The organism is Haladaptatus pallidirubidus (assembly GCF_020700235.1).
Taxonomy (GTDB): Archaea; Halobacteriota; Halobacteria; order Halobacteriales; family Haladaptataceae; genus Haladaptatus; species Haladaptatus pallidirubidus.
In genome coordinates, this window is record NZ_CP085301.1 from 3,729,575 (window position 1) to 3,821,467 (window position 91,893).

The 91,893-nt window shown below is 59.0% G+C and carries 104 protein-coding genes and 1 tRNA gene (1 of these 105 running past the window's edge); 55 read left to right on the plus strand and 50 right to left on the minus strand.

Annotation, left to right across the window (positions count from 1 at the left end):
* Positions 1–274, plus strand: the 3' end of a protein-coding gene (locus LIX15_RS20225) for a proteasome assembly chaperone family protein (RefSeq protein WP_227775373.1). It extends 473 nt beyond the left edge of the window; the window shows 274 of its 747 coding nt (coding positions 474–747); the start codon falls outside the window, past its left edge; its stop codon occupies positions 272–274.
* Between the two features lie 261 nt (positions 275–535).
* On the opposite strand, the gene LIX15_RS20230 is transcribed toward LIX15_RS20225, so the two are convergent.
* Positions 536–1,231: a peptidoglycan DD-metalloendopeptidase family protein gene (locus LIX15_RS20230; RefSeq protein WP_227775374.1), complete on the minus strand. Its 696-nt coding sequence runs from the start codon at positions 1,229–1,231 to the stop codon at positions 536–538.
* A 191-nt stretch (positions 1,232–1,422) separates the two neighbouring features.
* On the opposite strand from LIX15_RS20230, the gene LIX15_RS20235 reads away from it, so the two are divergent.
* The 5 genes from LIX15_RS20235 to LIX15_RS20255 all read left to right on the plus strand — a co-directional run bounded on the left by LIX15_RS20235 (position 1,423) and on the right by LIX15_RS20255 (position 5,011).
* Positions 1,423–1,572, plus strand: coding sequence for a hypothetical protein (locus tag LIX15_RS20235; RefSeq protein ID WP_227775375.1), 150 nt, complete (start codon positions 1,423–1,425; stop codon positions 1,570–1,572).
* Between the two features lie 44 nt (positions 1,573–1,616).
* The gene (locus tag LIX15_RS20240) at positions 1,617–2,738 is read left to right on the plus strand and encodes a pyridoxal phosphate-dependent aminotransferase (protein ID WP_227775376.1); all 1,122 of its coding nucleotides are present in this window, start codon (positions 1,617–1,619) and stop codon (positions 2,736–2,738) included.
* Between the two features lie 74 nt (positions 2,739–2,812).
* Complete coding sequence (locus tag LIX15_RS20245) at positions 2,813–3,664, plus strand: UbiA family prenyltransferase (RefSeq protein ID WP_227775377.1); 852 nt, start codon at positions 2,813–2,815, stop codon at positions 3,662–3,664.
* Between the two features lie 32 nt (positions 3,665–3,696).
* Positions 3,697–4,473, plus strand: a complete 777-nt coding sequence (locus tag LIX15_RS20250; protein ID WP_227775378.1) for a class I SAM-dependent methyltransferase — start codon at positions 3,697–3,699, stop codon at positions 4,471–4,473.
* 106 nt (positions 4,474–4,579) lie between these two features.
* Entirely contained in the window at positions 4,580–5,011 is a 432-nt protein-coding gene (locus LIX15_RS20255) for an NUDIX hydrolase (RefSeq protein ID WP_227775379.1), read from the plus strand.
* Here LIX15_RS20255 and LIX15_RS20260 read toward each other — a convergent pair whose 3' ends face one another.
* Positions 5,012–5,389, minus strand: a complete 378-nt coding sequence (locus tag LIX15_RS20260) for a hypothetical protein (protein ID WP_227775380.1) — start codon at positions 5,387–5,389, stop codon at positions 5,012–5,014.
* A 45-nt stretch (positions 5,390–5,434) separates the two neighbouring features.
* Between LIX15_RS20260 and LIX15_RS20265 the strand changes: the two genes are divergently transcribed.
* Together LIX15_RS20265 and LIX15_RS20270 are read left to right on the plus strand one after the other, a co-directional pair.
* Positions 5,435–6,316 carry an alpha/beta fold hydrolase gene (locus tag LIX15_RS20265; RefSeq protein ID WP_227775381.1) on the plus strand — a complete coding sequence of 294 codons (882 nt, stop codon included), beginning with the start codon at positions 5,435–5,437 and terminating at the stop codon, positions 6,314–6,316.
* A gap of 52 nt (positions 6,317–6,368) precedes the next feature.
* On the plus strand, positions 6,369–7,019 hold the full coding sequence (locus tag LIX15_RS20270; RefSeq protein WP_227775382.1) for a type 1 glutamine amidotransferase: 651 nt from the start codon (positions 6,369–6,371) through the stop codon (positions 7,017–7,019).
* 6 nt (positions 7,020–7,025) lie between these two features.
* On the opposite strand, the gene LIX15_RS20275 is transcribed toward LIX15_RS20270, so the two are convergent.
* Positions 7,026–8,207, minus strand: coding sequence for a redox-regulated ATPase YchF (locus tag LIX15_RS20275; protein WP_227775383.1), 1,182 nt, complete (start codon positions 8,205–8,207; stop codon positions 7,026–7,028).
* Positions 8,208–8,581: 374 nt separating this feature from the next.
* Here LIX15_RS20275 and LIX15_RS20280 point away from each other — a divergent pair, with 374 nt between their 5' ends.
* Together LIX15_RS20280 and LIX15_RS20285 are read left to right on the plus strand one after the other, a co-directional pair.
* Positions 8,582–9,313, plus strand: a complete 732-nt coding sequence (locus LIX15_RS20280; RefSeq protein WP_227775384.1) for a GNAT family N-acetyltransferase — start codon at positions 8,582–8,584, stop codon at positions 9,311–9,313.
* Between the two features lie 114 nt (positions 9,314–9,427).
* Entirely contained in the window at positions 9,428–10,399 is a 972-nt protein-coding gene (locus LIX15_RS20285; protein ID WP_227775385.1) for a deoxyhypusine synthase, read from the plus strand.
* 18 nt (positions 10,400–10,417) lie between these two features.
* On the opposite strand, the gene LIX15_RS20290 is transcribed toward LIX15_RS20285, so the two are convergent.
* Positions 10,418–10,624, minus strand: coding sequence for a dodecin family protein (locus LIX15_RS20290; protein ID WP_227775386.1), 207 nt, complete (start codon positions 10,622–10,624; stop codon positions 10,418–10,420).
* Between the two features lie 149 nt (positions 10,625–10,773).
* Here LIX15_RS20290 and LIX15_RS20295 point away from each other — a divergent pair, with 149 nt between their 5' ends.
* On the plus strand, positions 10,774–10,989 hold the full coding sequence (locus LIX15_RS20295) for a hypothetical protein (RefSeq protein ID WP_227775387.1): 216 nt from the start codon (positions 10,774–10,776) through the stop codon (positions 10,987–10,989).
* Positions 10,990–11,069: 80 nt separating this feature from the next.
* A complete protein-coding gene (locus LIX15_RS20300) occupies positions 11,070–11,465 on the plus strand; it encodes a DUF2267 domain-containing protein (RefSeq protein WP_227775388.1) in 396 nt (131 codons plus the stop codon).
* Here LIX15_RS20300 and LIX15_RS20305 read toward each other — a convergent pair.
* From LIX15_RS20305 to LIX15_RS20325, 5 genes are all read right to left on the minus strand, one after another.
* Complete coding sequence (locus LIX15_RS20305) at positions 11,462–11,842, minus strand: DUF8055 family protein (protein ID WP_227775389.1); 381 nt, start codon at positions 11,840–11,842, stop codon at positions 11,462–11,464. The genes LIX15_RS20300 and LIX15_RS20305 overlap by 4 nt on opposite strands.
* A gap of 25 nt (positions 11,843–11,867) precedes the next feature.
* Positions 11,868–13,541 carry an FAD-dependent oxidoreductase gene (locus tag LIX15_RS20310; protein ID WP_227775390.1) on the minus strand — a complete coding sequence of 558 codons (1,674 nt, stop codon included), beginning with the start codon at positions 13,539–13,541 and terminating at the stop codon, positions 11,868–11,870.
* 19 nt (positions 13,542–13,560) lie between these two features.
* On the minus strand, positions 13,561–15,105 hold the full coding sequence (locus tag LIX15_RS20315; RefSeq protein ID WP_227775391.1) for an electron transfer flavoprotein subunit alpha/FixB family protein: 1,545 nt from the start codon (positions 15,103–15,105) through the stop codon (positions 13,561–13,563).
* A gap of 2 nt (positions 15,106–15,107) precedes the next feature.
* Positions 15,108–15,956, minus strand: a complete 849-nt coding sequence (locus LIX15_RS20320) for an electron transfer flavoprotein subunit beta/FixA family protein (RefSeq protein WP_227775392.1) — start codon at positions 15,954–15,956, stop codon at positions 15,108–15,110.
* 170 nt (positions 15,957–16,126) lie between these two features.
* The gene (locus tag LIX15_RS20325) at positions 16,127–17,071 is read right to left on the minus strand and encodes a polymer-forming cytoskeletal protein (RefSeq protein ID WP_227775393.1); all 945 of its coding nucleotides are present in this window, start codon (positions 17,069–17,071) and stop codon (positions 16,127–16,129) included.
* Positions 17,072–17,218: 147 nt separating this feature from the next.
* On the opposite strand from LIX15_RS20325, the gene LIX15_RS20330 reads away from it, so the two are divergent.
* Both LIX15_RS20330 and LIX15_RS32890 read left to right on the plus strand, forming a co-directional pair.
* The gene (locus LIX15_RS20330; protein WP_227775394.1) at positions 17,219–17,416 is read left to right on the plus strand and encodes a DUF5800 family protein; all 198 of its coding nucleotides are present in this window, start codon (positions 17,219–17,221) and stop codon (positions 17,414–17,416) included.
* Between the two features lie 417 nt (positions 17,417–17,833).
* Complete coding sequence (locus LIX15_RS32890) at positions 17,834–17,968, plus strand: hypothetical protein (RefSeq protein WP_265338390.1); 135 nt, start codon at positions 17,834–17,836, stop codon at positions 17,966–17,968.
* A gap of 109 nt (positions 17,969–18,077) precedes the next feature.
* Here the strand turns inward: LIX15_RS32890 and LIX15_RS20335 are convergent, their stop codons facing one another.
* Both LIX15_RS20335 and pan1 read right to left on the minus strand, forming a co-directional pair.
* On the minus strand, positions 18,078–18,347 hold the full coding sequence (locus tag LIX15_RS20335) for a hypothetical protein (protein ID WP_227775395.1): 270 nt from the start codon (positions 18,345–18,347) through the stop codon (positions 18,078–18,080).
* 72 nt (positions 18,348–18,419) lie between these two features.
* The gene (gene pan1, locus LIX15_RS20340; protein ID WP_227775396.1) at positions 18,420–19,637 is read right to left on the minus strand and encodes a proteasome-activating nucleotidase Pan1; all 1,218 of its coding nucleotides are present in this window, start codon (positions 19,635–19,637) and stop codon (positions 18,420–18,422) included.
* Between the two features lie 151 nt (positions 19,638–19,788).
* Here pan1 and LIX15_RS20345 point away from each other — a divergent pair, with 151 nt between their 5' ends.
* The 3 genes from LIX15_RS20345 to rad50 all read left to right on the plus strand — a co-directional run bounded on the left by LIX15_RS20345 (position 19,789) and on the right by rad50 (position 24,397).
* Positions 19,789–20,064 (plus strand): MarR family transcriptional regulator, encoded by a 276-nt coding sequence (locus LIX15_RS20345; protein ID WP_227775397.1) that lies wholly within the window; start codon positions 19,789–19,791, stop codon positions 20,062–20,064.
* Between the two features lie 191 nt (positions 20,065–20,255).
* Positions 20,256–21,734 (plus strand): DNA double-strand break repair protein Mre11, encoded by a 1,479-nt coding sequence (mre11, locus tag LIX15_RS20350; RefSeq protein WP_227775398.1) that lies wholly within the window; start codon positions 20,256–20,258, stop codon positions 21,732–21,734.
* Positions 21,731–24,397, plus strand: coding sequence for a DNA double-strand break repair ATPase Rad50 (gene rad50 / locus LIX15_RS20355; RefSeq protein WP_227775399.1), 2,667 nt, complete (start codon positions 21,731–21,733; stop codon positions 24,395–24,397). The genes mre11 and rad50 overlap by 4 nt, the downstream gene beginning before the upstream one ends.
* On the opposite strand, the gene LIX15_RS20360 is transcribed toward rad50, so the two are convergent.
* From LIX15_RS20360 to LIX15_RS20370, 3 genes are read right to left on the minus strand one after another with little or no spacing between them, the layout of a single operon-like run.
* Positions 24,374–24,808: a DUF7346 family protein gene (locus LIX15_RS20360; RefSeq protein ID WP_227775400.1), complete on the minus strand. Its 435-nt coding sequence runs from the start codon at positions 24,806–24,808 to the stop codon at positions 24,374–24,376. The genes rad50 and LIX15_RS20360 overlap by 24 nt on opposite strands.
* Positions 24,809–24,833: 25 nt before the next feature.
* Positions 24,834–25,169, minus strand: a complete 336-nt coding sequence (locus LIX15_RS20365) for a DUF7322 domain-containing protein (RefSeq protein WP_227775401.1) — start codon at positions 25,167–25,169, stop codon at positions 24,834–24,836.
* A gap of 45 nt (positions 25,170–25,214) precedes the next feature.
* Positions 25,215–25,400 carry a DUF7331 family protein gene (locus tag LIX15_RS20370; protein ID WP_227775402.1) on the minus strand — a complete coding sequence of 62 codons (186 nt, stop codon included), beginning with the start codon at positions 25,398–25,400 and terminating at the stop codon, positions 25,215–25,217.
* A 107-nt stretch (positions 25,401–25,507) separates the two neighbouring features.
* Here LIX15_RS20370 and LIX15_RS20375 point away from each other — a divergent pair, with 107 nt between their 5' ends.
* The 7 genes from LIX15_RS20375 (at position 25,508) to LIX15_RS20405 (ending at position 33,165) form a co-directional block, all read left to right on the plus strand.
* Positions 25,508–28,189: a DNA-directed DNA polymerase gene (locus tag LIX15_RS20375; protein ID WP_227775403.1), complete on the plus strand. Its 2,682-nt coding sequence runs from the start codon at positions 25,508–25,510 to the stop codon at positions 28,187–28,189.
* 148 nt (positions 28,190–28,337) lie between these two features.
* Positions 28,338–29,243, plus strand: a complete 906-nt coding sequence (locus LIX15_RS20380) for an ABC transporter ATP-binding protein (RefSeq protein WP_227775404.1) — start codon at positions 28,338–28,340, stop codon at positions 29,241–29,243.
* Positions 29,244–29,252: 9 nt separating this feature from the next.
* A complete protein-coding gene (gene sufB / locus LIX15_RS20385; RefSeq protein WP_227775405.1) occupies positions 29,253–30,683 on the plus strand; it encodes a Fe-S cluster assembly protein SufB in 1,431 nt (476 codons plus the stop codon).
* Positions 30,680–31,888 carry a Fe-S cluster assembly protein SufD gene (sufD, locus tag LIX15_RS20390; protein WP_227775406.1) on the plus strand — a complete coding sequence of 403 codons (1,209 nt, stop codon included), beginning with the start codon at positions 30,680–30,682 and terminating at the stop codon, positions 31,886–31,888. The genes sufB and sufD overlap by 4 nt, the downstream gene beginning before the upstream one ends.
* Positions 31,889–31,978: 90 nt before the next feature.
* Positions 31,979–32,479: a ferritin-like domain-containing protein gene (locus LIX15_RS20395; RefSeq protein WP_227775407.1), complete on the plus strand. Its 501-nt coding sequence runs from the start codon at positions 31,979–31,981 to the stop codon at positions 32,477–32,479.
* Positions 32,476–32,904 carry a metal-dependent transcriptional regulator gene (locus tag LIX15_RS20400; RefSeq protein WP_227775408.1) on the plus strand — a complete coding sequence of 143 codons (429 nt, stop codon included), beginning with the start codon at positions 32,476–32,478 and terminating at the stop codon, positions 32,902–32,904. Before LIX15_RS20395 ends, LIX15_RS20400 begins: the two co-directional genes overlap by 4 nt.
* Before the next feature lie 188 nt (positions 32,905–33,092).
* Positions 33,093–33,165, plus strand: a tRNA-Gln gene (locus LIX15_RS20405).
* A gap of 220 nt (positions 33,166–33,385) precedes the next feature.
* On the opposite strand, the gene LIX15_RS20410 is transcribed toward LIX15_RS20405, so the two are convergent.
* Entirely contained in the window at positions 33,386–34,009 is a 624-nt protein-coding gene (locus LIX15_RS20410) for a hypothetical protein (RefSeq protein ID WP_227775409.1), read from the minus strand.
* A gap of 413 nt (positions 34,010–34,422) precedes the next feature.
* Here LIX15_RS20410 and LIX15_RS20415 point away from each other — a divergent pair, with 413 nt between their 5' ends.
* Complete coding sequence (locus LIX15_RS20415; protein WP_227775410.1) at positions 34,423–34,608, plus strand: hypothetical protein; 186 nt, start codon at positions 34,423–34,425, stop codon at positions 34,606–34,608.
* Between the two features lie 101 nt (positions 34,609–34,709).
* On the opposite strand, the gene LIX15_RS20420 is transcribed toward LIX15_RS20415, so the two are convergent.
* Positions 34,710–35,135 (minus strand): hypothetical protein, encoded by a 426-nt coding sequence (locus tag LIX15_RS20420; protein ID WP_227775411.1) that lies wholly within the window; start codon positions 35,133–35,135, stop codon positions 34,710–34,712.
* 181 nt (positions 35,136–35,316) lie between these two features.
* Here LIX15_RS20420 and LIX15_RS20425 point away from each other — a divergent pair, with 181 nt between their 5' ends.
* On the plus strand, positions 35,317–36,318 hold the full coding sequence (locus LIX15_RS20425) for a metallophosphoesterase family protein (protein ID WP_227775412.1): 1,002 nt from the start codon (positions 35,317–35,319) through the stop codon (positions 36,316–36,318).
* A gap of 37 nt (positions 36,319–36,355) precedes the next feature.
* On the opposite strand, the gene alaXM is transcribed toward LIX15_RS20425, so the two are convergent.
* Complete coding sequence (gene alaXM / locus LIX15_RS20430; RefSeq protein WP_227775413.1) at positions 36,356–37,060, minus strand: alanyl-tRNA editing protein AlaXM; 705 nt, start codon at positions 37,058–37,060, stop codon at positions 36,356–36,358.
* 110 nt (positions 37,061–37,170) lie between these two features.
* Between alaXM and LIX15_RS20435 the strand changes: the two genes are divergently transcribed.
* The gene (locus LIX15_RS20435; RefSeq protein ID WP_227775414.1) at positions 37,171–37,878 is read left to right on the plus strand and encodes an HD domain-containing protein; all 708 of its coding nucleotides are present in this window, start codon (positions 37,171–37,173) and stop codon (positions 37,876–37,878) included.
* Positions 37,879–37,970: 92 nt separating this feature from the next.
* Here the strand turns inward: LIX15_RS20435 and LIX15_RS20440 are convergent, their stop codons facing one another.
* The 3 genes from LIX15_RS20440 to LIX15_RS20450 form a co-directional block, all read right to left on the minus strand.
* Positions 37,971–38,627: a LysE family translocator gene (locus LIX15_RS20440; protein WP_227775415.1), complete on the minus strand. Its 657-nt coding sequence runs from the start codon at positions 38,625–38,627 to the stop codon at positions 37,971–37,973.
* 81 nt (positions 38,628–38,708) lie between these two features.
* Positions 38,709–39,407 carry a TMEM165/GDT1 family protein gene (locus tag LIX15_RS20445; RefSeq protein WP_227775416.1) on the minus strand — a complete coding sequence of 233 codons (699 nt, stop codon included), beginning with the start codon at positions 39,405–39,407 and terminating at the stop codon, positions 38,709–38,711.
* Between the two features lies 1 nt (position 39,408).
* Positions 39,409–40,074: a metal-dependent transcriptional regulator gene (locus LIX15_RS20450; protein ID WP_227775417.1), complete on the minus strand. Its 666-nt coding sequence runs from the start codon at positions 40,072–40,074 to the stop codon at positions 39,409–39,411.
* A 367-nt stretch (positions 40,075–40,441) separates the two neighbouring features.
* Between LIX15_RS20450 and LIX15_RS20455 the strand changes: the two genes are divergently transcribed.
* Positions 40,442–42,148: a hypothetical protein gene (locus tag LIX15_RS20455; RefSeq protein ID WP_227775418.1), complete on the plus strand. Its 1,707-nt coding sequence runs from the start codon at positions 40,442–40,444 to the stop codon at positions 42,146–42,148.
* 30 nt (positions 42,149–42,178) lie between these two features.
* Here LIX15_RS20455 and LIX15_RS20460 read toward each other — a convergent pair whose 3' ends face one another.
* Positions 42,179–42,607 (minus strand): FAD synthase family protein, encoded by a 429-nt coding sequence (locus LIX15_RS20460; protein WP_227775419.1) that lies wholly within the window; start codon positions 42,605–42,607, stop codon positions 42,179–42,181.
* On the minus strand, positions 42,604–43,092 hold the full coding sequence (locus LIX15_RS20465) for a JAB/MPN domain protein-containing protein (RefSeq protein ID WP_227775420.1): 489 nt from the start codon (positions 43,090–43,092) through the stop codon (positions 42,604–42,606). The genes LIX15_RS20460 and LIX15_RS20465 overlap by 4 nt, the downstream gene beginning before the upstream one ends.
* A 164-nt stretch (positions 43,093–43,256) precedes the next feature.
* Between LIX15_RS20465 and han the strand changes: the two genes are divergently transcribed.
* A complete protein-coding gene (han, locus tag LIX15_RS20470) occupies positions 43,257–45,170 on the plus strand; it encodes a Hef-associated nuclease (RefSeq protein ID WP_227775421.1) in 1,914 nt (637 codons plus the stop codon).
* Positions 45,171–45,173: 3 nt separating this feature from the next.
* Here the strand turns inward: han and LIX15_RS20475 are convergent, their stop codons facing one another.
* Positions 45,174–46,811: a phospholipase D-like domain-containing protein gene (locus tag LIX15_RS20475; RefSeq protein WP_227775422.1), complete on the minus strand. Its 1,638-nt coding sequence runs from the start codon at positions 46,809–46,811 to the stop codon at positions 45,174–45,176.
* 76 nt (positions 46,812–46,887) lie between these two features.
* Between LIX15_RS20475 and LIX15_RS20480 the strand changes: the two genes are divergently transcribed.
* Positions 46,888–47,133, plus strand: coding sequence for a hypothetical protein (locus tag LIX15_RS20480; protein ID WP_227775423.1), 246 nt, complete (start codon positions 46,888–46,890; stop codon positions 47,131–47,133).
* A 29-nt stretch (positions 47,134–47,162) separates the two neighbouring features.
* Here LIX15_RS20480 and LIX15_RS20485 read toward each other — a convergent pair whose 3' ends face one another.
* From LIX15_RS20485 to LIX15_RS20525, 9 genes are all read right to left on the minus strand, one after another.
* On the minus strand, positions 47,163–47,315 hold the full coding sequence (locus tag LIX15_RS20485) for a DUF7837 family putative zinc-binding protein (RefSeq protein WP_227775424.1): 153 nt from the start codon (positions 47,313–47,315) through the stop codon (positions 47,163–47,165).
* 77 nt (positions 47,316–47,392) lie between these two features.
* On the minus strand, positions 47,393–48,646 hold the full coding sequence (locus LIX15_RS20490; protein WP_227775425.1) for a HEAT repeat domain-containing protein: 1,254 nt from the start codon (positions 48,644–48,646) through the stop codon (positions 47,393–47,395).
* 57 nt (positions 48,647–48,703) lie between these two features.
* Positions 48,704–49,420: a protein sorting system archaetidylserine synthase gene (locus LIX15_RS20495; protein WP_227775426.1), complete on the minus strand. Its 717-nt coding sequence runs from the start codon at positions 49,418–49,420 to the stop codon at positions 48,704–48,706.
* Positions 49,421–49,563: 143 nt separating this feature from the next.
* Entirely contained in the window at positions 49,564–49,791 is a 228-nt protein-coding gene (locus tag LIX15_RS20500; protein ID WP_227775427.1) for a hypothetical protein, read from the minus strand.
* 158 nt (positions 49,792–49,949) lie between these two features.
* Positions 49,950–50,525 (minus strand): DUF447 domain-containing protein, encoded by a 576-nt coding sequence (locus LIX15_RS20505; RefSeq protein WP_227775428.1) that lies wholly within the window; start codon positions 50,523–50,525, stop codon positions 49,950–49,952.
* Positions 50,522–51,367 (minus strand): triphosphoribosyl-dephospho-CoA synthase, encoded by an 846-nt coding sequence (locus tag LIX15_RS20510; RefSeq protein WP_227775429.1) that lies wholly within the window; start codon positions 51,365–51,367, stop codon positions 50,522–50,524. Before LIX15_RS20510 ends, LIX15_RS20505 begins: the two co-directional genes overlap by 4 nt.
* Entirely contained in the window at positions 51,364–52,107 is a 744-nt protein-coding gene (locus LIX15_RS20515; RefSeq protein WP_227775430.1) for a tRNA-dihydrouridine synthase, read from the minus strand. Before LIX15_RS20515 ends, LIX15_RS20510 begins: the two co-directional genes overlap by 4 nt.
* On the minus strand, positions 52,107–53,111 hold the full coding sequence (gene cofD / locus LIX15_RS20520) for a 2-phospho-L-lactate transferase (protein WP_227775431.1): 1,005 nt from the start codon (positions 53,109–53,111) through the stop codon (positions 52,107–52,109). The genes LIX15_RS20515 and cofD overlap by 1 nt, the downstream gene beginning before the upstream one ends.
* Before the next feature lie 42 nt (positions 53,112–53,153).
* The gene (locus LIX15_RS20525; protein WP_227775432.1) at positions 53,154–54,407 is read right to left on the minus strand and encodes a DUF7537 family lipoprotein; all 1,254 of its coding nucleotides are present in this window, start codon (positions 54,405–54,407) and stop codon (positions 53,154–53,156) included.
* 110 nt (positions 54,408–54,517) lie between these two features.
* On the opposite strand from LIX15_RS20525, the gene LIX15_RS20530 reads away from it, so the two are divergent.
* Complete coding sequence (locus LIX15_RS20530) at positions 54,518–55,741, plus strand: HD domain-containing protein (RefSeq protein ID WP_227775433.1); 1,224 nt, start codon at positions 54,518–54,520, stop codon at positions 55,739–55,741.
* A gap of 18 nt (positions 55,742–55,759) precedes the next feature.
* On the opposite strand, the gene LIX15_RS20535 is transcribed toward LIX15_RS20530, so the two are convergent.
* Positions 55,760–56,365, minus strand: a complete 606-nt coding sequence (locus LIX15_RS20535; protein WP_227775434.1) for a hypothetical protein — start codon at positions 56,363–56,365, stop codon at positions 55,760–55,762.
* A 253-nt stretch (positions 56,366–56,618) separates the two neighbouring features.
* On the opposite strand from LIX15_RS20535, the gene LIX15_RS20540 reads away from it, so the two are divergent.
* Together LIX15_RS20540 and LIX15_RS20545 are read left to right on the plus strand one after the other, a co-directional pair.
* A complete protein-coding gene (locus tag LIX15_RS20540; protein WP_227775435.1) occupies positions 56,619–57,632 on the plus strand; it encodes an amidohydrolase family protein in 1,014 nt (337 codons plus the stop codon).
* Positions 57,633–57,733: 101 nt separating this feature from the next.
* The gene (locus tag LIX15_RS20545) at positions 57,734–58,219 is read left to right on the plus strand and encodes a universal stress protein (protein WP_227775436.1); all 486 of its coding nucleotides are present in this window, start codon (positions 57,734–57,736) and stop codon (positions 58,217–58,219) included.
* 16 nt (positions 58,220–58,235) lie between these two features.
* Here the strand turns inward: LIX15_RS20545 and LIX15_RS20550 are convergent, their stop codons facing one another.
* The 3 genes from LIX15_RS20550 to LIX15_RS20560 form a co-directional block, all read right to left on the minus strand.
* Entirely contained in the window at positions 58,236–59,174 is a 939-nt protein-coding gene (locus LIX15_RS20550; RefSeq protein WP_227775437.1) for a biotin--[acetyl-CoA-carboxylase] ligase, read from the minus strand.
* Positions 59,175–59,213: 39 nt separating this feature from the next.
* Positions 59,214–59,807 carry a DUF6663 family protein gene (locus LIX15_RS20555; RefSeq protein WP_227775438.1) on the minus strand — a complete coding sequence of 198 codons (594 nt, stop codon included), beginning with the start codon at positions 59,805–59,807 and terminating at the stop codon, positions 59,214–59,216.
* 77 nt (positions 59,808–59,884) lie between these two features.
* Positions 59,885–61,672: an acetyl-CoA carboxylase biotin carboxylase subunit gene (locus tag LIX15_RS20560; protein ID WP_227775439.1), complete on the minus strand. Its 1,788-nt coding sequence runs from the start codon at positions 61,670–61,672 to the stop codon at positions 59,885–59,887.
* Positions 61,673–62,093: 421 nt separating this feature from the next.
* Here LIX15_RS20560 and LIX15_RS20565 point away from each other — a divergent pair, with 421 nt between their 5' ends.
* Positions 62,094–63,266 carry a M24 family metallopeptidase gene (locus tag LIX15_RS20565; protein ID WP_227775440.1) on the plus strand — a complete coding sequence of 391 codons (1,173 nt, stop codon included), beginning with the start codon at positions 62,094–62,096 and terminating at the stop codon, positions 63,264–63,266.
* A 434-nt stretch (positions 63,267–63,700) separates the two neighbouring features.
* Positions 63,701–64,492, plus strand: coding sequence for an aldo/keto reductase (locus LIX15_RS20570; protein ID WP_227776938.1), 792 nt, complete (start codon positions 63,701–63,703; stop codon positions 64,490–64,492).
* A gap of 54 nt (positions 64,493–64,546) precedes the next feature.
* Here LIX15_RS20570 and LIX15_RS20575 read toward each other — a convergent pair whose 3' ends face one another.
* Positions 64,547–65,440 (minus strand): DMT family transporter, encoded by an 894-nt coding sequence (locus LIX15_RS20575; RefSeq protein WP_227775441.1) that lies wholly within the window; start codon positions 65,438–65,440, stop codon positions 64,547–64,549.
* A gap of 159 nt (positions 65,441–65,599) precedes the next feature.
* Here LIX15_RS20575 and LIX15_RS20580 point away from each other — a divergent pair, with 159 nt between their 5' ends.
* The 6 genes from LIX15_RS20580 (at position 65,600) to LIX15_RS20605 (ending at position 72,585) form a co-directional block, all read left to right on the plus strand.
* The gene (locus LIX15_RS20580; protein WP_227775442.1) at positions 65,600–66,832 is read left to right on the plus strand and encodes a carboxylate--amine ligase; all 1,233 of its coding nucleotides are present in this window, start codon (positions 65,600–65,602) and stop codon (positions 66,830–66,832) included.
* 774 nt (positions 66,833–67,606) lie between these two features.
* Positions 67,607–68,962, plus strand: a complete 1,356-nt coding sequence (locus LIX15_RS20585) for an LLM class flavin-dependent oxidoreductase (RefSeq protein ID WP_227775443.1) — start codon at positions 67,607–67,609, stop codon at positions 68,960–68,962.
* Between the two features lie 227 nt (positions 68,963–69,189).
* A complete protein-coding gene (locus LIX15_RS20590) occupies positions 69,190–69,636 on the plus strand; it encodes an ester cyclase (RefSeq protein ID WP_227775444.1) in 447 nt (148 codons plus the stop codon).
* Positions 69,637–69,900: 264 nt separating this feature from the next.
* Entirely contained in the window at positions 69,901–70,353 is a 453-nt protein-coding gene (locus tag LIX15_RS20595) for an ester cyclase (protein WP_227775445.1), read from the plus strand.
* Positions 70,313–71,161 (plus strand): prephenate dehydrogenase/arogenate dehydrogenase family protein, encoded by an 849-nt coding sequence (locus tag LIX15_RS20600; RefSeq protein WP_345409686.1) that lies wholly within the window; start codon positions 70,313–70,315, stop codon positions 71,159–71,161. Before LIX15_RS20595 ends, LIX15_RS20600 begins: the two co-directional genes overlap by 41 nt.
* Entirely contained in the window at positions 71,158–72,585 is a 1,428-nt protein-coding gene (locus LIX15_RS20605) for a small ribosomal subunit Rsm22 family protein (RefSeq protein ID WP_227775446.1), read from the plus strand. The genes LIX15_RS20600 and LIX15_RS20605 overlap by 4 nt, the downstream gene beginning before the upstream one ends.
* Before the next feature lies 1 nt (position 72,586).
* Here the strand turns inward: LIX15_RS20605 and LIX15_RS20610 are convergent, their stop codons facing one another.
* Together LIX15_RS20610 and LIX15_RS20615 are read right to left on the minus strand one after the other, a co-directional pair.
* The gene (locus LIX15_RS20610; protein WP_227775447.1) at positions 72,587–72,799 is read right to left on the minus strand and encodes a hypothetical protein; all 213 of its coding nucleotides are present in this window, start codon (positions 72,797–72,799) and stop codon (positions 72,587–72,589) included.
* A gap of 305 nt (positions 72,800–73,104) precedes the next feature.
* On the minus strand, positions 73,105–73,383 hold the full coding sequence (locus tag LIX15_RS20615) for a hypothetical protein (RefSeq protein ID WP_227775448.1): 279 nt from the start codon (positions 73,381–73,383) through the stop codon (positions 73,105–73,107).
* 68 nt (positions 73,384–73,451) lie between these two features.
* Between LIX15_RS20615 and surE the strand changes: the two genes are divergently transcribed.
* From surE to LIX15_RS32895, 5 genes are all read left to right on the plus strand, one after another.
* On the plus strand, positions 73,452–74,228 hold the full coding sequence (gene surE / locus LIX15_RS20620) for a 5'/3'-nucleotidase SurE (protein ID WP_227775449.1): 777 nt from the start codon (positions 73,452–73,454) through the stop codon (positions 74,226–74,228).
* Between the two features lie 96 nt (positions 74,229–74,324).
* Positions 74,325–76,718, plus strand: a complete 2,394-nt coding sequence (locus tag LIX15_RS20625; RefSeq protein ID WP_227775450.1) for a bacterio-opsin activator domain-containing protein — start codon at positions 74,325–74,327, stop codon at positions 76,716–76,718.
* A gap of 77 nt (positions 76,719–76,795) precedes the next feature.
* A complete protein-coding gene (locus LIX15_RS20630) occupies positions 76,796–77,053 on the plus strand; it encodes a HalOD1 output domain-containing protein (RefSeq protein ID WP_227775451.1) in 258 nt (85 codons plus the stop codon).
* Entirely contained in the window at positions 77,050–77,265 is a 216-nt protein-coding gene (locus tag LIX15_RS20635; RefSeq protein WP_227775452.1) for a DUF7576 family protein, read from the plus strand. The genes LIX15_RS20630 and LIX15_RS20635 overlap by 4 nt, the downstream gene beginning before the upstream one ends.
* Positions 77,262–77,396: a DUF7331 family protein gene (locus LIX15_RS32895; protein WP_265338391.1), complete on the plus strand. Its 135-nt coding sequence runs from the start codon at positions 77,262–77,264 to the stop codon at positions 77,394–77,396. The genes LIX15_RS20635 and LIX15_RS32895 overlap by 4 nt, the downstream gene beginning before the upstream one ends.
* A gap of 42 nt (positions 77,397–77,438) precedes the next feature.
* Here the strand turns inward: LIX15_RS32895 and LIX15_RS20640 are convergent, their stop codons facing one another.
* The 3 genes from LIX15_RS20640 to LIX15_RS20650 all read right to left on the minus strand — a co-directional run bounded on the left by LIX15_RS20640 (position 77,439) and on the right by LIX15_RS20650 (position 79,886).
* Positions 77,439–78,707, minus strand: a complete 1,269-nt coding sequence (locus tag LIX15_RS20640) for a cation:proton antiporter (RefSeq protein WP_227775453.1) — start codon at positions 78,705–78,707, stop codon at positions 77,439–77,441.
* A 100-nt stretch (positions 78,708–78,807) separates the two neighbouring features.
* The gene (locus tag LIX15_RS20645) at positions 78,808–79,014 is read right to left on the minus strand and encodes a DUF8141 family membrane protein (RefSeq protein WP_227775454.1); all 207 of its coding nucleotides are present in this window, start codon (positions 79,012–79,014) and stop codon (positions 78,808–78,810) included.
* Positions 79,015–79,103: 89 nt separating this feature from the next.
* Complete coding sequence (locus LIX15_RS20650; protein WP_227775455.1) at positions 79,104–79,886, minus strand: nucleoside phosphorylase; 783 nt, start codon at positions 79,884–79,886, stop codon at positions 79,104–79,106.
* Positions 79,887–80,024: 138 nt separating this feature from the next.
* Here LIX15_RS20650 and LIX15_RS20655 point away from each other — a divergent pair, with 138 nt between their 5' ends.
* The 3 genes from LIX15_RS20655 to LIX15_RS20665 all read left to right on the plus strand — a co-directional run bounded on the left by LIX15_RS20655 (position 80,025) and on the right by LIX15_RS20665 (position 81,646).
* Positions 80,025–80,705, plus strand: coding sequence for a carbonic anhydrase (locus LIX15_RS20655; RefSeq protein WP_227775456.1), 681 nt, complete (start codon positions 80,025–80,027; stop codon positions 80,703–80,705).
* Positions 80,706–80,784: 79 nt separating this feature from the next.
* A complete protein-coding gene (locus tag LIX15_RS20660) occupies positions 80,785–81,315 on the plus strand; it encodes a DUF2243 domain-containing protein (RefSeq protein WP_227775457.1) in 531 nt (176 codons plus the stop codon).
* Between the two features lie 130 nt (positions 81,316–81,445).
* On the plus strand, positions 81,446–81,646 hold the full coding sequence (locus LIX15_RS20665; protein WP_227775458.1) for a hypothetical protein: 201 nt from the start codon (positions 81,446–81,448) through the stop codon (positions 81,644–81,646).
* On the opposite strand, the gene LIX15_RS20670 is transcribed toward LIX15_RS20665, so the two are convergent.
* Positions 81,603–81,878, minus strand: coding sequence for a hypothetical protein (locus LIX15_RS20670; protein WP_227775459.1), 276 nt, complete (start codon positions 81,876–81,878; stop codon positions 81,603–81,605). The genes LIX15_RS20665 and LIX15_RS20670 overlap by 44 nt on opposite strands.
* Before the next feature lie 287 nt (positions 81,879–82,165).
* Here LIX15_RS20670 and LIX15_RS20675 point away from each other — a divergent pair, with 287 nt between their 5' ends.
* Positions 82,166–83,167: an arsenic resistance protein gene (locus LIX15_RS20675; RefSeq protein ID WP_227775460.1), complete on the plus strand. Its 1,002-nt coding sequence runs from the start codon at positions 82,166–82,168 to the stop codon at positions 83,165–83,167.
* A 249-nt stretch (positions 83,168–83,416) separates the two neighbouring features.
* Here the strand turns inward: LIX15_RS20675 and LIX15_RS20680 are convergent, their stop codons facing one another.
* Positions 83,417–84,109, minus strand: coding sequence for a helix-turn-helix domain-containing protein (locus LIX15_RS20680; RefSeq protein WP_227775461.1), 693 nt, complete (start codon positions 84,107–84,109; stop codon positions 83,417–83,419).
* Positions 84,110–84,195: 86 nt separating this feature from the next.
* On the opposite strand from LIX15_RS20680, the gene LIX15_RS20685 reads away from it, so the two are divergent.
* The 3 genes from LIX15_RS20685 to LIX15_RS20695 are packed head-to-tail and all read left to right on the plus strand — an operon-like array spanning position 84,196 to position 86,889.
* Positions 84,196–84,657: a DoxX family protein gene (locus LIX15_RS20685; RefSeq protein WP_227775462.1), complete on the plus strand. Its 462-nt coding sequence runs from the start codon at positions 84,196–84,198 to the stop codon at positions 84,655–84,657.
* Positions 84,650–86,392 carry an FAD-dependent monooxygenase gene (locus LIX15_RS20690; protein WP_227775463.1) on the plus strand — a complete coding sequence of 581 codons (1,743 nt, stop codon included), beginning with the start codon at positions 84,650–84,652 and terminating at the stop codon, positions 86,390–86,392. Before LIX15_RS20685 ends, LIX15_RS20690 begins: the two co-directional genes overlap by 8 nt.
* Before the next feature lie 2 nt (positions 86,393–86,394).
* The gene (locus tag LIX15_RS20695) at positions 86,395–86,889 is read left to right on the plus strand and encodes a hypothetical protein (RefSeq protein ID WP_227775464.1); all 495 of its coding nucleotides are present in this window, start codon (positions 86,395–86,397) and stop codon (positions 86,887–86,889) included.
* Between the two features lie 123 nt (positions 86,890–87,012).
* Here LIX15_RS20695 and LIX15_RS20700 read toward each other — a convergent pair whose 3' ends face one another.
* The 3 genes from LIX15_RS20700 to LIX15_RS20710 are packed head-to-tail and all read right to left on the minus strand — an operon-like array spanning position 87,013 to position 89,321.
* Positions 87,013–87,279, minus strand: a complete 267-nt coding sequence (locus tag LIX15_RS20700; RefSeq protein ID WP_227776940.1) for a chorismate mutase — start codon at positions 87,277–87,279, stop codon at positions 87,013–87,015.
* Positions 87,276–88,184 (minus strand): shikimate kinase, encoded by a 909-nt coding sequence (locus tag LIX15_RS20705; RefSeq protein ID WP_227775465.1) that lies wholly within the window; start codon positions 88,182–88,184, stop codon positions 87,276–87,278. Before LIX15_RS20705 ends, LIX15_RS20700 begins: the two co-directional genes overlap by 4 nt.
* A 57-nt stretch (positions 88,185–88,241) precedes the next feature.
* Entirely contained in the window at positions 88,242–89,321 is a 1,080-nt protein-coding gene (locus tag LIX15_RS20710) for a CNNM domain-containing protein (RefSeq protein ID WP_227775466.1), read from the minus strand.
* 107 nt (positions 89,322–89,428) lie between these two features.
* Here LIX15_RS20710 and LIX15_RS20715 point away from each other — a divergent pair, with 107 nt between their 5' ends.
* Both LIX15_RS20715 and LIX15_RS20720 read left to right on the plus strand, forming a co-directional pair.
* Positions 89,429–89,857, plus strand: a complete 429-nt coding sequence (locus tag LIX15_RS20715; protein WP_227775467.1) for a DUF5796 family protein — start codon at positions 89,429–89,431, stop codon at positions 89,855–89,857.
* 1 nt (position 89,858) lies between these two features.
* Positions 89,859–90,107: a DUF7508 domain-containing protein gene (locus tag LIX15_RS20720; RefSeq protein ID WP_227775468.1), complete on the plus strand. Its 249-nt coding sequence runs from the start codon at positions 89,859–89,861 to the stop codon at positions 90,105–90,107.
* Here LIX15_RS20720 and LIX15_RS20725 read toward each other — a convergent pair.
* From LIX15_RS20725 to LIX15_RS32900, 3 genes are all read right to left on the minus strand, one after another.
* Positions 90,099–90,275 (minus strand): hypothetical protein, encoded by a 177-nt coding sequence (locus tag LIX15_RS20725; protein WP_227775469.1) that lies wholly within the window; start codon positions 90,273–90,275, stop codon positions 90,099–90,101. The genes LIX15_RS20720 and LIX15_RS20725 overlap by 9 nt on opposite strands.
* Positions 90,276–90,446: 171 nt before the next feature.
* Positions 90,447–91,361 (minus strand): cation diffusion facilitator family transporter, encoded by a 915-nt coding sequence (locus LIX15_RS20730; protein ID WP_227775470.1) that lies wholly within the window; start codon positions 91,359–91,361, stop codon positions 90,447–90,449.
* A 359-nt stretch (positions 91,362–91,720) separates the two neighbouring features.
* Positions 91,721–91,855, minus strand: coding sequence for a DUF7128 family protein (locus tag LIX15_RS32900; protein ID WP_265338392.1), 135 nt, complete (start codon positions 91,853–91,855; stop codon positions 91,721–91,723).
* Between the last annotated feature and the right edge of the window lie 38 nt (positions 91,856–91,893).

Here is a 91,893-nt window from a genome sequence, read left to right on the forward strand (position 1 = left end):
ACCGACCGGTGCGCTCCTGCACCGCGCGGGCAAACTCGGACTCGACGCAATCGGCCTTATCGTTCAGTCCGACCCGCAGTTCCCCGACCCCGCGGCGGCCCGCGTCCTGATAAAGGACGGTATCGCTCCGATCGCGGACATCGACGTGAACACGAACGACCTTGTGGAGCGCGCCGAAGAGATCCGCCAACAAAAAGAGCAGTTCGCACAGCGCATGCAGGACGCGGAACAGGAGGAGAGCTCGCAGGCAAAACCGCTGCGAATGTTCCAATAGCACCTTTTACTGCGTGAGCGCGCCAACGGCACGCTCACTGGTGAAATCTGCACCAAAAGCACTCCTCGCTCCCGATGGTCGCTCGTCGGCCCGCTCGCTCGTCGCTATCGCTCCTCACCCGCGAAGAATTACTGGCTGCTAGCGGTAGTGTCCATTCCGATAATTACCGTCTTGCCCGCCGATTCCAGCGACTACGCAACCAACCGATTTCGACGGTTCAAAAAACAACTAATCGTTTTCGATGCCTGCAACCGCACGATTTTAGATGCCGGAATAGTCCTTCGGAATCTTGTAGCCCGCGGTGACATTTTGGCCGTCGGAACCGGGAATCGAGAGGTGCGTGCCGTTGCGTTCGATGGTGAAGTGAAGGTGCGGGCCGGTGGAGTTCCCGGTGTCCCCCATGCCGCCGATAACCTGGCCACGCGAGACGCTCTGACCCTGCGACACGTTGAAGCTATTCAAGTGGCAGTACATCGTTTGGTAGCCGTTTCCGTGACCGAGTTTCAGGTAATTCCCACAACCGCCCGACTCGTAGCTCCGAATGTCCACCACGCCGTCGTGGGCCGCGTAAATCGGCTCGCCGATATTCCCGTTGGCTCCGAAGTCAACCGCGTAGTGACCGGGACGGGCACCGTACGGCGACGTGATGTAACCCGTAATCGGCCAGTCGAAGTCCGAACCACCGTTACTCGTAGACTGAAGGTACCGCTCGACGGACCAGCCCCACACGTTGCGGTCGAGCCAGTGGACGCCCCACCAGCGATAGCCGTCTTCGTCGACTGGGCCGTTCATGATTTCGCCGACCTCGCCGTTGTTCAGGGTGGCGACGACGGGTGACTCCGTGCCGGGCTGTTCTCGCGTGTTCAGCGCACTCGCCGTGACTTCGACGCGCTCGTCCATGGCAAACGCGCTCGCAGAACCGCTCATTGCCGCCGTTACCGTTCCGGCGGTTGCCACAGTCCCGATTGATTTAAGTACCGATCTCCGATTGAATTTTCTTGACATTCGCAAGTATGAAATTAGACTACTAATTATTAATATTTTTGTTCTAAATTTTATATTTTGAATGACTAGTAAAATCTGCGCTTTCTTTCGGAGCGGTTCTTCTCGACAGAACGTTTTTGCGTTCGAACCGCTTTCTGTCACTCATGACTGACGCAGACGACGCAAATCTCGAACAGTTCCTCCGCGACGTGGACAAAGTGTACGCCGAATACGAAAACGGTTACATGGACGCCGACGCCGCCCTCTCCGTGCTTGACGACCATCTCGAATCCCTTCGCGCACAGATAGAGTAGCCGAGGAGAAGAATTATCGCCCCCCGCTCCGTGGTTTCGGGCGTATGACCGGCTTTTCGGACAGAGTCGAACACGTATCGATAAGCGGGATTCGGAAAGTGTTCGAAGCCGCGGGTGATGACGCCATCAATCTCGGCATCGGCCAACCGGACTTTCCGACCCCGACGCACGCACGACAGGCCGCACTCGACGCCATCGAATCCGGCGCGACGGACGCCTACACCTCGAACAAAGGTATTGTAGAGCTCCGAGAGGCTATCAGCGCGAAGCACGAACGCGACAACGGTCTCGACATTCCGCCGGAAAACGTCATCGCCACTGCTGGCGGGAGCGAAGCCCTCCACCTCGTCATGGAGGCCCACGTGAACCAGGGCGAGGAAGTCATCTTTCCCGACCCTGGTTTCGTGGCCTACGACGCCCTCACGCACATCGCAGGCGGGACGCCGAAACCCGTCGCCGTCCGCGAGGATTTGACGCTCGATCCCGCGGATGTCGAGAATGCGATTACGGACGATACGGCGGCCTTCGTCGTCAACAGCCCCGGTAATCCGACCGGTGCGGTTTCCACCGAAGAGGACATCCGCGAGTTCGCCCGCATCGCGGACGAACACGACGTACTCTGCATTACCGACGAAGTGTACGAACACATCGTCTTCGACGGCGACCACTACTCGCCGATGGAATTTGCGGAATCGGACAACGTCGTCGTGGTCAACGCCTGCTCGAAAACCTACTCGATGACGGGATGGCGACTCGGATGGGTCGCCGGAAGCGAGCGCAGAATCGAGCGCATGCTCCGAGTTCACCAGTACATTCAAGCCTGTGCGAGCGCCCCGGCACAGTTCGCCGCGAAAGGCGCGCTTTCCGGCCCGCAAGACCCGGTCCAGGAAATGGTGTCCTCGTTCGAGGAACGAAGGGACGTGCTTTTGGACGGCCTTTCCGACATCGGTCTCGAAACGCCCACACCGTCCGGTGCCTTTTACGCCATGCCGAAAGTGCCCCAAGGGTGGATTGACGAAGTGCTTTCCCGTGGCGTCGTCGTCGTCCCCGGCGAAGCGTTCGGCGAAAACGGCGCTGGTTACGCCCGAATCTCCTACGCAACCGGCGTCGAGGAAATCAAGGAAGCGCTGGAAATCATGGGCGAAGCGGCGGACGCGGTTCGGTAATCGGCAAATGGTCCTTCGACCACGACTTCCACTGGCCTGAGATTTTATCTTCTTTGCCCCCGTGATTTGCTGACATGCCCATTTCGCGCCACGGCTCCGGCGCAGTTTCCACCCTCCGCGCCGTCATCTCCCAGATACATCCCGTGTTCATGCTCCCGCCTATCGCGGCGTCGTGGTTCGGAAGCATGCTCGCCGGACAGTTCTCTCTTTTGACGGGCGCACTCCACATGACGGCCATCTTCGCCGGGGTCTACACGGCCCACGTCAAGGACGGCTACGTCGATTTTTACATCCGCGGGGAGGACGACGATCACCCTCTCACGGAAAAGGGATGTAAACTCCTCCTCGCCAGCGCGACCGCGGTTTTCGCGCTCTGCCTCGGCGGTCTGTGGATCGCGGTCGGAATCGGGGCCGCACTCATCACGCTTCCCGGGTGGTTCATCGGCTACCTTCATGCGCCGCAACTCGACATGCACCCGATCTCCGCGACGGGGGGCTACCCGCTCGGCATCGCCCTCGCGATTCTCGGCGGTTTCTACACGCAGACGGAAACGCTCGCGCCAATCGCGCTCGCGTTCGCCGGCGTCTTCTTCGCCCTCCTATCGGGCGTGAAAGTCATCGACGACGCGCAGGATTACGACTACGACCGCTCCATCTCGAAGCGCACCGTCGCCGTCGTTCTCGGGCGCGAACGCGCCCGGACGACGGCGTTTTTGCTTATGGCGTTCTCCCTGCTCTGCGTCCTCGGCTTCGCCGTTGCAGAGGTGTTTCCGCCGAGCAGCGTTCTCGCGGTACTAGCCTTCGCGGTAATCGGCGTCGTCGCCCACCGAACCGGCCCGGAACTGGCCACGATGCTCCTGATTCGCGGGTCGTACGTCTTCCTCGCGCTTTTGCTCGCGGCGGTCTGGTTCCGACCCCTTTCCTAGTGTTTTTCGCCAGACATCAATTACTACCGTTCATGACTGATTGGTCCGACTCGTCCGATGCGGTCGCCGAGCAGTACGAAGACAGCGGGAACTTGAACGCTCGAATTTCCCTCCACGAGGAGTACAGCACGGCGGAACGAGATTTTCGCTCGTGGCAGTTCGACCAGTTCGAATGTGATTCAGGAACGCGAATTCTTGTAGTGGGGTGCGGCCCGGCGGAGTTGTGGGAAACGAACGCTGAACGCATTCCGGCGAACTGGTCGGTCACGCTAACGGATTTCTCACCGGGAATGGTAGACGAAGCCCGCGAGAACGTTCCAGCCGACGGGACGTTTTCGTTCCGCGTCGCCGACGCGAGCAACCTTCCGTTCGAGGACGACTCGTTCGACGCCGCGACTGCGAATCACATGTTGTACCACGTTCCCGACCGCGATTCCGCCATCCGTGAACTCCGTCGCGTACTGAAACCCGACGGAACGCTCTATGCGACGGCGAACGGCGATGGTCATATCGGTGAACTGTTCGAAGTTATGGAATCCGCGCTGAACACCTCGGTTTCGCACGCGACAGGGTTCACCCTCGATAACGGCCGTGAACAACTCGAACGACAGTTTTCCGCCGTCGAAAGACGGCAGTACGTCGACTCGCTTGCGGTCACGGACGTTGACCCATTAATTGCCTATATCCTTTCACGCGAAGATGTAGACGAATCGTCCGTCGGAAACCTACGTAAAGCGTTCGAAAAACGGTTTGAGGACGGCGTCTTCCACGTCACGAAAAACACCGGTATGTTCGTCGCGCACGAGTGACCCGAAACCGAAATCACGAGCGACGACCGGGAAACGGAGGCGATTTCCGGAGAGAAATCCTGACCGAGACACTTACACCCCTCCCCTTCATCTAACGATTATACTCGTGACCGAATCAACTTTCACCGAAGAAAAAGCGTACGCCTACGTCACCCGCGACAGGGAGGAGGTCCCCGAACTGCTCGTGTTCGAACACCCCGACCCGGAGGGGGGCGTGCAGGTTCCGAAAGGGGGTATCGAAGACGGGGAATCGCCGCGCGAAGCGGTCGTTCGGGAGCTGAAAGAGGAAAGCGGTCTGACGGAGCTCGAGTCGATACGCTCGCTGGAGACCGACGTGTGGCAACACCACGAGAAGCCGAAGGCGTACCGTCGTCATTTTTTCCACATCGTCGCCGAAGAACGCCGCGACCAATGGCGACACACGGTCACGGGGGACGGCGAGGACGAGGGCGTCGTTTACGACTACTTCTGGGCTCGCCCCCGGTCGATTTCGCTCGCGCGGGACATGGACGATTACATCGGACAAATTCTGAAATGACTACGGGTCGAGCGACCGACACCGTTCTATCCACTCCTCCTCGAACGTCGGACTCGTCACGACGCGTGCCGCGAGGTTCGAAACTTCGGTAATGCCCTCCGCCTCGCACCACGAGAGACACTGTTTGTAGGTTGGAACCGAAATGTCGTCCGTATCCCGAACGAGTCGGAGTTCGTCCGCTCCCGAAAGATACGCGGCGAATGCGCGGGAGTGCCCGTCCGTGAGCGTCCAGTCGCCGCCAATTTTCCGAATCGGAAGCGGGTCGTAGTTCGGTGATTCGAAATCGAACCACTCGATAACAGACGATAGCTTTGACTCATCGAGATACAACTGACTGGGCCGAATCTCGCCGAGCGGAACGCGAAACGATTCCGGCACGCACACACGTCAACGCTTAACCACGAAAACGTCGTCGGTATCCGCATGTCCGAACTAACCCACGACGACGCAATCGTCAACGGCGTTCGTCTCCACTACGTCGAGGCCGGTGAGGGGCCGCTGGTCGTCCTCCTCCACGGGTTTCCGGAATTTTGGTACTCGTGGCGAAAGCAGATTCCGGCGCTCACGGAGGCGGGATACCGCGTCGTCGCGCCGGATTTGCGCGGCTACAACGCCTCCGAGAAACCGCACGGCGTCGAACAGTACGGTCTCGACGAACTGGTCGGCGACGTACTCGGATTGATCGACCACTTCGAGGAAGAAAGCGCCCACGTCGTCGGCCACGACTGGGGCGGCGTTATCGCGTGGGAAATTGCCATTCGCCACACCGAACGAGTCGAAAAACTCGCGGCGCTGAACGCGCCGCATCCCGAGCGGTTTCGGGAACTGCTCCGAACCCCCGAGCAACTGCGGCGTTCGTGGTACGTGTTCTACTTTCAACTGCCGTGGCTCCCCGAACGCCTGCTTTCTGTCCGTAACTACGCTCCAATCGCGGAACTGCTCCGCGACGGCGCGGAAAATCCGGACGCCTTCGATGAAACCGACATTCGGCGATACGTCGAGGCCGCAGCACAACCGGGCGCACTGACGAGCGCCATCAACTACTACCGGGCGCTGTTTCGAGAGCGCGCGGGAAAGGAGATACGGGCGCTGTTCGGCGATGGTCGGGGCGATTTCGACGTACAGACACCGACACTACTGATTTGGGGCGAACAAGACGTTGCGCTCAGGGTCGAACTGACGGAGGGAATGGAGCAGTGGGTTCCAGACCTCCGCGTCGAACGATTGCCGAACGCGAGTCACTGGGTGCAAAACGACGAACCGGAGAAAGTGAGCGAACTGCTGGTCGAATTTTTCGACACCTGAAGTTCCGTTGTGAGCCATAGCTTTTTGACCGATTCCGCCCGATAGTCGGTCGATGTTGCTCGTACTGGAAAACGAAGTCAACCCGAAGTTTCGTTACTTCGTTCGGGAGATCCAATCCTACCTTCCGGAACACCGGGTCTACGACTACGCGAACGAGGGTGGGAGACCGTCGATTTTCGGCGTGGACGGCGTCGTCGTCGCTGGAAGCACGGCGGGGGTGTACGAGCGCGATGAGTATCCGTGGATGGACGAACAAATCGAATTCGTCCGCGAATTGGTCGAACGCGAGATTCCGACCCTCGGCGTCTGCTTCGGGCATCAAATCGTCAATCGCGCGCTTGGCGGGTCGGTCGAACACCGCGGATTGACCAACGAACTCGTCCGCGCCGACCTCGCGGACGACCCGCTTTTCGAGGGTGTTTCGCCGGTGCTACCGGCCGTGCACGGCGACCATGTGGTCGAAACCGGAGGCGGGATGGAAACTATCGCCTCGACCGAGCACAACGACCATTTCGCCACTCGGCACCGGGACGTACCACTGTGGACGACGCAGTTTCATCCGGAGTTCACAGGTGCGCTTCGGTGGAGAGTTGCCGCGGATTTTGGTTGGCGAGAAACCGCTAACTCGTTTTCGGACGTGAACGGAGAGCGCGTGTTCGAAAACTTCGCTCGACTGGTCGGTATCGAAGACGAGAAAATGTGAGCGCGCCTACTTCGCCGTGCTGACGATTTTTATCACGTCGCCTTCTTCCAACTCGTAGGAGTCGCTGATGTCGCGGTTCGTCTTCGCGTTCACGGCGTGGAGGTAGCCGTCGCCGATGTCGCTGTGAACCGCGTAGGCGAGGTCTGGCGGGGTCGAACCGTTCGGGAGCAGGAAGGCGTCGGGGAGGACGTTTCCTTGGCCGTCCGTCCACTTCGATTCGTTCTGCACCGGGTAGGCCGTGATTTGGTCGAGCAGGTCGTACACGGCGGTGTCGAGGGCCTCCTGCACGCCGGTTCCGCCCCACTCCCGCATGACGCCCCTGATTCGTTCGAGTCCGGTCCGTTGCTGGTCGCTCAGGTCGCCGACGACCTCGAAATCGTCGTCACCGGGGTCGTAGTCTACAACGCCAGCCTCGACGCCCTGTCGAAGCGCGAGTTCGCCCTCCGCGGTGGCGGGGATGACCGGCTTGCCCGTCTCGCGGAGTCGTTCGATATTTTCCTCGGGGGCGATGTCGGCTTTGTTCGCCACGAGGATGATGGGCTTGGTTCGGGCGCGGATGTCGCGGGCGAGCGCTTCGCGATGGTCGTCAGTCCACTGCTGAGGGTCGTCGGGGTAGTCCAGCTCACGGAGGCTGGCGGCCACTTCGTGTTCGCTCGCGCCGAATCCCGTCAGCATCTCCGAGAGCGCTTCGTCGATGTCGAAGCCCGGGGAGCGAGATTGGCGCACGACGCCCTCCCAGTTGCGTTCGATGATGCCCGCGAGCCACTGGTCCATCTCCTCCTCGATGAAATCGACTTCCTCGACGGGGTCGTAGGTGCCGATTTCGACGGGTTCGCCCTCCTCGTTGGTTCCACCCGAGGCGTCAACGACGTTGACGATTGCGTCGGCGTTCGTCAGTTCGTCCAAGAACTGATTGCCGAGTCCGCGGCCTTCGTGCGCGCCCGGGACGAGTCCAGCCACGTCGAGCAGTTCGATTGGGACGTAGCGTTTCCCGTCGTGGCAGTGCTCGTTACCGCATCGTTCGTCGCGTTCGAGGCAGGGACAGTCGGTTCGGACGTGGCTCACGCCGCGATTCGCGTCGATGGTCGTGAAGGGATAGTTCGCCACGTCCACCTCGGCCAGCGTCGCAGATTTGTAGAACGTAGACTTCCCGGCGTTGGGCTTGCCCGCGAGCGCGATGGAAATCATGCTCGTCGGTAACAGGGAAACCGGGAATTGCCTTTCGGTTTTCCGAGATAGGGGAAGTCGTTGCGACTGAATCGACGCGACTGGGATGGCGCCCGCTGACACACCCCGTGGAAAACGCCAGAGTGAGTAGCGCGAAATGCAGGTTCGCGGATAGTCGAGTGGCGGAACCGCGATACGACGATGTAATCGCAAACAGACGGTGCGGCTTTGATTGGAGTCGGCAATTGCTATCGGGACTCGAGGGAGTGGTTGACTCATTGCTGACTTCGACAATCAAACGTCTATCTAATAACGCAATTCGACCCGGTCTGTTATCTCAGTACGCCGTCAAAACCATCGTTAATAATAAGTAGGGATGAGTGGTAACAGTGTGCATGGAGTTCTCCGAGAAACTAGAGTTCGGCCATGAAGACCGCAAGCGAATCTACGAATACGTAGAACAGCACGGAACGGCCGACGCGGACGAGGTACAGCAGTCGCTCGGAATCGATCCGGGTGGGTTCCGCCACCACGTCGCCATCCTTCGCCGGGACGGATACCTCTCGGAGGACGACGGCGTACTCGTAGTTTCGCTCGAAACCGGAGCGGAAGAGGAGTTCGTAGACGAGGATACGGAGTTCATCATCCGTCCCGCCCGTCAGGAAGATTTGGCGGGTATCGTCGGCGCGATTCGGCAGGTCGCGGAGGAAGGAACCTACATCGTCGCCGAAACCGTCGCGGACGAAATCGATCATCAGGAGGCTCTGCTCCGACACAACGAACTCGAGTCGCGGATGTTCTTCGTCGCCACGGTGAACGACGACGTAGTCGGCTGGGTACACCTCCACGCGCCGGAACTGGACAAACTCAGCCACACCGCGGAGTTGACGGTCGGCGTCTTGGACGAGTACACCGGCCATGGAATCGGAAGCCACCTGCTCGAACGCGGATTGGAGTGGGCCGGTTCGAACGGCTACGAAAAGGTGTACCAGAGTGCCCCATCGACCAACCAGAACGCCATCGATTTCCTCAAAGCCCACGGCTGGGAAACCGAGGCGGTGCGCGAAGACCACTACAAAATCAACGAGGAATACGTGGACGAAGTGATGATGGCGGTGAAACTGTAGCGGTTACGTTTTTGAATCCCGTTCGACACTTTCCGATGTGGCCGTAACGGTAACGCACACCAAACGGAGCGGGATATAAAACACTCATCTTCGGTCAGCGATGACATCCACAGGATGAGTGACGAAAGCCGTGAACACGTGATTCCGGGAAGCGAAGAGGAACTCGACACCCCCGACGTCAAGGGTTACGACTTCGGCGGCGAGTTCGACTTTTTCGAGATGCTGTCGTCGTATCGAACGACCGGATTTCAGGCGACGCATCTGCACGAAGCAATCGAACTTGCCCAAGCGATGCGCGAGGCGGACGCAAAAATCTATCTGACGTTTACGTCGAATATCGTTTCGTCGGGGCTTCGCGAGGTGTTGGCGTACCTCGCTCACGAAGACCTCGTCGATGTGATGATAACGACGTCCGGGTCGATAACCGAGGACGTTATCAAGACCGAAAAGCCGTTCAAAATGGGCGAATGGGACGTAGATGAGGTGAAAATGCGCGAGCGAGGAATCAACCGCCTCGGAAACATTTTCGTGCCATCCGATCGGTACGTTTGGTTGGAGGAGTACTTGAACGATTTCTTCCCGGACTTTTTCGCCGACCAGAAGATTCGAACCCCGACGGCGTTCGCGCGGGAACTCGGCGAAACGCTCGACGACGAGGATTCTATCCTCTACAATGCCGCGAAAAACGATATTCCCGTCTTCTGTCCCGCCCTCACCGACGCGGAAGTCGGGAACTTCCTCTACTACTATCGACAGGGGTACGATTCCGATATCGGCATCGAAATAGTGGACGATTACGACAACCTCATCGAAGAGGGACTTCTCGCCGACAAAACCGGTCTCATCGTCCTCGGCGGCGGCGTTCCGAAACACCACGCCATCATGACCAACTTGTTCCGCGGCGGTGCGGACTACGCAATCTACGTTTCCACCGGTATGGAAGGCGACGGCTCGTTGTCGGGTGCGCCGCCGAACGAAGCGGTTTCGTGGGGCAAAATCAAGCAGGATGCGAAAAACCACGTCCAAGTCGAAGCAGAGGCTACCTTGGTCGTCCCTCTGCTCGTCGCTGGCGCGTTTGCCGAGTAATCCCGCTCTACCCTGGCGTTATTCGTGACGAACCGGGAACGCGACTTCGACCGTCGTCTTGTAATCCGTAATCTGGCCGTTTTCGACGTTCGCCGTCCAATCTTCGACTTCGATACCGCTGATGTTCTCGATAGTTTCGCTGGCTTGCTCGACCGCTTCCCGGGCGGCGTCCTCCCACGATTCCTCGGACGTTCCGAGTACCTTGATGATTTTTACTGCCGTCATGGCATACGCCCTACGCCAGCATGGAGGTAGCATCTTGTGGCCGCGCTTTGGAGAGTTCGTTCGTCGGTGATTTCGGTGCTGTGCTGCTGTTTTGAGTGATTTTGATATTCGAGAAACTGTTTGAACCGGTATCGGCTTACTGCGAATTGTTGCCGACTCCATTGAAAACCGCCACCGCACCGAAACCACCCACGTACATCCCCCACCCGATTCCGGTCCTCACTTCGTTGCGGTACCTGCGGGCCACGGCCGCAGGTCAGCAAGACGCGTTGCGTCTTGCAAGCCTCGTCTCTCACACGCTGTCGGCACTGCCCGAGGCGATTACCGCCGAGGGCCAGTGCCAGCGCGTACCATTCCGGTCGTGAAGATTGCCACTGACTCATGCCTGCCCGGTTCTGCCACTCGATACTTGTACTCTCCCGCCGTTCCACGTTTGGGGGAGAGCATGGATTACAGTGAGTTCATCGGACAGACACAGCACCGACTGAAACTGGGGAAACAGGGAAAGACGGTTCGGGCGATTCGCGCCACGCTGACGACGCTCGGCGAACGACTGCAACCCGGCGAAGCGAAAGACCTCGCGGGGCCGCTCCCGATGGAAATCGACTGGTATCTCGAACGGGCCGATTCGGGCCAGCGATTCCACTTCGACGAATTCGTAGACCGTGTGGCAGAACGCGAAGGTATCGAGAATCAGGATGCGCTCTTTCACGCGAAGGGTGTAATGTCGCTCGTAGCCGAAGTCGTTCCGGAGGGAGAATTTCAGCAGGTTCGCCAGCAGTTGCCGGACGAGTACGACCCGCTATTCGAACTCGTCGGAAACGAGGCGGCGTTCGACTAACGCCGCGCCCGTCGAATTTCGGGCCTCGGAATCCGGGTCAGCAGTTGCACCGCGTCGTGGATATCGTGGGTTTTCACGACCAGTTCCGCGACTTCCCGCACCGTGAACTCCGTCTCTATTTCGTGGCCGTAACAGCGCGCGTACAGCGCCAACCAGTCGTTGAGCGCCCGTTCCAGTCGCGTCATCTCCCACTGGTCGAACCGCGCGAACTCGCCGGTTCGACCCTCGACGTACACCGAGACGACATCACCGACGCCCGAACGGAGGATGGAAACCGCACGATCCTCGTCCGGTGGATTTGCGGGCGGGTCGAATGCTTTCCGGTCGGCCCGCGCTCGCTTTGCGAGATCGGCGATTCGGTCGCGGTGTTCGGTCATCGTTGATGTTTCCTCCCGTCTTCGCTCACCCTTGCTTGAACTCGACGCCTTTGTCGCCGCGCGGGTGTTCCCATTCCGTTTCGGCGACGACGGCACAGGTGCCACATTCGACGCAGGGTTGCGTGTCGAGGCTCACGATTTTCTCCTCGTGGCCGTTCATCTGCACCGTCTCCTCGCGGTAGCAACCGCCGCCGAAATCCTTCGCGCTGACGGGACAGGCCGACACCGCCGCGCCGCTGGCTTCGTAGGAGTCGTTTCGCAGGCGGATGTGCGGGTTGCCCACGTCCGTGTCGTAGGTCAGGTCGCCGATTCGGTCGGCGAGGCTCTTCGGTTCGACCTCGTTTACGTCCTCGATTTCGGTACCCAGCTCTTCCGCGATAACCGTCGGAAGCGTGACGTAGGGCGTCTTCGTGTCCGGAATCATCGAGGAGAGGAACGGCGAACTGTAGAGACGTTCGAGTTGCGACTCCATCGACCCGGAGCGAAGCACCGCCCGACCAATCGGCGAAGAGAGGAGAGTATCCGTGAAGTCTGCGATTCGCTCCGTCTCGCCGAATCGTCCGAGTGTTCGATACTGTTTGGGTCGGAGTTTGTCCATCACGCCTTCGTCCTTCAGCTTCTTTTCATAGAGCAGTCCGGCCTTCTCCGGGTCGCCGCGCATTCGCGCCTCGGCGAATGCCTCGGCGGCGAGCGCGCCTGCGGTCACGGCGTGGTTCATCCCCTTGATTATCGGCCCTTGGGCCTGCATCTGCCCCCCGGCGTCGCCGACGAGGGCGAGACGCCCGCGGTGCGGTGCCGGATGGGCCGCTTTCTTCGAATCGGGAACGAGTTTCGCGCTGTACTCGACTTCGTCGTAGTGACCGTTCAGCCACTGCGCGAGCAGCGGGTGCGTGAGCAGATTGTCGAGCAGTTCGTGCGGTTCCGCCTCCTCCGTCACGAGACTGTCGAGGTGGAAGACGGTGCCGATGGAAAGCGAATCCTGATTCGTGTAGAGGAAGCCGCCGCCACGAACGTTCTCGAACAGGTTGCCCGAGAAGAGGTGCGCTTCGCCCGTGTCCGGAGAAACGTCGAATCGCTCGGCGATAACGTCCTCCGGCATTTCGATGACGGCTTTAACGCCTTGGAACCACTCGTCCGGTTCGTCCCAGTTCATCAATCCGGCATCGCGGGCGAGTTCGCTGTTAACGCCATCTGCCGCGACGATGAAGTCGGCCTTGATGGGGTCGAGTTCGTCGCAGGTGACGCCGACGATTTTCCCGCTCTCACGGAGCAAACCGTTCACTCGAACGCCGGTTAGCAAGCCGCCGCCGGTCTCGCTCGTCATCTCGTGGACTCGGTCGGCCAGCCACGAGTCCATTTTCCGCCGGAGGACGGCGTCCGACCACTCCGTGTCGTGTTCGTGGAGGCGGGTGATGTCGAACGATTTCACCTTCTCGTCGGCCACGTTGTGGATGTTGTAGCTCGTAATCGGGCGTTCAGCGGCCTCCTCGCGAAAGTCGGGGAACAGCGAGTCGATAGTGTAGGGTGCCGACTCTTCGGCGTAGATGAGGCCGCCGGAGACGTTCTTCGATCCAGCTTCGACACCGCGTTCGAGGACGAGCGTTTCGATTCCGTTGCGTGCGAGCGTCGCGGCCGCCGCGGCCCCACCGGGACCGGCACCGACTACGACTGCTTCGTACTGTTCGTATTCTCCTGTCATTAGCTAACAATCTCCATGTTCAGTCATCGTCTTCCGCCACGACCGCACCCAGTTCGCCCGCCTCGACTGCATCGGTGAGGCGGGGAAGCACTTCGAACAGGTCGCCTTCGATGAAGTAATCGGTGAAGTCCCGAATGTCGGCGTCCGTATCGGTGTTAATCGAGATGATGGTCTCCGACTCGTCCATTCCGACTTTATGCTGAATCGCGCCGCTGATGCCCGCCGCGATGTAGAGGGGCGGTTGGACGATTTGTCCGGTTTCGCCGATTTGGCGCTCCTCGCTGACGTACTGTTCGACGTGTCCCTCCACGTTGTAGGACGCGGTCACTACGCCCCGCGAGAGGCCGAGGTCGGCGTCGTCGAAGGCGTCAACGAGGTCGAGTGCGAGTTCGATCCCCTCCGTGGGGTCGTCGCCGATGCCACGACCGATTGCGACGACGACTTCCCGTCCGGTCAAATCGACGCCGGTATCGAGGGTGTCCCATTCGGCGACTTCGACGCGATACCAATCGTCCGGCGTGTCGATGTCGTATGAGACGATTTCGCCTTCGCGTCCCGGGTCGGCTTCCATCGCGTCGAAGCTACCCGGAATCACGGAACAGCCCTGCGGGTGGAACTCCCGATTCGGATTATCGATGCAGAGGATGGTCGAGTATTCGAATCCGGAGAAGTCCGGGCGCTTCATGTGCAGGATACGCTCGAACTCGACTTTCTCGCCTGGTGTGCCCGTCTTCACGGGATTCGAAATGAGTTCGTTCGTGATGGATAGCCCCGAGCAGTCGCTCGCGAGTCCGGAATCGAGTTCGCCCTGCACCTGTGCGGAGAGGTCGCGCCCATTGTTCGTCGCCGGGAAAAGGAAGTAGCGCGGTTTGTCGTACTCCTTCCAATCCGCCTCGGCTCGCGCCATGTCCGCCACGATTTCGGTGTACGGCTTGTGACGGAACCGCTTCAATCGCTCGTCGTCGTGGTACACCGCCACGTCCGCACCGAGTGCAATGCACTCCTCCGCGAGGCCGCGCATGTCGTCGCCGACAAGTACGGCGACGACTCGTTCGTCGCCGCCGTACTCGTTTTCGTACTCGTCCATCAACTCGCGGGCTTTGCCCAGCATCTCCTTCGACACGTCGAGCAGTTCGCCGCCCTGCGTCTCGCAGTACACCCACATGTCGCGGTAGACGCCGTCTTCGAGCGCTCGAACGTGCTTTTTGTCCGCGGTGGGATGGGTGAGTCCGTCGTCTTCCTCCTCGTCCTCTTCGTCGGCCCCTGCGTCGGAATCGGACGCCTCCGATTCCGACGCCGTTTCCGCTCCCTCGTCGGGGTCTTCTACGTCCGCCGCCGTCTCTTCGTACTCGCCTTCGGTTTCGGTATCTTCGGTGGCGTCGCCACCTTCCGTCTGGCTCTCAAGTTCGTCGATTCGGGCTTGGATGACCTCTTTCGCCGTCTTTCTGTCCTCGCCTTCCTCCTCGCTGGTAAGTATTTCGTCCAGTGCGCCCGTGTCTTCGACGGTCTGTACGTCCTGTTCCAGTTCTTCGACGGTTCGGTCGCCGGGATTTACGTCCGTCATTATCAGTCCCCCGCGGCAAATGGTCGCATCGTTTTGAGTACGTCCGCCATCGCCTCCTCGTCGTCGGGCGTGACCATCGTGGCATCGCGCTCCGCCGGGGCTTTCGGAATCGGGTCAACCGACGACACGATGGTCGGTGATCCGTCCAATCCGATGTAGTCCGGGTCGAGATTGAGGTCGGCGTGATCCCACGTCGAGAGGTACTCTTCGTACTCCTCGGCGCGCTCTTTCGTCTCGGCTTTCAGTCGCTTCTTTTGAAGCCGGTGGGCCGCCTTTCTGTAGGACGGTTCGTACTCTGGGTCGGTTACGATAAACGCCGGAAGCGGTGCGGTGACGGTTTCGATTTCGTCCACGTCGCCCTCCACGAGGCGCTTTGCGCGTACCTGTCGTTCATCTTCGTCCACCTCCATCGCGATGACGTGCGTGATAATCGGGTAGTCCAAACACCATGCCGTCTGCGGGCCGGTCTGTCCCGTCTCGCCGTCGGCGGTTTTGAACCCCGCGAAAACCAAGTCCGGTTCGCCGATCTTTTCGATGCCCGCCGAGAGGGTAATCGCCGTTGCCCACGTGTCCGCGGCGGCCATCTCGCGGTCGGAGAGGAGATAACAGTCGTCGGCGTACACCGTCATTGCTTCGCGGAGCACGTCGGCGTAGCCCGGCGGACCCATGCTCATCGCGCTCACCTGACCGCCGTGCTCCACTTTTGTCTGAAGGGCGGCTTTGAGAGCGAACTCGTCGTTCGGATTCATCACCGTCGGCGTCCGTCCGCGTTCCAAGTGACCGTCTTCGTCGAACGACACCTGTCCCTCGCGGAAGTCGGGAACGCCTTTGGTCAACACGACAGAGTGCATTGATACCACCATCCGTGAATGTGTTTAGTTTGCATACGTCACCACGTACCAAAGCCCTCGGAGGTTATTATACTGTTGGGAAATCAACAGAAATCTGACACTCTAACGGAACGCTATCCGCTGTCGATGTCTGTCACTTCTATGAGATAACGACCGAAACGTGTCAATAATTAGGCTTGCGGGGCCGGACCGTCTCCCGCACTGCGTTCTCGTTGACGGGCGGTATCACCCGTTTCGACGGCTTCCTCCGACTTTTCCTCCGATTCGCCGGTCGGCTTTCGTCGTTCGCTTCGGATCATCGTCATCTCGCCACGGGCGCGCATGGTTCCGTCCGCGGTCGCGTTTTCGTGGAATTCGAGGTCGGTGCAGGCTACGTCGCCCAGCACCTCCGCCCCGTCTTCGAGGACGACGGTTCCATTGCGGGTCGTCACGTCGCCGTGAATGCGCGTTCCGGAACCGACGACGATATCGCCGCGGGCGCGAAGACTTCCGAACACTTCGTTTTTCGCCCCGACGACGATTTCCTCGGCGCGAATGTTGCCGTGCAATCTACACCCGTCACCGATGGTCGCGGGCGTCGAAACGCGCCACGCGTCGTCGCTGACGTGGGCGCTCCGCGGAATGACCGCCGGGTCGGCCTCGCTCTCGTCCAGCATCTCGTCGATGACGTTTTTCGCGGCTTCCTCCTCACCCAACCGAAGCAACTGGGAGAGGTAGACGAACAGAAAGACGACGGTCGGCATCGGATTTCGGATGACGATCCAGCCGTTCGCTTCGAATCCGTCGTCGATTTGCACGTCGTCGCCAATGTCGAGATCACCGCTGACCATCAACCGCCCGGCGACGTGGACGCGCTCGCCCAAGTAGGCGTCCTGCCCGACGAGAACGTCGCCATCGACCTCCGACCAGAGGTCGAGGCGACAGTCCGCCTCGGCTTCGATATGTCCGCCGAAAGTCGCTCGCTCACCCGCGATAACGTGGTTTCCGCGCACGCCGAACTCCACGGTACTCTGTGCGCCGACGATGATGTCGCCGTCGGTCACGAGGTCGTGTTCTTCGACGGTCGTCCCGTCGGGAATCGAAAGTTCATCCAGAGGGTCGGAGCGGAGCGGCACATATCCTACCAACGATTCCCGCGTAATAAATCCTCCCGAGAACGTCTGACGCTCGTCTGCCGAGATGGGATGTGCTATGTTCCCAAACACCCGTGTTTCGATGTCTATTCTACAGCTTTTTTATCCGTCGGGGGCTAACGCCGGAGTATGACTACTCTTTCATTCGATGACGAGGGCGTCGATGTGGTTTACGAAGGAACCGAGTTTCGACTCGAAAAAGACCTCATCGAGGACGCGACGCAGAAATCCTACTTCGACGTGACCGACCACGAAGTCCTGCGAATCGTGGAGAAAAACCCCTCGCTCGGAGGACAGGCCCGCCGAATCGGGGACATTATTCGGTAGCACACCTATTCTAACGCATAACATAAATACACAGACGTCGATATTTCGATTGTATATGGTTATATATAAATATAAATAATCTTATGGTTTGAGCTAGTAGATATACCCTCATGAAATTCCCAAAAACGTATCTGCCGTGGGTTTTTCTTCTTGGCACTGTCGGGTTTGCTCTCCGGAGTGTTGTAAAGTGGACAGAGGAAACGCCTTCAATTTCTCTTTACGCAGATATTGCAGTAGTATTACTATTTTTTGGTTCTATCAGTTGAGTATTATTACGAGTCTAAGGAGGTGCCTCTTTCTGGATTGTTCCGAAGTATTTTATTAGGAATTTCCATCGTCTGTTTATTGGTCATATTCTATTCGCTGACTGTCCCCCTTTTCCGGTAGGATTTAGGTACTCCCGCCGAACTGTCGAACATGAACCTTCCAGCCGATTTCGACCATCCCGCGTGGCTGACCGCGGCGGGCACGATTGCGTCTTACTTGCTCATTCTCGCCCTGATGACCGTTCTGTTGTTCGGCGTGCCCTACGTGATTTTTAGCGCGCTGTAGGCAGTGTTTTCGAGCTGCCGTAGATGAAGACAAGAAGGCGAGACTGCAACTGTTGGCTGTAGGCCACGCCCTCGCTCTCTCAGTCACTCGGGCAGGGCCACTCGCTCCTTCATTCGCTTGCCCGTTGCCACCAAGCCGCCGAAGGCCGGGCGCGCTCGCGCGCCCGGCCAAACCAAAATTCTAAATTCGAATACCGTTGTTCAGGGGAAAGTCGTCCCGCCGAAACCTGTGGCAAACCAAACAACCACCGGCGGGCCGAGTGCGGCGCACTCGGCCCGCCGCGGTTCCTGGCGGCAACGGGCGACGCGAGGTATGAACGACTGGAAAAAGGAGTGACGAGCGAGGGCGTGTTTGTAGTCGTGACTTCTGTGGTCGTCACTCTACCCAAAAAGAGCCAATTAGAACACAAAAACGCCAACGCGAAAAAGACCGACTGTGTTAGACCGTTCGCTTAGGCGAACGTCTTGGAGACTTCGTCGCTCTCGTCGTCTTCCGCTTCGATTTTCTCCCGTGCGTCTTCGAAATCCTGCATCGTGATTTCGGTGCGGTCGTCGCGGATGGCGAACATCCCGGCTTCCGTACAGATGGCCTTGATGTCGGCACCGCTGGCGTCGCCCGTATCGACGGCGAGTTTCTCGAAGTCCACGTCGTCGGCGACGTTCATGCCGCGGGTGTGGATGCGGAAGATTTGCTCCCGACCTTCGTCGTTCGGGTTCGGCACTTCGATGAGGCGGTCGAAACGACCCGGGCGGAGAATTGCGCGGTCGAGCATGTCGAAGCGGTTGGTGGCCGCGATAATGCGGATCTCGCCACGGTCTTCGAAGCCGTCCATCTCCGACAACAACTGCATCATCGTGCGCTGGACTTCCGCATCGCCGGACGTTTTCGAGTCGGTGCGCTTCGACGCGATGGCGTCAATTTCGTCGATGAAGATGACGGCGGGTTCGTGCTGGCGGGCGACCTCAAACAGGTCGCGGACGAGTTTGGCACCCTCGCCGATGAACTTGTGGACGAGTTCCGACCCGGCCATCTTGATGAAGGTGGCGTCGGTTTGGTTGGCGACTGCTTTCGCCAGCATCGTCTTTCCGGTTCCCGGCGGGCCGTACAGCAGGACGCCGGACGGTGGGTCGATACCGACCTCCGAGAACATCTCGGGGCTCTCGAGCGGCATCTCGACCGTCTCGCGGACTTCGTTCATCTGTTCTTTTAGTCCGCCGATGTCTTCGTAGGTGACTTCGGGACTCTTCGTGACCTGCATCACGCGAGCGCGAACGTCGGTTTCGTCGTCGAGCGTCTTTACGATAGAGAGAGAATTGTTGACGGCGACGCGAGAGTCCGGTTCGAGTTCGGTGTGCATCTCATCGGTCACTTCGGTAACGGCTTCCTGATTGTTACCGTGTTGTTTGATGATAACGCCTTCCTCCGTAATCTCCTGCACGGTGGCGACGAACAGCGGGGACTGTTTCAATTTCTTGTTCTCGTGCGTGAGTCGTTCGAGCTTCTGCTGGTACTTGTTGTTCTCCGCGTTCGCGTCGAGGAGTTTGTCCCGCATCTCCTCGTTCTGGGATTCGAGGACTTCGAGGCGTTCTTGGAGTGCCTCTATTTTCTCCTGTCTGGACGTACTCTCCTCCTCGTATGGGAGTTCTACGTCATCCACAGTATCGGTCATCAATTCCGGATAAGCGCCTGTCTCTTAAGAGGCTTCGGGTGACCGACCTTTTCGCACCGCTTTTGCCGACATCCACTGCGCCCTGACAATTCCCATGAGTAATAAAACTGAATAGGAAATATTATCACCCTGTATCCGAAATGGGTAGTTGATGAGTGTCCCAGAGCTATCCCAGACGAGCACCAATCGGTTGCAGGACGCGGATTCGACCGAAGTGGTCCGCGACCTGCCACCCAGCGCGAAGCTAGTCGCAAAGGTGCTGGAGTACAACGAGACGATGACCCAGAGCGAACTCGCCGACGAAACGCTCCTGCCGCCACGGACGGTTCGCTACGCGCTGAACCGTCTCGAAGACGAAGACCTCGTGGATTCGCGGTTTTCGTTCTCCGACGCCCGAAAACGACTCTACACGCTCGATATTGAGTAGATTGCCGAAACCAAGCGTTTATATCAAAACGCGCGCCCAGTCCGGGCTGTGATTTCGAAACCGTCTCCCCGTCACTTCACCCTGCTTCTTCCTAACTTCCCCTTCGAGCCACTGGTGCAAAGTCCGGTTCGCCGCCCCCGGCGTGGCGCTCACGGAAATCATTTAACAGCAGGAAGCCAACGAACGAATCAATGACACGGGTGATTCACACGGGCGACACCCATATCGGGTATCGGCAGTACCATTCGCCCGAACGACGGGACGACTTCCTCTCCGCGTTCGACAGCGTCGTGGACGACGCAATCGAAAACGATTTCGACGCCGTCATCCATGCTGGCGATTTATTCCACGACCGCCGACCCGGACTCTCCGACCTCCACGGGACGATTTCCGTCCTCCGGAAACTCGAACGAGCGGAGATTCCGTTTCTCGCAATCGTCGGCAACCACGAGAGTACGCGCGGCGAGCAGTGGCTCGACCTGCTCGAAACCCTCGGACTCGCCACGCGACTCGGCGCTAAACCGGTCGTGGTCGGCGATACCGCGTTTTACGGGTTAGACCACGTTCCCGAATCGAAGCGAGACGACCTCGAATACGAATTCTCCCCGCACGAACAGGAGCACTCGGCGCTCGTCGCGCACGGACTGTTCACGCCGTTCGAGTTCGGCAACTGGAAATCGGAAGTCGTACTCAAGGAAGCGTCCGTCGATTTCGACGCGATGCTGCTCGGCGACAACCACAAACCCGGCAAAGAGCGAGTCGAGGACACGTGGGTCACCTACTGCGGTTCGACCGAACGCGCGAGCGCTAGCGAGCGCGACGACCGCGGCTACAACATCGTCACGTTCGACGGCGACGTGGCGCTCTCTCGGCGGGGAATCGAAACCCGCGATTTCGAATTTATTCCGGTCGAACTCGACGGCGACGAGGGAATCGACCGCGTCCGCGATGTCGTTCGAGAGTACGACCTCGACGATTCGGTCGCCCTGATTACCATCGAAGGAGACGGCGGGGACGTGACCGTTGCCCGAGTCGAGCAGTTCGTAGTAGACGAAGGGGCGCTCGTCGCCCGGGTTACCGACCGCCGCGAAATCGAAGCCGAGGAGGACGAGCTTTCGGTTTCGTTCGCCGACCCGGACGACGCCGTCAGAAACCGGGTTCGTGAGATGGGTCTCAGCGAGACGGCTCACGATGTAGACGAAATCGTTCGCGCGAGCAAAGTCGCAGATTCGAACGTCAGAACGGCCGTCGAAGACCACGTCGCGGAACGCATCTCCGAGGATATTGATGCGTTCGAACCAGCACAGGAGAACGCAAAAGGCGAGGTGGCAGACACGATGATTAACGAGGAAAGCGAGCAAACTGCCAGCGGAGTTTCTGGTGAGAGTACAGAACCGGAAACCCCTGCCAGTGACTCGAAAACTGCGTCATCAGTCGCCGTAGCGACTGATGACGCAGACGCTGTCGAATCGACAGACGACGAATCTCATGACGGCACGACCGCGACAGCAAACGGCGGTGACTCCGCCGACAGCACCGAAACGAGGGACGCAACTGAAGAGCCGCTAGGCGCCGAGGACAGCGCCGAACCGACGGAGTCCGCGGATGCGACTGATACCGCGGACGCCAGTTCCGGGGACGACCAAGTTTCGATGGAGGACTATCTGTGAGATTCGACCGAATTCGCCTCTCGAACTTTAAATGCTACGAAGACGCCGATTTACGGCTCGACACCGGCGTTACGGTCATCCACGGTCTCAACGGGAGCGGCAAGTCCTCCCTGCTCGAAGCGTGCTTTTTCGCACTCTACGGCGCACGGGCGCTCGACCGAACGTTGGAGGACGTCGTCACCATCGGTGCGGAGGACGCGGAAATCGAACTCTGGTTCGAACACGCCGGAGGCGACTACCACATTCACCGACGGATTCGAGCGAGCGGCGACTCCGCCCAAACGGCGAAGTGCGTCCTCGAGACTCCCGACGGGAGTTTCGACGGCGCGCGGGATGTGCGCAACCACGTCGCCTCGCTGTTTCGCATGGACGCCGAGGCGTTCGTCAACTGCGCCTACGTTCGGCAGGGCGAGGTGAATAAACTCATCAACGCGACGCCCGCCCAGCGACAGGACATGATCGACGACCTCCTCCAGTTGGGAAAACTGGAAGAGTACAGAGAACGCGCCAGCGATGCCCGCCTCGGTGTCAAAAGCGTTCTCGACGACCGACGGGGGAGCCTCTCGGAACTCGATACGCAAATCGTGGAGAAAGAAGAGAAGAACCTTCACGGCCTCCTCAACGACCTCGAATCGGAGCGCAACGAGATGGAGTCAGACATCGAACGGTACGAGGCCCAACGCGACAAGGCCCAACGGACACTCAACGACGCGGAAGACGTCCTCGAATCGTACGACGAAAAGCGCGAAGAGCTGACCTCGCTTGCGTCGGATATCGAAAGCCTCCAAACCGAAATCACGGAGACTGAGCGGGAACACGATTCCCTTCGAGAACGGGCGAGCGAGATTCGAGACCGAATTTCGGAGTTGGAATCGAACGTCGAAACCGAACTTCGCGACACGGAACTCGACACCGCGACTGAAGGCGACCTCACCGCACGATTGGATGAGCTGGATACGAAGGACGAGGAAATCAGCGGACGGCTAGAAGAGGCTCGGATGAAAGCCCAAATGTTCGACAATCAGGCGTCGAACCTCGCAGAACGCGCCGAGGAACTCGAAACGCGGGCACAGGAAAAGCGCAATCGCGTGAAACAACTCACGAAGGAGGTAAAAACGGCGACGGACGAACTCGAAAACCGCAGGGAAAAATTGGCGGAGTTCGACGACAAAATCGAATCGGAACGCGAGGCGTTCGAGGACGCGCCGGTCGAATTCGGCGTGGCCAGCGACCATCTCGATTCGATTCGCTCCGAACTGGCTGACTGCCGCGAGGAAGCGACGGCCTGCCGGACGAACCTCAGAACCGCCAAAGAGCAGGTGGATGAGGCCGAAAATCTGTTGGAGGCGGGCAAATGCCCGGAATGCGGACAGTCCGTCGAGGAGTCGCCGCACGTCGATACGATTGCTGAAGACCGGGAACGGGTGTCGGAACTGGAAGCCGAACTCGAGGAACTCCGCGAGAAACAGACCAAACTCGAATCGAAAATCGAGACCGCAGAAGCGCTCGTAGCCGCCGAAAACTGCGTCAACGAACTGGAGAACAACCGAAACAACGTCGAGCAGTTGGTGGAAAACAGAGAGGAGACGGTCGAAGAAAAGCGAGAACAGGCCGAAACGCTCCGCGATGAGGCCAAGGAGCTCGCCGCCGATGCAGAGGGGAGATCGGAGGATGCGAGCGAACTCGAATCGAAGGCGCAAACGTACCGCGAAACGGTCGAAGAACTCGAACGCGAGGAAACGTCCGTCGCCGACGCGAAAAATCGAATTGAGCGAATCCAAGACGTTCAAGGAAAAATCGAGGATGCGGAGGACGAACTCGACCGTCTCGCCGAGAAACGAACACACCTACAGGAGCTGAATGACCAGCGACGCGACCGTCTCGCCGAAAAGCGGTCGCGTCACGCGGAACTGGAGGAACTGTACGACGAATCCAAAGTCGAGGAGGCGCGCGCGAGCAAACAGCGGGCGGAGACGTACCTCGAACAGGTCGGCGAGGAACTAGAGTCCCTCAGAGAGCAGCGAGACGACCTCATCGACGAAATCGGTGGTGTTCGCGGGGAAATCGAAGCCCTCGAAAATCTGCGAAAGCGGCGGGAAGAAGTCGTCTCGCGAGTGGATGCGCTCGAATCGCTGTACGACGAAGCTGACGACTTGCAGGCGATGTACGGCGACCTTCGAGCGGAACTCCGCCAGCGAAACGTCGAAAATTTAGAACGGATGTTGAACGAGGTGTTCGACCTCGTCTACCAAAACGATTCGTACTCGCGTATCGCGCTCGACGGCGAGTACCGACTGACGATTTACCAGAAGGACGGCGAACCGCTCGACCCGGAACAGTTGTCGGGCGGCGAACGCGCGCTGTTCAACCTCAGTTTGCGGTGTGCGATTTACCGCCTTCTCTCCGAGGGAATCGAAGGCAGCGCCCCGATGCCGCCGCTCATTCTGGACGAGCCGACGGTGTTCTTGGACTCCGGCCACGTCTCGCAGTTGGTCGAACTAGTGGAGTCCATGCGGGGTTTGGGTGTTGAACAGATAGTCGTCGTCAGTCACGACGAGGAACTGGTCGGGGCTGCGGACGACCTCGTGCAAGTTGAAAAGGATCCGACTACGAACAGGTCGCACGTCGAACACGGAGATTCACTGGTCGAACTCGTCGGATAAGGATTCCAGCCCTTTCGTTGCCACGTCCGTTAGCTCGTATCCGCGTTCCCCAGCGACCCTGCACTCCCGGATGAGCCCTGCGGCGCGAAATTCCGCGAGCAGACCGTGGAGGTCGCTCTCGCAAATGTCGTAGTCCGAAATGATTTTCCTGACCGAAAGCCCTTGGCAATCGGACAGCTCAACCAGCAGGCCCAGTGCGCGGTCGTCGTGAACCGCAGTGAGGATTCGGCGAGCGGGCGACGGAACTCTCTTGGCGGCAGTTTCTAACGATGATTCCCCTTCGACGGGCGTCAGTCGGTCATTTTCGAGATAGCTCTCGTCTCCCGTTTGTGGATCGCGGACGAGACTCGATTCACCGGACTGCTTGAGAAGAAGATACCGGTGGCCCGATTCGTCGCGCACGGTTCGCATGGGTCGAAGTAGCGGCGGAACGCGGTTAGTCCTTCTGGAAGTCCCGGTAGCGTTTGTAGCCGCGAGCGAACGCGATGGCACCGACGACGACGAGCAGACCACCGAACATCCACTGTCGTTCGAATCCGACGAGCATGAGGCCGAGACTGAAGGCGAAGAGGGCAATATTGAATAGAATCACTTGTGCCCAGAACTCCTTCTGTATCTCCGGGTCTGCATTCCCGTCGATGGGTTTCGGCGCGGCTGGCGGATTCGTGTCAAATCGGTCGGACGGGTCACGTACTTTCGGAGCCATGTCCGGCTCTTCGGTGTATCCCGGATCGTCCGACCCCTCGTCGTCGTGGCCGAATCTATCGAACACCGATTTGATACATCGCGTCCAAAAAGAAAAGCGTTCGGAGTCGGTTCAGACCTGTTTTTTCAGTGTGACCGCACTCGACGACTTGAGCCATCCGAGGGGATTTTCCGCGTCGTAAAATACGACGCCGTCTTCCGTCTCGTAGGCTTCTATCGAACTCATCGGCTCCTCGGGAGCCGGTAGCTCGGTTTCTGCGCGGTCCAGCGTTCCGTCTTCAGTTGCACGGTCAGACATTGGCTTGACCTCGTTCTATGCTAAGCGTTAGCATATTAAGTCTCTTTCCCTTCAGAAACCGGTTCAAACGGGAGGGTTTTTACCGGGAAGCGCCAAAAACAATCGACATGACTCAATCTGGGCTTGGTGACTTCGCGGGTGGAGACGAGCGCCCCGCGGCAGAAGCCCACGCCGTTGCGGGAAACGACGACGCGACTGCGGCCGTCGTCGATGCCGATACGGACTGGCTTCCGGACTCACAGGGCGACATCGAACTCGCAGTTACGCAAGTCGATTACACCGTCGAAGGATACGGCGACGACGAAACACCCATAATCCACGTTTTCGGACGGACTGCGGACGACGAACACGAACACGTCCGCGTCGTCGGCTTCAGACCGTACTTCTACGCACCGACGGATTCGTTGACCGAAGAGAAGCTAAGCGATGACCGACTCACCGGGTCGGAAGACGGCTACGAGAGCATCCGCGGCGAGAAGCTGACGAAGATTTTCGGCCGGACACCGCGCGACGTGGGGAACATCCGCGACCAGTTCGAACACTACGAAGCGGACATCCTCTTTCCGAACCGATTCCTCATCGACAAGGACATCAAAAGCGGAATCCGGATTCCGGAACGGCGGCGAGATGACGGCGGCCTCGTCGTACAGGAACAGGAGGTCGAAGCGACGGACGTACAAGCGAACCTGCGCGTACACACTTTCGACATCGAGGTTGACGACCGCTCCGGTTTTCCGGAAGACGGCGAAGAGCCAATCATCTGTCTCACCAGCCACGACTCCTACCGAGACGAATACATCGCGTGGCTGTTCGACGCACCGAACGGCGACGCCGATCTGCCCCAGAGTGTTCCGGAGTACGAACCGCTCCGAGACGGCCCCGAAATCGAAGTCAGAACGTTCGACGAGGAGGAAGCCATGTTGGCGGAGTTCCTCGATTACATTTCGGAAACCGACCCGGACGTTCTCACGGGCTGGAACTTCGACGATTTCGACGCGCCGTACCTCCTCGACCGACTGGAACGACTGGAGGGACAACACCACGACTACGACCTCGATTACGAGCGGCTTTCGCGCGTAGACGAAGTGTGGCGGAGTGACTGGGGCGGCCCGACCATCAAGGGGCGCGTCGTTTTCGACCTGCTGTACGCCTACAAGCGAACTCAATTCACCGAACTCGATTCCTACCGACTGGACGCTGTGGGCGAGACAGAACTCGGCGTCGGCAAGGAACGCTATGCAGGCGACATCGGCGACCTCTGGGAGCAAGACCCGACGCGACTGCTCGAATACAACCTTCGGGACGTGGAACTCTGTGTCGAACTCGACAAGAAACAGGACATCGTCACCTTCTGGCGGGAAGTCGCGTCGTTCGTCGGCTGTAAACTCGAAGACGCGACGACGCCCGGCGACGCGGTGGACGTGTACGTTCTCCACAAAGCGCACAACCAGTTCGCGCTTCCGTCGAAGGGACAGTTCGAAGCCGAGGATTACGAGGGCGGCGCGGTGTTCGAACCGATTACGGGCGTCAGAGAGAACGTCACGGTGCTCGACCTGAAATCGCTGTATCCGATGTGTATGGTGACGCTCAACCTGTCGCCTGAAACGTCGGTAGACCCGGACGTGTACGACGGCGATACCTACGTCGCGCCGAACGGAAGCCACTTCCGCAAGGAACCAGACGGCATCGTTCGAGAAATCATCAACGAGACGCTTTCCGAGCGCGAGGAGAAAAAATCACTTCGAAACGAACACAAGCCCGGGAGTTCGGAATACAAGATTTTCGACCGCCAGCAGCAGGCAGTAAAGGTCATCATGAACTCCCTCTACGGCGTACTGGGATGGGAAAAATTCCGCCTCTACGACAAAGAGATGGGTGCGGCTATCACCGCGACCGGTCGGGAGGTCATCGAGTTCACCGAAACCGCGGCGAACGAAATCGATTACAACGTGGCGTACGGCGACACGGATTCGGTCATGTTAGAACTCGGAGGTGACATCGAGAAGTCGGAGGCGCTGGAGCAGTCCTTCGAAATCGAGGAACACATCAACGCTCGGTACGACGAATTCGCGCGCGAGGAATTGAGCGCCGAGGAACACCGCTTCCAAATCGAGTTCGAAAAGTTGTACCGCCGGTTCTTCCAAGCGGGCAAGAAAAAGCGGTACGCGGGTCACATCGTCTGGAAAGAAAGCAAAGACGTAGACGACATCGACATCACCGGTTTCGAGTACAAACGCTCGGACATCGCGCCCATCACGAAAGAAGTCCAGCGGCAGGTCATCGAGATGATTGTCACCGGTGAAGATTTGGAAGACGTGGAAACGTACGTCCACGACGTAATCGAGGACTTCCTGGGCGGTGAGGTTGGGCTAGACGAAATCGCTATTCCCGGCGGCATCGGCAAACGACTCGACAACTACGACACCGACACCGCGCAGGTTCGCGGTGCCAAATACGCTAATCTCCTGCTTGGAACCAACTTCCAGCGCGGAAGCAAGCCGAAACGACTCTACCTAAAGAAAGTCCATCCGTCGTTTTTCGAGCGAATGGAGAACGACGAAGGGTTCGACGCCCGTGCAGACACGCTGTACGGCGAGTTCAAGCGCGAACAAGACGTCATCTGTTTCGAGTACGCAGACCAAATTCCGGAGGAGTTCGAAGTGGACTGGGACAAGATGCTCGATAAAACGCTCAAAGGGCCGATTGCGCGAGTGTTGGAAGCGCTCGACATCTCGTGGGAAGAGGTGAAAACGGGACAGCAACAAACCGGCCTGAGTAGTTTCATGTAGCAACATAAGTTATAGAAAAATAACAATAACTCTCCGGGTTTTCCATTCGGGAAAAAGAATTTTTTCTTTCCGGAAACCGATTGCATACGAATGCGAAACGGTTATGGGACGATGTGCCCTTGCTTTACACGTCTTAGGTGAACCTAACATGGCAACGCTTGAACTAAAAAATGTCCACGCAGAGGTCGTGGAAGAAGATGAAGAAATCCTCAAAGGCGTCGATATCGAAGTCAAAACTGGCGAGATTCACGCCCTAATGGGACCGAATGGGAGCGGAAAATCAACGACATCGAAGGTCGTTGCAGGACACCCTGCATACGAAGTAACGGAGGGGGAAGTTCTGCTCCACCTCGATGAAGACGAGTTCGAAGACATCGAGATTCCGGACGACATGCGGACGTGGAATCTTCTCGAACTGGAGCCGAACGAGCGCGCCGCGCTCGGTGTCTTCCTCGCGTTCCAGTACCCCGCCGAAATCGAAGGCGTTACGATGTCGAACTTCCTTCGCACCGCACTCAACGCGAAACTCGAAGAGCGCGAAGAACTCTTCGAGGATGACCAGGAGGAGGAAGAAGAGGAGGAAGAGACCGGCTACGACACCAGTCCGATGGAAGGCCCCGCTGACGACGGCGAAGTCGGCGTCGCCGAGTTTCAGGAACTCCTCAAGAAGAAGATGGAACTGCTCGACATGGACGAAAAATTCGCGATGCGGTACCTGAACGCCGGGTTCTCCGGCGGGGAGAAAAAGCAGAACGAGGTTCTGCAGGCCGCAATTCTCGAACCGTCCATCGCCGTCCTCGACGAAATCGACTCCGGACTGGACATCGACCGCCTGCAGGACGTATCGGACGGAATCAACGCACTTCGTGACGAGCAGGGTACTGGTATCCTCCAGATTACCCACTACCAGCGTATCCTCGACTACGTCGAACCCGACACGGTTCACATCATGCTCGACGGGGAAATCGTCATGGAGGGCGGCCCCGAACTCGCCGAAGAACTCGAAGACAAGGGATACGACTGGGTTCGCGACGAAGTCTACCAAACTGCGTAAGGTGATACTATGAGTTCAGAACAGGACCACTTGAAAGAGACAGATACCGAAGAACGGTTCGAGTTCAAGAAGGAACAGCGGGCCGCGGTCAAGTCCGACAAGGGATTGACCGAAGAGGTCGTCCGCCTCATCAGCGAGGACAAAGACGAACCCGAATGGATGCTCCAGCGGCGTCTCCGCGCACTGGAACATTACCAGAACATGCCCCTGCCGACGGACTGGCCCGGCCAGCCCGACCTCACGGAACTCGATATAGAAGAAATCGTCCCGTACATCCGACCCGACGTGGACAAACGCGAAGGCGCGGATAGCTGGGACGACCTCCCGGACGACATCAAGGACACGTTCGACAAACTCGGCATTCCGGAGGCGGAGCGCAAGGCGCTCTCCGGCGTCGGTGCCCAGTACGAGTCCGAGGTCGTCTACCAGAACATGCAGGAGCAGTGGGAGGAGAAAGGCGTCGTCTTCATGAACATGGACCAAGCGGTTCAGGAACACGAAGACCTCGTCAAAGAGTACTTCATGACGAAGTGCGTGCCGCCGAGCGACAACAAGTTCGCGGCGCTTCACGGTGCGGTCTGGTCGGGCGGCTCGTTCGTTTACGTCCCCGAGGACGTGACGGTGCAGATGCCCGTTCAGGCGTACTTCCGCATGAACTCCGAAGGGATGGGGCAGTTCGAGCACACGCTCATCATCGCCGAGAAAGGCTCCGAAGTCCACTACATCGAGGGTTGTTCCGCGCCGAAGTACGGCAGCCACAACCTCCACTCCGGCGGCGTCGAAGTGTTCGTGGATGAGGACGCTCACGTCCAGTATTCGACCGTGCAGAACTGGTCGAAGAACACCTTCAACCTGAACACCAAGCGCGCCATCGTCGAAGCCGGTGGCCGAATGGAGTGGGTGTCTGGTAGCATGGGATCGAAGGCAACGATGCTCTACCCGTGTTCAATCCTGAAGGGTCGCGGCGCGAGCGCGAACCAGATTTCCATCGCGTTCGCCGGCGAGGGCCAGAACATCGACACCGGCGCGAAGGTCTACCACAACGCGCCGAACACCAACTCGACCATCGAGTCGAAATCCATCAGCAAAGACGGCGGCCGCACGAACTACCGCGGCCTCGTCCACATCAGCGACGGCGCGGTGGATTCGTCCACGTCGGTCGAATGTGACGCGCTGATGTTCGACAACGAATCCACGTCGGACACCATGCCGTACATGGAAATCAACGAAGACCGCGTGGACGTCGCCCACGAGGCAACGGTCGGTAAAATCGGCGACGAGGACGTGTTCTACCTCCAAAGCCGCGGATTGGACGACGACGACGCGAAACAGATGATCGTGAGCGGGTTCATCGAACCCATCACGGAAGAGCTTCCAATCGAGTACGCGGTCGAACTCAACCGCCTCATCGAACTCGAAATGGAGGGTAGTCTCGGATGAGTACGCAGGTACACAGCACCCTCTCGGAAGAAACCGTCCGCGAGATTTCGGGCGATCTCGGCGAACCCGAGTGGCTCCTCGAAACCCGCCTCGACGCTCTCGACGCGCTTTCCGACGTCGACATGCCGGACGTTATCCGGACGCCGGGGCGCGACTGGACGAATCTCCACGCGCTCGACTACGACAGCTTCGTCAACCCGCTCTCCGCCGAAGAGGAAAAAGAGCGAGTCGAACCGGAGGGTGTTTCGGTGCTCTCGATGGCCGACGCGCTGGACGAACACGAAGACCTCGTCAAAGAGTACTTCGGCTCGGTCATCGACCCGCATGAGAACTACCTGACGGCGCTCTCGACGGCGCTGTTCACGACCGGCACGCTCATCTACGTCCCGAAGGGCGTCGATGCGGAGGACGTGACCATCCGAACGACGATGCAGAGCCAATCGCTGTTCAACTACACGCTCGTCGTCACCGAGGAATCGAGTTCGGTGACGATTCTGGAGCGACAGGACAGCGAGGAGCTTTCGGACGAGCGCTACTACAGCGGCTTGGTCGAAATCGTGGCCGGCGAAAACAGCCACGTCCAGTACGGTTCCTTGCAGGATTTGGACGAGGAGACGTACAACTACACATTAAAGCGCGGCAACACCGCGGACTATGCCACGCTTAACTGGATCGAGGGCAACCTCGGTTCGCGTCTCACGAAGTCCTCAGTCGAGACGAACCTCGACGGCGAGGGCTCCGAGACGAAAACCGTCGGCGCGTTCTTCGGCCACGACGACCAGCACTTCGACATCGCAGCCCGGGTATGGCACAACACAGCGCACACGACCGCAGACCTCGTGACCCGCGGCGTGCTCGACGATGAAGCGCGCTCCGTCTACGAAGGTGTGCAGGATGTGGGCACCGAAGCGTGGGACACCAGTTCCTACCAGCGTGAAAACACGCTTATGCTTTCCGACGGGAGCGAAGCTGACGCCTCGCCGAAACTCATCATCAACAATCACGACACCGAAGCGAGCCACTCCGCGACGGTCGGACAGATCGACGAAGAGGATCTATTCTACATGACCTCGCGCGGCGTACCGCCGCAACTCGCGAAGGACATGCTCGTGGAAGGATTCTTCGTCCCCGTCTTGGACGAAGTCGAAGTCGAAGAACTCCGCGAGGACCTCGACTCGGGAATCGTCGAACGCCTCGGCAACTAAGACGCGTTTCGCGTTTCGGACTTTCGAATTTTCTTCCCGCGCAAAACTGCATCAGGGAGTGTTAAGTTTCCCCGCCCCGTCTCCCGAGATATGAGTGTGGGTCAGCGCGTCTCGTCGGACCGCCAACTCGCGCGCTTGCTCCAAATCGGCGTCGTGTTGGAAGAACTCGTGGAGGCGCGAGCGGCGCGCCATTTCGAGTCGCTTTCCTCCCGGGAGCAGGACGAATTCCACGAGGACGTGCGCGAGTTGCTTTCCGAGGCAGGCGACGAGTCAGCGGAGCACCGACGGCGTCTCGAATCTCTCATCGACGAACTCGATGCCGAAACGATACCGTTCGAGGAGATTGAGATGTTGGTGGGAGAACAGTACGCACAAACCGCGCCGGACGATTTCGACGGCGTTCTGTACGACCAATTGCACGGCGAGGAGACGGCGTACAAGTTCTACGACGACCTCATCAAAGCTATCGAGGCGAGCGAGGCGTCGTTCGCGCTCGACCGTGAACGACTGCTCGAAACGCTCACCGCGATTCGAGCGGAGGAAGCCGAGGGGGTCGAAGAGGTGGCAAAGTTGATGGAGGCCAGAGAATGAACACGGCAGACCAGTACCTCAAAACGATTTATCTCGTCCAGCGCATCGAAGACGGTCCGGCGGCGACCGGCGCACTTGCGGACAAACTCGGCGTGAGTCCAGCGAGCGTCAACGAAATGGTTGGCAAACTTCAAGAGCGCGGGTTGGTCGAACACGAAAAGTATCGCGGTGCGACTCTCACCGAAGACGGCGAAGAACGCGCCAGCGACGCCCTCCAGACCTACTGCATCCTCGAACGCTTCCTCGCAAACGTCCTCGAAGTCGATGATTTCCGCATGGAAGCGAAGCAGCTCGAAAGCGTCATCGACGAGACCGTGGCAGAACGACTTGACACGATTATCGACCGCGAACCGCAGTGTCCGGACTGTTTCCACGCCGAGGAGGATATGTGCGCGTATCTGGTCGAAGAGGGTGGCGCGGACTGAATCGGGAGAATCGACCAATCAAAGCAGAGTGGTGCGATTTTCCCCGCGAACTGTTTGCGTTACGTTCAAGTATCACCCGGAGTTACGTGAGGGTGAAGCCTCGTATCTGCTGCGGAATTCCGTGGTGGCGAGCAGTTCTGAGCGTTCGGAACTGCGAGGTACACGGGGCGTACGGATGAAATGAGCGAAGTCCCGTGGTGTAGCGGCCAATCATAATGGCCTTTGGAGCCATTGACGGCGGTTCGAATCCGCCCGGGACTATCAGAAATTTTATACTGATACTCCACAGAGACAGCAACTTCTTTCACGGAGGTGACGGGCAATGAGCCGCACCTGTCCACATTGCGGCGGGCGATAGTGAGCACCGCCGTCGCCTCCCTACGGCTGTACTGTGGCTCCGGAGCTGCTACAGGAGATGAGGTGTCTGTTGATGTGGCTTCACACGAAAAACAAAACCGCAAACAGCTATCGAAAACCGCTGTTACTCGGAACTGTACTTGACAGTTCCAGTCCACCGGCCGTATAGGTCGTCAGTTTGTTTGTCCTTATCCAGCATGAGAACTTCGACTTCGAGGGTTCCGGAGTCGAACTGCTCGAACGCTCGCTCGTCTATTTCGACTGAGTAGGTGCCCTCGTCGTGCTGGAATCGAACGCTCGTCCGTCCAACGCGTTCGCCGTCGACTCTGACGAGGAAGTACGGGTCACCGTCCACGAGCGGTTCCGGGTCAACGTTGGGAAGGCTGGTGTTAGCCACGACATCGACGTCGAAGTTGGAGAGGCCGTTTCCGCTTTTGGCTTGGACTTTGTTCGTGATAGTGACGCTCTTGATACGGTTATCATCGCCGATTTTGTCGTCAATCGGCGTGTTCGGGGCCGTCGGCGGCTCCCACTCTTCGACCGTCGTGGTAGTCGTGGTAGTCGTGGTGGTCGTTGAAGTCTTAGCCGATGTCGTCGATGAACCGACCGTGGTGGTTCGGGTTTCGTCGATGGTCGGCGTGTCGGTCGTCGTGGTTGTCGTCGTATCGTCCGACCCGCCAATCCCGTTACAACCGGCGAGCATGATGACGAGGACGAGGACGAGAACAGTCGAGCGATGACGATTCATATGTCGTAAGTGAACTGTAGGGGAATAACGCATAAATATTCTTCTACCGGTTTCAACCGGCCGTTTCCTGTGATTTATGCGGCTGTTACCGGCAGTAAGGAGCACGTACCACGTGAAATGTGTACGACACAACCGCGAATATGGACGTTCAACGCAATTCGTCGTTCACCTATCGGGCAGATAAAAGACGGCAAAATTGATGCGGGACGGACGGACTCTAACGAGGACGTAAACGACAGACGAATGGATTATTTGAAAGATAATGAAGAAGTCGTCTGTTTACGTTTCAACCCCACCGGTTTTGTTATGAAATCCGACAAATAGAAACAAGACATATACCGCATGACTTCATGTGTAATGTTTACCATCAGATGAAGAACGCTACACAATATCAACAAGACGGACGGTACGAGATGTCCGTTACCGAGGCGGAATACGACGAGGACGGTTCCTTACACCTCTCGCTTACGTTCAGTCCGCAGGAAACGCCGCCGTTGGACGAACTTCTCACGACGGGCTACGTCAAAGTAAGCGTCTACGACAACGACGAATTCGTGGAAAAGGGGATGTTGACGTTGTACGACAGTCTGCATTGCTGAACGCCGGTTTCGACGCCGATTTACCGAGCAATGGGCGGAACGACAGCAAGTATCCACGAGCAGTCGATAATACGTTCGTTTTCGAAAAAACGGCTGAAATCTTAGAGTCGGTCGCGTCCGTTACGCCGCGAACCGACGCCGACGTTTAGTTGTTGAACCTTTTTCACGATGGTGCGGAGGTAGCGACGAACGTCGAAACCGCTTCGGGAGTTCGTTCGTCCTGAACGCGAACGGTTTTTCCGTCCGGTCTTCGTCCCCGTTCGAGTCAGCCGTTTCCGAATCGCCGACTGTAGTTCGTGGGAGATGAGGGGGCTTTCGGGCGAGATTATGCGCGAAAGCAACAGACAGACGGCGGCGATTACCACGAAATAGTAGCCGAACGTGGTAATGAGGCTGTCCGAGAAAAACGCAACATAGATTCCGTTTACGAACAAAAACACGCCTGCGAGCTGTAACAGTTTGTTCAGATAGTAAAACGACGCGTCGCCCGTCGATGTTTCGATTCTATTGAGACTTCTCGTGCTCATTCCCACCCGTAGTTTCGACATGCGACGTAATCAAAGTCAGTCAGACGCGTGTGAGACATCTGTGTCAAACATGACCTAAACGAAATCAGATATTTGGACATAGAAATATATAGACTATGAACTAAATAATTATTTTGTACGGTGCCTTTATACCTCAATCGGGTCTCTATACGAGCACGCCATGACCGAACACGGAACGGGAATAGAATCCACGAGTGGTGTTCGTAAACAAAACGCCCCTGCGAAGGCGTCCGGTGAACAGTCGGACGCCGGTCCTCTTTTCGCCCGCTTCGCTCGCCCCCGAAGCACCGTTCCGACGACTATCGCACTCGTTTCCGACACGCACGTCTCGACAAAAAACCGAGGTACTTGGAAGGTTTTTCACCGAACACAGGCGCGTCTTCGAACCGTCCTCGCGGACGCGAACGCACGAGACGTAGATGCCGTCGTGTTTGCAGGTGACTTGACCGAAGACGGCGCGACGGACGATTTCCAAACGTTCGATTCTCTTCTTTCCTCCCTCGACGTTCCATTTATGGCAGTCCCCGGCAATCACGACGTTCCGAAGTCGTTCGATACGCACGAGACACCGACACTGTCATCTTTCGAGGCGGATTTCACTCCCGGAGCACTACCGTTTCACGAGCGAATCGGCGGCGTCGATGTTCTCGGTTTGAACAGTGCAGCGACTCCGTCCGAGTCGCTTGCCGACTGCCACGACGGCGAAATTTCGGCGGCACAACTCGCGTGGTTGGACGACATACTTCCCGAGACAGACGATCCGATCGTCGTTATGCATCACAACCTCTCCGGCCTTTCCAGCGAAAACGTTCATTCGTGGCGCTCCTCGTTTCCGACTCGGAACGCCGACGAACTCGCCGACCTGCTCGCCCGCCACGACGTGCCACTCCACGTCTCCGGTCACTTGCACGTTCCCTCCGTCACCGAAACGAACGGTGTCCGAGAAATCATCGCCCCGTCCTTGTGCTCGTTCCCGCAGGCGTACCTCCTGTTCGAGATTGACCGTGAAGGAACCGCGGTTCGATTCGTTCCAACCGCCGACCCGGAAGAGACGAAAGAGGCGTACATTCACGCGAAACGGGATTCTGCGCGAAGCGACGCCGTCGCCGAAATGACGCTCGACCGGCTGTCTGCGCTCCCGTTGGCGGACGAATCAGAATGAACGAAAACCAACGGCAATGATTGCATTCTGATCCGAACTATTCGAGAACGAACTTCAGACGCTCTTCGTCGCTTCCCTTCGTTTCCCGACCCGTAATCCGGAATTCACCGATTTCGTCGGTGTTCTCCACGTGCGTCCCTGCACAGGCGGTTCGGTCGCATTCCTCGATTTCCACGATGCGAACCTCGCGGATGCTGTCCGGAAGGAGGTGAATCCGGGTTCGTTCCGGGTCGAGAGCCGATTCGGCTTCGTCGCGCTCCATCTCGTACCACCTGACCTCCAATCCCTCCCCGATTCGGTCGTTCATAACCGATTCGATGTGCGCAAACTCCTCGTCGGAAAATCGCTCGTAGGCGCAGTCGATTCGCGCGCGGTCTGCGTACAGTTGATTTCCGGTCGTCTGCGCGTCGTACTCGTCCAACAGTACCGCCGAGAGGAGGTGCTGTGCGGTGTGATATCGCATATGTGCGTATCGCCGTTCCCAGTCGATTCGCCCCGTCACAGTCGTTCCTTTTTCCGGCGGCGTTCTATCGACGGTGTGGTAGACGGTGTCCTTTTTTCGAACTGCCGTGACGTTCCACGTTTCTCCGTCGGCTTCGAGGACACCCGTATCTGACGGCTGACCACCGCCTTCCGGGTAGAACAGCGTTCGGTCGAGGACGACTCGGTCGCCCGCGACTCGCTCTACTGTGGCTTCGAACTTTGCGTCCCCTGTCTCGTCGAGATACAGCGCCTCGGTCATAGGCGAGGAGAAGAACAGTCGTCACTTAATGTTCTCGTCGTAACGCTAAAGAGCGAATCGTGCGTTTGTATCAGTAATGAGTACGTACTGTGAGCAACGGAGGGGTTTCTATGGGTGTCGAAATTAAGGGCTCACCCGTTTCTGAGCAAGAGTTCGAGGAGATGAAAGCGTTCGTCTACGAATATCTCTCGGCAAGCGTGAAAAACGAGGAGGGCGGCGGACGAATGCGCTGGTATCCGTGGCACTCCGCGGACTACCGGTTCAATCACATCCTCAACGTCGTCAGCCTCTCGGAAACCATCGCGGAGCGCGAAGGTGCCGATGTCGATGTCGCGCGCGTCGCCGCGCTGTTTCACGATATCGCCAAACTGGATGCAGACCAAGAAGTCCACGCTGAGGAGGGCGCACGAGTCGCGCGCGAATACCTCGAATCGCGCGGCGAGTTCCCCGAATCGTTCGTCGACGAGGTGTGCAAGGCGGTCGAAGACCACTCGTTTCAGGGCGACCTCTCGCGCCTTTCGAAGGAGGCCCAGTGTCTCATCGAGGCGGACATGCTCGACAAAGTCGGCGCGAACGGAACCGCCCTGATGCTCCTTCGAATGGGGTACGAAGCCCGGACGCACATGGCCGCCGCGGAGATGGTCGATAGGGTGCTCGAACGGGGGAAGGACGCGGCATCCCGCGTCCAGAGCGACACCGCAAACGACATCGCCCACCGCAGACTCAAGCGCGTGAAATGGTTCCGCGAGTGGTTAGAGGAGGAAGTGCCGGAGATGAACGCCGAACCGACGAGTTCGCCACGCGGACGCGGGCCGTAGGGAATCGGAGAATAACAGCACCGCGATTTTGGATTTCAAGCACGATGGCGTCGTGCGAACAGCGACCTGCAACTCGACTCGACGAACTATTTTTACATCAGCGTCGTCACGCTATCGTACACGAACGAGACTCCCGCCAGTGCGAGTACGCCCGCACTCAAATACGCGACCGCAGGCGCGAACGAATCGACGCGATTTCGTGCCGCGACGAGCGCCGCCGGAAAACCGCTTATCCACAGCGCAATTCCGGCGAAAAAGCCGATTACGATAATCGGTCCGCCGGTCGTCACGACTAGGTTCCCGGGCAAATCCGAAAGCACGTCGAACTTGCCGGGGTCGAGGAGGCCGACACCCGCCGTCAGCCACCAGATTATTTGATAGGGGTTCGTAATCGCCAGCGCGAACGCCTTCTTGAATCCTTTCGCGTCCTGGTCCGCGTCCTCCGCCGTGAAGGTCGCCGTCGCGTCTTTTGCGGTTCCATAGGCGAAATACAGCATGAGCAGTCCGCCCACGCCGACCATGACGCCGCGGACGACCGGCGCGTCTCGGACGACCGCGACGACTCCTGCGAGTGCGAGGACGAAAAAGCAGGCGTCGGCGGTCATCGCGCCCAGTCCAGCGGAGAATCCGGAGCGCCAACCGCGCAGGACACTCTCCTCGGCGATGACCGCGTTCATGGGTCCCGGCGGGGCCGCGAGCGAAAGGCCGAGCGCCACGCCAGCGAACGCCGAAACAAGTATTTTCAGCATCGAATACGAATTTGTCGGCGGTAGAATAAAATCTCGTTGTTCGCGGAAGCGTCGGATGGGACGTTGCCCGTGCAGCGTCAGTTACCCCGCGAGGACGAACGTGCCGAACAGCACAAAAACGACTGCCGCGCCGAACTCAATCCATTTCGTCGGTACCCACCGCTCGAATCGTTCGCCGATGAGAGCATCGACGCCGGTTCTGAGTCCCAACGCTGTCACGACGCCGGCAAACACCGACAGCGGTGCGTCCGGAAACGTCGCCGCGAGGTCGATGGTCAGCAGTTGCGTCTTGTCGCCGAACTCGGCGACCATGATGAAAACGAAACTGGTTAGAACGCCGCCATACGCACCCATTCGAGCGAGGAGGCTATCGGGAAGGAATCGACCACTTACACCGACGTCGAGTCCTCCTTCGGTCATCGCCGGTGCCTTGTTCGACTCGGCACGGAACTTTCCGAACGCGCTCCGAAACGTCCACAGGCCGAACACGACGAACAGATATCCGGCGAAAGTCGTGATGAGGCCTCCCGGGAGAACCGTCACTATCCATTGACCGAACACGACTTCGATGAGACTCCACAGCGAGAAGGCGGCCATCGCGCCCGCGAACACCGTCTTCACATCGTATCGCGAGGCAAGCGTGACGACGACGAGTTGTCCCTTGTCGCCGAAGGTCGCGAGCATGTTGGCGAGAAACGAGGCTAACAGTGGCCCGTACTCGTTGTATCGATGAATTATCGCCTGAAAACCCGTTGTAAGGGGAAAGGCCGTTCCCGCCATTTTAGGCTTCTACGACTGCCCGAACGCGAATCGACCGGGCGACAGTATCCGGAAGGCTCTGTTCGCCGTCACCGACCGCCACGGTCACCATTCCGAAGGGAGCTACGTCCACGATTTCGAGCTCCGTTCCGGGCGTGATCCCCGCGTTCGAGAGGTAGCGCAGTTCCTCCTCGTCGCGGTCGCTGACCCGAGCCACGACAACCGTTTCGCCGGAGCCGTGTTCGCTGAGCCGCGTCGTGTCGTCCTCCGCAATCGGCGAGAGGTCGGCGTCCGGAATCGGGTCGCCGTGAGGGTCAACCGTCGGATTTCCGAGTGCGTCCGCGACTCGACGCTCGAACTCCTCGCTGATGTGGTGTTCGAGGCGGTCTGCCTCCTCGTGAACCTCGCTCCACGAGTAGTCCAGATGCTCGGTCAGGTACGACTCCAGCAGCCGGTGGTGGCGAACCACTTCGAGCGCGACGGTTTCACCCTCCTCGGTGAGTTCGACACCCTTGTACTTCTCCCGGTGGAGCAGGCCACGGTCGGCTAGTTTCTCTACCATGCTGGTGACTGTCGGCGGTGTCACGCCGAGATACTCTGCGATTGCGGAGGTCGCCACTGGCTCCTCGCTTTCCTTCTGGAGCGTGTAGATGGCTTTCAGATAATCCTCCATCACGTCGCTCAACATCACTGCTCGAAATTAGATTGTTCTAAACCTTCAATTTGTCGTGTAAACTCGTTCGTCGAATATCCACCACATTTCATCCGAGCAAACGCCGCCTGTCGGTCGATTCTATCGGTAGTAATGTCGACTCAGCACTCGATTCGTACGCTCGTCGGTGTCGAACGTTCGCTGACGCGTGGTTCGGTCGTTTTTACAGGTTGTGGAAACTGAACGTACGGATCATTCACGTTAATTGGTGCTAGTTATAAAATTACTATATAATATTAACTAAATTATATGGTTCAGTATGGTAGTTATCTTGTTACGGTGTACATGAATGAGCAAAAATGAAGAAAATTCCAATGACAGTGCAGTAACTCGTCGTGGACTGATGGCACTGGCAGGACTTGCCGGACTCGGAATCGCAGGCACGAATTCCGCGAGTGCGGCGTCTTCCACGTACCTCGAACTAAATGGATCGAATTCGATGAATGCCGATCTCGATGTCGGAGGCTACAACGTCGTTAACACCGGCGATATTTTTCTCGGCGACGATATCCTCGCCCAGACGAAATTCGCCTCGTTTAGCACCTACGGACAGGGCGACGGAAAGGTACAAATCTGGGACGTGAGCAACAGCCAACACCTCGTTCGAGCGAACGAGGGCGGTCCCGTCGATATCGGGACGGATCTGAACATTAGCGAGGGCGGTCTTTCGATCAACAACTGGAAAATCGTCGATATGGTCGAAGCGGGTGCAGACCCCACTGGGAACGAGGCAATTGATACTATCCTCGAAAATGAAGCGAGCGACAACACGTTGCTCGTTTTCCCGAAAGGAACCTACCGACTGGACTCCTCGTTCGAACTCAACGCCGACTACTCGAAGTTCGGAATGATCGGACAGCCACACGCGACGTTCGAAATCGCAAACAATCTCGGGAGACCGGCGATTTACATCGGCGGGAGTACGGCGCCCGACGAACTCATCCTACGGAACATAACCGTAGATATCGGAACGAACGGAGTCGATGCACCCGCCCTCCATGCGTTCGCAAAGAACAAACTGGACGTCGACACCTTCGATCTGGAAGGTGCGCGTAACTCGAACAAAGTAAGCGGATGGATAGAGACGGTGATGGTCGGTGTCACCTGCAATCCGGATTCGGGCGGAAATCCGACAGAGCGTGGGTTCGCTCACGTAAAGAATCTCCACCTCCCCGACGGAGGGAACTATCTTTCCGGCAACGGTCAAACGGGACAATTCATCGGAATCGGTAGCGTCGATCCTGATAAGGTCGGCCAAATCAATTCTCAGTACGGTATCCATCGCGGGACGATGGTGTTCGACAGCTGTTACGTCGAAGGATTCCGAAACAACGGCCTGTACGTCTCCGGATACCCGGGTAACGTCCACGTCAGAGATAGCCATCTAAAGAACAACGGGCTCACGAATATTCGACTCAGCGACGGCGACTCCGCACGGGATTGTCGCATCGAAATCGACGACAACACGCTCGACAGCGGTGGCAACCAGAACCCGGAAGCAATGGCGCTATGGGGACAGGAAGGCGACGTACTCTTCGAGAACATCGAAATCGAGCGAACGTCAGGCACGAACCGTCTGCTCCGAGACGCGATAGACGGCTACGAAACCGTATTCCGCGACATCGACATCGTCGACAACGGCACGGGCGACGTCCTCGAGTTCACGCACGGTGGGGACGTGGTACTGGAGAACGTCCGAGTCGATAAAAACGCGGGCAGCAGCTACACCAGCCGAATCATAGATTCGGCGACCACCAACGTCACGCTCAAAAACGTGCGGTACAACTCGACTGCGAGAGGCATCGTCTTCCGCAACATCGAAAAGGTATCAGTTCACGACTCGTCGTTCGACGCGAATAACTACGCGATCGAGGTCAAAGACACTCGCTCGACCAAGAAGCTGATATTCGAAAACAACCTAGTCGAGTCGGGGACGTTCATCTGGTACAGCGGTCGCCTCGGTGCGATACGGGACAACCACTTCAAAGGAAACGTCAGTCTGCAGGCGTCGCCGACGAAACAAGACGTGAGCAACAATCTCGGATACTGATCTCGGTACCCGTCCATACCGAATCTTCTTTTAACACCGCTCCTCGCAAATACGCTCGATAATCCGCCCCGTCGAAAGTAGTTCCTCGGACGCTTCGGGGTCGAGAGGCGAGGCCCGCCGAACCACGCAGTCGATTCCGCGGCGGTCGAGTTCCGCCTCGATTGCCGCATCGTCGTGATGCTGGTCGTAACCGAGCGCGATGATGTCCGGGTCGAGTTCCTCGATGGGGGCGAAAATATCCTCGGGATGGCCGACCCGGGCGTGGTCAACCATCTCCAGCGCGTGAATCATATCCCGGCGCTGGCGGTTCGGCAGAATCGGCTTCTGCTTGTGCGTAACGTTCTCCCGGCGGGCGATGATAACCGACAATCGGTCGCCCATCTCCGCCGCGTCGCGGAGATAGTGAACGTGGCCCGGATGCAGAAGGTCGAAGGTTCCCTGCGCGAGGACGTGCGTCACTGCTCTCTCAACTCCTCGTCGATATCCGCCTGCGTGAAGTCGAAAAACGATTCTGCGTCCGGAAGTTCGACGTCCAACACGTCGAGCGGCCGTGGTTTGCCGTCCCGGTCGAACGCTTTCCAGCTATCCCGTTCGTAGGGCGCGCCGATGATGATGTGAACGTCGCCCTGCCCGAACGTCGCCAAATCCGCGTCGCTCGGTCGAAGCACACCGTTAGGATGGGAGTGGACAGATCCGACCGCATTGCGGTCGTTGGGGACGGTGCTCGTTTTTACCGTCGCGCTCACGCTGTTCGATTCGGTGCCGGGAATAACGAGTATGTCCGTGATGACGATTCCGTCGCGGTCGAGTCCGAGTTTGCCAGCGGGCTCGCCGCGGAGGAATCCCATGTACTCGTTCGGATGGGAGTCGCGGGAGGATTCGAGCGCGAACACCAATGCCTCTTCCGCGATTCCCAGGATTTCATTCGACCGGAACAGCGGCATAGCAGACATTCCGGTGCCCCGCGTTCTAAACGTTGCGAACGCCCCCGCGGTTGCTATCCGTTTCGGACGCTCATTGCTACCGATTAGCAACTATCTTTGCGTTGTGCACACGCGACCCCGAGTTGCAAAGCGTTAAAAATAGCGGCACCGAAAGAACAGATAAGATGACATCCGCTGATTCCGGTCCCGATGATAGGGCCGACGATTCCGTCGTGTACGACCTCGCGGCGGACTGTACCCTCTCCGACATTTCCGAGGGCGAACAGTACCACTCAGTCGTCAACGGCGTCGTTGACTACGGTGTATTCGTCGACCTTTCCGACTCTGTCTCTGGTCTCGTTCACGAATCGAATCTCTCACAGTCGTACGACGTCGGCGACGGCCTCGTCGTTAAACTCCTCGAAGTCAGGGAGAACGGTGACCTGAGCTTCGTCCCCGCCGACACCGACGATTACGAAACCGTCGCAATCGCCCACGAGTACAACGTCGCCGAAACGGGAAGCCTCGGCGACCAAGTCGGCGAAACGGTCCACCTCGAAGGAGAAGTCGTTCAAATCAAACAGACCGGCGGGCCGACGATTTTCCACGTCAGCGACGACACGGGCGTCGTTCCCTGCGCCGCGTTCGAAGAGGCGGGCGTTCGCGCTCACCCCGAAATCGATATCGACGACGTGGTTCACCTCGTCGGCGTGGTCGAGGAGCGCGACGGCGCACTCCAAGTGGAAGCGACCTCCCTCGATGCGCTGGAAGGCGACGAAGAAGATGTCGTGCGCGATAGGCTCGAAGCCGCACTCGACGAGCGCGCCGAACCCCACGAAACCGAACCGCTCGTGGAGTGGCCCGCGCTCGAACAACTGTTCCCCGACCTGCGCGACATCGCAAAACAGCTCCGCCGCACGGTTCTCGAAAGCCGACCGATTCGCGTCCGCCACCACGCCGACGGCGACGGGATGTGCGCCAGCCTCCCGGTCGAACTCGCGCTAAAGCGATTCATCGAGCAAACGCACCAAGACCCCGACGCGAAGCGCCACCTGTTCAAGCGCCTCCCGAGCAAGGCACCGTTTTACGAGATGGAGGACGTAACACGCGACCTGAACTTCGCGCTCGAAGACCAAGCGCGACATGGCCAGAAACTTCCGCTCCTGCTCATGTTGGATAACGGAAGCACGGAGGAGGACGTGCCCGCCTACGAGAATCTCGCACATTACGATATCCCAATTCTCGTGGTTGACCACCACCACCCCGACCCCGAAGCGGTCGAGCCGTACACCGACGGCCACGTCAACCCGTACCTGTACGACGAGGATTACCGTATCACAACGGGCATGATGTGCGTCGAACTCGCTCGGATGATTTGCCCCGACCTCACCGAGGAACTCCGACACGTCCCCGCCGTCGCGGGCATTTCCGACCGCTCGAAAGCCAGCGAGATGTCGGAGTACGTCGAACTCGCGGAATCCGAAGGCTACAGTGAGGACTTCCTCACGAACATGGGCGAAGCGCTCGACTACGAGGCCTTTTGGCTGAAATACGACCCGGGACGGAACCTCATTAACGACGTTCTCAACGTCGGCTGTGACGACGAGGAGCGCCACCGAGAGCTCGTTTCGTTCCTCGCCGAACGCGCGCGCTCTGATACCGAGCAACAACTCGACGCCGCGATGCCGCACGTTCAGCACGAGCGACTGGCGAGCGAGGCTCACCTCTACCGCGTGGACGTCGAAAACCACGCCTACCGATTCACCTACCCGCCACCGGGGAAGACGACCGGCGAAATTCACGACCGGAAGGTACAGGAGACGGGCGAACCCGTCATCACCATCGGCTACGGGCCGGACTTTGCCGTCCTCCGCAGTGACGGCGTCCGGCTCGACATTCCGGAGATGGTTTCGGAACTGAACGAGGAAATCGTCGGCGGCGGCGTCAGCGGCGGCGGCCACCTCGTCGTCGGGAGCATCAAGTTCGTCAAAGGAATGCGCGAACAGGTGTTAGACGCCCTCGTGGAGAAGATGGCCGACGCGGAACTGGACGAAGCCCTCCAGAGTACGACGGTCGGACACCAGAACACGGACGATTAAACGCTACGCGAACTTTACCTCCCTTTTTGCGAGCCATACTGCGCCGGTGAGTCCCAGTGCAGTGACGACACCGACACCGATGGGAAATCGGTCGTCGGTGTCACCCCAATCTGCATCGAAAACCGTCGTGTAGTACGTCCCCACCTGCTCTCCGTGAAGTACGAGCGCGGCTTCGCGATTCTCCCGCGCCGAATTGTTGTTCCAGTTGAGGCTGCCGACGACGACGTGACGCTGATCAACGATGACGCCTTTCGCGTGAATTTTTTCGTAACCGTTCGGCTCCGCGAGTTTCGCTTCGAGTGGGAGTTCCTCATCGTCCGCGCGCTTGTTCAACCAATTCACGATTCTTCCGTTGCCCCCTTCGACGTACCACGCGCTACTGAGTAGAACGCGAACCTCAACGCCGCGGCGAGCGGCGGCCAGCGCGGCCTGAACGAACGGCTGTTGCGGCTCGCTGATTGCCATCTGCTGAACCGAAATCGACCGATTTGCGGACTGGAGAAGGGAGATAACGCCTTCTTCCGCGTTATCCGGTGCGGTCAGCACGCTCACGGATTCGACGGGGACGGTTTTCGGTTCGAATCGCGTCGGATAGCTCTCGTCGGCTGGCGGGTCGGACGTGAACGATTTTCCCTTCCTGAACTGCGACCACGAAATCGTGTCGTGCCACGCAGTATCGGCGTCGAAAATATCGACCAACTCCGTCGCGGGTTCGCCGCGAACCACAGCACCCCACCCGCGGCTCGCGTGACCGCCGACACCCGACGGTTTCCAGTTTTCGGTGAGAACGATTCCGCGATCGTCAACGACCGCGTATTTCGGGTGATGGAAGGCGTAGCGTGCGCGAGCACCGCCAATGACTTCGACTTCGATTCCCCGGTCGGCGAGTCTGTCGAGCGTAACCGCTTGTTGGCGTGTGACGCCACCGACAGGCGCGTCATCGACGAGCAGTCGGACTGCGACGCCTCGATTCGCAGCGGCAACGAGTTCGTCCGCGACTCGTTCGGAGGCGAACGAATAGCCCGCCAGTAGAATACGGTCGTCCGCCGATCGCAGGGTCTCGATGGGAACCGTCGGATTGTCCGGTAAGACGAACACGCGGGCCGTCGTCGCGCCGGTGTGAACAATCGACCGGTCGGTCGCTCCCAACGGTACCCACGAACTGCTGTCGGGGCGCCACAACTCGCTTTCAGGGGCGTTTGCGTAGGTAGTTGAATCGACAACTGAACCGTCGCCCATCGAACGGTCGGTCGTCCGAATACGAGTTGCCCGTTTTCGAAGCGTAACCGTTTCACCTTCGTTCGCCAGTGAGACGTTTCGGAGCGGAAGCGTTCGAAAGTCGGTGAGACTCTCGGTGCGGTTCGGAGCGGTGGAGAATGCAACCGTCCCGGAAACCGTCGCGTTGGGCAGGGTCGCCGTTTCCTCGTCGTCTGACAGCGTCCACGTAGAGAGATTCGTCGGTCTCGGAAACGAAATGACGACGAACTCCCCCGCATCTTCGTTCGCCACCGGGTTCGGATAGACGGAGACGATTTCCGGCGATTGGTTCGGCGCTATCTCCGCTTTCGACGGCGCCACGAACGACGGACACAGCGTTGATGCGGCGACGAGACACACGGCGAGGACGACCCTGAGAGACACGGAACGAAATGGTTCCGTCTTCTGTTATAAAAGCTCGGAACGGTAAATTTTTGTCAGAGTCGTTCCCGTTGTCGGTATGGTAGAAATTCCGTTTGCACTCGAACTGGCGGGACACGCGCTGGGTGCCCTCGGTGCGGTTCTCATCTTCTTCGAGTTCTTCCAACTACCGGATTACATCGAATACGACTCCGAGTACAACGATTACACCATCGATATTTCGCCGATGGAAGTGAGAGAATACACCTCAGTCGGTCGTATCGGCGCGTTCGTCATGGCGGTCGGGTTCGCGCTCCAGTTTCTTGCGACGCTGCTCACTCATTGATTTCGAGTTCGATCGTACTTCGTACTCATTTACCGTCCTGGATGGACAATTTCCCGACAGTCGGGACATTCGGCGAACCGCTCCGCCCCGGTTTCGGTTTCGTACTCGATGAGAAGATAGCCTCTCGTAATGCTCCCGTTGCAGTTCGGACATACACCGATTCGGGCGGGTTCGGTTGCCATACCTCAAAACTAAAGCAGATTGGCAACCCTCTTTGTTATTGGTTGATTACAGCGGAGTAAGGAGTCGTTACGGCCGATTAAAGGGCCTTTTCGGCCTCGCTCTGAACGAGGAACGAACGGTCGTCGGAGTAGCCGCGCACCGCGTCGAGTGCGCTCTCCGTTCCGATTTGATTCAGCGCCCACGCTGCGCTCGCGCGGACGGAATCCGAGTCGTCATTTTCGAGGGTGTCGGCGAGCGGGTCAATAGCACGGGTATCACCGATGCGGCCGAGCGCGCGAGCGGCGTAGCTTCGAACGTCCTCGTCGTCGACGACGAGTTGGTTTGCGACCTCCTGGGTCGTTTCATCGCTGCCGATTTCGCCGAGCGCTTTGATGACAGTTTTCGCCATCCCGGGGTCGGCATCGACGTAATCAATGATGCCGTCGATGGCTTCGTCGCTCCCGATTTTACCGAGAATGCTGATTGCATCCTTGTCGCGACGGTTCGCGCGCTGGAGCATCGGTTCGACGGCCTCCTCGTTGCCCATCCGTTCGAGCGATTCGAGGCAGTGACGCTCCATGAAGTTCGACTGGAGCGAATCGAGCGCGAGCAGAACCATGTCCGCGCGGTCTTTCTTTTCCCAGATTTTCAGGGCGTGCCACTCCGGCGGATAATCCTTGCGGTGGTCGAGAACGTCGTAGAAGCCTTCGGCTTCGAGTTGTTCGCGCGTTTCCAGGTCGCTCCACTCTTCCGCGCTCTCGATTCCGTCGTTCAACTCCTCCGTGGCTTCTACGAGCGCCTCGATGGTGTCCGCATCCTCGTCGGGGTCGAGATCGGCGTCACCGACCGCGACGGCGGCGTTTTCGAGGACTTCCGCGAGGTCGTCCGAGTTACGCGACAGCGTCACGGTGAAATCCGTGTCGAGGATGTCCTGTACGCGCTCGGCGAAGGATTCGACGACGTCCACGAGTTCGGCGCTTCCGTCGTCAGTCCAACGAACGTCTTTGATGGTCGAAGCGGCGTCCTCGATGTCGCTGATTACGTCTTCGGCATATGGACCGCGCTGATCTTCGAGTTCGTCGCGGAGGCCGGAGAGGCGTCCCTCCAACTCCTCGCGCGGGTCGTCTTCGTCTTCGTCCTCCGGTTCCGGAATGTCTGCGCTTTCGAGTAGCCCCTCGACTTTGTCGAGTTGGGCTTCGACCACGTCGAGGTCGGATTCCGTCTCGGCGCTTTCGAGTTCCGATTCCGCTTGGTCGAGTTGTTTCTCGATGGTTTCCGCATCGACGGTTTCGACCTCGGATTCCTCGGATGCGTCCGACTCCTGCGTCTCCTCGGCCTCTTCGTCGCTCATGCGTCCACCCCCGGCTGAGCCGTTGCTCTCATATGCGGAAAAATCGGGCCGTAGCCATCAAGAGCGTTTCCCTTCTGTCGTCCCCGTCGGCTTTCCGGTCGTCGTTCGCCAGTAAAAATGCGGCGAGAGGACGAGATACGCGAGCGCCAGCGTCAACAGCGCGTAGGGGAACGCTCGTCCCCGAACGTTGGGGACCAGCACCGCCAGCGAATGAACCACGCCCATGATGAGGGCGTCCCGGGCCAACAGGTCGGGATAGGTAATCGTGGAAACCATCAGTCCCGCGAGGACGAACGTAAACGCGACGAGCACCATCGGTTCGGTGAACCCCGCAAGGACACCTGCGGCGAGAATGACCGACGCGAGTGTCGTCGGAACGCCCTCCGTCACGTCGTCGTCGGTGTCGTAGGCGGTGTACAGTCCGAGTCTGACGATGGCCATGCCGACGAACAGCGCTCCGCCAACGAGCGCGATACCGACGCGAAGCGTGTCGAATCCCCACGTCTGGCGCACTAAACTTACGACCAACATCGCGGGGGCCACTGCGAACGACGCCACGTCGGCCAGTGAATCGAGGTACGGCCCCGCCGCCGAACTCCCGACTTGTCGCGCCAACACGCCGTCCAACCCGTCGGCCACCGCCGCCAACAGGACGAGGCGCGCGGCCAGTTCCGGATTCGTGGTCGCGACCGAAATCGCCAGGAAACCGAGCGCACCGTTCGAAACGGTTACCGCGTCGGCGAGCGACAGTCGTCCCACGAACCGAGGTTGCATACTCGGCGGGTAGTGCGAGCGCGCTTGATACGTCTTTTGAATCGTTTTCGATTGGAGAAGAAAACGAGAGTTTGGGCGCGAGCAATGGGGATGAAAGGAGAGAAATGAGCGGCTGAAACACAGCCGAGGTCGCCGCTTCTCGGTCAGTCGTCGCTCGCATCCCGAGCATCGTCGGTTCCTCCGCGGAGGTCACTTCGGTTGGAAAAGTACCACGAAGAGACGAGTAGCCCGATACCGGGAGATAGGGTGACGATAGCGAACCATTTTAGATTGGGGTTTTCCGCTCCCCGAACGTCGATTGTCACGAGTACCCACAGCAAAAATTGAAGAAAAAGTAACACGATGGTGACCGAAACGACGAAATCGCTCATTTGTTCCATTGAAGAAGAGTTGGGTGATATAATAGTTCCCACCCCCGAACCAACGACTCATCATTCCGATGCGCGGTTTCAAACTCCAACCGCCAGTTACCGTACTTCGCTAATCCGAATCGGATTCATCGTCAAACACCCGTCGTCCTCTCGGTATTTCACCACTCTGCGAGCTCTTGAATCCGGTCAAACGCCTCTCGCTCCCGTTTACCGCCACATTTCCGAGCAACTGCTTCAAAATATTCCAATCGCGCTCGAAGTTCCGCGACATCGTAGGCGTCAACGTCGAGGCGCGAAACTGCCACTGTCGCCTCCACGACCGCCGAAAATCCCCTGTTGACGGTCGGGACACGTTCGGTCAGGATTTCAGATTCGATGGGAACGAGTTCCCACTGTTCCCAATTCGTCCCCCCCGACTTTCCGGAATCGACCCGCTCGACTTCGACCTCGACCCACGCGTCCGCGGACTCCAATACGGCGTCCTCTTCTTCCCGAATCGAAAGCGTGGCATCCACGAAATCCACGGGGTCGCGGGTGAACTGAATCACGCCGCCGCCCCGTCGATGGAAGTTCCGCCGAGTTCGGGTGTTCCCCCACGTTTTCGCGGTCACGGGATCCACGGCGTGAAGCCCCAACGCGGCCGCGTTCCACAGGTCGTTCGGGCCGAGCGTCGCGATTATGGATTCGGTTACACCTCGAAGCTCGACCGGCCAGTCCGATTGTTTCCCGTTCACGGTCGCACCCCTCGCTCTAGCGCGACGAACAGGCCTCCCGCCACGATGTCGGCGGTCGTGCCGGGATTGATGCCATCCTCGACTAGCGAGTCAGAGAATGCGTGCACCAACTCAGAATTGCCCTGTCGAACCTCTTGCAGTGCTTCCTGTGCTCGCACACGAACGCTTTCCGCCGTTTTCTTGCCGTGCTGTTTCGCCACGAACGTATCCGGTTCGCGCGAGAGCAGTTCGAGGTACACTCGCGCGCCACGACCCGAAAGCGACCCGTCCAATTCTACGATTCGCTCGCCCGCTTCGAAGGTTCGTTCGAACCCGCTCGTCCATTCGCGGGCGATGTCGTCCTCGTCCGCCCCGAGTTCCATCACGTCGTACAGCGTGATTCCCGCATCACGAATCGCAGGAATCGCGTCGCTTCCCCGGCGCGCGTCGAACTCGTCCGCCCCTTCCGGCGGGTCGTCGACGAACACATTCACGTGGTCGAACGCACGGTAGAATCCCGTCGCATCCTCGACGGTGGTATTCTCGACGACTGCGGTGACCCCATCTGGGGAACAGGCGTCTGTCGCGCTCGCTTTCACCAGCGGAACCAACAGGCAGAGCGCCCCGAACTGCGTGTTTCCGCCGCTCTGTTGACTCATTCCCGCAATCGCTTCTTCGAACGCTTCTCCGACCGGGATACCCGCTTCGGCGGAGCGCATCCCCGACCCGGAACCGACTGCACCGGCGAGGAAATGTTCGAATCGTAGGTCGGGAAAATCCCTGTCGCGGTCTACGTTGCCGGGTTTCGGCGTTCCCGCGACCTCCAGCAGTAACGCAAGTTGTGCGTGTTCCGCTGGCGTCATGCGACCACCTCCGCGAACCACTCATCAGTCGCGTGGCGGACCTGGGAGAGGACTTCCGGACGGTCGCTCGGACGCCCGACGCTCACCGCGTCCGCGCCGTAATCGAGATATTCGAACACCGTTTCCTCGTTTCGAACGCCGTTGTTCGCCACGAGGAAACAGTCTGTCGCGTCGGCAATGTCGGCGATTACGCGTTCCGAATCCATCGTATCTACGTGGATGACCGCCGCACCCATATCAGTGACCCGGCGGACAAGGTTCGGCAAATCGACGCCGAAAACCTCGGTTCGCACCTTGACGCCGACCGTCGCACCCGTCTCCTTCGCCACCCGCACCTGTTCGCACAGTCGGTCGGGATGCCTGAGTAGCGACTGTCCCGCCCCGGTCGCACACATCTCCTCCTGTCGGCAGTGGGCGTTGAGTTCGATTATCGCGTCGTGTTTCCGGCAGACTTCGGCCGCGTCCCGAATCGGCGGGAGCGTCGCGGAGCGCACGTTGAATCCTGCTCGAATCTCTGCGTTCGAGAGGGCGGCGAGTTGCTCGTCGAGGAACTCGATTGGGTCGTCCGGCAGAAACTCGGTTCGGTCGCGGGAAACCAGCTTCCGAGCCGCGGTTCGCGTCTGTTCGTCCAGCGCGATACCGCCCAAAAACGCCGCGCCAGCGTATTCCGCGCCGTCCGTCGCCCACTCGGCGTCGGATTTTCCGGACAGACTGGCCAGCGCCACGCGCGGAGAGAACATCAGGCAACCTCCATCGTTCTCTCCAGGGCTTTTTTCACTGCCCGGGCGACGCGTTCTGCATCGGCCGCGTCGTCCATCTTCGTGTCCGTTCTGACCACGGGTCGGTCGAGGTTCGTGTCGTCTTCGTCGTCCAATACGAAGGCGTCCGCGAAGGGGTACGCTTCCGCCACGCCAGCAGTACTCGGGTCGTAGCCCACCGCTTCCATCAGTTTTCCTGCCGGGCCAGAGAAAACGCGGTCTTCTACGAACGGCGAAACGGCGACCACGGTCGCCGTTTGGAGCGCTTCCCGAAGATCGTCTACTGCCAGCATCGGGCCGATACTCGTCACCGGGTTCGACGGGCCGATAACGACCGTTTCGTCGGTCAGCGCGGAAAGCGCGGCGGGCGATGCCTTCGCGTCATCCGAACCACGGAACTCCACGTCGATTACTTCGGGTTCGCCGCCGCGTGCGACCCAGAACTCCTGAAAGTGCATCTCGGTTTCGGGCGTGTGGACGATGCTCGCCACCGGGTCGTCGCTCATCGGAACGACATCCACGGACGAGTCGAAGGCGTCGGCCAGAATCCGGGTCGTCTCGGTCAGCGAGTTCCCCTCGTCCAGGAGTCCCGTCCGCGTGACGTGAACTGCCCTGTCGCGGTCACCGAGGAGCATGAACTCGGCGACGCCGGAAAATCGCCGCCAGCGGGCGATTTTCCGGCCCGAAGTTTGCCGTTCGTCGGGGAGATAGCGCGGCCCCCTCGCCAACCCCGCCGACTCCGCGAGTCGCTGTAGTTCGTCGTGCGTTTCGGTCGTGTCGTCCGCGATTCCCCACCACGTTTCGCGGTTCAACACGTCGCCCTGCTGGAAGAGGACGGTGTCGATGTCGGGACAGACGAGCAGGCCGCCCAACTCCACGTCGTCGCCCGTGTTTCCGACGACGGTCGTTTCGGCGGGCGAGAAAACCGAAAGCGCGCCATCCAGAAGTTTCGGGGTGCCGGTTCCCCCGGAAAGAAACGTTGCCATACTCCGTGATGGTCGCGCGGTCGTGTAAATCCTTGCGCTCGGTTACTCGAACAAAGAGTTCCACGTTTCGGTGTGCATCACGAGGTACGTCCCCTCGCGGTCGATATCAGCACGCGCAACGTTGGCGTTCGTATCAACTGTCGTTTCCACCTGCACGAACGTCTGTAACTCGCGGTCGAATCGGTACATCGCCAATCCGTTTCCCTCCCCGGGGAACAGGGATTCGTCGTACGACAGTGTGATTTGCTCGACCGTCGCCTCTCCCCACGACCGGATCGACACGAGCGAAGACGCTTGCGCTTTCTGATACCCTTCGCCACCGGTGTCCCAAATTCCCCCGGACTGGCGTTCGATTTCGACGCTTTCGACCGCGTATCGTGGCCCCGTCGCGGTTATCGCCGCACCGAGGGTTTGGTTTTCGACTGTCTCGGTCACCGTCTCTGCGGGATTCGGTTCGGTAGCGGAAACGTGCTCTTTTGCTTCCGAGAGCCAGGCCGGTTGCTCCACGGTTGTCTCTCCGAGGTGCGAGTACGTCACCTCGAATTCGATTTCGACCGGGGCGCCCTCGTCCACCGCCTTGATGGACAGTTCGAACCGTTTCAAAATTCCGTCATCCGTGATGAACAGATCAATGGACGCGTCTGTCACGCTTTCGCGATCGTATCCCAGAATTTGCCCGGTTTCGTCCCCGTCGAACGCGCTCAGGTTCGAGGCAGTGTAGTGATGGACGCTCGCGTTCGCGTCGGATTCGACTCCCTCGTATTCGAACGCCGCGATTTCGAAATACTCCGTGAGGTTCGGTTGGAGATGTCCGGAAACGCCCAATTCCGTCGGTGGCCGACTGTACGAAATTGCTCCGCTATCTCCGCTGGAAACTCGATGGTAGCCCGCTCCGGATTGGGTGATGTAGGTCTGCTGTCGATTGAGCGTATTTTGACTCGACACGTTCTGGTACGTGCGTAGTTCGCCTGTTTCGACGCTTCCACGGGCCGTCGTGTATATTATCTGACGATCGTCCGTTTCCGAATTCGACATCCTAATTCGTTCTTTGAACGTGTAGTTCCCCGCTTGACGAAGCGCCGTTTCGTGCGCCGTCACGATTTCGTCGTTCGAAAGCGGAAGACTGTGAATCGGTTTCGTCGTGGTTCGGTCGCCCGCTGTCTCGGTGACCGTCGTCTCGTTGCTCGTTCCGTCCCCAGTCGCCTCTGTACGTTCGTTGATAAATCCGGAACATCCAGAAAGTACGATGACGAGGACGAGAACAACGATAGTTCTCGTCCCAATATCTAACTTCATTGAGTAATATCGATAAACGACATTATAAAAATTATACTATCCAAATCGAGTCCGCCGAGTTCCGATTTCGTCCTTCGGTTTTTATAGGATGACGAACCAACCTGTATCCAATGAAGACCATCAAGGACAGCGTTCACGACCACATCGACGTGGTGGGGGTGGCGCGTGACCTGCTTGATACGCCCGCAGTCCAGCGACTTCGACACATCACGCAACTCGGCACCGCTCGTCTCGTCTACCCCTCGGCGAATCACACCCGATTCGAACACAGTCTCGGCGTCTACCATCTCGCCTGCGAAGCTCTCACGAATCTCGGTATCGAGGGAACGCAGGCCGAGCGAGTCCGCGCCGCGGCCCTCCTCCACGACATTGGCCACTCTCCGTACAGTCATACCATCGAAGAACTCATTCACCGACACACTGACAAATACCACGACGACGTTCACGACCTCATCTCCGGGTCGGAAGTCGGCGACGTGCTTCGAGAGCACGATTTAGACCCGGACACCATCGCCGATCTCATCGCGGGAGCGGGCGAACTCGGACAGGTCGTTTCGGGCGAACTCGACGTGGACAGGATGGACTACCTCGTTCGAGACGCCCACCACACGGGCGTCCCCTACGGAACCATCGACCACGAGCGACTCACGCGCGAACTGACGTTTCTCGACGGCAAACTCGTCCTCGCGGAGGGGAACGTCCAGACCGCGGAAAGCCTGCTCGTCGCCCGTGCGCTGATGAACCCGACGGTGTACAACCACCACGTCACGCGAATCAGTAAGGCGATGCTCCAGCGGGCGAGCGAGCGACTGCTCTCCGAACCGGACATCGACGCCGAACAGTTACGCCGGATGGACGACCACGATTTGCTCGTCGCGCTCCGTGCAACGCCGGAAACCGCCGAGTTCGCTCGACGTCTCTCCCACCGTGACCTCTACAAACGGGCCGTCTGGGCAGAGATGCAGGACGTTCCGGACGAGATTATCGACGCTGACCACGAAACAATCCGCGAGTACGAAACCGACATCGCCGAAAATGCGGATGTCGATTCCGAATCCGTCATCCTCGACGTGCTCGGTCGGCCGCGGATGACGGAATCCTCGTCGCGCGTTCTCGTCAACGGCGACGTGCGTGCGCTAGGGGAACAGTCCACCCTCGTCCGGGCACTCCAGCAGGTTCAGCGCGACCAGTGGCGGTTGGGTGTCTACGCACCAGTCACGGAAACCGAAGCGGTCGGACTCGCAACCGAGCGCGTCCTCGGGTTGGACACCGACGGAACGCTGGTCAGCGACGTTCGAACCGGCGTCAGAACGACGTTGGACGACTTCGAATAAGTCGTCGAAAAGCGACGGTCACGAGGAAAACTGCCGATTTGTACCGTTCGAATCGGTTCGGTTCAAGAGGGTTTGAAATTCCCGGTACTTGTCTCGTGGAATCGGAACGAGTAGATACGTCGGAAGTGTACCGCCTGCTCGCCGATACCAGAGGAAAACGACAGTTCCGAGGCCCCAAGCGCTTGCTTCGCTTCGACTCGTGAGGTCATACGTAATCGCCTCGCCCGATTTTTCGGACGGACGAATGTACGTGCCGTTTTCGCCGTCGATAGCTCCCGAAAAGGGAACGAGTGAGACGACTACTCCTTCACCGATTCGAACGAGGATTGGGACAGCCACGAGCACTATCGGCGGAAGAGTCGTTGCCGCCCAGAGTAGGTATTGGACAAGCGATCCGACGAAAGCGAGCGTAACGAGATACGCTGGTGACCAAACCGTCAACAGGGGTGCCGACTGTGACCCCATGATGGAGAGGTAGCGACCAATTCGTGCCAATTTTTCTTCGTCCACTGACCGGACGACGAACAACAACAGAAGACACGCCCCTGCACTGACCATGGCGACTATCACCGCAGTCGGTATCTGCGCGCTTTGGATGGCGAAACTCACCGCAAATCCGAACATCAGCAATAACAGACCGTAAAACGCAAAAAAAACGGAGCTGTACGATACCCCGGCTAACACCCCATGACCCGGGGTCGATACTCCATTCGATGCGACTTCCCGACCGAACTGATTCGTTCATCCACCTTTCTCTTCGAAAACAGACAATAAATAGCAGTCGGGCACAGATAACTGCTGACCGGTGGCCGATATCCCGTGATGTCCATCACCCCCAACAGTTGCGTTTAAGACTCGATGCTCACAATTCCTTGCTATGCTCGTGGAGGGGACGATACTGCGCGGTCCCAATTTCGAACCGGTCGAGGGTCGCGTGGTCTTAGAAGACGGCACGATTACAGCTATCGAGGAGGAGTCCGTTTCGTCGTCGGACATCATCCTCCCCGCATTCGTCAACGCGCACACCCACATCGGCGACTCGATTGCGAAGGAGGCTGGTGGCGGACTGTCGCTCGAAGAACTCGTCGCACCGCCGGACGGTCTCAAACACCGACTGCTCCGACAGACATCTCGGAGCGAGAAGGTCGAAGCGATGCGGCGGTCGGTGCAGTTCATGCAATCAACGGGAACGGCCTCGTTCCTCGAGTTTCGGGAGGGTGGCGTCGAAGGCGTGTTCGCGCTTCGAGAGGCCGCCGAGGGGTTGGACATCGACCCGGTTATTCTCGGCAGGGAAACGATCGAAGCGATGGAAGCGGCGGACGGGTTCGGCGCGAGCGGTGCGAACGATGACAGCTTCGGACGGGAACGTCGCGCGACGAAAAAAGCGGATAAACTGTTCGGCATCCACGCCGGCGAGGCCGATGCCAGCGACATCAACCCGGCGCTCGACCTGTCGCCGGAGTTTCTCGTCCACGTCGTCCATCCGGAGCCGATTCACCTCGACAGAATCGAGAACAACGAGGTTCCAATCGCGGTTTGTCCGCGCTCGAATCTGGTTACGGGCGTCGGCCTGCCGCCGATTCGAGAACTGCTCGACAGGACGACGGTCGCGCTCGGGACGGACAACGTGATGTTGAACAGTCCGTCGATGTTTCGGGAGATGGAGTTCACCGCGAAACTGACTGACCTCTCCGCTCGGGAGGTACTTCGCATGGCGACCCAAAACGGGGCGCGAATCGCGGGACTGAACTGCGGCGTTATCGAACCGAACCGCGACGGCAAACTGCTCGTTCTCGACGGCAGTTCGAACAATCTTTCCGGCAATCGGGACGTTATTCGGTCGGTCGTTCGCCGAGCGGGTGCAAGCGACGTGAAGGACGTGCTGCTGTAGCGGTGTTTTTGAAACGAGTACTGCCGTGGTGTTTCGATTCGAAGGTCACAGCTACCAAACAAGTTAAGACGCCACGAACCGTGACATTCGGTAACGTTCCTATGTACGACCGCATTCTCGTGCCGACAGACGGTTCGGCGGAAACAAAGCGGGTAGTCGCACACGCCGCCGAACTAGCCGAGGCGCATGAGGCAGAACTGCACGCGATTTACGTCATCAACTCCGCGACGTTCGCCAGCCTACCGATGGAAACCTCGTGGGAAGGGGTCACCGACATGTTACAAGACGAAGGTGAGTCGGCGCTCGACGACGTGCGCGAAGTCGCAAACCGGTACGACGTGTCGCTGACGACGCACCTCGTGGACGGAGCGCCGAACAAGGAAATCGTCCGATATGCGGAACGGGAAGGTTTCGACCTCATCGTTATGGGAACTCACGGACGCGGCGGCATCGACCGCCTCCTGCTCGGCAGTGTCGCGGAGCGCGTCGTCCGCGCTTCGACAGTGCCCGTCCTCACCGTGCGAGTCGAAAAAGACGATGTGTCGCCGAAAGCGGAGGCGACCGAGAAGGCGAAAGGAAGCAGTTAGGAACGCGTCTTTCGAGTCACACCGGGCGCAAGTGTTCACAATCGCCCGCGTGGACCCGAACTTCATCATCCTCGGTGTCCACGACGAGCACGCCCGGTGATTCGATGTCGATTGCGTCGCCGACTACGTCCTCGTTTCTCGTCTCTACACGAACTCGCCGACCGAGCGTTGCCGAATATTCGCGCCACGCTGGCAGTATTTTGTCGGGAGCTGTCCGCAGTTCGTCGAACTCCTCCAGCAGTCGCTGGACGAATATTCTTCGATTGACGGTTTCGGCTTGTTCCTGCACACTCGTCGCACCCTCCGGTAAGTCATCTCCCGCGATGTTGACGTTGATGCCGATGCCGACGATGACCCACGAGACGCGGTTCGCCTCACCTTCCATCTCGGTGAGGATGCCGCAGAGTTTCTCGCCGTTTACCAACACGTCGTTCGGCCACTTTATTTCCGCCGGAACCCCCGCCTCCCGCGCGGTTCGCGTCACGGCGACCGCGGCGGCGAGCGTCAACAACGGTGCGTGAGACGGCGGAATATCCGGCCGGAGGACGAGACTCGACCAGACGCCCCCGGACGGGCCGACCCATTCGCGGTCGAGCCGTCCCCGACCGCCCACCTGCTCGTCGGCCAACACGACCACGTCCTCTATATCTTCTTCTGCTCGTTTTGCACCCTCTCCGGCAATTTCGCGCGCTCGGTCGTTCGTGCTCCCGACGGAGTCGTGATATTCGATTTCGAACGGGGCGTCCAGTCCGTACTCGACTGCGGGGCCGAACTCCGGAATCTCACCCAGTCGATATCCGTCGCCGGTACTTTCGATTTCGAATCCCGATTCCCGCAGCGCCTCGACGTGCTTCCACACCGCGTTCCGGGAGACGTCGAGGGTTCGTGCGAGTTCCGGGCCGGACATCGGACCGTCGGCGAGGGCGTCCAAAACGGCGCGGCGCGTGTCGTTCATGCGATTGTGTAAGGGGAGTTTCGACAAGAATGATTTCGTTTACGCGAGCGGTTCTGCCGGTCGTGGACAGTGGTAGGTTTCCCGGAGCGTCTCCGCGAACCGACCGCCTTTTTCGAGCGCGATGGTGACGACGACGAACGCCTCGCTTTCGGGTCGGAGAACGAACACCTCTCGGGGGTCGTCACCCTCTTGTTCGTTGACCCTGTCCACCAGCGGGTCGAGCGGACGAGAGCCGTCGCGGAACGTCTCGAACACGTTACCTACGTCGTCCTCGGCGAACACGTAGAGAACGCCGTTGACCTCGTTGTCGGTGTTGCGGGTCACTCGACTGTTCATCGAATCGCCCGCCATGCGCGCGTTTTGCCACACCTGCTGTGCGGCCTCGAAAACCGGGTCGATGTGGTCTACGAAGGCGTACAGTGTCGGCTGTCGGATCTCCAACGACCGAACCGTCGGTTCGGTCGATGTCCAATCGAGTACGGCGTCGATGCAGTAACCCGGGTGGAGGTCGGTAATCGGCGCGTCGTGACCGTCGGTTGCGGTAACGATCTGTTCGTGTGATTCTCGGTCGAACAAGCGAAGCGTGTCCTCGTCGGGTGTGGCGAGTACGCGGTAACTCCGGCCGTCTTCCATGGTTCGTGTAGGAATCGGATGCGAAAAAAGCTCGCGAAGTGTCCGACCGGCCGGATAGCTTCTGTCGTCGCGCTTCCTCAGTCCACCACGACGAGCACGTCGCCCATATCGACGCTTTCGCCTTCGCTCACCGCGACTTGCGTGACAGTGCCGTCGCGGGAGGCGACCACGTCGTTTTCCATCTTCATGGCTTCGAGGACGCAGACCACGTCGCCGGACTGGATTTCGTCGCCCTCTTCGACTTTTACGTCGAGAATCGTCCCCTGCATCTCGGCGCTGACCGTCTCACCCTCGGCATCCACGACGGTTTCACTACCGCCGCTGCTTCCGTCCGCCGGTTTCGGCTTCTGGCCGCCGGAGTTGTCGTTTGCTGGAATCGCCGCGACTTCGCCGCGCTGTTCCAGATTGACCTCGAATCGCTTGCCGTTGACTTCGACCGTGAATTCGCGTTCGACGACGTCCTCGTCGTCGCCGGACGATTCTGCCGACCCCCATTTCTCTTGGGCTTCTTGGACTCGTTCGTCGTCCAGTTCCTCGTCCAGATACTTCGTCGTGTGCTCGCCCGCGACGAATTTCTCGTCTTCGAGCATGACGCGGTGGAACGGGATGATGGTGACGACCCCCTCGATGTCGTACTCCGCGAGCGCGCGGCGTCCTCGGGCGAGACACTCCTCGCGGTCGGAACCGTGGACGATGAGCTTCGCAATCATCGAATCGTAATCCGTCACGAGGTCGTCTCCCTGTCGGAGCGAATCGTCCAAACGGACGCCGACGCCACCCGGCGGGTCGTACACGTCGAGTGACCCGCTTCGGGCCGGTGCGAAGTCTTGGGCCGCGTTTTCGGCGTTGATGCGGAACTCCATCGCGTGACCTTCCAGTTCCACGTCCTCCTGCGCGAAGTCGAGTTCGTCGCCCGCGGCGACGCGGAGTTGCCATTTCACGATGTCGATGCCCGTCAGTTCCTCCGTAACGCAGTGTTCGACCTGAATCCGGGTGTTCACTTCGAGGAAGAAGAACTCGCCGTCCTCCACGAGGAACTCCACGGTTCCGGCGTTGACGTAGTCGGAGGCTTTGACGCCCTGTCGGGCCGCCTCCCCGATTTCCTCCCGGAGCGCATCCGAGAGCGCGGGCGACGGTCCCTCCTCGATAACTTTCTGGTGGCGGCGCTGGAGCGAACAGTCGCGCTCGCCGAGGTGGCGGACGTTGCCCTGCTGGTCGGCGATAATCTGCACCTCGATGTGTCGCGGCTGTTCGAGGTAGCGTTCGAGGTAGACCGAATCGTTGTCGAAGTACGCTTCGCCCTCGCGCTGGGCGGATTCGAGCTGATCTTCGACTTCGTCCTCGGTTCGGACGACCTTCATCCCTCTGCCGCCGCCGCCGCCTTCCGCTTTGATGGCGATGGGGTAGCCGTACTCCTCGCCGAATTCGTGGACGTCCGCCGCTTCCGTGACGGGGTCGGTGGTTCCCGGAACGATTGGCACGTCGGCTTCCTGCATCACTTTGCGGGCTTTCGTCTTCTCGCCCAACTGTTCCATCGAGTGGCTGGTCGGGCCGACCCACGTTACGCCCTCCGTTTCCTCGACTTTCGCGGCGAACTCGGCGTTCTCCGCGAGGAAGCCGTACCCCGGGTGGATGGCGTCCGCGCCGGACTTTTCCGCGGCGTCGATGACGGCCTCGTGGTCGAGGTAGGAGTCGGCCGCCCGCGCCGGGCCGATGTTGTACGCCTCGTCGGCGTAGCGGACGTGCCCCGCGTTTCGGTCGGCGTCGCTGTAAACCGCGACGGTGTCGATTCCGAGCTCTTTGCAGGCGCGCATGACGCGAACCGCGATTTCCCCGCGGTTGGCGACGAGAACCTTGTCGAACATTCTTGCGGAACTCTATTCGGGAGGGTTACCTCATTCTGTCGATTTTTCTTTCGGGGATTTCGTTTTTCGAGCGTCAATGGTAGGCGTGTGCACAGGTTGACGAGTTTTAGAGTGGTTTTCGTGGGGGTCGTGATTTCGTGGGTTTTTGGGTTGGTTCTCGAAACGTTGTAATTTCCGTCGTGTCGTCAGCAGTTGCCGACTCCAATCGAACTGTATTGCATCTGGATTTATTTTGGGCAATTGAGGTGAATGCCGGTTTGGCGCTAGGTGATCACGACTTGCAAACTCGCTTTCGGAACGAATTTCAGAGCCTACTGACGATCCAGTTCGAGACGATTCGAGAGACACCCCCGAAAACAAATCCCGTACCGAACACCCAGTCTCCGACATCGTTTTACTGCTTGCGTCTGTCGCGGAATACATGGCAAAAAACCTCTCGGCGCTGGATTCCGCGCTCGATTCGATGGGCGTGGACGGATTCCTCATCGACGCGGCATCCTCCGACCCTGACCAGTTGTACCTCTCCGGATTCGACGCGCCGGACGCCTTCACGACGCTCTACGCGAACGGCGTCCACCTGCTCGTCTCCAGCCTCGAATACGGGCGGGCGAAAAAAGAGAGTGACGCGGAAACGGTCACGCGAACGTCGGAGTACGACTACTACGAAAAAATCGCCGAATACGGCCCTGAAGGGGCGGAGAACCGCATTCTTGTCGAATTTCTCTCCGACCGCGGCGTCGAATCGGTGGCCGTCCCCACGCGCTTCCCGGTCGGTATCGCCGACGGTCTCCGCGACGCGGGTGTTTCAGTCACGCCCGAGGAAACCGCCGTCATCACCGAGATTCGCGCGACGAAGACGGACGAGGAAATCGAACACGTCCGGGTTGCACAGAAAGCCAACGAGGTATCCATGCGGGCCGCAGAAGACCTCCTTTCCGCCGCGACGGTCGAAAACGGCATCCTCCACCACGACGGCGAGGTGTTGATCAGCGAGCGCGTGAAGGAGGAAATCGAGGTGACGCTCCTGCGCCACGGGGCCGCGCTGGACGAGACCATCGTCGCCTGCGGGTCGGACGCGGCAGACCCCCACAATCGGGGAAGCGGACCGCTGAAAGCGAATGAAGCGATTATCGTGGACATCTTCCCGCGCGACAAGGCGAGCAAGTACCACGCCGACATGACCCGGACGTTCGTCAAGGGTGAACCCTCCGACAAAATCCGCGCGCGCTACAACCTCACGCACGAGGCGTTCGACGCAGCTCTCGAAGCGGTCGAACCGGGCGTGACGGGCGAAGAAGTTCACGACGCCGTCTGCGACGTGTACGAGAACGCGGGCTACGAAACGCTTCGAAGCGACCCGAACACGGAAACCGGATTCATCCACAGCACGGGTCACGGCATCGGCTTGGACGTTCACGAATATCCGAAAGTGAGCCCCGCTGGCGGCGAACTGAAACCGGGCCACGTCATCACCATCGAACCTGGTTTGTACGACCCCGAGGTCGGCGGCGTCCGAATCGAGGATTTGGTCGTCGTCACGGAGGACGGCTACGAGAACCTCACCGACTATCCGATCGAACTCGTCGTGGGCTGAGTTTTCGGTCGAATCGCCGTTTCGAGTTTTGAACCGAATCCGCCACAACCGAAAAGTGTCCCTCCCGCGACTGCGTTTTCATGGACGATAGAAAATCGGATACGGACGAGTCTGATGCGGAGCAAACGAGGGGCGTGACGAGCGTCCTCCGGCGCGTACTCCCGATCGGCGCGGCGTTCGCGTTCGGTTACCTGTTCGGAAAGCGTTCGGAGGGAACGCCCGTAGTGGATGAAATGGGGATGAAGCCCTCTGAAATCGAGGTACCAGACGCCGTAGAGAAGGCGTTAGAACGCGAAAACGAACAGAAGGAACGCGGTGAACAGGACGAGCAGGAAAGTCAGACTGAACGAGACAGCAAAGCCGAACAGGCGGAATCGAATCGAGACGAATCGGCGTCCGAAGTAACCGCTTTCTCCGCACCCGTAACCCACGGCATGCCGATGTTCGGATTCGGAACCTACGAGTTGGAGGATTACGACCAGTGCGTCGAAAGCGTGAAAACCGCCATCGAAACCGGCTATCGGCACATCGACACCGCCGAAGGATACGACAACGAGTCCGCGGTGGGCGACGCCATCGCCGAATCCGATGTATCTCGCGATGAACTGTTCGTGGCGACGAAAGTCAGCCCCGAGAACTTGGATTTCGACCACGTCCTCACGAGCGCGGAAGAGAGCCTCGAACGACTCGGACTGGACTACGTCGATCTGCTTTACGTTCACTGGCCGACCGGCGAGTACGAAGCGGACGACACCCTCGAAGCCTTCGCGGAACTCCGGGAGGAAGGGTTGATACGCGAAATCGGAGTGAGCAACTTCACGGTGGAACTCCTGCAAGAAGCGGTCGAAACCGCGGAGGAACCGATTTTCGCCAATCAAGTCGAGATGCACCCCATGCTTCAGCAGAACGACCTCCGAGAGTTCTGCGCGCAGGACGATGTCGATGTGGAACTCGTCGCTTACTCTCCCATCGCTCGCGGCGACGTGGCCGACATTCCGGAGCTGCGGGCGGTCGCGGAAAAACACGACGCCACTCCGACGCAGGTCAGCCTCGCGTGGTGCCGCGAAAAGGGCGTTACCACCATTCCGAAGGCGACCGGGCGGGAACACATTCAGGAAAATTGGCGCAGTCTGGGCGTCGAACTCGACGAGGAGGATATAGAGAAGATAGACGCTATCGACCGAGAGGAGCGACTCGTCGATCCCGACAGGGCACCGTGGAATTAGTGACGGAACAAACAGGAGGAATTGAGGCCGAAACGGGAGTGCGAGACCGGATGGTTACAGTGCGTCCCGGAGCGCCCGCCGTTTGAGAAGGGCAAATCCGACTAAAATAACCATAAATCCCAGCACGGTAGTCTCTTGTATCGATTCGTCGAGAACCAACCATCCCGAGAATCCGGCGAACACGGGAGCGACGTAGCCGACCAGATTGATTTCGACGGGGCCGATTTCGTCGAGCAGGGAGAAGTAGAGCAGGAAGCCGACGCCGCCAGCGACGAAGGCGAGATATCCGAGTGCGAGAATGGCGTCCGTCGTCCACTCCACGTTCGACAATCGTTCACTCGGAAGGGCGAGGCTGATAGCGTGGAGTACGACCGCTCCGACCAGCATCATCCACGCCTGCATCGAAACCGCCGGAAGGTCGGTCCGAAATCGGCGAGTGAGCACTGCACCGAGGGCGAACGCCACAGCGGCGAGAAACACCAGGACTACGCCGCGAACGTCGGCCCTGAACAGATTTTCCGGAGTAGGATTGGCAACGATGCCTGCCCCGAGAAGACCGAAAAGAAGTCCCACGATACCGACCCTCGACAGTCGCTCGTCGGGAAGCAGGAGGCCCGCAAATCCCGCCGCCAGCACGGGGTCGAGGCTGATGATGACGCCGGCAACTGCGCTGGTAACGTACTGCTCGCCGACGAAGAGGAAGGCGTGATGGGCCGCGATGAAAAACAGCGCGCCGACCGCGACAGTTCTCCAGTCCTCGCCGCGTGGCCGCCAGCGCGATCGGGAATGGACTGCATACAGTAGCATCACCGCACCAGCGAGATAAAATCGAAGTGCCGCGAACAACACCGGTGGCATCGCCAAAAGACCGACGCGAATCGCGGCGAACGAACTACCCCAGATGGCCGCAAGGAAGAAGAATGTCAGAGCGACGCGAGTTCGTGACACAATACCACTCTCGTACCATCGCTATTCAATCCATTTATCGTGTTGACAACACTCGACAGGGAGATTCCACGAGACGCGATACCACCCCGAAACCTCCGAGATACCGGTGAACCTCGCCCAGTCGAACACGCTTTAGCGCCTGCTCCGAAAATTCCCTCCATGACCGAGGAATTTCGCTCGTTCGACGGGCTTCGTCAGGCGCTGGCTGAGACGACTTTCGACAGGCCGCCAGCAATCGTTTGCAACGCACACGTAACCGGTCTGAGCGTCGCCCGCGCACTCACCGCGCACGACGTTCCGATTATCGCCATCGACAGAAACGGCAAGGGCGTCGCGCCGTACTCCGACGCCGTGGATTTCGCGGGGCAGGTAACCTACCCGTTAGACGATCGCGACGGATTCCGCGAGGACGTGGAAGCCCTCGCGGACGAATTGGCACACGAACCCGTCGCGTTCCCCTGCATGGACGAATGGGTGCACGCCTTCGCCGGAACCGAGCCGGAGGGCGTCCGCCTTCCCTTCGCTGGCCGAGAAACCATCGACGCCGTGCTGAACAAGGAATCGCTGTACGAGAAAGCCGAGGAACTCGGCGTTCCCTATCCGGAAACGTACCGAATGGCGGACACCGACCCGAAGAAAGCAATCGAGAACCTCGAATTCCCGTTCGTCGTCAAACCCGCGCTCAAACGCGAGTTCGAGGAAGCCGTCGGTACGAACGTCATCGAAGTCGCCGACGAAGAGGAGTTTTTAGACGTGGTGGCGATGGCAGAAGACGCCGGAATCAACGTCATGGCGCAGGAAAAGGTTGACATCGCGGTCGGCAAAGACTGCTCGCTCGCGTCCTACGTCCCGCAGGGGGGCGACCCGGTCACCTTCGTCGGCAACGCGCGTGTTCGCTACCCCCAGGAGTTCGGCACGTCCTGTCTGGTTCGGCGGGCCGACCAACCGGAAATCGAGGAGCGCGCGCTATCGATTCTTTCGGAAACGGGCTACTACGGCATCAGCGAATCCGAGTTCGTCTACGACCAATCGCGCGAGGAGTACGTTCTGTTAGATATCAACACCCGCCCGTGGAAGTGGATTAGTCTCCCAGTACAGGCCGGGGCCGACCTGCCGGGGGCCGCCTACGCCGAGACGGTCGGTGAGGACTTTGGAGTTGGCGCGACGCACGACGCGACATGGGTCTATCTGGCGGATTACTTGAAATTGCTCGCAAACGATGCCGCTTTCTCGGACGTCCTCGGAGAATCGCAGTGGGAGTCGTTGTTATCCGGCGGGTTCGAGGACGTGGACGATTTGACGACCGGCGTGTATCGTCCGAGTGACGTCGCCCCGGCGTATCGGCTGATGAAAACCGAGTTTGGGTCCGGCGATTACTACTGCTCCTGCTAGCAGTGGCTTTGGTATTTTTTGACGCAGTTTTTGAATCGGTTTCTGATTCTGTTGTGCTGTTTTCTTCGGTATTTTCCGTAATTCCAGACAACAAACGGCCGCCTCCGCCCCGAAACCGCAGTTTCCCCACTCCTCCCCGCCAGCGCGGGGGTGCCCTCGGTGTTCGCTGACGCTCACCCCTCGCGCGAACGCGCTGGCACAACCATTCGGCTGACCAATCAAGCTGTGTGGGGCGTGCTGGTGCGAGCCGGACGGCAGAACGCCCGGAGGCTCGTCAGCGAAGGCGTGCGAGGGACGAGGCTTGCAAGACGCGACGCATCTTGCTGACCTGCGGGCCACGGTCGCAGGCATCGCAGGCCCGTGGCCGAGAAGCACAGTCGGTTGGGGAGTCATGTGGGCGGTTGCGGTTCCTTGGTGTCCTCGTGAGCGAAGCGAGCGAGAGCACCGAAAAGCTTGTCTCTGACAGTGGATGAAGGGCGAGTGAGCGACGCAGGAGCGAACGAGGGCCGGAGAAAATCGAAGTTTTTCAGGGCCGCGAAAGACACCGTCTTTCGCAGGCTTCGTTTGGAGTCGGCAACAGCTAGCGACTCGGAAACAACAACTGAACCGGAAAAAGCAGATACAAGCAATTACCACTTCCAAACCAGAGATACACAAACCACCCCAACAAACCCTCATCACGACGCATTTCGACCCAACCTAGATGACGGAGAAGGTCGCCGCCTTCCCCTCTGATTTGCTCTCCGGATACGCAATATCCACCAACGAGTACCAATGAGCGACGAAAATATCCATTTCAACCTGTTCACGATGAACGCGGTGGAACACGTTACGGCGGGCAACTGGCGCACGCCGGGCGACCAATCCCACCGCTACACCGACGTGGACTACTGGCAGGAGGTCGCCCGACTCGCCGAACGCGGAAAGTTCGACGCCGTATTCTTCGCCGACGTGCGGGGAATCTACGACGTGTACGGTGGCAATCGGGACACTGCAATCGAGAAGGCTATCCAAACCCCGGCGAACGACCCGGAACTGCTGATTCCGGCAATGGCCAGCGTTACGGACGATCTCGGCTTCGCGGTGACGCGCTCGACGACCTACGTCCACCCCTATCAACTCGCTCGGGAGTTCTCGACACTCGACCACATCACCGACGGACGAGTCGCCTTCAACGTGGTTACGTCGTACCTCGAAAGCGCGGCGGCAAACCTCGGACTGGAGGAGCGAATGGAACATGACGCGCGCTACGATCGCGCTGAGGAGTTCATGCGGGTCTGCTACCGACTGTGGGAGGACAGTTGGGATGACGACGCGGTGGTTCGAGACGTGGAAGCGGGAACGTACACCGACCCGGAGAAAGTCCACGCCATCGACTACGAGGGCGAGCATTTCTCGGTTCCCGGCCCACATAGTTGCGAACCGTCGCCACAGCGCACCCCGGTTCTCTACCAAGCCGGGTCGTCCGAACGCGGACGGAACTTCGCGGCGAACAACGCCGAAGCGCTCTTCGTCAGCCAACCCACGACGGAGGCCGTCGAAAGCTACGTCGAGGACGTGCGAGAACGCGCGAACGAAGCGGGTCGAAACGGCGACGAACTCGCCTTCTTCGCCGGAATCGCGCCGATCGTAGGCGAAACAGAGGAAATCGCGCAGGCGAAGTACGAGAAGTACCGCGAGAACGTCGATACCGAGGCGACCCTGACTCTGCTCGGCGGCTTCATGGATTTGGATTTCTCGGAACTCGCGCCCGACCAACCGATCGAGCACATCGAAACCGAGGCGATTCAGGGCGCGGTCAACGCCCTGACCAAACACGCTCCGGAGCGCGACTGGACCGTGCGCGACGTGGCGGAGTTCTGCGGCCTCGGTTCCACATCGCCCGTCGTCGTCGGGTCGCCGGAGCAGGTCGCGGACGAATTGGAAGCGTGGCGCGACGAAACGGGAGTTACGGGGTTCAATCTCAAGGAAATCGTCCGCCCCGGAACGCTCCGGGATTTCGTCGATTTGGTCGTCCCCGAACTCGAAAAACGCGGTTTAGTGCGCGAGGGGTACGAAGGTGAGACGCTTCGGGAGAACCTCGTCGGTCGGCGGTATCTGACGGCCGACCATCCGGCGAAACGCGGGTGATATTCGGTCTCTCCGTTAAGAAAGCCGATCGATCCAGACAGCAACGTCCAATGGCGTCTCTTCTTTAAAATTCCCCGTTTTCCGACCGATTACAAACGTTGCATCAAAACCGGTATACCCTACCGAACCACCCCCCATTTCCAACCATCCTGCGACCGTTTCCGCCTGAACGATAGTTTTCGTTTATTCCCCTGCGCCGCGTCCCTCGTCTGCGGAGAGATAAAACAATGAGCATTAGAACCGCGGACAACGAGGCGGTTGTAATTCGAGAAATCGAGGAAGTATGGAACGGCGACGGTGACCTCGGCGTCATCGACGACCTCGTCGCGGAGGACGTGGTCTACCACACCCCTACGATGGACATGCGCGGTCGGGGCGAATACCGAGAGATGGCCGAGGAAGTTCGAAACATCTTCACCGACCTCGAAATGACCGTGGCGGACGTGGTTCCGTCGGACGATAAGGTGGCGGTTCGGTACACCGTGCGGGGAACCCACAGCGGCGAGATGATGGGCATCGAACCGACGGACGAGAGAATCGAAATGACGGGTATCCTCATCGACCGCGTCGAAGACGGGAAAATACGGGAGCGCCACGACGTTTCCGACGAACTGGGAATGTTCGTTCAACTTGGCGTCGTCGAGCTGCCGGAGATGGACGAGTACGAGGAGTAACCGAACGACCCTATTTTAGACTTTAGACGAATCTCGCCGCGTGAGCACGGTTCACCGATGAGAGAAGACGAGAGAACCGAACGGTAAGGTCGCGTGTTTCCCGTCTTTCCTATTGTCCCACCAAATGTACGAAATAAGTCGGATTAAAGTGGAATCAGTAGCACCGTTGAACCAGTAGATATTGCTCGCCGCCGCCCGCTTCCATCTGAACGATAGTTTTCGTTTACCGTCTCTGTCTGTGTATCGTCACTTGGGGGAAGAACAATGAGTACAATAACAGCGAACAACGAGGCGATTGCCTTCCGGGATGTCAAAGCGGTATGGAACAGCGGTGGAAATCTCGATGTAATTACCGACCTCGTCAGCGACGACTTCGTTTACCACAATCCGATGCTCGGCGAGCCAGGTCGCGGGGCAGATGGATACCGCAAACAGGCCGAAACGTTCCGAGACGCCTTTTCCGACATCGAGATGACGGTAGACGAGATGATCGCCGTGGACGACGCGGTGACGATTCGATACACGACGCGGGCGACTCACGACGGCGAGTTACTGGGCGTCGAGCCGACACACGCGAACATCGAAATAACCGGAATCCTCGTCAACCACCTGGAGGACGGCAAACTCAAAGCGATGTACGTCAACGACGACGCGCTGGGGCTGATCGAACAAATCGGTGCCGTCGAACCGCCGGAAAAAGCGGTGCTGTCGCGCTGACGCACCCGGACAAACGAACCTCTTTTGGGCGAACCGCGCCAAACCGGATGCAATGAACGTACTCGTCGTCGGCGCGGGCGCGATGGGTCGCTGGTTCGCCGAGGCGACGAACCGCGACCTCGCATTTACCGACGCAGATCCGGCGGTGGCGGAGCGTGCCGCAAACGAACTCGGCGGGAAGGCGGTCGAACTGGACACGTCGGAAACGTTCGACGCGGTCTGTTTGGCGGTGCCCCTGCTCGCAGTCGAAGAGGCAATCGAAGACCACGCTGGAAAAGCGGAACGAGCAATCCTCGACCTGACCGGCGTGATGGCGGAACCGGTTTCCGCGATGGCCGACCACGCACCCGGCAAAGAACGGGTAAGCCTCCACCCTCTCTTCGCCCCCGACAACGCGCCCGGAAACGTGGCCGTCGTCGCGGACGAATCCGGCCCGACGACAGACAACCTCCTCTCGGCCCTCGAATCGCGCGGCAACACGCTGGTCGAGACGACGCCGGAGGAACACGACGAGGCGATGACGACCGTGCAGGCGGGCGCGCACACCGCGATTCTCGCCTTCGCGCTCTCGGCGAATTCGGTTCCGGAGGGACTCCGAACGCCCGTTTACGACTGCCTCGCGGACCTCACGGCGCAAGTGACAGACGGTGATTCGCGCGTCTACGCCGATATTCAGGAGGCGTTCGATGGTGCGGAAGACGTTGCAGTCGCGGCCCAGGAACTCACGGACGCAGACCCGACCGAGTTCGAGCGACTGTATCGAAAGGCAAAAGCGAAGACCGAAACGCGCGCCGAGGAGAAACGATGAACTCCGACCAGCGCGAACAGGTGCGCTCGAACGCGCTCTACCTCCGCGACGTGCGCCCAATCGACCCGGAGGAAATCGCGGAGTACATCGAAGGACAACCCCATCCAGCTGTCGTCCGGCAGGTGCTCCGCGAACAGTCGCTCGACCTCGCCCTCGTCGAACGCGACGACGGGGCCTTCGAACCAGTTTCCGAGGAGCCGATTGCTCCGGAGTTCCGCGGCGTCGAATCGTTTCCGGAACAGTACAGCAGGAAACTCGAAGATCTGCTCGTCGGGGAGTTCGGCGTCGGATGGCCAGACGGCGAATCGGGAGCGCAGTTGCGCGAGACGATTCGCCGACTGAAGGAGGATTACTTCGCGCAGAATTCGGTGGAGTACGATTATCGAGTCGCGCTCGGCTACGCTATCTACCACCTGCCGGACTACTACGCCGCGGTTCAGTACGTTCTCTCGGAACTCGCGGAACGCGGTCTGCTCTCCAAAAAATTGCGCGTGTTGGACGTCGGTGCCGGGGTCGGCGGCCCCGCGCTCGGTCTGCACGATTTCTACCCCGAGGACAGTTTGGTTGAGTATCACGCCGTCGAACCGAGCGACGCCGTAGAGGTGTTTGCCGCGATGACGGAGGAAACGCGGGAGAGCTTCGACGCGACGACGCATCGGGAGACGGCCGAGGCGTTCGAACCGGACGGGGAGTACGACATCGTCCTGTTCGCCAACGTGTTGACCGAGGTGGACGACCCCGAGACAGTCGTGGAAAAATATCTCGACTATCTCGCCGACGACGGGGCGATGGTCGCCATCGCCCCGGCGGATAAAAACGCCAGCATCGGCCTTCGGGAGGTCGAACGGAGCGTTTCCGACCGGACGACTGTGTATTCGCCGACGCTCCGCCTCTGGCCGAGCGAGGAACCGAGCGACCGCGGATGGTCGTTCGACGTGAAACCGGATTTGGAAATTCCGGCGTTTCAGCGTCGGTTGGACGGGAGCGAGGACAGGGACGAAAGCGAGGACGGCGGGGCGGACGACCGAGGCGACGGCGAGTTCGTCAACGTGGACGTGCAGTACTCGCACGTCATCCTTCGAACCGACGGAATCAGACGACGCGAGTTCACAGCCGACAAATCCCGGTCGGCGAAGATGGCGGAGATGGAACGACACGTCACGGAGCGCGTGAATCTCGTCGCGGTGAAACTCAGTCACTCGCTGTCGGAGGACGGGAGAAACGAGCTGTTCAAAATCAGCGACGGGAGCGAGAACGTCGGTCACTTTGCGGTGTTGACGAAGGAAACGGCACTCAACCGCGCACTTCGTGAGGCGGCGTACGGGGGTCTCGTTTCGTTCGAGGAAGTGCTGGTTCTGTGGAACGAGGACGAAGGTGCGTACAATCTCGTGGTCGACGAGAAGACGATCGTTGACCGCCTATAACTCAATTCGTTTCCACGACTTCTCTGACGTAGTTGTAGTAAGAACCGAACTTCCCTTCATCGTTCGGTGATAACGGGATGTTGTTCTCTGCCAGCAGTTCAACGGTCTTTCGCGGCTTGCACTCGAACCAGATGGACAGTACGTCCACGTTCCGCTGGGCGTATTCGTAGTTGAGTTCCAGTGTTCGCGCGTCGGTGACGTTTCCCTCCGCCATAGCCACCTAGACAGAGGAAACCACACGGCATAAATCCACGTGGTTTATTAATTATCATTCTGTTATTGTATAACGATGTGAATATGAAATCGATGGCGCTCGAAAGTATTTTGCTGAACGTATTCTGCATTTGCCGTCGGTCGTCTCACTGATTTTCGTCTTTGCAGGTCCCTTCGCTCACCGCGGCAACCGTTCTTCTCATCGCAACCGTGGGAATTATCCTCGTTGCAGCGTTAGCGATACCGTCTTGCTGTTCGCGCCCGCACCACGACCGTTCTGCTGGCGGTAACGGGCCGGTTGTGGCGCTATTCGGCGGGAATCGCGTGAGCGACTATTTTCGAACCCCCTGTCCCGCCATTCTGTTCGCCGTCGGACTCGCCTGTTTGTTCCTGATACCGGGAGTCGGCGGCGCCCTCACTGCGGTCGGCGTCACTCATTTTCGACGGATCACCTCCTTTCGTTCGGCGTCGTCGGGTCTTTTTCGTCTCGCAAGTATCGAAGGTACCGGGCGGCCCGACGACCTCTCGCGCGGTGCTGAAGTGGTCGGCGTTCGCCGTGGCGTCCCTTTGACTTCTCGGCGGCACGGTGCGCTGGCTAGCGTAATTGTTAACCGAACGGAGGATTTTTGCGCTCCCGTTCCGACCCCCTTTTCATGAGCGACTCTCCGGAAATTCTCCTGACGAACGACGACGGTATCGACAGTCCCGGCATCCGCGCGCTGTACGACGCGCTACAGGAAGTCGGCAACGTGACCACCGTCGCCCCTGCCACCGACCAGAGCGCGGTCGGCCGGGCGATGTCCTACGAAGTGGAGGTCGAAGAGCACGAAATCGGCTACGCCATCACGGGGACTCCAACCGACTGCGTCGTCGCGGGATTGACCGAACTTGGCCCGTACCCGGACATCGTCGTCTCGGGGTGTAACAACGGCGCGAATCTTGGAGCCTACGTCCTCGGTCGCTCGGGAACCGTCAGCGCCGCCGTCGAAGCCGCCTTTTTCGACGTTCCCGCAATCGCCGTCTCGCTCCACGTTCCGAACTACATGTGGCCGCACGACACGACGAAAGAAGAGTACGAGGAAGCGGTACGTGCAACGACCTTTCTCGCCGAACGCTCGCTCGACGCGGGCGTGTTCGAACAGGCCGAATACCTGAACGTCAACGCACCCTTGCCGGGCGACGAACCCGCGACAATGGAAGTCACGCGGCCCTCGCACGTGTACGACATGAACGCGACGAACGACGGCGGCGTCGTCACCCTCCACGATTTGACGTGGGAGCAGATGGACGACGAAACGCTCCCCGATCCGGACGGGACCGACCGCAGAGCCGTGTTCGAAGGCCGAGTGAGCGTCTCGCCGCTGACCGCGCCGCACACCACGGAACACCACGAATCGTTGGACGAACTGGTTACGGCGTATCACGAGTAGTCGAGGGACGGTCACCGTCTATCAGAACAGGCGTACACCCTGCATACCTCGGCACTACCGTTTTATCCGTCGGTGACCAACCGCTCTCCGACGACTATGGGGAAAAGGGAAGACACCGTGAGTCACATCGACATCGACCGACTCGCGCTCGATACGCTTCCGGTGAACGTCGCCGTTCTCGACGAACGAGGCGTCGTGGTGGCGACAAACCGGACGTGGGAGGAGTTCGGCCGTGAAAACGGCCTTTCGACGACGACGCTCGGCAGCAGCTACCTCGACGTTTGTGATTCCGCCGTCGAACCGACGGCAAACGAGGCGGCGAAGGGCATTCGGGAAATTCTTGCCGGAGAACGCAGCAAGTTGTCGCTCGAATATCCGTGTCATTCGCCGACGGAACGGCGCTGGTTTCTGCTGTCTGCAACGGGGACGAAGACCGGTGACAAGCCATACGTCGTCGTCGCGCATTTGAACATTACGAATCGTAAGGAACGCGAGCTTCAAGTCGAACGGTATCAGACAATCGTCCAGAACGTCCCGCTCGTTCTTTTCGTCTTCGATAAAGATGGAACGTTCACGCTCTCCGAGGGGCGTGGACTGGCGGGTCTCGGACTCGCCGAGGACGAAGTGGTCGGTGAATCGGTGTTCGACCGTTACGGCGAGTTTCCCGACATCGTGGTGGACTGCAATCGTGCGCTCTCCGGCGAACGAGTTCACTCCAAAGCTCGGGTTGGCGACCGTTCATTCGAAGTCGTCTACCAGCCGGTCGTGGACGATTTCGGGAGCGTACAACGGGTTGTCGGTGTGGCAATAGACGTGACGAAACGAGAGCGACACGAACAGGTTCTGGCCGCCTTATCCGACCTCACTCGCGTCCTACTGGAGACTGAAACGACGGATGAAGTGTGTGAAATCGCTGTTGACGGGGCGGAGGGCGTACTCGACCTTCCGAAGACGCTCATCGCGCTGTACGACGAAACCGAACGAGCGCTGCGGATTCGCGCGGGTGAATATCGGAACGGGACGGGTATCGACGACTCGAACGCCAACGAACTGCTTGACGTCGAAAGCCGCGATGGTCCCGCGTGGCAGTCGTTCATCGAGAACGAACCGAAGTTCGAGGAGGGAATCGCCGTCCTGCCGCTCGGCAATCACGGCGTCTTCGTCACGAAAGCCGAAGACGAATCCGCACTCGACATCGCGGAACTCTGTTCGGCGGCGGTCGAATCTGCGCTTGGTCGAGCAAACAGGGAGCGAACCTTGCGCGAACAGGAAGCAACGCTCCGTCGCCAGAACGCCGCGCTCGAACGATTGAACGAGTTGAACGAAGGGATTCGGCGTATCGACCGGGCGCTCGTGGAGGCGCGAAGTCGGGACGAAATCGAACGAGCGGTGTGTACCAGATTGGCGAGCGGTGGTCCGTATCGGTTCGCGTGGGTCGGCGAAAACGACCCCGGGCCGAAAGCAGTGGTTCCCCGCGAATCGGCGGGTATCGGTCGCGGCTTTCTCGACGCGATCTCCGTCTCACCGGACGATGTGGCCTCGACCGATCTGACGGGAATTGCGGTACGGACGGGGCGAGCGCAGGTCGTCCAGGACGTTCTCCGCGACCCACCGTCGGAACAGTGGCGGCGCGAGGCGCTCAAACGCGGCTATCGCTCTGCCTGCGCGCTCCCACTTCGCTACGAGGACGCCGTGTACGGCGTCCTCACCGTTTACTCCGACCGACGAGGAACGTTCGACGAACTCGAACGTGCGGTTCTCGACGACGTGAGCCAGACGGTCGCCTTCGCCATCAACGCCGTCGAGAGCAAGAAAGCGCTCGTTGGCGGCGACGTGATCGAACTTCAATTCGACGTGATCGATTCCTCCATCGTCTTCATCTCTATCAAACGCGAAACCGGTGGCAGCGTCGAGTTCATGGGCGTCGTCTCGGAACCCAACGGGGGGGTAAAAACCTTCTTTACGGTCCGAGATGCCACGGTCGAAGAGGTGCAAGCAGTCGCCTCTCGTTCGCTCGAAATCATCGACATAGAACACGTCAGCGACCGAAACAGCACCGCGCTGTTTTCGGCGACGCTCACGGATTCGAGTTTCATCGGAACGCTTCTCGACCACGGCGCAGTTCCCGAGACGTTCCTCGTGGACGACCTCCCCGCGCGTGTCGTCGCCCGACTTCCGGCGAACGCCGACATTCGAACCTTCGTCGAAGTGCTGCAACGACGATTCCCCGGAATCGAACTCCGGAGCCGCCGCCAGCGCGAACGGGCCGTAACCACCGGCAATTTCGACGTTGCACTTACGGAAACTCTAACCAACCGGCAACGGGAGACGTTGGAAACCGCCTACTACAGCGGCTTTTTCGATTCGCCGCGAAAGAGCACCGGCGAGGAGGTCGGACGCTCGCTCGGTATATCACAGCCGACGTTCCAACACCACCTGCGCGCCGCGGAGCGAAAACTGCTCTCCCAACTGCTCGAAAGTAGCGTCTAGGTAGATAGATGCCGCTATTTTCCGAGGCGTTCAATCTAGCTGGAAGGGCCTTTGCCGGAGAGTCCATCATAGTAATCATGAGAACAGACGTGCGGCAACGGCCTGACGGTCGGCGGAGAGAACGACCGAGTTTAGTCGTTCTCTCCGCCATCATGGAGAAAGCGGGCTACAGCGATGCGACCGAGTTCGAAACGTGCTTGTACGACGTTATCGACCCGGACGCGCTCGACGGACTCTTTCACCACGGAACCAGACACGGGCGCGTCGAGTTCTCGCTCGACGGATACCGCGTCCACGTCCTTAGCGACGGAACGGTCGAACTCGCTGACGAATGACGATGAACGACCCGCGGATAGCGGAGAACAGCCCAGAGAGGCCCGGTGGCGACCCCGTCTGTACGAACTGCGGTGACGCCATCGAAATCGAGTCGTGGCACCCGGTACTCGCCGAGACTGACGCCGACGGTTCGTTTCACCTGTATCCGTTCTGTAGTTCTCACTGCCGAGACCTGTGGAATCACACCCGAACAATCAATCCCCGAGAATGACCAACCGACAACCGAACACGATAGAATACAGCGAATACGAAGACGAGCACGGAATCGTAGCGATGTTCTACGACCCTAACAACCAACGGGCGTGGATTCGCGCCAGTACGACGGTACCGATACGACGGTAACCGAGTTTGATGTCCGAAGCTTTCACCCCGACCATCGAACCGTTAGGCCTGTCCTCGGCGAGATAATTTCTCCATTGCGGGCGTTGCGAGCGTGCCGTGGACGACGACCGAAACGAGTACCACGAATCCGACGAGCGACCACAACAGTCGAGCGTCGGAAAAGGTCGCTTCGTTGAGAGCGTAGGCGAGATAGAAAAACGACCCGACGCCGCGGATGCCGAAAAAGGAAATTACTCCACGTTCTGCGAACTCGATTTTCGTCCCCGCCAACCCCAGCAGTCCGGCGAACGGTCGGAGGAGGAAGACGAGACCGAGTCCGAGGGCAACGGCAGGAAGCGTGAGATGGCCGAGGAGACCTGTCGCAATCGCTCCGCCGAATAGTGCCAACAACACGGCCATCGTCAAACGTTCGATGAGCTCCGCGAAGTCGTGGAGCGCGCGATTGTACTCGTGGGTTCGCTCCCGATGCCGAATGACCAGCGCGCCGACGAAAACGGCGATAAATCCGTATCCTTGAGCCAGTTCCGTGAGTCCGTAAATGAGGAGCGTTCCCGCCAGCGCTTCCGCGCCTTCTACCGTGCTAGCGAGCTTCGTGGACGGTGAGAAGTAAAATAGCAGTCCGGCCAGAATCCACCCGAGAAGCAGTCCCGCGACAGCTCCCACGACGATTTTGTAGGCCACGTCCACGACTAACCAGTCAACGAACCACCGAGACGGTGCGAGTCCAGCGGTCGCGATGGAGATAGCCACATACGTAAACGGAAACGCAAGTCCGTCGTTCAACCCGGCCTCCGAGGTGAGGGTGAAACGAACCTCGTGTTCGTGATCCTGTTCGACCGATTGGTCGCTCATCGCGTGTTCGCCTTCACCGGGTGGCCCGACTTGAACGTCCGACGCGAGAACCGGATCCGTCGGAGCGATGACCGCACCGAGCAACATCGCCGTGGCGGGAACGACGCCGAGCACCCACCACCCTGCTATCGCCGCACCGGCGATCGTCACCGGCATCGTTATCACGAGCAAGCGCCACGTCGAACTCCACTCGCTGACCGAAAACGGTCGGTCGATTTTCAGCCCGGCACTCATCAACGAGACGATAACCACGAACTCGGCGAGTCGCTCCGCGAGTTTGCTGTGAGTCAGCGGGTCGGGGTTCGGTAGTCCGAGCGGAAGCGAAAACGCGACCGCTCCGATACCCAAATACGCGACAGGAACAGAAACGGCGTACCCCCCGAGCAACTCGGGAAGTACGGTGGCCGCGAGGACGATTAGTCCGAGGAACGTGAGCGCAACCACGTAGGTTTCGACCATACTCCGCGTTTATCACGCACCATCAAAATTCGTCCGGCAGGCATCGCGCTTGATTTCTTCAATTTTATCAAGAAAATAACTTTCATTCGAAGCAGCCGTTTTAACTGCGAATCTGCATCGTCATCCAAAGCGAGACCGGAGCGTTCGCCGCGACGAGCCCATAGACGGCCCCCATTATCGGTTCGAGTCCTAACGGTGAATGGAGCAGATAGCCAGCGGTGGCTCCTACGATGTCGGCTAGTATGAACGCGACAACCAATTGTTTGCCGTCGACGTTCGTGTTCGCCTCGGAAACAGGAGAGGACATGTCGCCAAAATACAACTATACTTTCATAAACGTTTCGAGATTTCTGATGATCGGAAATTCCGTCATAAAGCAGCGCACGTCGAAACACGTCACCCTCGGCTTAGATAGGTCGTCAACACGTCCCTCGCAGTGTCGCCGAGACGGTGCATATCCGCTTCCGTCATATGGAATTTTGGTTCCCACTCCGACGGGCCGAGATAGTCGCTGATGACGAACATCGACCCCGCTTCTACGCCGCGGTGGTCGGCAACTGCGAACACCGCCGACGCTTCCATTTCCACGGTGAGAACGCCGTCCTCGGCGTACCGCTCGATTTCCAGTTTCGTCTCTCGATATATCGCGTCGGTCGTCCACGAGGGGCCGACGTGGAACGGTTCGTCGCGCTCGCGCAGTAATTCTCTCGTTTGCGCCGTGAGCGATTCGCTGGCGCGTGCGTACCTTTCCGATTCGACGTAGTGATGCGACGTTCCTTCGTCGCGGATGGCCTCGTCACAGACGACGAACTCGCCCATCTCGATGGAGTCGTCCAAACTGCCCGCGATTCCTATCGAGAGAAACGCTTCGACACCGTCGACGATGAGTTCCTCCATCAACATCGCGGTCGTCGGTGCGCCGATTCCGAACCGTCCGAGGACGCCGACGGAGCGTTGTGTATCGTCGAAAACGTAGAGTGAGCCGTAGTAGTGGCCCACCTCCTCTCCGTCGTAGGTTTCCACGAAGTAGTCCATCAATCCTCGACTGTAACAGAGGATGACCGCTTCCGGCGGCTGCTCCATCGTCGAATCGGTCTTCGATTGCCTGTATTCGGAATGCTCCTGCGGCGTGATGAGCGGTTCCGCATCCAGTTTCCCCGGGAGGTTCGGAAACGTCACTTTCTTGGCATTCCGACAGTGGAGTAAAATCCTTTTCGATGGTGATACTTTCTGCGGCCACGGCGGCTCTCTTCCACCGGCTAGCCCGCTCCACGAAAATACCGATCAACATATTTGGTGACGCGATTTTGTTCAACTATGCGCCAGACGCTCATCGAACTGCTGGAGAGCAATTCCACCCACGCGGACGAATTTCAGTCCCGGTTTGACGACGTTCAGGACTCCCAACGTCCGAACGTGGTCACCGTCTGCTGTTCGGACTCCCGCGTTCTCCAAGATCACATGTGGGGGAACGATCACCCCGGACGAATCTTCACCTGTGGCAACATCGGAAACCGCGTCGTCCAACGAACGGACGCCGGCGAAGTCGTTTCGGGCGACGTTCTCTATCCGGTCGCACACACGGGGACGGACACCATTATCGTCGTCGGACACACGGGCTGTGGTGCCGTTACGGCAACCTACGACGAACTGACCGATGGCGTCTCCGAACCCGCCGGTATCGAACACTGTCTTTCATTGTTGAAACCACGTCTCGAGTCGGGAGTCGAATCGCTTCCTTCGAACCTTGCTCGAGCGGAGGCTGTTAATCGACTCGTAGAGTACAACGTCGATAGGCAGGTCGAGTTTCTCGCTGACAGCGACGACGTTCCCGCTGAAGTCGATGCTGTCGGCGTCGTGTACGACTTTCAGGACGCCTACTCCGACCGTCGCGGGGAAGTCCACGTCATCAACGTCAACGGCGAAACCGCCGTGGAAAAACTGCGTGAGGAACATCCGCGAATCGCGTCGCGGATCGGACGACTCTGGGAGTACTAAACGATTCCACGACGCTGTCGGCAGGCACGTGGTATTAGCAAGCACGACGCTTTTCCACCTTTCGCTTGGATTCCAAAGTATGAGTGACCGCGAAGGGACGTGGCTGGGCCTCCGAAAACGCGCAAAACCACTCGTTCAGGCCGGAGTTCTTCTCGGATTGGGGTTGGGTGGCTTTTTCGACGGCATCGTAATCCACCAGATCCTTCAGTGGCATCACATGCTGTCTTCTCACCACGACCCCAGCATTGCAAACGATTTGCGGTTGAATATGATGGCCGACGGCTTCTTCCACGTCGCAACGTACATCTTCACCGTTCTCGGCGTCGTCCTCCTCTGGAGGGCATGGCGACGACCCGCAGTTCCCCGGTCCGGTCGAACGCTATTCGGGTCGGTGATTTCCGGGTGGGGCCTGTTCAATCTCGGCGAAGGAATCGTAAACCACCATCTGCTCGGTATCCACCACGTGTGGCCGGCGGGTCCCGGTTCCGTCCTCCTGTGGGATGGCGCGTTTTTGGTTTGGGGAATCCTGTTCGTAATCGGTGGCTACGCCATCGTTCGGGGCGACGAAGCCGTCTCGGTCGCACCCGAGGTAGAAACGGAACCGACGTGAACGGAGAGTCGAATCCAGAGGACAGCACGAATCACTGCTGTATTAATACGAAAGCTACGAAAATACAACCCGATCACGGATTCTAACCGCTCACCAAACAGTTATTCTGGGAGAAAGACAACTATTTCGCATGCTCGTTCGACTGCTGTTGACGGTGTTCGGCGTTTTCGAGTTCCTGTTTCCCCAAAACGTCGTCGATTTCGGAATGAAGCATTCTATCAAGGACGGTTCGGACGTCGAAGTGCAACCGTGGGTTTACACGGTTGCGAGAATCGAAGGACTCGTCATTACGCTGTGGGCCCTTCGCCGTGGCAAAAAGAAGTCCTCCTAAGCAGGAGGCTGCACTCCATCGAACACCCTTCCAATTCGGTTATCGGTTCGAAATGGGGGAGCGACACGTTGCAACCTCCGAACCAGTACTCTCCGCCAGCGAGCAGTCCGTACCCGACGATGTAGAACGGCGCGAAGATGAACATGAACAGAAACGCGGGGGAGTCTCCCTCGCCGCTTCCAATCGAAGGGATGGAGAGGAACGCGTTCCAGAACAGGAAAACGAGCGCCATGAGCGGGGTTGAGCTCCGAATTTTGCTCCACGGCCCCGTTCGTGGGTGATGAACGGGTCTCTCACGAACGAAAGCGTGCTACCGGCGACCGGGAGTCCGCTCGGACCGGGCGGCAACGTGCTCATCACCTAATCCTTGCATCGTCTGACAAATCAATTTGTTGGCGACTACGAGACGGTAATTCGTACGAGTGGTGTAACTACTGTCTTTCGAGGTTTCGATATACACGATATGATTACGAATAGAGCAACAATGGTTTACTCACTATCCCCAAAGTAATCGTGTAGATGGATACGAAGAAACGGCTCCAACGGCATCAGGTCGTCGCCTATGCGGTCTTCGTTCTCCTCGCTATTGGCGTCGGAACCGGCCGTCCGAACTCGACTTCTTTTTTCGAGCGGCTCATTGACCCAGTACTTGCCGTCCTCCTCTACGTTACGTTCCTCGAAATTCCGTTCGTTCGGCTCCGCCGTGCGTTTCGGAACGGACGGTTCATCACGGCGGCACTCGGAATGAACTTCCTCGTCGTCCCCGTCGTCGTCTGGACGCTCACTCGGTTTCTCCCGCAGCGACCCGCCATCCTCGTCGGCGCATTCATGGTTCTCCTGACGCCGTGTATCGACTACGTTATCACCTTCTCCGAACTCGCGGGCGGTGACTCCGAACAGATCACCGCGACCACGCCAGCACTGATGCTCCTCCAACTTCTGTTGCTCCCCGTGTACTTGTGGCTGTTCATGGGTGCGGAGGTCGCCGAGGCCATCGAGCCAGAGCCGTTCATCGAAGCATTTCTGATAATTATCGCACTTCCGTTGACGCTCGCGTGGCTCACCGAAATATGGGCAGAACAGTCTTCGGCGGGCGAAAACTGGCAGGAAACGATGGGGTGGCTTCCTGTCCCGATGATGGGAGCGACGCTGTTCGTCGTCATCGCCTCGCAACTTCCCCGAGTACAAGATTCAATCGATCAGATTGCGGTCGTCGTTCCGGTGTACGTCGCGTTCCTCGTCATCATGCCGATGCTCGGACGGCTCGCGGCGGGACTGCTGGGGATGGCCGTCGGCGAGGGTCGGGCACTCGTGTTTACGTCGGTTACTCGTAATTCCTTGGTCGTGCTCCCGCTCGCACTCGCGCTTCCAGCAGGCTATCAGTTGGCTCCTGCTGTTGTCGTGACGCAGACCCTCGTCGAACTGGCTGGAATGGTCGCGCTCACGCGCGTCGTTCCGGCGTGGCTCGTTCCCGACGGTTCGACCTCGTCTTCACATTCAGAGCACACAATTCGTGATTGAGGGTCTCTACTTGGTTTGTACTCGTTTTCGCCGGAAATGGTGGATATTTTCGAAAAGTATCGCTATATTTGCTCTCTACTTTCGCGCTGCTCGACCTTGTTCAGGTAGCTGAAATCCGTAACACATTCGGTCGAAATTTACCAGATTCCATGTTTCAGATCCTCCGATAGCGGTCGTAACAGCGCCGAGCAACCCGCCACATATAAATCGACGATTCGCCGAGATATCAGTCGCCCAGCGGTTGGCGTATCAGGAGACGATTCCCTTGAATACCCGAGACTCGATTTTCTGTAGGTGTTCGCCGACGGTCCCGACCGAGAGCCCCATTCGATCAGCGATATCGCGGTGAGTCGCCTGACGCGGAACGTCGTAGTAACCCAGGTCCAGAGCGACATCCATCACCTCTCGCTGGCGGTCCGTCAACAACGCCACGACATTCCCCCCGGCCTCTGGATACGCGCCGATTCGCTCTACGGTGACGTCGAGTTCGGCTGGGACGTCGGCGAGAGCCTCCTGTAGCACGCCATTTGTCTCGCCAACCATCACCACTCGGAGTCCTCCGTCGCCGGTACTCTCGATAGGGAAGTCGAAGAACACCTCGTAGGACCGTGGAAGCTCCAAGAACCGCTTGACCTCCGGCGGTGGTCGGGCGTGTGCGTACACGAGTCCACCTGAATTCTCTTGGCTTGAGATGCTGTAGCCGAGCACGTCCTCGTTCTTTTCCAATAACGGTTTCGCTCTCTCTAAGTCACCCCGCAGTCTACCGAGCAGAACGACGGTCTCGTCTTCTAAGACGTTGAGATGATAGATTCGTTCTCTTTCGAACTCTGAATCTGCATCGAACATCCGATACGCGATGTGGGATCCGTTCGACTGTCCGAGGGTGAACGTGACTGCCCTCATACGCTGTCCGTTATCCTGTTCGTCCCTTTTCGAGCGCATGGAATCATCTTCGTTCTCCTCCCTTGTACATGAATCACCGATAGTACTAGGCAAATGTTGAATCTTCCTACCCTGCGTACAGCCACATGAGTATGAAGAGAGTGACTCGAACCCAAGACGACGAGCGACACGATACCGAAGTTGAGACCCTCACTCTTTGTGAACGGCTTCTGAATACTGTCGGATTGCTTCTCGGAGGGGTAATGCTACTCAGCGGTGGCTCGAAACTCGCCGGTGTTGACCGTCAAGTTCAGAGTTTCGAACAGTGGGGGTACCCACAGTGGTTCCGGCTCGTGACTGGCATCGTCGAGACGCTCGGCGGTATAGGACTCCTCGCTGGTCGAGTTCGTCCTGTGTTCGGCGTTGTGGGCGGTGTACTCACCGTCGGAACCATGGTTGGAGCGGTCTATACAGAACTCGTCCGTGCGCCCGACTCCTTGTCGAACCCCCGTCGGCCAGCCGCGTTGTTGATTGGCGGACTACTTGCAACCGGGCGGGCTTGGGAGCGAGTGGCGAAGAAGTCGAAACAGGAGGAACGCCGTGACTGACTCCATTTTAAGCGAGACGGACGTATTGATCGTCGGTGCGGGGCCGACCGGTTTGACCGCCACTATCGAACTCCGACGGCGCGGCGTCGATTGCCGACTCATTGAGAAGGAAGACAGCTCCGTAGAGACCTCACGGGCACTGGCGATGCAACCCAGAACGCTTCAAGCGTTCGAGGACATGGGGGTTTTGAATGAAGTATTAGAGGAGGGGGTTCGCGTCACCGGCGCAACCGCCTACGATGACGACGAGGCGTTATTCCAACTCGATATGGACAACGTGCATCCTCCGTCGCCGTATCCGTTCATCTGGTTCCTTCCGCAGAACCGGACTGAGCATATCCTCGGAAGCCGACTAGCCGAGTTAGGGGGTGAGATCGAATTCGAGCGCGAACTCGTCGGGTTCGGTCAGCGGGACGACAGAGTCACCGCGACGGTCCGACACCGAGAGGACGGTAAAGAGCGGACCGAGGAAATCACTGCTAATAGGCTCGTCGGGTGCGACGGCGCGCACAGTCACGTCCGCGAAACGCTTGGTCTGGAATTCGAGGGCGTGACGACGGAGCAAGAGATCTTGGTCGCCGACGCGAAGGCCGATTGGGAGCTACCTAGCACCGAAGCGTCCATCTGGTTCCACGAGGAGGGCGTCGTGGCCGTCCTGCCGATGCCGGGCGAGGACCTGTGGCGGTTGTTCATCGACGTCACTCCCATCCCGAAGGTGGAGCGACCGAAGGCTACTATCGACGTTCTCCAGCGATTGCTCCGCGAGCGGACGAGCCACCGGGACGTCACGCTCCACGATGCTCCCTGGACGTCGAATTTCGTCGTCAATCAACGCATGGTGTCACGCTATCGCAGTGGCCGGGTTTTCCTCGCGGGCGATTCAGCCCACGTCCACAACCCACTCGGAGGGTTAGGGATGAATCTGGGCATCCAAGACGCGTACAACCTCGCATGGAAACTCGCCCTCGTGTGCCAGGAGGTCGCCTCGAATGCGCTGCTCGACACTTACGAGGAGGAGCGAAAACCGATAGCGAAGTCCGTCCTCGATAAGACAGGGACGTCCGGATCGATACTCGTCACCGCAAACCCGGTGATGAAGGCGGTTCGGAACTTCGTTCTCCCTCGCGTGCTTCGGTCTAGTGGGATTCAAGCACGTATCCTTCGAACGATGACGCAACTCGACGACGCCTACCGCGGGAGTTCGCTGGCCGCCGTTCACGTCGATTCCCCACTCGCCGGATTCTCAGATTCGACGTCGGCACGAGACGTACGCAATCGAATCGACGATTCGTGGCGCGCGCCGAAGGCTGGCGAGCGCATTCTCGACGGATCTTGCCGTCACCTGGACGGGACCAAGACGTCGCTGTACCGAGAAATTCACGGACAGACGGGCTTCGTACTTCTGTTGTTCGCGGGCGACGGAACTGCCGACGTCGATTCGGGAGTTCACCTCGCCGAGGAAGTGGCTGGTTTCGGTGGTATCGAAATCCACCCGTACGTACTCGTCCCCGAGGGCGCGGGTGATACTCCGGAGAGTTCAGGTGTCTCCGTACTGGTCGATGTAGATGGCCAACTTCACTCACAATACGATGCCACGGTTTCAACCCTCTATCTGGTCCGTCCCGACGACTACGTAGGATTCTGGAGCCAGCCGCCACAGGCCGCTCCCCTTACAGCGTATCTCTCCGACTGTCTCCACGTGTGCGACGATAATTCCGAGGTCGGTCCGAGGTAGCGATGGCGCTCGAACTCGTATCCGGGGTAATCCTCTCGCTGTTCACGTTCGGAACCGCCATCTTCTACATCCTCTCCCGAATCGAGCGGTTCGTGTTGGCGTTGGCGTTCAATGAGGAGGCGGACGCAGTCGAGGATGACGACGTGCGGTTCGTCCATCGAGTAGTCAAGCACCTCATCCCCGTCCTCCCTCCGTCGTACGGATTCGTGATACTGTTCGGGACGGCCGCACTACTCTATCAAGGGTTCGAACGCGGTTGGAGTTGGCCTTCGGTGCTCACCATCGCGTACTACTGGGGCATTTCGGGTTACTCCCTCGTGTTCGGAGATATCGTCGGAGCAGTCAATCGGGTGAAAAACACGTCGAGCGACGCAGACATACGGTCGGTGCGGCGCGGCGTAAGGGAACTCGTCGTTCAGCACCACCTCGGACTCGCCGCGAATCTCGGGGTCGTCGTCTTGGAATTCACACTCGTCGTCTGGTTCTCGCTCGGGTGAGGAATGCATTACGCGGATATCGATCTGGACTCTCACTCATCGAGCGCGAAAGGAAAGCGCAACTGCCGGAAGAAGAATTGACTATCTGAACGGAAGTATTTGCACTGAAATGCCCGAATTTGGCTATCTGCTCTCCCGTTGCTCTACCTTGTTCAACTCGATGAGGAGCCTGAAAACAGCCTTCACCAGATTCGAATCCACGTCGAATCGCTCCGCGTTCTCCCCTGCTCTGTCCATCACCTTCTGTTCTTGCCCCTCGTCCGTCGTCGGAATGTTCTCGATGGATTTCACTCGCGCCACCGTCTCCGCGACGTAGGTTCGCCGGGCGATGAGTTCCACGATTTCGCGATCGATGGACTCTATCTCGTCGCGGAGTTCCGCGAGGTTCATATCGTTCGGGTCCCGTCTGTTTGCGTCGTCGTTAGCCACGTGGTGCCCTCCAGTGACTCCCACCTTTCTTGTACTCCCTCTAAAACCTCCCGTCCCCCGACGGCGACGAAACTCGGACCGGTGCCCGAAAGTGAAACACCATCGACATCCGGCAGGGCGGAAACCAGCGGGTCGGTCGAAAAGCCGAGCGCGCCGCAGAACGCAAATCCGTTGACGGTCATCGCTCGACCGTAGTCGCCGTCGAGCGCGAGGTCGGCGACCAGTTCGGCCAGCGGCGCGATTCGCCGACAGCGCGACACGTCCGCATCCGCAGAGAAGGCTCGCTCAGGGGGGGTAAAGACGAGCACGTCCCACGAAATCTCGTCCCGAGCGAGGAGTTCGTCGCGCTCGTTGTCGGTGACCGTAATGCCTCCGAGCATGCTCGCGCTGGCGTCGTCGAACGCTCCCGTCGCGGTCACGCCGACATCGCGGGCGGCCCGCACACCCAGTCGGCAGGCGTCTTCCCGATTCATTATCGCGTCCTCTCGCCCCACCTCCACATCGAGTGCTGCCAGGGTTGCCATCACGGTGGCGTTCGCGGCGGCGCTCGAACTTTTCAGCCCGGACGCCATCGGAACCTCGCTTTCTGTGCGAACCGTCGCACCGAGCGACGAATGGTCGTCGAAGGACGAGCCTTCGATGACGGACGGATCTCCGTCGGCGGATTCGAGAACCAGTTCGACACAGCGCTCGATGAGTCGCGTGTCGGCATCCGGTGCGGTCGCGATTTCGCCCCGAATTACTTCCGAGTCGTCCAGTGAGACCTCGGCTGTCGTGTAGGCGTCGATGGCGAACGCCGACCCGACGCCCGTGGCGAGTGCGTTGAGTACGGTTCCGGCGGCGGGTGCTGTGGCGCGTCCGTTCATGGCCGCGCTTCGCAGGGTGTCCGCTTCAGGGTGGCGGTAGACGCAATTCGTGACGGCCTACGTTGCGGTCGTTTCGGTCTGTCCGTCCGTCTGCTCGTCGGTAGGGTCGCTTAGCTCACCGATGACTTCCTCCAGCGCGTCGGTCGCGGTGACGAGGCCGACGACTTCGCCGTCTTCCAACACCAGCGCGAGCTCCTGATTTTGAACCTGAAACAGGTCGACCGCGTCGCTGATGGTGGTGTCGGCCGCGATGGTCATCTGCGGATGCGCAACCTCTTCGAGCGTGGTCTCACCCGACTTAAGTTCCCCGTCGGCGCGATACAGTGCCGGTATGTAGATGTTGCCGCGGTAGTCCGAGAGCGATTCCCCGACGAGTGGGAATCGCGTGAGCGTGCTGTTTTTCACGCGTTCGAGGTTTGCCTCGAGGGAATCCGTTGTCGAGAGCGAAACGATGTCCTCGCTCGGAATCATGATGTCTCGAATCGGAATTTCGCCGATTTTGAGGGCGTTCATCACTTCTTGGTAGCGTTCGTCGGCGACATCGCCCTGTTCGAGCACGTCCCCGAGTTTGTTTCGAAGGTCGGCGCGCGATTCGATGGCGTCGGTTTCGGCGTCTTTCCACGCACCCGTGATTTCCACGCCGAACAGTCGCAGGGTCCATTTTGCCACTCCGTCACCGAGCGTGATTACCGGGGCGATAGCGCGGTAGAACCAGTACAGCGGCGTCGCTCCGTACCGGCAAACAAACTTCGTGCGTTCAACTCCGAGATACGTTGGCGTCTGTTCTCCGTGTGTTAGGTGAAGAAGATTGATAATGAGAAACGCGATGAGTGCCCCTGTCCCAATTGATGCGAGTGCCGTGTTTGCGAATAGCGGCTCGAAGATGGCTTCCAGCGCCGGTTCGGCGACGATACCGACCGCGATACTGGACGCGGTGATACCGACTTGACAGCTAGTCAAGTACAGTTCGAGATTGTCAGTCATTTCCCACGCCCGCCGCAGACCGGGGGTGTCGAACTCTGATTCCGGATACTGACGAACCCGAGTGAGTGCAAATTCGATGGCGACGAAGAAGGCGTTCGCCAGAATCAATAGCAGTCCGGCGAGCAGTCGCACGGCTATTATGGTAGATTCCATTGGTCGGCAGTACCCGACCCAGTTATTTGATTCCCGCGGCCGGTGTTGAACTGAAAGATGTATCGGGGAACGCGGGTCTTTTCCCCGTCCCCGCCCAAACGCGAAGTATGAGCGTCCGGAGCGACATTTCCCCCGATACACTCGGCGTCGAACTCACAAAGGACGGTATCGTCGTCGAATACACCGACGGACGAGAAGCATTCTACAACGGGGTTCCGAAAAAGGTACAGGACACCCTCAGAACCCAACCCGGTAAACTTATTCAAGTTCTCGTCACCGACCCGACCGAGACGGAGGGCGTCATGACCTACGTCAACGACCGGGACACACACGACGAAATCCTCGACTCGACCGGTGTCGGGCGAATCATCATAGAACCGGGCGAGGAAGAAGAGCTATTCCCCGGTGTGACGGTTCGCTCGGAAGGCTACGCGGTCGAAGTCGAGGCGGATCCGGAAATCGCCCGCGGTCGCGTCTTCGTCTTCGAGGAGGACGAACTGGGCGAGCGCTCGTTCGAGTTCGTCAACGAGGGGTAAGATGCCCCTCAAAAAGCGTTGGCGGTCGCTCGACAGGGCGGCAGTCGGGAGCGCCCCGGAACGGTGGGGGATGTACGAACTCGGTTCCGACGGCGAAATAGAGACCATCGACAGCGGCGTCCTGCGCGACGAACTGAAAACCGAGTTGGCCTACAGTGGGGCCGAACAGGTTCGCTGGGAGGCCTGTCAGTCGCGCGAACACGCGGAACGATTGGCCGACGAACACCGCGAACGGGCGGAATTAGACTGAACTTCGTTCCGCGTGAACCGCCATGAATACGACCGAAAGCAGAACCAGCACCAAAACCGCGCTCATCATCGCAATTTCACCGAGACTGACGACAACGCCGACCAACAGCGCGGCGATGAGCGTGAGGAGGGAAATAATTGCGGTCAGATAGGTTTCGATTGCGGACATTCATCTAATTTTCTGCGGCCGGGGCCTAAATTTGTCGAACCGAATTGATCACGACACGGAATCGACTTTCGTGCCTCTTCGAACGGTTCGGTATGAAAGAAACGCTGAATCAGTTACTACTCGGAAATGGGGCGATACCGCTCGGCCTGTTGGGTATCGCGTCGTGGAGCGTCAGTTCGCGGACGACGACACTCGCTTTTCATCGGCATCTTTCCATTCGCCCATCCCTGCCGGGTCCAAATGGATGTGAACGTCGCCGACTTCGTCACGCGACATGAGCGCGTTTCTGAGGTCGGTTTCGATGTCGTGGGCTTCGACGAAACTGTGGTCTGCCGACACCTCGGCGTGGAACTCGACTTCGTAGACGGTTCCGGCGTGATACACGGTAAAGTCGTGAACCCCGTGAACGTCGTCGTGGGTTCGAATCTCGTTCCGCAAGTTCTCGCGGACGTGTTCCGGGGCGGCGGAGTCGATGAGGTAATCGACGTTTTCGCGCGAAACTTCGATACCTTGGTTGATAACGAGCAGACTAACCAATCCGCCTGCGATTGGGTCGAGAATGGGATATCCACCCGCCATCCCCGCTACGCCGACGACCGCCGCGCCGGTCGTATAAAGGTCGTTTTTGCTGTCGGCGACCAGTGCGGATAGGCCGGGTGATTGGACTTCCCGATTGACGCGTTTCGTGTACCAGTAACAGAAGTAGCGGTCGGCGAACGCGAATCCGAGCGCCGCCACGAGGTAAATACTGTAGTGCGATTCGGGAGTGGAAAGGATCGTCTGCCACGCGTCGGCGAGCAGTTGGAGACCGAGGAGGATGAGCATCCCGCCGACGAACAGGGCGGTAAGGGGTTCGACGCGTTCGTGTCCGTGCGGGTGATTCTCGTCCGGGTCTTCGAACGAGAGGCGACCCCAGACCAACACCACCGCGCTGGCCAACAGGTCGGCGACGGAGTGGGCGGCGTCGGCGACGAGCGCGAGGCTTCCGAACGCCAGTCCGAGTCCGCCCTCGACCACGATTTTGAGGACGTTCGTGATGACGTTGATCCACGACGCTTTGAGAAACTCGGTGCGGTGGTCGGCCATTCGTCCGTTACTTTTCGGCCACGATTATGAATATGGTCATTAGAGTTAACAAACCACGGTTTTGAGCGAATCTAAAAATACGTTTCGTGCCGGTGAAGAGGCCTGAAACGAGCGCTCGTCGAGAACCTGTCCTTGTTCGCTACAATATTCGTCGGCTCATGATGAGGAATCCGACCACAACCAGTCCGATTCCCCAATAAACCGAAGGGTAGGGGAGCCATCTCAGGAGGAGTGTGACGACGCCGGACGTAAACAGAGACCAACCGATAGTTGTGTCGTATCCCATAGAACGTAAAGGTCGGCGAGCCCTTTCAATACTTTGCCTGCGCGAATCGAAAATAGTCGGTCGGCCGAATCACCTACTGGATATAGGAGGGGTCTTCCGCGTCGCAGTTCGTCTCGTGCTGTTTAGCGTCTCCTCGATCGTCGAACAGCAACCCGCACTCCTCGCAGCGATACCACGTTTGGTCGTCGCGCTGGGTTTGAGTCACCATAATTGAAATCAGGTCATCCTCGGACAAATGCGTTTCTG

Coding starts and splice junctions, on each gene's coding strand:
- LIX15_RS20235 (WP_227775375.1), top strand. CDS start 1,423: ATGACTGACGCAGACGACGCAAATCTCGAACAGTTCCTCCGCGACGTG.
- LIX15_RS20240 (WP_227775376.1), top strand. CDS start 1,617: ATGACCGGCTTTTCGGACAGAGTCGAACACGTATCGATAAGCGGGATT.
- LIX15_RS20245 (WP_227775377.1), top strand. CDS start 2,813: ATGCCCATTTCGCGCCACGGCTCCGGCGCAGTTTCCACCCTCCGCGCC.
- LIX15_RS20250 (WP_227775378.1), top strand. CDS start 3,697: ATGACTGATTGGTCCGACTCGTCCGATGCGGTCGCCGAGCAGTACGAA.
- LIX15_RS20265 (WP_227775381.1), top strand. CDS start 5,435: ATGTCCGAACTAACCCACGACGACGCAATCGTCAACGGCGTTCGTCTC.
- LIX15_RS20270 (WP_227775382.1), top strand. CDS start 6,369: ATGTTGCTCGTACTGGAAAACGAAGTCAACCCGAAGTTTCGTTACTTC.
- LIX15_RS20275 (WP_227775383.1), bottom strand. CDS start 8,207: ATGATTTCCATCGCGCTCGCGGGCAAGCCCAACGCCGGGAAGTCTACG.
- LIX15_RS20280 (WP_227775384.1), top strand. CDS start 8,582: ATGGAGTTCTCCGAGAAACTAGAGTTCGGCCATGAAGACCGCAAGCGA.
- LIX15_RS20285 (WP_227775385.1), top strand. CDS start 9,428: ATGAGTGACGAAAGCCGTGAACACGTGATTCCGGGAAGCGAAGAGGAA.
- LIX15_RS20290 (WP_227775386.1), bottom strand. CDS start 10,624: ATGACGGCAGTAAAAATCATCAAGGTACTCGGAACGTCCGAGGAATCG.
- LIX15_RS20300 (WP_227775388.1), top strand. CDS start 11,070: ATGGATTACAGTGAGTTCATCGGACAGACACAGCACCGACTGAAACTG.
- LIX15_RS20305 (WP_227775389.1), bottom strand. CDS start 11,842: ATGACCGAACACCGCGACCGAATCGCCGATCTCGCAAAGCGAGCGCGG.
- LIX15_RS20310 (WP_227775390.1), bottom strand. CDS start 13,541: ATGACAGGAGAATACGAACAGTACGAAGCAGTCGTAGTCGGTGCCGGT.
- LIX15_RS20315 (WP_227775391.1), bottom strand. CDS start 15,105: ATGACGGACGTAAATCCCGGCGACCGAACCGTCGAAGAACTGGAACAG.
- LIX15_RS20320 (WP_227775392.1), bottom strand. CDS start 15,956: ATGCACTCTGTCGTGTTGACCAAAGGCGTTCCCGACTTCCGCGAGGGA.
- LIX15_RS20330 (WP_227775394.1), top strand. CDS start 17,219: ATGACTACTCTTTCATTCGATGACGAGGGCGTCGATGTGGTTTACGAA.
- LIX15_RS32890 (WP_265338390.1), top strand. CDS start 17,834: ATGAACCTTCCAGCCGATTTCGACCATCCCGCGTGGCTGACCGCGGCG.
- pan1 (WP_227775396.1), bottom strand. CDS start 19,637: ATGACCGATACTGTGGATGACGTAGAACTCCCATACGAGGAGGAGAGT.
- LIX15_RS20345 (WP_227775397.1), top strand. CDS start 19,789: ATGAGTGTCCCAGAGCTATCCCAGACGAGCACCAATCGGTTGCAGGAC.
- mre11 (WP_227775398.1), top strand. CDS start 20,256: ATGACACGGGTGATTCACACGGGCGACACCCATATCGGGTATCGGCAG.
- LIX15_RS20360 (WP_227775400.1), bottom strand. CDS start 24,808: ATGCGAACCGTGCGCGACGAATCGGGCCACCGGTATCTTCTTCTCAAG.
- LIX15_RS20370 (WP_227775402.1), bottom strand. CDS start 25,400: ATGTCTGACCGTGCAACTGAAGACGGAACGCTGGACCGCGCAGAAACC.
- LIX15_RS20375 (WP_227775403.1), top strand. CDS start 25,508: ATGACTCAATCTGGGCTTGGTGACTTCGCGGGTGGAGACGAGCGCCCC.
- LIX15_RS20380 (WP_227775404.1), top strand. CDS start 28,338: ATGGCAACGCTTGAACTAAAAAATGTCCACGCAGAGGTCGTGGAAGAA.
- sufB (WP_227775405.1), top strand. CDS start 29,253: ATGAGTTCAGAACAGGACCACTTGAAAGAGACAGATACCGAAGAACGG.
- sufD (WP_227775406.1), top strand. CDS start 30,680: ATGAGTACGCAGGTACACAGCACCCTCTCGGAAGAAACCGTCCGCGAG.
- LIX15_RS20395 (WP_227775407.1), top strand. CDS start 31,979: ATGAGTGTGGGTCAGCGCGTCTCGTCGGACCGCCAACTCGCGCGCTTG.
- LIX15_RS20400 (WP_227775408.1), top strand. CDS start 32,476: ATGAACACGGCAGACCAGTACCTCAAAACGATTTATCTCGTCCAGCGC.
- LIX15_RS20410 (WP_227775409.1), bottom strand. CDS start 34,009: ATGAATCGTCATCGCTCGACTGTTCTCGTCCTCGTCCTCGTCATCATG.
- LIX15_RS20415 (WP_227775410.1), top strand. CDS start 34,423: ATGTCCGTTACCGAGGCGGAATACGACGAGGACGGTTCCTTACACCTC.
- LIX15_RS20420 (WP_227775411.1), bottom strand. CDS start 35,135: ATGAGCACGAGAAGTCTCAATAGAATCGAAACATCGACGGGCGACGCG.
- LIX15_RS20425 (WP_227775412.1), top strand. CDS start 35,317: ATGACCGAACACGGAACGGGAATAGAATCCACGAGTGGTGTTCGTAAA.
- alaXM (WP_227775413.1), bottom strand. CDS start 37,060: ATGACCGAGGCGCTGTATCTCGACGAGACAGGGGACGCAAAGTTCGAA.
- LIX15_RS20435 (WP_227775414.1), top strand. CDS start 37,171: ATGGGTGTCGAAATTAAGGGCTCACCCGTTTCTGAGCAAGAGTTCGAG.
- LIX15_RS20440 (WP_227775415.1), bottom strand. CDS start 38,627: ATGCTGAAAATACTTGTTTCGGCGTTCGCTGGCGTGGCGCTCGGCCTT.
- LIX15_RS20445 (WP_227775416.1), bottom strand. CDS start 39,407: ATGGCGGGAACGGCCTTTCCCCTTACAACGGGTTTTCAGGCGATAATT.
- LIX15_RS20450 (WP_227775417.1), bottom strand. CDS start 40,074: ATGTTGAGCGACGTGATGGAGGATTATCTGAAAGCCATCTACACGCTC.
- LIX15_RS20455 (WP_227775418.1), top strand. CDS start 40,442: ATGGCACTGGCAGGACTTGCCGGACTCGGAATCGCAGGCACGAATTCC.
- LIX15_RS20465 (WP_227775420.1), bottom strand. CDS start 43,092: ATGCCGCTGTTCCGGTCGAATGAAATCCTGGGAATCGCGGAAGAGGCA.
- han (WP_227775421.1), top strand. CDS start 43,257: ATGACATCCGCTGATTCCGGTCCCGATGATAGGGCCGACGATTCCGTC.
- LIX15_RS20480 (WP_227775423.1), top strand. CDS start 46,888: ATGGTAGAAATTCCGTTTGCACTCGAACTGGCGGGACACGCGCTGGGT.
- LIX15_RS20485 (WP_227775424.1), bottom strand. CDS start 47,315: ATGGCAACCGAACCCGCCCGAATCGGTGTATGTCCGAACTGCAACGGG.
- LIX15_RS20490 (WP_227775425.1), bottom strand. CDS start 48,646: ATGAGCGACGAAGAGGCCGAGGAGACGCAGGAGTCGGACGCATCCGAG.
- LIX15_RS20495 (WP_227775426.1), bottom strand. CDS start 49,420: ATGCAACCTCGGTTCGTGGGACGACTGTCGCTCGCCGACGCGGTAACC.
- LIX15_RS20500 (WP_227775427.1), bottom strand. CDS start 49,791: ATGAGCGATTTCGTCGTTTCGGTCACCATCGTGTTACTTTTTCTTCAA.
- LIX15_RS20510 (WP_227775429.1), bottom strand. CDS start 51,367: ATGACGCCAGCGGAACACGCACAACTTGCGTTACTGCTGGAGGTCGCG.
- LIX15_RS20515 (WP_227775430.1), bottom strand. CDS start 52,107: ATGTTCTCTCCGCGCGTGGCGCTGGCCAGTCTGTCCGGAAAATCCGAC.
- cofD (WP_227775431.1), bottom strand. CDS start 53,111: ATGGCAACGTTTCTTTCCGGGGGAACCGGCACCCCGAAACTTCTGGAT.
- LIX15_RS20525 (WP_227775432.1), bottom strand. CDS start 54,407: ATGAAGTTAGATATTGGGACGAGAACTATCGTTGTTCTCGTCCTCGTC.
- LIX15_RS20530 (WP_227775433.1), top strand. CDS start 54,518: ATGAAGACCATCAAGGACAGCGTTCACGACCACATCGACGTGGTGGGG.
- LIX15_RS20535 (WP_227775434.1), bottom strand. CDS start 56,365: ATGTTCGGATTTGCGGTGAGTTTCGCCATCCAAAGCGCGCAGATACCG.
- LIX15_RS20540 (WP_227775435.1), top strand. CDS start 56,619: ATGCTCGTGGAGGGGACGATACTGCGCGGTCCCAATTTCGAACCGGTC.
- LIX15_RS20545 (WP_227775436.1), top strand. CDS start 57,734: ATGTACGACCGCATTCTCGTGCCGACAGACGGTTCGGCGGAAACAAAG.
- LIX15_RS20550 (WP_227775437.1), bottom strand. CDS start 59,174: ATGAACGACACGCGCCGCGCCGTTTTGGACGCCCTCGCCGACGGTCCG.
- LIX15_RS20555 (WP_227775438.1), bottom strand. CDS start 59,807: ATGGAAGACGGCCGGAGTTACCGCGTACTCGCCACACCCGACGAGGAC.
- LIX15_RS20560 (WP_227775439.1), bottom strand. CDS start 61,672: ATGTTCGACAAGGTTCTCGTCGCCAACCGCGGGGAAATCGCGGTTCGC.
- LIX15_RS20565 (WP_227775440.1), top strand. CDS start 62,094: ATGGCAAAAAACCTCTCGGCGCTGGATTCCGCGCTCGATTCGATGGGC.
- LIX15_RS20570 (WP_227776938.1), top strand. CDS start 63,701: ATGCCGATGTTCGGATTCGGAACCTACGAGTTGGAGGATTACGACCAG.
- LIX15_RS20580 (WP_227775442.1), top strand. CDS start 65,600: ATGACCGAGGAATTTCGCTCGTTCGACGGGCTTCGTCAGGCGCTGGCT.
- LIX15_RS20585 (WP_227775443.1), top strand. CDS start 67,607: ATGAGCGACGAAAATATCCATTTCAACCTGTTCACGATGAACGCGGTG.
- LIX15_RS20590 (WP_227775444.1), top strand. CDS start 69,190: ATGAGCATTAGAACCGCGGACAACGAGGCGGTTGTAATTCGAGAAATC.
- LIX15_RS20595 (WP_227775445.1), top strand. CDS start 69,901: ATGAGTACAATAACAGCGAACAACGAGGCGATTGCCTTCCGGGATGTC.
- LIX15_RS20605 (WP_227775446.1), top strand. CDS start 71,158: ATGAACTCCGACCAGCGCGAACAGGTGCGCTCGAACGCGCTCTACCTC.
- LIX15_RS20610 (WP_227775447.1), bottom strand. CDS start 72,799: ATGGCGGAGGGAAACGTCACCGACGCGCGAACACTGGAACTCAACTAC.
- surE (WP_227775449.1), top strand. CDS start 73,452: ATGAGCGACTCTCCGGAAATTCTCCTGACGAACGACGACGGTATCGAC.
- LIX15_RS20625 (WP_227775450.1), top strand. CDS start 74,325: ATGGGGAAAAGGGAAGACACCGTGAGTCACATCGACATCGACCGACTC.
- LIX15_RS20630 (WP_227775451.1), top strand. CDS start 76,796: ATGAGAACAGACGTGCGGCAACGGCCTGACGGTCGGCGGAGAGAACGA.
- LIX15_RS20635 (WP_227775452.1), top strand. CDS start 77,050: ATGACGATGAACGACCCGCGGATAGCGGAGAACAGCCCAGAGAGGCCC.
- LIX15_RS32895 (WP_265338391.1), top strand. CDS start 77,262: ATGACCAACCGACAACCGAACACGATAGAATACAGCGAATACGAAGAC.
- LIX15_RS20640 (WP_227775453.1), bottom strand. CDS start 78,707: ATGGTCGAAACCTACGTGGTTGCGCTCACGTTCCTCGGACTAATCGTC.
- LIX15_RS20645 (WP_227775454.1), bottom strand. CDS start 79,014: ATGTCCTCTCCTGTTTCCGAGGCGAACACGAACGTCGACGGCAAACAA.
- LIX15_RS20655 (WP_227775456.1), top strand. CDS start 80,025: ATGCGCCAGACGCTCATCGAACTGCTGGAGAGCAATTCCACCCACGCG.
- LIX15_RS20660 (WP_227775457.1), top strand. CDS start 80,785: ATGAGTGACCGCGAAGGGACGTGGCTGGGCCTCCGAAAACGCGCAAAA.
- LIX15_RS20665 (WP_227775458.1), top strand. CDS start 81,446: ATGCTCGTTCGACTGCTGTTGACGGTGTTCGGCGTTTTCGAGTTCCTG.
- LIX15_RS20670 (WP_227775459.1), bottom strand. CDS start 81,878: ATGGCGCTCGTTTTCCTGTTCTGGAACGCGTTCCTCTCCATCCCTTCG.
- LIX15_RS20675 (WP_227775460.1), top strand. CDS start 82,166: ATGGATACGAAGAAACGGCTCCAACGGCATCAGGTCGTCGCCTATGCG.
- LIX15_RS20680 (WP_227775461.1), bottom strand. CDS start 84,109: ATGCGCTCGAAAAGGGACGAACAGGATAACGGACAGCGTATGAGGGCA.
- LIX15_RS20685 (WP_227775462.1), top strand. CDS start 84,196: ATGAGTATGAAGAGAGTGACTCGAACCCAAGACGACGAGCGACACGAT.
- LIX15_RS20695 (WP_227775464.1), top strand. CDS start 86,395: ATGGCGCTCGAACTCGTATCCGGGGTAATCCTCTCGCTGTTCACGTTC.
- LIX15_RS20700 (WP_227776940.1), bottom strand. CDS start 87,279: ATGAACCTCGCGGAACTCCGCGACGAGATAGAGTCCATCGATCGCGAA.
- LIX15_RS20705 (WP_227775465.1), bottom strand. CDS start 88,184: ATGAACGGACGCGCCACAGCACCCGCCGCCGGAACCGTACTCAACGCA.
- LIX15_RS20710 (WP_227775466.1), bottom strand. CDS start 89,321: ATGGAATCTACCATAATAGCCGTGCGACTGCTCGCCGGACTGCTATTG.
- LIX15_RS20715 (WP_227775467.1), top strand. CDS start 89,429: ATGAGCGTCCGGAGCGACATTTCCCCCGATACACTCGGCGTCGAACTC.
- LIX15_RS20720 (WP_227775468.1), top strand. CDS start 89,859: ATGCCCCTCAAAAAGCGTTGGCGGTCGCTCGACAGGGCGGCAGTCGGG.
- LIX15_RS20725 (WP_227775469.1), bottom strand. CDS start 90,275: ATGTCCGCAATCGAAACCTATCTGACCGCAATTATTTCCCTCCTCACG.
- LIX15_RS20730 (WP_227775470.1), bottom strand. CDS start 91,361: ATGGCCGACCACCGCACCGAGTTTCTCAAAGCGTCGTGGATCAACGTC.
- LIX15_RS32900 (WP_265338392.1), bottom strand. CDS start 91,855: ATGGTGACTCAAACCCAGCGCGACGACCAAACGTGGTATCGCTGCGAG.